We start from the raw sequence: 114839 nt of genomic DNA, 5'->3' as shown, positions 1-114839 counted from the left end.
CTGGAAGTTCTGCTTGCCGTCCGGCGCGCCCGGCAGGGTCAGCGTCGGGTTGTCCGGCGATTTCACCACCTTGCCGTCTACCTGGGTGTCGAACACTGCCAGCACCTTGCCGTTCAGGTCGGCCTTGATCAGGTAAGGCCCGAACTCTTCACCGATCCACAAGGCATCATCGGCAAACTGGAAGCTTTCCGGATCGAAATCACTGCCGGTCAGATAACGTTTCTCGGTGCTTTCGTTGATGATGTGAAACGGCACCTTTTTATCCGGATCGTGCAGGAACACCGTCTTCAGCGGCGCGACCGTGCCGTCTTTGAAATCGATCTTGTAGTGGTTGAGGTACAGCATGGCGTCCGGGGAGTTGGCCTTGCTGCCGAAGCCGTTGTCGGTTAGCACCCAGTAGGTGCCGTCGGGCATGTGTTTGATGCCGGAGTGGCCCTGCAGCGGCTGGCCGTTGATCGGCAGGCCGAGGCCGGTCAGGCGATCGGCGGATTTGCCCGCCACGCTGCCCAGCTCGGTGACGCGTTTGCCGCTGGTGTATTTGCCGCTCTGCTGCAGATCGCTCGGCGCGTCCTTCGGCGTGGAAACGGCGGACTTCACCGGCAGCAGCGCATGCCCGGCCAGCGTCGCTTGCACCGGCTGCGCGTCGGCCCACAGGTTGGCGCTCAGCGCCATGCAGCCGACCAGCAGCGCCAACCGGGTTTTGGTGTTGTGCATGTCATTGTCCCTTTTCGTTGTTATCGCCCAGAAGTAAAAGCAACGTCACTATAGGGAGCGGCAATGACAGAAATATTATTCGGCGAACGCCCGTCGGTAGCTGTGCGGGTGGAAGCGCCAGGTGATGGCGATCAGCACCACCACCAGCAGCGCGTGGATCTGCCAGTCCAGCACGAAGCCGCCGCTGTAGTCGCGCAGCAGGCCGGAAAGGTAAGGCGTGACGCCCGCCAGCAGGAAGCCGACGCCCTGCATAAAGGCCACCAGTCGCCCGGCCGCCGCCGGCTGGTGCAGGTGATCGAGCGCCAGCACCAGGCACAGCGGGAACGCGCCGCCCAGCCCCAGCCCGGAAAGCAACACCCACAGCCACGGCAGCGTCTGCGGCAGATAAATCAGGCCGATAAAGCCGATCAGCTGCATCATCAGCGCCAGCAACAGCAGCGGCCGCCGGTCATGATTGCGCGCCAGCGCCGGCAGCAGCAGCGCCCCCACCACCTGGCCAAAGGTCATCAACGCCAGCAGCGAACCGCCGGCCTGCGGCTGCCAGCCGAGCTGCATGTAATACGGCGGCAGCCAGGCGATCAGGCTGGTATAGCCGCCGTTGATCAGGCCGAAATAGGCGCCGAGCAGCCAGGCGCGCCGGTTGCGCAGCAGGCCTGGCCCGCGGTGTTCTCCCGCCGCGCCCAGGCGAGACAGCCCGCGGCTGACCGGCCACCAGGCCACTAGCGCCACCAGGGCCGGCAACGCCCACCAGGCCAGCGCGCTGTGCCAGTCGTGCCCTACGCTCATCAGCCACGGGGTGATCGCCGCCCCCAACCCGCCGCCGCCCATCAGCGCCGCCGACCACAGCCCGGCCACCAGCGCCATGCTTTTAAGGAAGTGATGCTTGATGATGCCGGGCATCACCGCCTGGATCACCCCGATACCGAGCCCGCCCAGCACCGCGCTCATCAGCAGCTGCACGCTGCCGGGAGCCAGTTCGCGCCAAAGCGCGCCCAGCCCGCTCGCCAGCAGGCTCAACGTCACGGCGCTGCGTTCGCTGAACAGCCGATTGATGGCGCCGCCCGCCAGCGCCATCAGCCCCATCATCAGCACCGGCAGCGTGGTCAACAGCGCCGCGCCGCCAAAACTCAGCCCGGTGGCCTGGCGCAGCGTCGGCAGCAACGGGCCGATCGAGGTCAACAGCGGCCGCATGTTCAGGCCGATCAACACCAGCGCCAGCAACAGAGGGTTGAGCCAGCGGCGCGGGGAAGGTGAATTAACAGAATGATTTAACACGGTATATTCCTGGTACTGCGAAATGAAGAGTGCGGCGTCACAGCGCGATCGCCGCAGCGTTGCGTTACTGTAGGCAACGCCGCTAGTATTGGGAAATTAAATAATAAAATAGCCAACAGTGGGAAAATGAATCGCTACCCGATGTTCAATCCGCAGCTGCTGCTCAGCTTCGTCGCCGTATGCGACAGCAACAGCTTCACCCGCGCCGCAGAGCGGGTGTTTTTGTCGCAGTCCACCGTTAACCAGCAGGTACGCCGGCTGGAAGAGATGCTGGGCAAGCCGCTGTTTGAGCGCTCCTCGCATCAGGTGCTGCTGACCGAAGAAGGCGTCAAGCTGTTGAGCTACGCGCGCCGCATTATCGCGCTAAATGAAGAAGCCCACGACGCGCTGACCGGCATCTGGCGCGACGGCGTGCTGCGGATCGGCATGCCGGAAGATTTCGCCGTGCCCACCACCGAGCTGCTGGCCGACTTCAGCCGTGAGCACCCGCACCTGCGGCTGGACGTCGCCAGCGGCCTGAGCGCCGATCTGCACAGCGCCTACGCGCGTGAAGAGCTGGATCTGATCCTGGTGAAACAGCGCCGCCGGCAACCGCCGCGCGCCGCGCGGCCGGAACCGCTGCTGTGGCTGGACAGCCTGGCCTTCCCGGCCATCGAGCAATCGCCGGTGCCGCTGGCGGTGTTTCCGCTCAACGGCCTATACCGCGACGAGCTGTGCCAGGCGCTCGACAACCTCGGCAAACGCTGGCGCATCGGCTACAGCAGCGCCAGCCTGGCGGCGCTGACCGCCGCTTCGGCCGCCGGGCTGGGCGTCACCCTGCTGCCGGCCGGCTGCCGTCTGCCCGCGCACCGGGTGCTGGGCGGAGCCGAAGGATTGCCGCCGATAGACAGCTTCGAACTGGCGCTCTACTACCGCGACGGCGCCCCTGCCGCCACGCTGGCGCTGGCCCAGCGGCTAACGGTGTTTTGCGGGTTGAAATGAGACCGCTTACGCCACTATCTGCGGATATTCGCGCTGCAGCCAGTCGATAATCCGTACCCACAGCGCTTCTGTCTGCTCAAGGCAAGCTTGTACCGCCGCGTCCGTCACCAAGTCGCCGGAATAATCCGCCACGTTGCGCTGTTTTCGCAATGCATCCAGGCAGATCATTGCCTCGCGCGGCAACCCTACAGTGAGCGGCAACGTTTGGATCATGGTCTGGTGATGGCCAGGCCTGCTGGTCAGCGTGCGGTATCCTTTGGCTTGCAAAGCGGCATTGGCCATTTGCATGACCGCTTTATATGCCGTGTCGAAACGGCTCTCATTGCTGAACTGAGTGATACCCGCATCGCGTCGGTTGCGAGCGGCGGCGGCCAGCAGTTTTTTAATCGCCCCCGCGTCAGGCGTTATCACCTCCAGTCCCAGCCCGACCAGATTGTCCAGCGTCATCCTTGTCTCCCGCAATCCAGAGTTGGGGTTTCTGCATAATGTCCTGAATAAACGCGGAGTTCTCGGCCAAAGCCGCTCGCCACTCTTCCGGCGAGTACAGTTTGGGGTTAATTTCCCGACCCAGCGTTGCCTGCAGCGGATAAACCGCCTGAATCACCTCCGCAAAAGACAGTTTACCGACGATCAGAACATCGATATCACTGGCCGCCGTCACTTTGCCACTGGCGACGGAACCAAAGATGAAAGCCCGTTCGATGTCCTCCCCAAATCCTGCCAGCACCTGCCGTAAGCGCGCAGCCGGGCCGCAGGTCTTGCGGAAAATCGCCGCCAGCTCGGGAAAAATCAGGCAATCGGCGTTAGCCTGATAGCAAATTTGGTTGCCCTGCCGCTGCCTGAGCAAGATGCCGCCTTCAGCCAGCCGGCTCAACTCTTTATGTAAAGTCCCGGCCTGAGTTGCGGTGCGCCGCGCAATTTCTCGCACATGAAACGCCTGCCCGGCTTCAATAAACAGCAGGCTTAGCACTTTTCTACGGTATTCGCTGAACAGTAATTCGAGCATCGGATCGTGCATCACGCTGACCTCAATGTAGCTTTAATGACTACAAATGTAGCCATTAAAGCTACGAAAGAGCAAGCCAAGAGCACCATTCCGCCGGCAGACGCCGATCATTACCAAATCGAATAGTCACCAGTGGCAAATGTCGCTGCCAACCGGTCGGTTCCTCTCCTAAATTGGGGGATATTTTCACTCCCTCACCTCTGGATTAAGGAACCGAACGTGGAAAATCCTCAGCAACCGGGCCGCAGAGCCTTCCTCAGCCAAACCGGCAAACTCACCACCGCCTGCGCGGTGATCGGCCTGACCGGCGGCATGGCGCAGGCCGCTTCGCCTGGCGGCGAGCCGTGTGCGCCAACGCCGATGACCCTGACCGATCGTCACTACTGCCTGAGCGAGGTGCGGCTGGAAGACGGCTTTGAATACGACGGCGAAACGGTGATCGGCACCCGCACCGCGCTGTACACCCTGGAGATCAAAGACGGCAAGATCGCCGCCATTCACGCCGCCAACGCCGCGTTGCCGGCCGGCGTGCCCCGCTATAAGGCGCAGGGCCGGCTGCTGCTGCCGGCATTTCGCGATATGCACATCCACCTGGACAAAACCTTCTACAGCGGCCCGTGGCAGGCGCCGCGCCCGCGCCAGGGCAAAACCATCATGGACATGATCGCGCTGGAGCAGACGCTGATCCCGACACTGCTGCCCACCTCGCAGCAACGGGCGGAAAACCTGATCGCCTTGCTGCAGTCCAAAGGCAGCACCGTGGCGCGCAGCCATTGCAATATCGATCCGGTCAGCGGCCTGAAAAGCCTGGAGCACCTGCAGCGCGCGCTGGAAAACCACCGGGCGGATTTTAGCTGTGAAATCGTCGCCTTCCCGCAGCACGGTCTGTTGCACTCCAAGGTCGATGCGCTGATGCGCGAAGCGATGCAGATGGGCGTGCAGTACGTCGGCGGTCTCGATCCGACCAACGTCGACGGCGCGATGGAGAAATCGCTCGACGCCATGTTCCAGATCGCCCTCGATACCGGCAAAGGCGTGGATATCCACCTGCATGAAACCAGCCCGGCCGGGGTCGCCGCCATCAACTACATGATCGCCACCGTGGAGAAAAACCCGGCGCTGCGCGGCAAGGTCACCATCAGCCACGCTTTCGCCCTGACCACGTTGACGCCGGGCGAACTGGCGGAAACCGCCACCCGGCTGGCGGCGCAGCAGATCACCATCGCCTCCACGGTGCCGATCGGCGGCCTGATGATGCCGCTGCCGCAGCTCAGTGAGAAAGGGGTGTTCGTGATGACCGGCACCGACAGCGTGATCGACCACTGGTCGCCGTTCGGCACCGGCGACATCCTGGAGAAGGCCAATCTGTACGCCCAGCTGTACCGCGGTTCCGACGAGTATCACCTGTCGCGCGCCATGGCCATCTCCACCGGCGGCGTGCTGCCGCTGGACGATAAGGGGCAGCGCGCCTGGCCGAAAGCCGGCGATGCCGCCGAGTTCGTGCTGGTCAACGCCAGCTGTTCCGCCGAGGCGGTCGCCCGTCTGCCGGCGCGCAGCGCCACCTTCCATCAGGGGCGCCTGGTCGCCGGCCAGGTGAGCAAAGCCTAAGGTCGGTCCGTTGTTGTCATCATGATGGCCGTTTTTGGCCTTCTGCCAGAGTAAGGCGCGGCGCAAGATGGTCGCTACACACACTGGCGGAGGGCCGAAAATGTCACAGAGCGCGTTATTGATCATCGATGTCCAGCAATCATTCCAGCACCGTCCATTCTGGCAGGAGGACGATTTGCCGGCGTTTCAACAGGCGCTGACCCGCCTGATTGCGGGCTGCCGACAGCGCGGCGCGGCCCTGGTCGACGTGCTGCACGTTTCGCCGCAAGGGCCGTTCTCACTGGCTTCAGGTCATGTGCAGCGCCTGCCGTTCCTCACCCACCAGGCGGATATCACCGTGCACAAGCATGTGCACAATGCGCTGACCGAATCCGGCCTCGACGCCTGGCTGCGCGAGCGGGACATCAACCACCTGATCGTCTCCGGCATCCGCACCGAACAATGCTGCGAAACCACCACCCGGGTGGCGTCCGATCTCGGTTATCGGGTGACTTTCGTCACCGAGGCGACGTTAACCTTCCCGATGCGCCATCCCGACGGTGAAATCTTTACCCCCGCGCAGTTGAAGCGGCATACTGAAACCGTACTGGTCGATCGTTTCGCCCGCATCGCCAGCGTGGATGAGGCGCTGGCGCAACTCGCACAGGAGTAATCATGTCGCAGGCCGTCTATTTTCTGCTGTTGCCCAACGTGCTGTCGCTGGACGTCAGCGGCCCGGCGGAAACCCTGCGCCTCGCCGGGCAGTTCAGCCTGCGTTACCTCAGCCCGGCGCCGCAGATCGTCTGCTCCATCGGCATGACGCTGAGCGGCCTGCAGCCGTTGCCCGAACGCCTGGAAGACGGCGCCATCCTGGTGCTGCCGGGCGTCGGCGATTCGCAGCGCTATTTCGCCGGAGAGGAGGCCGAGCAGGCGCGCCGCTGGCTGGCGACGCTGCGGCCCGATCTGCAACGGCAGCGCATCACCCTGGTGTGCATCTGTTCCGGCGCGCTGCTGGCGGCGCAGGCCGGGCTGCTCGACGGCTATCAGTGCACCACCCACCACGACGTCATCGAACGTATCCGTCTCCAGGCGCCGGCGGCGCAGGTGAAAGAGAACCGCATCTTCGTCGAAGACCGTGGCGTCTACACCAGCGCGGGCATCACCACCGGCATCGATTTGGCGCTGCACCTGGTCCACCGCCACTGCGGCTCCGGCCGGGCGCGCGACGTCGCACGCGACATGGTGGTTTATTTCCGCCGCGCCGGCGACGATCCGCAGCTGTCGCCCTGGCTGCGCTACCGCAACCACCTGCACCCGGCGGTGCACCGCGCGCAGGACGTGATGGCCGCCGAGCCGGAGGCCGACTGGTCAGTGCCGCAGATAGCGGAGAAAGCGCACGTCAGCAGCCGCCACCTAGCGCGGCTGTTTCGCAACCACGTTGGCATCAGCGTGCGGGAGTATCATGAGCAGCTGCGGCTGGCGGTGGCGCAACAGCGCCTGCAGCAAGGATATGGCTTGGAGAAGGCCGCGCTGGCGGCCGGTTTTTCCTCCGGGCGGCAACTGCGCCGCGCCCAGCAGCGCCAGCGCTCGCCGCTATGACACCAGCCGGCGGGTATCCAGCCGCTGCAGGCCGACAGACAGCAGCAGGCTGCCCCCCAGCGCCACGCCGAACACCCAGAAGATATCCAGCAGCGGGTGGCCGGTGAAATCCAGGTGCCGATTGCGCATCACGTTGACGATAAGGGCGTGAAAACCGTAGATCGCCAGCGAATGGCGGGAAAATACGCTCAGCCAGCCGATCGGCTGCGGCAGACAGTGTTTCACCCACACCAGCAGCGCCACCGCCGCCATAAACACCAGCGGGCCGCTGTAGATGTAGTAGGTATCGGCGAAGTTGCCGTTGATGAACAGCTGATGTTTGGTGCCGCGTGCGATCAGCGCCACGCACAGCGCAAATCCCAACGCCGCCAGCCAGCCCACGGCGCGCCCGCGCGCCTCCATCATGCCAATCGCCCGTCCGGCCAGCGCATACAGCAGGTAGTAGAAGGTATCGCCGTAGATATACAGGTTAACCGGCAGCAGGTGCGCGTTGCCGAAGGTCAGCTTGTCGGTATTCGGGTTGGCGATCGCCGCCAACACCACCAGCGCGGCGGCCAGGGCGTAGCGCGACACCGGTTTGACGCTGATCAGCGGCGACAGCAGGTAAATCACCGCGATGGCGTAGAAAAACCACAGATGATAGAACACCGGCTTTTGCAACATGCCGCGCAGCGATGGCCAGAAACCGATCTTGGTAAAGGCCGCGATGTAGATCAGCGCAATGGCGCTGTAGAACAGAATGCAGCAGACGATGCGGGTGAAATGCCGGCGGCCGGCGCTCTTTTCGCCGAAGAACAGGTAGCCGGAAATCATAAAGAACAGTGGCACCGATACGCGCGACAGCGAGTTCAGCACGTTGGCGATGTCCCAGTTGTGCAACCCTATTGCCACGCCGTTGGTGACGTAATAGGTGGTGGCGTGGATCATCACCACCATCATGCACGCCATCGCCCGCAGGTTGTCTATCCAGCCGATTTTCTCGCTCAAACGCTCGCCCGATCTTGTGTCATATTGATATGTTAAGAAGAGGTTATCGGGCACGGCGTTCGGCGACAACCCAAAAGCGAAATATCAGAATGCACTTAAACAACACCTTATGATTGCGAAGGTGAACAATTGGCGGCAAAATAGCCGCCATAACTCGCTCAGTTTGCGCTTCCCGCCCTGGCAGTTCCTTTTTCTCTTTTACTATCAGTACAATAATATGAAAACGACATTACCACCTGCGGCACGTTTGGGCCGACAGGCGCTTTTATTCCCTCTTTGTTTGGTGCTGTTCGAGTTCGCCACCTATATCGGCAACGATATGATTCAGCCGGGCATGCTGGCCGTCGTGGCGGATTTCAACGCCGGCGAAGAGTGGGTACCGACCTCGATGACCGCCTATCTGGCCGGCGGCATCTTCCTGCAGTGGCTGCTCGGGCCGCTGTCGGATCGCCGCGGCCGTCGCCCAGTGATGCTGGCCGGGGTGGCGTTCTTTATCGTCTCCTGCCTGGCGATCCTGCTGGTCACCACCATCGAGCAGTTCATCGCCATGCGTTTCCTGCAGGGCATCGGCCTGTGCTTTATCGGCGCGGTCGGCTACGCCACCATCCAGGAGTCGTTTGAAGAATCGGTGTGCATCAAAATCACCGCCCTGATGGCCAACGTGGCGCTGATCGCCCCGCTGCTCGGGCCGCTGGCCGGCGCGGCGCTGATCCACGTCGCGCCGTGGCAGAGCATGTTCGTGCTGTTTGCGGCGCTGGCGGCCATCGCCTTCTACGGCCTGTGGAAAGCCATGCCGGAAACCGCCACGCTGCAGGGCGAGGCGTTTTCCGCCGCCAATCTGTGGCGTGACTACCGCCAGGTGCTGGGCAACCGCCGCTTCCTGTGCGGCGCGCTGGCGATCGGTTTCGCCAGCCTGCCGCTGCTGGCCTGGATCGCCCAGTCACCGGTGATCCTGATCAGCGGGGAGTCGCTGTCGACCCTGGACTACGGCCTGCTGCAAATCCCGGTGTTCGGCGCGCTGATCCTCGGTAACCTGACGCTGGCGCGCCTGACCGGCAAGAACAGCGTGGAGCGCCTGATCAAGCTGGGCGCGGGCCCGATGCTGCTGGGGCTGCTGATCGCCGCGCTGGCGACCCAGTTCTCCAGCCACGCCTACCTGTGGATGACCGCCGGCCTGAGCCTGTACGCCTTCGGCATCGGCCTCGCCAACGCCGGGCTGTACCGCCTGACGCTGTTCTCCAGCAACGTCAGCAAAGGCACCGTGTCGGCCACTATGGGCATGCTGAGCATGATGGTATTCACCGTCGGCATCGAGCTGGCCAAGGTCGCCTACGTCTGGGGCGGCAGCGGGCTGTTCAACCTGTTCAACCTCATCAGCGGCCTGTGCTGGCTGACGCTGGTGGCGCTGTTCCTCGGCAAACGCCGCAACGGCGACCCCACACCGCAGCCGACCGGCGCGGTGTAAACGCGACGATAAAACGCCGGTCCGGTTTCCCGACCGGCGTTTTTTTATGCGGCCTCAGCCGAGCAGCTCCCACAGCGCATACCCCGCTCCCACTACCGCCACCCCCAACAGCAGCAACGCCGACAGGACAGAGATCGCCCGCCGCGCGCGCTGCAGCGCCGTTCCCGACAGCAGGGTGATATAGGCCAGCAAGATGGCGAAATCCGCCAGCACCCACAGCGCGGTCAGCAGCGTCAGGCTGGCGCCGACCGAAGGGGTGACGGCGATAAACAGCGGAAAAAAGGCGACGAAGAAGATGATGTCCTTGGGATTGGCGATGCCTACCAGAAAACCGTTTGCGATCGCCGAGCGTTTTTGCGACGGTGCAACGGGCTGCGCATCGGGGGTTCGTGCGGATAAATCCTCATACAGCGAGGCGATCGCCATGCGGCCGATAAACAGGCAGCCCAGCAGGCCTATCCACTGCAGCAAGCGCATATCCACCGCGAACAGCCCGGTGACAACCAGCGCGGCAATACCGATCAGCAACAAAGAGGCCCCATTGCTTCCCAGCGCGGTCAACAGCGCGCGCCGGGCGCCAAAGCGCGCCGCGGTGTTGGCGACCATCATCACCACCGGCCCTGGCGTGGCGATCAGCAAGAAAATGGCGGCGAAATACGCCGCCAGCAACGACAGGTTCATCTTTATTTCACTCACATTCAGGCGGTTGGCGTCGGATCATTATGATGCCGTAGCCCCCGCCTTGAAAAAGGAGTAATCCTGTCGTTTACTGTGAGCCAGACTCATTCTTAGAGACGCCGCGATGGCCAGTTCCCTTCCGCCGCTTTACGCTCTGCGCGCCTTCGAGAGCGCCGCCCGCACCGGCTCGTTCACGCTGGCCGCCGACGAGCTGCATCTCACCCCCAGCGCCGTCAGCAAGCACATCAAAACGCTGGAGCAGCACTTCGGCTGTCGGCTGTTCCAGCGCAACGGCCCACGCATCGAGGTCACTCCGCAGGGAAAAATCTTCGCCGCCGAGCTGCAGCAAGGGTTTGGCCGCATCGAACAAGCCTGCGAGCTGTTCAGAAGCCACCGCGATCTGCTGCGGATGAAGGCGCCCTCCACCCTGACCCTACGCTGGCTGCTGGACTGCCTGAGCCGATTCCGGCAAACGGCGCAGGCGTTCGAGGTGCAGGCAGCCAGCGTGTGGATGGACATCGACAGCGTGGATTTTTTCAGCGAACCCTACGACTGCGCCATCCTGCTCGGCAACGGCCATTTCGGCGCCAATACCGCCGCCGCCAAGCTGTTCGACGAATGGCTGATCCCAATTTGCGCCCCCGCGCTGCTCGCCGACGCGCAGCGCGATCTCGCCACCTGCCCGCTGATCCATCCTTCGCCCGATCGGCGCGACTGGCGACGCTGGCTGCAAAAAAGCGGCATCGCGGCCCCGATCGATCTCACACGCGGCCAGGTATTTGATTCACTGGAACAGGGCAACGCGGCGGCCATCGCCGGGCACGGCGTCTCGATCGGCGATCTGGCGCTGAGCCTGCGGACGATGGAGGAGGGGTTATTGGCGCTGCCTTGTGACGCCGCCGTGCGTACCGGCGACGGTTACTATCTGGTTTGGCCGGAAGAATCGGCAAAACGGCCGCTGATCGAACGTTTACAGGCGTTTCTCACCGCCCAAACGCCCGACGTCAGCCGGGCCGCCGTCAGGTTTATCGGGTAGGGGACTCGCTACCGAACAGCCCGCCGTCGCGCAGCAGATGCTCGTTGCCCTTGCGGCGGGTAAAGCCGCTGCGATCGAAGAACTCCAGCACCTGGATCGCCAGCTTGCGCCCGACGCCGAGCCGATCGCGGAAATCGGCGGCGTTGGCGCCCCCGCGCTCCGCATCCAGCTCGCGGATCAGCGCCGCGAACTGATCGATGCGCCGGCTGAGGTAGTAGCGATCCACCACCACCGCCGTCACATGGCCCAGTTGAGCCGCCTTGCGCAGCAGCGCCCGTACCCGGCTCTCTTCCTCGCCCAGTTCGCTCGCCAGATCGCGCACCCACCACGGCTCGTCGCCGAACAGCGGTTCGATGCGCGCCCACAGCGGCGCCTCGTCGGCGCTGAACGCCAGGCCGTGTTCCGGCAAGTGCAGCCAGCCGCGCGTATTGCGCAGCGCGCCGGCCTTCAGCAGCCGATCGATCATCATAAACACCAGCGCTTCCGGCTGCTGAGGCAGCGCCATGCGCCGCAGGCGGGCGCGTCCTAAGCCCAGCTGATCGGCGTGCTGTTGGTGATACTCCGCCAGCACCTGCAGCAGGCGGCTTTCCGCCTGCTGCACCTGATCCTGCGCCAGAGCCCGGTCACCGACGATCAGCAGATCGCGGTTCGCCAGCAGTGCCGCCAGGCCGTCGTCGGTCAACTGACGCGCCCAGGCGAACGCCACCAGCGACAACGCGCCGTGCGGCAGCTCAAGCGCCAGCGCCCGCGCGTCGTCCTGCGCCTGCGCCAAGGCCTGCAGCCATGCCAGATAGTCCGGCTGACGCTTGCCGCGCTTGGGCGCATTCAGCCTGAGCACCCGGGCCGCGCCCAGCGTTTGCCGCGCGCCGATATCGCGCAGCACCAGCCGATCGTTTTCCGCCAGCCACAGCGGGCGATCGAGGATCAGTTCCGCCAGTCCGTCGTTCAGCAGCGAAATGCGCCCGGTGATGTGGCTGGCGGCATGGTGCAGATGCAGCGGCTGCCAATGGCGGATCGGCCGATCCGTCTCCAGCGCCACCAGAATGCGTTCCGCCGCTTCGGGCGGACGCTGCGCCAGCAGCCAATCACCGCGCGCGATCCGCTCTTTATCGGCATCGCCGCTGATGTTAAGCGCGATGCGTTGCCCGGCCTGCGCCTGTTCCACGGTTTGATTCTGGGCATGCAGGCCGCGCACCCGCACCGGCGCGTCGGCGCCGGTCAGCCACAGCGTATCCCCCACCTTCACCCGGCCGCCGAGCGCGGTGCCGGTCACCACCAGCCCCGCCCCTTTGACGCTGAACGCACGGTCTACCGCCAGGCGAAAACGGCGCGTCAGCGCGTGCTCGCCGGGCGACAGCGCCAGCAAATGCGCGCGTAGCGCCTCGATGCCCTCTCCCGCCGCCGCCGCGGTGACAAACAGCGGCGCATCGGGCCAGCCCTGGCGCGCCAGCTCATCACGCACTTGGCGGCGTACCTCGTCAACACGCGCCGCCTCCACCCGGTCGGCCTTGGTCAGCGCCACCGTCAGCGCCGGGCGCCCGCTCAGGCGCAGGATCGCCAAATGCTCGCGGGTCTGCGCCATCACGCCATCATCGCAGGCCACCACCAGTAGCGCATGGTCAATGCCGCCGACGCCCGCCAGCATATTGGCGAGGAATTTCTCGTGGCCGGGCACGTCGATAAAGCCCAACACCCGGCCATCCGGCTGCGGCCAGTAGGCGTAGCCCAGATCGATGGTCATGCCGCGGCGCTTCTCTTCCGGCAGGCGATCCGCATTGATCCCCGAGATCGCCTGCAGCAGGGTGGTTTTGCCATGATCGACATGGCCGGCGGTGGCGATGATCATGATGCGCTCAACGCGTCGATCAGCGCCCCTTCCTGTTCCAGACAGCGCAGATCCAGCCACAGCCGGCCGTCGCCGAGGCGGCCGATCACCGGCTGCGGCAGGCGGCGCCAGCGCTCAGCCAACGCTTCCAGCGTGGCGCCGCGGCCGTCGCGCGGCGTGAAGGTCAGCGCATAGCTGGGCAGGCGATCCACCGGCAGCGAACCGCTGCCAATCTGCGACCAGCACGGTTCGGCGCGCAGGTCGAAATCGGCGGTAAACCGTGGCGTCAGCGCCGTCAGCAGCCGCTCGGCCGCCTGTTGCATCTCCTGCTGCGGGCGGGTCAGCAGCCGCAGCGTCGGCAGCTGCTCAGCCAGTTTTTCCGGCTGCAGATAGAGCCGCAGCGTGGCCTCCAGGGCCGCCAGCGTCAGCTTGCCGACGCGCAGCGCGCGCTTGAGCGGGTGCTGCTGCAGGCGCGCGATCAGCGCCTTTTTGCCGACGATGATGCCGGCCTGCGGGCCACCCAGCAGCTTATCGCCGGAGAACGTCACCAGATCGACGCCGGCGGCCAGCAGCCGCTGCGGCATCGGTTCGGCGGGCAGGCCGTACTGCGCCATATCGATCAGTGAGCCGCTGCCCAGATCGGTGGCGGTCGGCACGCCCTGTTCGGCCCCGAGCTGCGCCAGTTCAGCCTCGTCGACCGCCGCGGTAAAGCCCTGAATGCTGTAGTTGCTGGTGTGCACTTTCATCAACAGGCCAGTCTGCTCGCTGATGGCCTGGCGGTAATCTTTCAGATGGGTGCGGTTGGTGGTGCCGACTTCCACCAATTGGCAGCCGGCCTGACGCATCACGTCGGGAATGCGAAACGCGCCGCCGATTTCCACCAGCTCGCCGCGCGACACCACTACCTCTTTGCCGGGGGCGATCGCCGCCAACATCAGCAATACCGCCGCCGCGTTGTTATTGACGATGCAGGCGTCTTCCGCGCCCGTCAGCCGGCACAGCAGACTCGCCACAGCCCGATCGCGATGACCGCGCCCGGCGCCGTCCAGATCGTACTCCAGCGTCACCGCCTCTCCCATCACCGCGCTGACCGCGTCCTTCACCGGCTGCGCCAGCAGGGCGCGCCCGAGGTTGGTGTGCAGCACGGTGCCGCTGAGGTTGAACACCGGCAATAACGCCGGGCGTTGCTGCCGGGCCAGCTCCGCCCGCAGCGCCTGCGGCCAGTCGCCGCACCAGGCCGGTAAACGTTGCTGTTGCTTGATAGCGTCACGCGCCTGGGCCTGCAGCCGGCGCAACAGTTCGCCGATCAGCGTCTGGCCATGCTGAGCCACCAGCGGTTCAATCGCGGGTTCACGCAGCAGACGGTCGATGGCGGGCAGTTGACTGTAAAGAAGGTGGGATTCAGTGCTCATGGTCGCTCGGTTTTCAATTTAGACGTATCGGCATAGCAAAACCCCGCCGCGGCGGGGAGAAAAGAACGTTCAGGGCGGTGCCGTGCGGGCGAAACTTTCGCGGGCGAACAGGCGTTCGGCCAGCTTGACCAGCGCCGGACGTTGGACGCACCAGTTGGGCAGAATGTGGCGGAAATTGAGGTAGCCCAACGCGCAGCCGGTGGCGATATCCGCCAGCGTCAGCCGCTCGGCATTGAGCCACGTTTTTTCCTGCGCCAGCGCCTCCAATGCGTCCAGGCCCTGCGTCAGCTTGTCACGCTGGCGCAGCATCCAGTTTTCGTCCTGCTTTTCCGGCGCGCGCCGGCTTTCGCGGAACAGCGTCGCCGCCGCTTCAGTCACGCCGTCCGCCAGTGCCGCCACCCGGCGGACGCGCAGCGCGGTGGCGCGATCGGCCGGCAAAAACGCCGGCTCCACCGTCAGCAGTTCGAGGTATTCGGCCACGATCGGCGAGTCGTAAAACACCTCGCCATCATCAGCGATCAGCACCGGTACTTTGCCGAGCGGGTTCAGCTCCTTCACCCGGCTGCCGGGCTCATACGGCGGATCGTTGACGAATTCAAACGCGATCCCCTTCTCCAGCAGCATCACGGAAATCTTGCGCACAAAGGGGCTGGTGTAACTGCCGATAAGCTTCATCCGGTCTCCTCCGCTTCGTCCTGGCCGCGGCGCAATGCCCTTACTTCACCGCCAGAGTATCGATAATCCGCTGCACCAGCGCCTGATGCACTTCCGGCGTTTTGGCCGGCGACAGCATTTGCAGCGTCACTACTCGCTTGTTGAACACCGTCAACACCAGGGTGGAAACCACCTTTTGCCCGTTGACGGTCTGCTCGGTATCCACCCGGCGAAACTTTTGTTTGCCGACGGTGAAATTCTCTTCTTTGGTGGTCTGGATATTCTGATAGCGCTCGGCCAGCACCGTGATGGCGCTCTGCGTCAGCTCTTTCAGCATTTTGTCGCTGGTGTTGATCTTCATTCCGTCCGGCGGGATCACTTCGGACGAAACCGCGCTCTGGCGCGACTTGCCATCGAGGAAGCGCTGGATGGTGGAGGTACTGTCATTGACGATGCCGCTGTTCAGCGTTTGATCGCTAAAGCCTGGCGGCAACTCGAAGGTGATTTTGCCCTTCTGCAGCGACACGTTCAGCCCCGGCGGCGCGGGCGGGGTTTCTACCGGCGCAGGCGGCGGTGGCGCGGGCTGCGTCACGGTCGGTTTGGTATCCGGTGGCGGCACCGCCGGTTTGGTGTCGTCCTTGTTGTCGCAGGCCGCCAGTCCGATCGCCAGCACGGCGACCGCGGTCAGTTTTGCCAGGGTGTTTAACATCGTGGTTCCTTTCGCTTGGCGCGTCATGGCCTAAACGTAGCAACTCGCCCGGGCGAATGCCAGAAGCCCGTTCTTAAATTGCGGGTCCGGCCCCGCGCGAACGGGGCCGGGCGGTTACTCCGCCGGGAACAGGAACGGATTGATGCTGCTGCGGCCGAAGCCTTCCTCTTCCATGCGGGCGTCCAGCACCAGCGAAGCCAGATCGTCGGCCACCGCTTCAACCTGCGGGTCTTTTTCCTGATAGAGGATCTTCAGGTAAGTGCCGCAGTCGCCGCAGCTTTCCGCCTTCACCGCCGCCTGCTCGCTGTCCAGCGACCAGTAGTTGAGATCGCGGGTCTGCTCGCAGTTGCTGCACTTCACCCGCACCACGTGCCATTCGCTTTCGCACAGGTTGCAGTGCAGGTAGCGCAGGCCGTTAACGGTGCCGATATGCACCATGCTGGAAACCGGGATGCTGCCGCACACCGGGCAGAACTGGCGCTGCTCGCCGTATTCGGCGCGCGCCTTGCCGGGGATCAGGCTGGCCATCTGCGCCCAATAGAGCGACAGCGCGGCCCAGAGGAACGGCGCCTTCTCGCTGCCCACCTTGCCGAACTCGCGGTTGAGCAAGGCGTCGGCCATCAGCTCCAGCTCGTGCGCCGAGGCCTTCTCCAGGTTGTCCAGCACCGCCAGAATGTGCTCCGGCGCCTGCGGACGCAGCTCGGCGATCAGCGACGTCAGCAGCTTGCGCCAGTGCTCGCTGCGCGGGAACACGCTCAGATCGAGCGGCGGTTTGCCGCTGGCGGCGCCCTGCGCCAACGCTTCGCTCAGATCGAGCGCCAGCGGATTATCGTGCAGCGCATGCTGCTGCGCCTGCGCCAGTTCGGCGGCGAAGTTAAGGTAGTCGCCCAGCGGGTTGTCGACCGCCAGCTGACGCAGACGGTCAGCGCGGCGGCTGTACAGGCTTTTCAGGTTGGCGAAAAGTAACGGCGGGATGTTCTCCGCCGTTGTGGACTTCTCACGCTGTGCCCCTAACTGCTCTTTAGGAACGATGCGGATACTCATCAGGGTTTATCTTCCTGTCGTTTCTCGCGGACCTCACGGTACCAGCGCGGATGATGTTTCTTGGCCCAGGCCGCCGGCACCCAGCCTTCCACCATCGCGGTAATGGTGCCTTTTACCCACAATGCGGCGTAAATGTGCACCATAATCACGATGATAAGGCCGACCGCGGCCAGCGAATGCACCAGCAGCGCGATGCGGATCAGCGGGATGGAGAACGACGGCGCAAAATACGGCCGCCAGATCACCACGCCACTGGCCAGCAGCAGCACCAGGCTGATAATCGCCGCCCAGAACACGCACTTCTGGCCGAAATTATAGCGCCCGGTGTCACCCACTTCCTCGTTCATGGCGATTTTGTGGATGTTCTTGGCCCAGACGATATCTTCCCGGTTGATCAGGTTATGCTTCCAGTAGCGCAGGAACATCAGCAGGAACGCGGCAAACATGATCACCCCGACAAACGGGTGCAGAATGCGCGCCAGCTGCGGCGTCCCGAAGATGTTCATCAGCCAGTTGAAGGAGGGGAAGAAGAACCCCAGCCCGCTGATGGCGGCGAACACGAAGCAAAACGCCACGATCCAGTGGTTGATGCGCTCCGGTGCGCTGTAACGCTGAATGGGCTTTTCCTTTCTCATTTGCGCGTCTCCTCGTCGTGCGACTCGTCGTGCTCGTCCTCATCCTCGACGCGGTTAGGCCCGACGCCGACATAGTGGAACACGCTGGCCGCGAAGGTGGCGGCAAAACCGATGGCCGCCAGGGGTTTCCACACGCCCTTCCAGAAGGTCACCGCCGGGCTGATGCTCGGGTTGTCCGGCAAACCGTGGTACAGCTGCGGTTTGTCGGCTTGGTGCAACACGTACATCACGTGCGTGCCGCCCACCCCTGCCGGATCGTACAGACCGGCGTTCTGGTAGCCGCGGGTGTTCAGCTCGCTGACGCGATCCGCCGCCACCTGCTTCATCGCTTCCTTGGTACCGAAGTGAATGGCGCCGGTCGGGCAGGTTTTCACGCAGGCCGGTTCCTGGCCGACGTCCACGCGGTCGACGCACAGGGTGCACTTGTACACCCGGTTGTCGTCCTTGTTCATGCGCGGCACGTCGAACGGGCAGCCGGCGATGCAGTAGCCGCAGCCGATGCAGTGCTCGGATTGGAAGTCGACGATGCCGTTGGCGTACTGAATGATCGCGCCTTCCGACGGACAGGCCTTCAGGCAGCCCGGATCGGCGCAGTGCATGCAGCCATCCTTGCGGATCAGCCATTCCAGCTTGCCGTTTTCCTCCACCTCGGAGAAGCGCATCACCGTCCACGACTTGGCGGTCAGATCGGCGGGGTTATCGTACACCCCGACGTTGTGCCCCACTTCGTCGCGGATGTCGTTCCATTCGGAACAGGCCACCTGACAGGCCTTGCAGCCGATACAGGTGGTGACATCGATCAGTTTGGCCACTTCTTCCTGGTGGTCACGGGCGCGCGGCGCCGGCGTGAAACCATTGGTGGCGGATTTACGAATGATGTCTTGAGATTGCATGGCCATGATTCGTCTCCGTTACACCTTTTCCACGTTGACCAGGAACGCCTTGAACTCCGGCGTTTGCGTATTGGCGTCGCCGACGAACGGCGTCAGCGTGTTGGCGATAAAGCCTTTCTTCGCCACCCCTTCGTAACCCCAGTGGATCGGGATGCCGATGGTGTCGACTTCCTGGCCGTGCACCTGCAGCGTGCGAATACGTTTGGTCACCACCGCCTTGGCCTTGATGTAGCCGCGGTTGGAGCTGACCTTCACGGTATCGCCCTGCTTGATGCCCTTCTTCTCCGCCAGCTTTTCGCCGATCTCCACGAACTGCTCCGGCTGCGCGATGGCGTTCAGCCGCGCGTGCTTGGTCCAGTAGTGGAAGTGCTCGGTCAGACGATAGGTGGTGCCGACGTACGGGAACTTGTCGGATTTGCCCATCGCCGCCAGATCGTCCTTGAACACGCGCGCCGCCGGGTTGGACACCACATTCGGGTGCAGCGGGTTGGTGCCGAGCGGCGTTTCGAACGGCTCGTAGTGTTCAGGGAACGGCCCTTCCGCCATCTTGTCGGTGGCGAACAGGCGGCCCATGCCTTCCGGCTGCATGATGAACGGCCCGACGTCGCTGCCCGGCGCGGCGGTGCTGTAGTCCGGGATATCGGCCCCGACCCACTTGGCGCCGTCCCACTCCAGCAGTTGGCGTTTCGGATCCCACGGTTTCCCCTGCGGATCCGCCGAGGCGCGGTTGTACAGAATGCGGCGGTTGAGCGGCCATGCCCAGGCCCAGCCCAGCGTATTGCCGAGGCCGGACGGATCGGCGTTGTCGCGCCGCGCCATCTGGTTGCCGGCCGGCGTCCAGCTGCCGGCGAAGATCCAGCAACCGCTGGCGGTGGTGCCGTCGTCGCGCAGCTGCGCGAACGAGCTGAGCAGCTCGCCTTTTTTCACCAGCACTTTGCCGTCGGCATCCAGCAGATCCGCCAGCGCCTTGCCGTTGTTCTCCTGCGCCACCTCTTCCGGCGCCGGGTTGTCCGGCGTCAGGTAGTCCCAGGTCATGTTCAGCACCTGTTCAGGCACCGCACCGCCGTCGCGCGCATACATCTCGCGCAGGCGGCTGAAGATGCCCGCCAGGATCTCACCGTCGTTCAGCGCTTCGCCCGGGGCGTCTGCGCCTTTCCAGTGCCACTGCAGCCAGCGGCCGGAGTTGACGATCGAACCGTTCTCTTCGGCGAAGCAGGTGGACGGCAGGCGGAACACTTCGGTCTGGATCTGCGAAGGATCCACCTCGTTGAACTCGCCGTGGTTCTGCCAGAAGTTGGAGGTCTCGGTGTTCAACGGATCGATGGTCACCAGGAACTTCAGCTTGGACAGCGAAGCCACCACCTTGTTTTTGTTCGGGAACGACGCCACCGGGTTAAAGCCCTGGCAGAAGTAGCCGTTGACCTTGCCCTGCGCCATCATCTCGAAGTACTGCAGCACGTCGTAGCCCTTGTCCCACTTCGGCAACCAGTCAAAGCCCCAGCTGTTGTCCTTCTGCGCCTTGTCACCGTAGAAGGTCTTCATCATGCTGACGAAGAATTTCGGGTAGTTGCCCCAGTAGTTCACCTGGCCCGGCAGCAGCGCCTTCGGCGTGTTGGCCTTCAGGTAGGTGTCGAGATCGGTCTGTTTCTCCGACGGCAGCGTCATGTAGCCCGGCAGGCTCTGCGACAGCAGGCCGAGATCGGTCAGACCCTGGATGTTGGAGTGGCCGCGCAGCGCGTTGACGCCGCCGCCCGCCATGCCCATGTTGCCGAGCAGCAGCTGGATCATCGCCATGGTGCGGATGTTCTGCGCGCCGACCGAGTGCTGAGTCCAGCCCAGGGCGTACAGGAACGAAGCGGTCTTATCCGCGACGCAGGTTTCGGCGATGTATTCGCACACCTTGAGGAAATCGTCCTTCGGCGTGCCGCAGATGTTGGTCACCACGTCAGGCGTGTAGCGACTCACGTGCTGCTTCAGCAGGTTCCACACGCAGCGCGGATCCTGCAGCGTGACGTCGCGCTTGGCGAAGCCGTTCTCGTCGAACTGGTAGTTCCAGGTGGTTTTGTCGTACTTGCGGTTTTCCGCGTCGTAGCCGCTGAACAAGCCGTCTTCGAAGGCAAAGTCTTCCCGCACCAGCAGGCTGGCGTTGGTGTAGGCCTCGACGTACTCGCGATTAAACTTGTTGTTGGTCATCAGATACAGCAACACGCCCGACAGGAAAGCAATGTCGGTCCCGGAGCGGATCGGCGTGTAGAAGTCCGCCACCGATGCGGTTCGGGTAAAGCGCGGATCGATCACGATCAGCTTGGCATTGTTGTGTATTTTGGCTTCCATTGCCCAGCGGAACCCCACCGGATGCGCTTCCGCCGCATTACCGCCCATGACGATAATCAAATTCGCGTTCTTGATATCAACCCAGTGGTTGGTCATCGCACCGCGACCAAATGTTGGAGCAAGACTTGCTACCGTTGGTCCGTGTCAGACACGCGCCTGGTTGTCTACGGCAAGCATGCCGAGAGCGCGACTAAATTTTTGCGACAGAAAACCGGTTTCGTTGCTGGCGGCCGAGGCGCACAGCATGCCGGTGGTCAGCCAACGGTTGACGGTAACGCCCTGGTCGTTGGTTTTGATGAAGTTGGCATCGCGGTCTTCTTTCACCAGCTTGGCGATGCGGGTAAAGGCGTCGTCCCAGCTGATGCGTTGCCATTTGTCCGACCCCGGCGCCCGATATTCCGGGTACTTGAGGCGGCTTTCGCTGTGGATGAAGTCAACCAGGCCGGCGCCTTTCGGGCAAAGCGCGCCGCGGTTTACCGGGTGATCCGGATCCCCTTCGATATGGAAAATGCTTTCTTTGGCGTTCTTGGCGCCATCACCAAGGCTGTACATCAACAGCCCACAGCCGACGGAACAATACGTACAGGTATTACGGGTCTCACGGGCGCGCAGCAGTTTGTACTGCCGGGTTTCCGCCAACGCCACTTCGGGGGCAAAGCCCAGCGCGGCCACCGTCGTTCCTGCCATACCGCCAGCGCAGATCTTAAAGAACTGCCTTCTGCTGACCTGCATGGGGGTCTCCTTTACTCTCGATTGTCACATTGTTCAAATGCGCCTGCCCCGCTAGCGCGGCAAACGCGAATGTCACTGTTGTTATGCTTGCTACGAACGCCGGCCATATTACCACAGCGTGCTTGTGGTTGTTACACACTCGTGCTCATTCAGTGAACGCATTGGCACATTTCGATACATTTCGACCTTGGCGCTCCCTACAGTATAGAGAGTAACCCACATGCCGGGGCGATGGCTTGACGCGGCCACCCGCCGCCCTCTCCTATCAGTATGTTAGCGCATCGATTTGTACATTAACCACACACTTCACAGGGCATTGATAATCATTTTCAATATCATTTAATTAACTATAATGATCCGACTGCTTACGCGGTGCTCGCCCTTTGCGCCGCCCATACACCACTGGAGATGATGATTATGAGTTATTCACTGCCATCCCTGCCGTACGCTTACGACGCACTGGAACCGCATTTCGACAAGCAGACGATGGAAATCCATCACACCAAACACCACCAGACCTACGTCAACAACGCCAACACCGTGCTGGAAGCCTACCCTGAACTGGCCAAATACAGCGTTGAAGAGCTGATCCAGGATCTGGATAAAGTGCCTGCCGACAAACGCACCTTCATGCGCAACAACGCCGGCGGCCACGCCAACCACAGCTTCTTCTGGAAAAACCTGAAAACCGGCACCACGCTGGGCGGCGATCTGAAAGCGGCCATCGAGCGCGATTTCGGCAGCGTTGAGAAATTCCAGGAAGAGTTCGAGAAAGCCGCAGCCACCCGCTTCGGTTCCGGTTGGGCCTGGCTGGTACTGAAAGACGGCAAGCTGGCCGTGGTGTCTACCGCTAACCAGGACAGCCCGCTGATGGGCGAAGCCGTCGCCGGCGCTTCCGGTTTCCCAATCATCGGCCTGGACGTGTGGGAACACGCTTACTACCTGAAATACCAGAACAAACGCCCTGACTACATCAAGGCGTTCTGGAACGTGGTCAACTGGGATGAAGCCGCCGCACGCTTCGCCGCGAAGAAGTAATTCGCCCCCGTTGATGAAGATGCCCGCCGCCGGCGGGTATTTTTTTGCCTGAAATCCGCTAAAGTTTGACCACTTCTTGCCGATGGTTTGTTCAATTGACGTTCGCCCGGAGAAGGAAAAACGCTATGGCGGCATTGCAAGCATTAGCAGGAAAGTTCACTCATCTCACCGTAGGTAAAAAGCTCGGCCTCGGCTTCGCGCTATTGCTGCTGTTGGCGGTCGTCATCGCCGGCACCGGGGCGCAATACCTGCACATCATCGAATCCCGCGCCGATCGCATCGACTTCAGCAACCGGCTGAACGAGGAGATCAACCAGGCCAAATACAACCGCGCCATGTACGGCCAGACCTACCAGCCGGAGTATCTGCAGAACAATCGCGCCAATATCGATAACGCCGTCAAACTGATAGACCAGGGCCAGGCGTTGGACTGGGACGCCCAAAGCCGCAAGGATCTGCAGCGTCTGGTGACGCTGATTGGGGAATATCAGCAACAGCAAAAAATCTTTGAGCAGGCGGTCTCGGCGAAAGACGCGGTGCGCCAGAGCTGGAACATGTCGGAAGTGCAGGCCAGCCTGAGCCAGGTGGAGCGCCAGCTCACCAACGGCGATCTGCAGTTGGCCTTCATTCAACTGAACCAGAAGCTGACCCAGGTGCGCTACGGCGCGCGCGGTCTGCTGCTGAGCCTGAACAAGGAAACCGAAGCGCCGCTGATGGCGGCCATCGACGACGCGCGCGACGCGGCCAACGCCCTGAGCCGCCGGGTCAGCGACGCGCAGCGCCCGCAGCTGCAACCGCTGCTGGCCGCCCTGGACGATTACAAAAACCGCATCGCGGCCTACCTGCCGGCCTATGAGCACGAACAGCAGATCAGCCGGCAGCTCGGCGAACGCGCGCATGAGATCGGCACGCTGGTGAACGCCTTTATGCAGGACGAATTGGCGCAGACGCGCAGCAACATCAACCTGGCGCAGCTGCAGATGGGCATCACCACCCTGATCGCCATCATCGCCGGGATACTTATCGCCTGGCGTATCACGCTGCAGATCACCCGTCCGCTGCACAGCACGCTGGCGATGGCGGAACGCATCGCCAGCGGCGATCTGCGCCAGGCGCAGACCAGTACCCGCCGCGACGAGCTGGGACAACTGCTGAACGCGGTGGCGGCGATGAGCCAAAATCTGCGCACTATGATTGAGAAGATCCAGATGGGGGTCAGCCAGGTCTCCACCGCCTCCGCGGAAATCGCCGCCGGCAACACCGATCTCTCCTCCCGCACCGAACAGCAGGCGGCGGCGGTTGAAGAAACCGCGGCCAGCATGGAACAGCTGACCGCCACGGTGAAACAAAACGCCGACAATGCCCATCACGCCAATCAGCTGGCCACCGACGCTTCGCAGACCGCGCAACAGGGCGGCAAGCTGGTGGAGAACGTGGTCAGCACCATGCGCGATATCTCCAGCAGTTCGCAGCGTATCGCTGAAATTACCACCCTGATCAACGGTATTGCCTTCCAGACCAACATCCTGGCGCTCAACGCCGCGGTGGAAGCGGCGCGCGCCGGCGAACAGGGACGCGGCTTCTCGGTGGTCGCCAGCGAAGTGCGCAGCCTGGCGAGCCGCAGCGCCCAAGCGGCCAAGGAGATCGAAGGGCTGATCGCCGAGTCGGTCAGCCGGGTGAAAACCGGCACCGAACTGGTGGAAAGCACCGGCAACACCATGGAACAGATCGTCCGCTCGGTCACCCACGTGCGCGACATCATGGCTGAAATCGCCGCCGCCTCCGATGAGCAGACGCGCGGCATCGCCCAGATTGGCCAGGCGATCGTCGAGATGGATCACACCACCCAGCAGAACGCCGCGCTGGTGGAAGAGTCCGCCGCCGCCGCCGATTCGCTGGAAGAACAGGCCGACATGCTGCTGCAGAGCGTTTCGGTGTTCCGTTTGGCGGAGCAGACCGAACCCACCGCCGTGAAAACCGCCGCGCCGAAAGCGCCTGCCGTAAAAACCGCGGCCGCCAACGCCGCAGCGGAGGAGAACTGGACCACCTTCTGACGCCACGCCCCCGCTCGAGGATTTTCGGGCGGGTTGTTATGTCCCCCTGACACAACTCAGGCTATGCTGAGCCCTCGACGCGAGACACGGAGGCGCACATGCATCACCCAGACGTTTACATCGGCAATATTCAACCCTATGAAGGCGGGCGCCCCAGCGCCATCGCCAAACGCCAGGTGGATGGCGCCATCCGGCTCACGCCGCTCGGCCTGGAAGGCGACGAGCAAGCCGAGAAAAGCTACCACGGCGGGCCGGATCGCGCGCTGTGCCACTACCCGCGCGAGCATTATGCCCACTGGCGCGAACAGTTTCCGGCGCAGGCCGAGCAGTTTTGCGCCCCGGCCTTCGGCGAGAATATCTCCACCGAAGGACTGACCGAACACAATGTGTTTATGGGCGACATCTTCCGCTGGGGCGAAGCGCTGATCCAGGTCACCCAGCCGCGCTCGCCGTGCTTCAAGCTCAACTACCACTTCGCCATCGAGGATATTTCGGTGCTGATGCAGCAAAGCGGCCGTTGCGGCTGGCTGTATCGGGTGGTCTCGCCGGGTGCGGTCAGCGGCGATCGTCCGCTGGAGCTGGCGGCGCGCAACAGCGACGTGTCGGTGGCCGAAGCCATCGCCATCGCCTGGCACATGCCGTTCGACGCGGAACAATATCGCCGCCTGTTGGCGGTGGCCGGCCTCTCCGCCAGCTGGAGCAAGACCATGCTCACGCGGCTTGCCGAAGGGCGCCTCGAGGACTTCAACCGTCGCCTGCTCGGCCGTTGAAATCGCTGGCGGAAAAGATGAAAAACGTGCGCCGAATGCCGCGTTAACCCTCTTCTTCCGCCTATACTGTAGCCGCGTGTTTTTCAGCCAGGAGCCAGGTATATGACCACCCCGACCCATTCGATTCATCACGCCGCCGCCGAGGGCTATCAGGCCAACGCCGATCGCTATGTGAAAGGCCGGCCGGATTACCCGCCGGAAATCGCCGCCTGGCTGCGTGAGTCTATCGGCCTGCATGCCGGCATGACGGTCATCGATCTCGGCGCCGGTACCGGCAAGTTCACTCCGCGCCTGCTGGAAACCGGCGCGCAGGTGATCGCCGTCGAACCGGTGCCGCAAATGCTGGAAAAATTGTCGGCGGCGCTGCCGCAGGTGAAAACGCTGGCGGGCACCGCCGACGCGATCCCGCTACCGGACGAGTCGGTCGATGCCGTGGTGTGCGCCCAGTCCTTCCACTGGTTCGCCACGCCGCAGGCGCTGGCGGAAATCCAGCGTATTCTCAAGCCCGGCGGCAAACTCGGTCTGGTGTGGAACATGCGCGATGCGCGCGTCGGTTGGGTGCGTAAACTGAATCAGATCGTCGACAGCCACGAAGGGGATGCGCCGCGTTTCTATACCGGCGAATGGCGCAAATTCTTCCCGTTCAAAGGCTTTGAACCGCTGCAGGAGCAGGTCTTTATGCTGGGCCACCGCGGCGCGGTGGAGGACGTGATCTACAACCGGGTACGTTCAACCAGCTTTATCGCCGCACTGCCACAGGCGCAACAGGAGCAGGTTATCGATCGGTTGCGCCAGCTGGTGGCGGAAGAAGAGGAGTTGCAGGGCCAGGACACGGTCACCGTGCCCTATCAGACCAAGGCGTATTTCACCACCAAGGTCTGACGCCCGGGGGTTCAGAACGCTTTCTTGGCGTAACCGGTGACCGCTTTCAGGCCCATCTCGCGGCCCAGCGCGGTCATCGGGTGCACCACAATCAGCCCGCGCGCGCTTTTCTTCAGCGCGCCCATATCGGCCTGCTCTTTCTTGGTGATCTCGCGGCTGAACGGCAGCTTGCTCAGCTTCTGCGCTTCGGCGCTCAGCTTCTCGCCACGCACGTCTTTCAGGCGCTCGATCTCCGTCGCCAGTTTCTCTTTTTCTTTGGTGTGCTGCGCGATCAACTCAGGGTTGCCCTGTTGGATCACGGTGGCGTCTTTGTGGTTCAAGGCGTCCAGCAGGTCGCTCAGGCGCTTGATCTCTGCCTTTTCTTTCTCTTTCATGGTCTCTGGCCCGTTGTGCCCAAAATGGCACGCTAATCAATGATACCGGCATTGTAGCAAAAGGCGCGCGCCGTTACCCGTCCTGCGCAATACCGGGCGGCAGGCCGCTCATCTCGCAGGCCTTGGCGCCGAGCCGGGCCAACGCCTGGGTGTAGCGCGCGTTGAACGGGTAGCAGCAGGAGAGCCGCAGCGCATTGCGGTAGCGCCCGCTGGGGGAATACAGGGTGCCCGGCGTCAAACAGATCTGCTCCTCCAACAGCTGGTGGAACAGCGCCACGCTGTCCACGCCGGGAGGGAATTCGACCCAGAACACGAAGCCGCCCGCCGGCTGCGTGGCCAGCGTGCCGCGTGGGAAATGCCGGGCGATCAGCGCCCTCGCCTCGTCGACCTGCGCCGCATAGCGCTTGCGCAGGTTGCGCAAATGGTGATCGTAGCCTCCGCTCTCCAGGAAGGTCGCCAGCGTTTCCGACAGCAGCTGCGACTCGGACATCGACGACACCGCCTTCAGCTTGCGCAACGCCTCGTGAAAACGGCCGCCGCAGATCCAGCCGACGCGAAAATCCGGCGCCAGCGTTTTGGTGAAGCTGGAGCAAAACAGCACCCAGCCGTCGCGATCGAACGCCTTCACCGCCGGCGACAGCGCGCCGCCGAACTGGATCTCGGCATACAGCCCGTCTTCAATCAATGGCACCTGATGATCGTTCATCAGCCGCGCCAGCCGCTTTTTCGCCGCCAGCGGCATGGTGCAACCCAGCGGGTTTTGCACCGTCGGCATGGCGATCACCGCGTTCAGCCGCTTCTCGTTCAATAGCAACTCGAGCGCGTCCAGCGACAGCCCCAGCTGCGGATCGGTGGGGATTTCCAGCGCTTTCAGCCCCAGGCTGGCCAGCAGCGGCAGCAGATAGAAATAGGTTGGCGACTCCAGCCCGACGCAGTCACCCGGTTTGGTGGTGACGCGCAGCGCCAGCTGCAGCGCCTCCATGCAGCCATGGGTCAGCACTACGTCGCCCGGCTCCAGCAACATGCCCAGCGTCATCGAGCGGCGGGCGATCTGCTGGCGCAGCCGTAGGCTGCCGGGCGGCAACGGATACTGCCCGATCAGATCCGGCTGGCGGCGCAGCTGAGAAGACAACATACGCCCCAGCTTGCCGCCGGGATAGAAGTCGCTGGTCTGCGGGCAGGCCAGCGCAATGTTAGTGAAGGCCGGATTCTGCTGGGCGGCGAATACCGTATCGATCAGCGCCAGCACGTCGTCCGCCGGCGGCTCGATGCGGCCGCTGGGCGCCGAGGCCATCTTCAGTGCCGGCAGCGTGCTGCGGACATAAAACCCCGACTGCGGTCGCGCTTCGATCAGCCCGCGATCCTCCAGCGTGCGGTAAGCCGACACCACGGTATTGATGCTGACGCGGTGCGTTTGCGCACAGCGCCGCACCGAAGGCAAGCGGTCACCGGGTAGCAGCGTGCCGCGTCGAATGGCCTCGGCCAACGTATCCGCCAGCTGCAGGTAACGGGTATCCGGGGTTTCATCGAGCAAGGTCACAGTTTCTCTCCAAGTAATGGGTACAGTTTACATTTTGCACAACTGTAACCATGACAATATCCGATTTGTGGTTCTGTCACCATCCCATTGCAGCGATTATGCTGATCCTCTCGTTATCACCGTCATTTTCAAGGAACCTGCCATGCTGGACTCCGCCTTTGTCAGCTACGTCACCGTCATGTCGATCACCCCCGGCCCCAACAACCTGCTGCTGGCCTCGTCGGGCGTCAACTTCGGCCTGCGCCGCACCCTGCCGATGCTGTTTGGCATCTGTGTCGGTTGTGCGGTACAGCTGGCGATCATTATCCCGCTGCTGGCGCTGGCGCTGAGCTGGGCCGGCGTCATCCGCCTCCCGCTGGCGGTGATCGGCTGCGCCTATCTGCTGTGGCTGTCATGGAAACTGTTCCAGGCGGCCTCGCCGGACGCCAAAGAGCAGGCGCAGCCGATGAGCCTGCTCAACGGTGCACTGTTTCAGGCGGTCAACCCCAAAGCCTGGCTGATGGTGATCAACGTGGCGATCCTGTTCACCCCGCGCGAAGGCGCCACCTTCGTCCATACGCTGTCGGTCATCGCCGGTTTCGCGCTGCTGAACCTGCCGTGCGTGCTGCTGTGGGCGGTGCTGGGCGACCGGTTGCGCAACGCGCTGCGAGTGACCTGGAAACTGCGCGCCTTCAACGGCGTGATGTCCGGACTGATGGCCGCCACCGCGCTGTGGCTGTTGTTCGACGAGTGGCGCGCGGCCTTTGCTTAGCCGCGGCCGAGAGGAGAGAGTCGGGAAGGTTGTTTGGCGCCGATGCCGGCGATCAGATCGGTAATGGACAGCACCATGGTGGAGCGCACCATCTGCTGATAGCGCTGGCGCTGCATGGCGATCAGCGCTTCATCCGCCTCGCCCGGCTGCAGGAAGGTCGGCACCGGCGGCAGCGCGGCCACGCAGTGCAGCTCGCCGAACGGCCCGAGAATTTCGTCATCGACGAAGCGGTATTCCGACCCGTCGTGGTTCAGCTCTTCGCGCATCGCCATCAGCAGCTCGGCATCTTCATATTCGTGGCGGGAAATCACCCCCAGGCCGTACATCAGCTTCAGGCGCACCGACAGCTCCCCCAGCGGGCCGCTGCCGGACAATAGCGGTTCGACGGCATATTTCACCGCGTAGTCATCCTTGCGGAATACCTGCACCACCAGCACGTTGAGCGCTTCCGCCAGCAGCTCTACCGCTGCGATCAGGAAGCTGCGCACCGTTTTGCCCGCGTTCAGCTTTTCCAGAACCTGGTTTTCAAATGCCTGTGCTTCTTCCATCGTCGCTTTTCGAAAGGCGTGGGGAGGGCCGTCGATGCCGAACTCGGGTTGCAGGAGCGCAGCAAGCTGCGCTCGGGTGTTCATCATCACGATTCTACTTGTGCATGGCGTTATACACAGCAACGGCCTCTTCTACAACCTCGCTTTCCGCCGGCAGGCCGGAAATTTGCGCCAGCGCGGCTTTCGGCCCGAGCGTGTTCAGCAGTTCCGCCAACTCCAGCGCCTGCGGATCCTGTTCGCTGCGGTAGCTCATAGCGGCGGCGATGCCCTGGATCAGGTTGGCATGCGGCAGGCCGTATTCCAACGTGCCCAGCAGCGGTTTGATCAGGCGATCGCCGGCGCTCAGTTTGCGCAGCGGCTGACGCCCTACGCGCTCGACGTCGTCGTGCAGATACGGGTTTTCGAAGCGGCCGAGGATTTTGTTGATGTAGGCGGCGTGCTTGTCGGCGTCGAAGCCGTAGCGCTTGATCAGCACCGCGCCGCTCTCTTCCATCGCCCCTTTCACCACGCGGCGGATCGCCGGGTCGAGAATGGCGTCGCGAATGGTTTGCAGCCCGGCCCGTTGGCCGAGGTAGGCGGTGATGGCGTGGCCGGTGTTGAGGGTGAACAGCTTGCGCTCGACGAACGCCATCAGGTTGTCGGTCAACTCCATGCCGGCGATCGCCGGGGGCTGGCCTTTAAACTGCGTCTGATCGACGATCCATTCGCTGAAGGTTTCCACCGTCACTTCCAACGGGTCGTTGCTGTCCGCCGGCGGCACGATACGATCGACCGCCGAATCGACGAAGCCGACGTGCTGCTCAACCCATGCCTGCTCGTCCTGCGGCAGCGCGGCGAACACATGCTGTTTCAGCTGGCTGGTGCCGCGCACCATGTTCTCGCAGGCGATGATGTTCAGCGGTTGTACATTGCCCTGCTGATGACGCAGCACCAGCCCTTTGGCGATCGTGCCGGCGATTTTGGCGAGAATTTGCGGGCCAACGGCGGTGGTCACCAGATCCGCTTCGGCGATCAGCGCCACCGCCGCCTCGCTGCCGCTGTTGACGGCGCTGACGTTGTTGACGCTCTCCACGCGTTCTTGCTCGCCCACCACGTGCACCAGGTAGCTTTTACGGCTGTTCAGCAGATCCAGCACCGTTTGATTGACGTCGGCGAAGGTCAGTTCAACCCCGGCGTCCGCCAGCAGCTTGCCGATAAAACCGCGGCCGATATTCCCTGCGCCAAAATGTAATGCTTTCATAACTCTACCTTCTTAATGTCGAAGGGTGCAGCAAGCTGCACCCTTTAAAATGATTCTGTTATCCGGCTTTTTTGCCGCCGAGCAGGTCCAGCACTTCCTGGACGCTGGTGGTATTCGCCAGCCGCTCGATCACGCTCTCGTCATCCAGCGCGTTGGTCAGGCTGGTGATCACCTGAATATGCTCGTTGTTGCGCGCGGCGATGCCGATCACCAGGCGAGCCACTTCATCCTCCTCATCGCCGAAGCGCACGCCCTGCGGGTACTGGCAGAACACCACGCCGGTGCGCAGCACCCGGTCTTTGGCCTCGATGGTGCCGTGCGGCACGGCGATCGACTCGCCCAGGTAGGTGGAGGTGAGCTTTTCGCGCTCCAACATCGCCGGCACGTATTCCGCCTCGACATAGCCGCCTTTCACCAGCTGCTCGCCGGCGAAGCGGATCGCCTGCTCTTTGTCACTGGCCTGCAGGTTGAGGAACACATTGCTTTCGCTCAGCTTGAACAGGTTCGGTTCCCCGGCTTCGAAGCTGTCGTCCAGCGCGCCCAGCACCTTCTGCTGGTTGTCGGTGGTTTTGTTGACCGCTACCAAACGGTCGACCAGATCGCTGTACAGCTTGCTGTCGAGGAAGTTGGTCAGCGAGATGTGCTGGGCCTGCGGCGCGTGGCGCATCGCGCGCTCCGTCAGATCGCGGTGCGTGATGACCAGATCCACATCGTCCGGCAGGCTGTTGATGGCGCTGTTAGTCACCGAGATGTTCTTCAGCCCGGCGTCCGCCACTTTCTTGCGCAACACCCCGGCGCCCATGGCGCTGGAACCCATGCCCGCATCGCAGGCGACGATGATTTTGCGCACGGTGCTCAGATCGCCGTCGACCGACGCTGGCGCCGCTGCGCCGCCTTTGGACTGCGATTTCATCTCTTGCATGCGGCGGGTCGCGGCTTCCAGATCGTCATCCTCTTTCACTTTGGAGGTTTTCAGCAGGAAAGCGGACACCACGAAGGAGACGGCAAAGGCTGCGCACACCGCCGCAATGTTGGCGAAGTAGGCGCCTTTCGGCGTCATCGCCAGCACCGCCAGGATCGAACCCGGGGAAGCTGGAGAAACCAGGCCGCCGTTCAGCATCGTCAGGGTGAATACGCCGGTCATGCCGCCCAGGATCACCGCCAGCAGCAGACGTGGATTCATCAGCACGTAAGGGAAGTAGATTTCGTGGATGCCGCCCAGGAAGTGAATGATCGCCGCACCGCCGGCGGATTGCTTGGCGCTGCCGCGGCCGAAGAACATGTAGGCCATCAGCACGCCCATGCCCGGGCCTGGGTTGGCTTCAATCAGGAAGAACACCGACTTGCCGGCTTCCGTGGCCTGCTGGATACCCAGCGGCGAGAAGATGCCGTGGTTGATGGCGTTGTTCAGGAACAGGATTTTCGCCGGTTCAACGAAGATGGACGCCAGTGGCAGCAGGTTGTTCTTCACCATCACGTGCACGCCCGCCGCCAGCAGCTTGGAGAGCACCTCCACCAGCGGCCCGATGCCCAGGAAGGCCAGGATCGCCAGCAGCATGCCGATGATGCCGGCGGAGAAGTTGTTCACCAGCATTTCAAAGCCGCTTTTGATCTTGCCGTCCACCCAGCGGTCGAAATGCTTGATAGCCCAGCCACCCAGCGGGCCGGCGATCATCGAGCCGAGGAACATCGGCATGTCGGCACCGACGATGACGCCCATGGTGGTGATGGCACCGACCACGCCGCCGCGATCGCCGCCCACCAGCCGCCCGCCGGTATAACCGATCAGCAGCGGCAGCAGGTAGGTGATCATCGGGCCGACCAGCTTGGCTAAGGTTTCATTCGGCAGCCAGCCGGTTGGAATGAATAGCGCGGTGATAATCCCCCAGGCGATAAAGGCGCCGATGTTGGGCATCACCATGTTGCTCAGGAAGCGGCCAAAGTTTTGCACTTTAACCTTGATGTCTGGTGAAAACATAAAACACACCCCTATTGTTACGCGCTGACAATAGAGCGCGTGATTATTGTTGTGACGATCCAGCCGTGTTGCCGCTGTATGCGAAACGGACTCTATCACGCTGTTTTTGTCACGCGAACTTCACGAATTTTTTGTGATACAAGTCACACACAACACCCCAGCAAACCCTCATTTATAGTGATAAAGATCACATTTATGACGTGTAAAAAAAGCACAGTGAGAAAAAAGTCGCCACAAAACCCCAAATAAAGTGACTATGATCACATTTTTAAATTGGCGTTTTGTTTTTGAATTGTGACATTAGTCACAATTTATTTTTAGCTGCAGCGCCGATCGCAACGCTCTGTTTGATCTTCCCTGTGAGCACTCATCCCGCCGGGAACTAGCGAAGTGATGAATGAAAGAAAACTACATTGCCTAATAAATGGATTAATTGAAGTGTAGTACAGAAGCCTGCGCAATAAACCAGCAAGCTATTGGAAACGCTGAGGGGAAATAAAACAGGCCGGCAATGCCGGCCTGTTTCGCGCCTGGACGCGTTATTATTGCGTCACGCTTTGAATGGTCTTCTGCGCATTCATCAGGTTCTGCTGTTTGGCCACCAGATTCGACATCATGGTGTTGTACTGCGCCACCTGCTGCGCGGTGCGGAACTGCACGCCGTTGTTGTTGAAGCTGACCTGATTGCCCTGGCTCTGCAGGAAATCGCCGACCTGCACCAGATCCTGCACAAAGCTGGCGGTGGTCGGGATCGCCGGCATCAAGGCGTTGGCCGGTGCGGTGACGATTTTGTCATAGGCCTGGTTGTACACCGCCTTCAGATCGTCAGGCTGTTTCAGCGCCGCGTGGGCAGTATCCGCCTGCGACTTGGCGGACTGGATCTGCTGGCCCAGCAGGTTCAACGCCCCGACCGATTGCTGCAGCGCGTCGCGTTTGTTCAGGTAGTCCTGCGCGGTGCGGATCTGGTTAATCTGATCCAGCGCCGGGGTCAGGCTGGCGCCGACCGACTTGGACAACTGCTGCGAAAAGCCGACCAAAATCGCGTAATCACCGGCATAGTTGCCGAACTTCTGTTTCTGGTCTTCGCTCAGCGTGGGGATGTTCGCCCCGCTGCGCATCACGGTATTCTGTAAGTAATCGATAAATGCTTTGCGCTGTTCCGGCTCTTTATCGCCGCAGGCGGTCAATTGCATGACCACCAACAATGCCAATACCGGTGCCAACCAACGCGCGAAACCTCTGCTCTGGATCCCTACCGCCATGTGACATAACTCCTGTTATAAACCTGCTTTTTCATTGGACTCCGCCCCTTTTTGCGCACTCCGTGCGCCTATAAGAATAGATCAACTGGCGGCGTTCCGATACGCGATTCCGTTTGCGGTGAACATTGTCTCGGCCGGAGGCGGTTGAACATCGTGCGCAAAACGCACTGAGGTTCATTGCCGTCGGCGACCGGACGCTTCAATTTCCCCAAGTCGCCCCCCAAGTCGCCCCCCAAGTCGCCCCCCAAGTCGCCAGGCGACCTTGCCTTCGCACCCAGGAAACGAAAATAAAAAAGGCGCCCGCAGGCGCCTTTTCACAGCAGAGAATCGCTTACTGCAGTACGGAGATATCCGCCACCTGCAGGAACAGTTCGCGCAGCTTGCTCAGCAGCGTCAGGCGATTCACGCGCACTTCCGCATCGTCCGCCATTACCATCACGTTGTCGAAGAACGCATCCACCGGCTCACGCAGCGCGGCCAGTTCCACCAGCGCTTCCTGGTAGTTGCCCGCCGCGAAGTACGGCTGCAGCTTGTCGCGCAGCACCACCAGGTGAGTCGCCAGCTGGATCTCCGCCGCGTCCTTCAGCACCGAGGCGCGCACGCTGTCGTTCAGCGTTTCGGTAGACTTCGCCAGAATGTTGGAGACGCGTTTGTTGGCCGCAGCCAGCGCCGCCGCCTCGTCCAGCGTGCGGAAGTGGGATACCGCCTTGACGCGCGCGTCGAAGTCGGCCGGCTTGGTCGGACGGCGCGCCAACACCGCCTGAATGGTATCGACCGCGTGGCCTTCTTCCTGATACCAGGCGCGGAAGCGGCCCAGCATGAATTCCACCACCTCGTCGACTACCTTGGCATTGGTCAGCTTGCTGCCGTACAGGCGCACGGCCTCTTCGGTCAGTGTCTGCAGATCCAGCGGCAGGTTTTTCTCGACGATGATACGCAACACGCCCAGCGCGGCACGGCGCAGCGCAAACGGGTCTTTATCGCCCTTCGGATGCTGACCGATGCCGAAGATGCCGGCCAGGGTGTCCATCTTGTCGGCGATCGCCAGGGAACAGGCCACCAGCGACTGCGGCAGCGCATCGCCGGCGTAGCGCGGCTGATACTGCTCGTTCAGCGCAACGGCGACGTCTTCCGCCTCACCGTCGTGGCGCGCGTAGTGCATGCCCATCACGCCCTGGGTGTCGGTGAATTCGAACACCATGTTGGTCATCAGGTCGCACTTCGACAGCAGGCCCGCGCGGGTGGCGTGGTTGACGTCAGCGCCGATCTGGCCGGCAACCCAGCCCGCCAGCGCCTGAATGCGGTCGGTCTTGTCGCGCAGGGTGCCCAGCTGCTGTTGGAACAGCACGGTTTCCAGGCGCGGCAGGTTGTCTTCCAGACGCTTCTTGCGGTCGGTGTTGAAGAAGAACTCGGCGTCGGCCAGACGCGGACGCACCACCTTCTCGTTACCGGAGATGATCTGCTGCGGGTCTTTCGACTCGATGTTGGCTACGAAGATAAAGTTCGGCAGCAGTTTGCCCGCGGCGTCGTACACCGGGAAATACTTCTGGTCGCCCTTCATGGTGTACACCAGCGCTTCCGCCGGCACCGCCAGGAATTTCTCTTCGAATTTGGCGGTCAGCACCACCGGCCATTCCACCAGCGAAGCCACTTCTTCCAGCAGGCTTTCACTCAGATCGGCCTTGCCGCCAATCTTCTGCGCCGCCAGTTCGGCATCGCGCTTGATGAGGGCTTTACGCGCTTCGTAGTCGGCGACCACTTTGCCGCGCTCCAGCAGGATCTGCGGGTATTGGTCGGCATTGTCGAGGGTGAACTCGGCTTCGCCCATGAAGCGGTGGCCGCGCACGGTGCGCGCGGATTCGATGCCCAGCACGGTGCCTGGGATCAGATCGGCGCCCAGCAGCATCGTGACGGTATGTACCGGACGCACGAACTGCACGTCGGAGTCGCCCCAACGCATCAGTTTCGGGATCGGCAGCTTGCCGAGCGCGGTGCTGACCATGCCGGCCAGCAGTTGTTGCGCCGACTGGCCTTTAACGTGGGCGCGGTACATCAACCACTCGCCCTTGTCGGTCACCAGGCGTTCAGCCTGATCGACGGTGATGCCGCAGCCGCGCGCCCAGCCTTCGGCCGCTTTGCTCGGTTTACCTTCGGCGTCGAACGCCTGGGCGATCGCCGGGCCGCGTTTTTCAATTTCGCGATCGGCCTGTGCCGCGCTCAGGTTGGCCACTTTCAGCGCCAGGCGGCGCGGTGCGGCGAACCAGCTCACGTCACCGTGTTCCAGGCCGGCGTTGTCCAGCTCGGCGGTGAAGTTGGCGGCGAAAGATTCCGCCAGGGAACGAAGCGCCTTCGGCGGCAGCTCTTCCGTGCCGATTTCCACCAGGAAAGTCTGTTGAGTCATGGCTGCCTCTTAGTTCTCGTTCTTCTTGTTGCACATCGGGAAGCCCAGCGCTTCGCGGGAAGCGTAGTAGGCTTCGGCAACGGCTTTGGTCAGCGTGCGGATGCGCAGAATGTAGCGTTGACGCTCGGTCACCGAAATCGCCTTGCGCGCGTCCAGCAGGTTAAAGGTATGGCCCGCCTTCAGGATGCGTTCGTAGGCCGGCAGCGGCAGCGGTTTTTCCAGCGCCAGCAGCGATTGAGCTTCTTTCTCGTACTGCTCGAAGCAGGAGAACAGGAAGTCGACGTCGGCGTATTCGAAGTTGTAGGTGGATTGCTCCACTTCGTTCTGGTGGAACACGTCGCCGTAGGTGGTGACACCCAGCGGGCCGTTGCTCCACACCAGATCGTATACGCTGTCCACGCCCTGGATGTACATCGCCAGACGCTCCAGACCATAGGTGATCTCGCCGGTCACCGGCTTGCACTCCAGGCCGCCGACCTGCTGGAAGTAGGTGAACTGCGTCACTTCCATGCCGTTCAGCCACACTTCCCAACCCAGGCCCCAGGCGCCGAGCGTCGGGTTTTCCCAGTTGTCTTCCACGAAGCGAATGTCGTGGATGGTCGGATCCAGACCCAGCTCTTTCAGCGAGCCCAGGTAGAGTTCCTGAATGTTGTCCGGCGATGGCTTAATCACCACCTGGAACTGGTAGTAGTGCTGCAGACGGTTCGGGTTTTCGCCGTAGCGGCCGTCGGTCGGGCGACGGGATGGCTGCACATAGGCGGTCGCCATCGGCTCCGGCCCCAGTGCGCGCAGGCACGTCATCGGGTGTGAGGTTCCCGCGCCGACTTCCATGTCCAATGGTTGAACGATGGTGCAGCCCTGGCGCGCCCAATAATCCTGCAGTGTCAGGATCAGGCCCTGGAAGGTCTTGGTATCAAACTTTTGCATGTTGAATTCGCACGCGATACAAGTGGATTTAGATGGAATGCGCCAGTATACCCTTTGACCGTAAGATATACAGCCAGAATCCGGCAACAAGTGCGAATCGGGGTGAGAAGCGCTGGATTTTCACGCGGCGGGCACCGAGGGAAGGACAACGCGCCGGCCGGTCGCCTCGCCGTCCAGAAAGACACACCCGGCAAAAACATTAGAGTATCTAAACAAAAATATCACTCACCGCCGTTTAAATAGTCAATTAGCTGAACGCTATTTCTCCCCTCGCCGGTCAAATTCAGGCTGATTTCCGTGCGTGTATCTTTATATTTGCCACGAGATAAAGTTGCGACAATGTTATTTTTGTTAATTTTATCAACTAAAAAACTCCCCTCATCGAGAGATAATGTGATCAAGTGCCAGATTATTTCTTATTATCGTGAACAATAAGGCGATATCACGCGGCGTGCCGACGGTCGGGGCATGGGAGGAACGGCCAGGGATGAAAGACGGCGCTAACGGGCCACAGAAACAAATTGACAGTTAATCTTTGGTTATACAATAATAAATAAAATTTTCCCTGGTGTTGGCCAAGTGGCTACCTGATCCTTTCATAGGATCAGTTTTTTTTTGTATTTCCGCCAACGTCATTGCGGCCCGCATAATTCCCCCCAGGCCGCCTTCCTCATAAATCCCTTATCAGACCTTATGACTATCCTGCGCCCTTGAGCGCGCCGATGGCCAATTCAAAAACGCGCGCTGACGCCGACGTTATACATAAACTGCTCGCCGCTGCTCAGCCCGCCGGTTTGCGAAACGGTGGCGAAGGCCGATACCCTGTCCGTCAACGGCATGTTGGCCCCCAGCGTGACATCCACCCAGTTTTTGTCCTGGCCCGCACTGTCGCGGGTAAACGAGGTTTGCGTCGATTTCAGGCCGCCGCCGGCGCGGTAGACGTCATCGCCGAACTGATGCTGATAACTCACTTCCGCATAAGGGTTAAACACGCCGAATTGCGTATCCAGCCGCCAGCCCAACGCGCCGATCTGCGAGTGATAGGTTTGATCGTTGAAGCGCATGGCGGTGCTGTCATCGCCATCTTCGCTGTAGCCGGAAACGCGGCTGTAGTCCCAGGCGAACTGCGCCACCGGCCCGGTGGTCAGGTAAGAGGCGATCGGGAAGTCATAACCGGCGGTCACGCGCGCGCCCCACTGCTTGCCGGTGGTCGACCCGGTTTCGGTACGCGTCAGCGGCCCCAGCCGCATGCTGCGGCGGATGTCGTCATAGTCCATCGTCGCATAGTGCAGATCGGCGTTGACCCAGCCCTGCTCGAATAGCGCCAGCGAACTGAAGGCTGACAGCAGCAGCCCACGCGCCTTGTAATCAAAACGGCTGGAAGGATGCTGATCGTCGTTGGAACCGGCGATCAACGCACCGATCAACCAGCTGTCGGTCAGTTGATAGTCCACGCCGACGGTCAGGTTGTGGGTGGTGGCGTTGCCGTCCCCCGCCGCCCGATTATCGGCATAGTCGTAGTGCTGGCCGGCGTAGCCGCCGAACACGCCCAGCGAGCCCTGCGGGTTGTCGCCGTTGCGCAGCTGCTGGAAACGGCTGTCGAGCGTGGCGCGGCTGTCACGCGCCATCGCCGCCGTCGCCTGATTCAGCGCCACCACCTGCGCCGGGCCATCCAACACCGCCTGAATATAATCCGTAATCAGCAGGTGCGCCTGCGGGCTGGGGTGGAAATGGTCGGAGAACAGATAGGACTGGCCAGCGTCGAAGCCGGGCATGTCGGAACGGCAAACCGCCGAGGAAACGCCCGCCGGGCAAGCCATGCCGGCCGTGTTGGCGAAGCCGAACTGCGCCGGATTGGCGATCGCTTCGGCGAACAGCTTGTTGACGTCCACCCGCACGATATTGCCGCCCCCCTGCGCCAGCAGACGGTCTTCACTTTGATTATAGAAATCGGTCAGCTGAGCGGCCTGCGCGCTCAGGCTGTCATACGCCGCGATAAGCTGCGCGGCGATCGCCTGCTGCACCTGAGGAATGGCGCTGCCCTGCTTCGCCGCGGCGGCCAACGCCGCGTGGATCGCCTGCGTGCGCGAAGCGTTGTCCGGGGTAGCCACCGAATTAAGCGTGGCATAGGCCGCCTGGATCGCCGCCCCCTGTACCGGCGGCAGCGCCTGCTGAATGATCAGTTCCATCAGCTGCGGCGTGGAGCCGATGTTCGGCACCGTCGGCACGATCACCGTGCCGGCACCGGCGTTCAGCAGCGAATGCACCTGCGCGGCGGCGGCCGCGGCACTGTTATAGGCCACGCCGGGCGCGGTAGCGGCATTCAGCGCCGCCGCCGCCAAATCGTTACCGCCGATCCAGTGAATATACAAACCGTCGCCATCGGCCTGGCCGTTAACCCGATTCAGGTAGCGCTGCACCTGATCCTGGGTGTTGTCGACCGGGTTCAGGCCCGGCACCGCCACGGCGCCGCCGGCGGCGTAGTTTTCACCGCCGTTGTCCGAGGCCACCAGCGCCGCGCCGATGCGTTGCGCCAACGCTTCGTCGTACAGCAGGTGCTGACTGCCGTCATAGGTGAACCGGCCGTTGTTGCCGGTATCGCTCAGGCTATCGCCAAAGACGTACAGTTGATCGTACGCCTGAGCCGGAAGGGTCATACTGCAAAGCAACGCCACTGCAAGCGCCGCCGGGCGGGGCATGCACGTTATTTTTAGAGGCATGAATCGACTCCTGAGAGCCTGCAAATGAAGGCAATGTCGTTTTTATCGTTGGCCGGTTTTCCACCGGCCATGTAGTAACTATTGTCGGCTTTTTCACCACGTCAAGCGGGCTGATGACAAAACAATCAGAGGCTTGCCAAGTTCGGCGCTTCGAGCGATGATTACTGTTCATAAACACAGCATAAGGACAGTCAGGATGGCAGACGAACGTTGCGGTTGGGTGACGGCCGATCCGTTGTATCTCGAGTATCACGACAAGGAATGGGGCGCGCCCACCACCGACGCGCGCGAGCTGTTTGAAATGCTGTGCCTGGAGGGGCAGCAGGCCGGCCTTTCCTGGATCACCGTCCTGAAAAAGCGCGAGAATTACCGGCGTGCTTTCCATGGTTTCGATCCGCAGCGGGTCGCCGCCATGACCGAGCAGGACGTGGAAAACCTGCTGCAGGACAGCGGCATCATCCGCCACCGCGGCAAGATAGAAGCCATCATCACCAACGCCAAAGCCTATCTGGCGATGGAGGCGTCCGGCGAGAATTTCGTTACCTTCATCTGGGACTTCGTCGGCGGCCGGCCGCAGCTCAACCGCTGGCAGGCGCTGAGCCAGGTGCCGGCTAAAACCGAGCAGTCCGACGCCATGTCCAAAGCGTTGAAAAAGCGCGGCTTCAAGTTTATCGGCTCCACGATCTGTTACGCCTTCATGCAGGCCAGCGGGCTGGTGAACGATCATCTCACGGGGTGCATGTGCTACCCAAAGCCACGGTGATCCGCCCCTGTGGCCCGGAGGATATCGAACGGCTGATGGCGCTGTGGCTGCCCAGCACCATCGCCGCCCATCCGTTCGTGGCGGAAAAATACTGGCATGAGAGCGCCGCACTGGTGCGGGAAAACTACCTGCCGCGCGCGCAAAGCTGGGCCTGCTGGCATAACGACGAGATCGTCGGCTTTATCAGCGTGCTGGACGAGCAGTTCATCGGCGCGCTGTTCGTCGATCGGGCGTATCACGGCCGCGGCGTCGCCCAGGCGCTGATGACGCACGTGCAGCAGCGCTACCGCCGGCTCAGCCTGGAGGTGTATCAGCAGAACCTGCGAGCCTGCGCGTTCTACCACAAGCACGGTTTTCAGGTGACGCAACGTCTGTTTAACGACGAAACCCAAGCCTATACGCTGATCATGAACTGGCCGGCAATCGAGAATTCAACCGGTTACGGTTAAAAAAGGCGCATTCGCGCCCTGGCGGCGCGCAATTAGGAATCCGCTGCATGGCGCCGCCCGGCGTTTTATCGCATAACTCCCCCAGCACTTACCCGCGCTCATCATTTGTCACGTTTTTCTCCGGAACTGCCGGCGAGCCAACGCGTCATAGTAGCGCGGTGATGCGGGCCCCACCTGCGTCGCCTACTTTTTGCGCCCCCGTGTTGGGCCGGCGCGTACAGAATTGATGCCATTAAGGACAAGAACATGAAAAAACGCATTGCAATTATTGCCGGCGCAGTGAGCGTCGCGCTCACGCTGTCGGCCTGTACCACCAACCCTTACACCGGCGAATCCGAAGTCGGTAAATCCGGCATCGGCGCGGGCCTCGGTGCCGCACTGGGCGCCGGCGTCGGCGTGCTGTCCTCTTCCAAGAAAGATCGCGGCAAGGGCGCGCTGATCGGCGCAGCGGCCGGTGCAGCCCTCGGCGGCGGCGCAGGCTATTACATGGACGTGCAGGAAGCCAAACTGCGCGACAAGATGAAAGGTACCGGCGTCAGCGTCACCCGCCAGGGCGACAACATCGTGCTGAACATGCCGAATAATGTGACCTTCGACAGCAGCAGCGCCACGCTCAAACCGGCGGGCGCCAACACCCTGACCGGCGTCGCCATGGTACTGAAAGAGTATCCGAAAACCGCGGTCAACGTGGTCGGCTACACCGACAGCACCGGCTCCCGCTCGCTCAACATGAACCTGTCGCAGCAGCGCGCCGACGGCGTAGCCAGCGCGCTGATCACCCAGGGCGTGGCGGCGAACCGTATCCGCACCACCGGTGCCGGCCCGGACAACCCGATCGCCTCCAACAGCACCACGGAAGGCAAGGCGCAAAACCGCCGCGTCGAGATCACCCTCAGCCCGCTGCAGTAATCCCGTGCGGGGCGCCACCGGTGCCCCGCCGCTTCCTCCCGACTTTCTCCTTATCCTTCAATATTCCCGCTCGCACATCGGGTATGGTAGTCTCCTTGGCAATTAACCGCAGGAGGGATCGGCTGTGAGCACAGGCAAGGCAACGCGCACCTCAGGACGCGCTACCATCAGCGATGTGGCCAGCATCGCCAAAACCGGCAAGACCAGCGTGTCGCGCTATCTGAATGGTGAACAGCACCTGCTTTCCGACGATCTCAAACAGCGCATCGAACAGGCTATCCAGCAGCTCGACTACCGGCCAAGCCAGATGGCGCGCAGCCTGAAGGGCGGCCAGACCCGCCTGATCGGCCTGATCCTCGCCGATATCACCAACCCCTATTCGGTGGACGTGATGCGCGGCATCGAGGCCGCCTGCCGTCAACACGGTTTTACCCTGCTGGTGTGTAACACCAACAACGAAGTCAATCAGGAACAGCACTACCTGCAGCTGCTCAGCAGTTACCGGGTAGAAGGCATCGTGGTCAACGCGGTCGGCATGCGCGAGGAAGCATTATCCACGCTGCAACAGTCGATGCTGCCGATGGTGCTGATCGATCGAAAAATCCCCGACTTCGCCTGCGACGTGGTGGGCCTGAACAACCGCGAAGCCGCCACCGTCGCCACCGAACACCTGCTGCAACAAGGTTTCGAAGCGATCCTGTTCCTCAGCGAGCCGCTCGGTACGGTCAATACCCGTCTCGAACGCCTGCACGCTTTCAGACATACCATGGCGCAGCACCCCGCGCTGTTGGCGGAGCAGGCCGAAACGCCGCTCAACGATCGGCAGAAGCTGGAGCAGGTGCTGAGCGATTTCAGCGGCCGCCATCGCGGCATGCGCAAAGCGGTGATCTCCGCCAACGGCGCCCTGACGCTGCAGGTAGCGCGCGCCATGCGTCGGCTCGGCATCCAGTGGGGCAACGACATCGGCCTGCTGGGCTTTGACGAGCTGGAGTGGGCGGAGCTGGCGGGCGTCGGCATCACCACGCTGAAACAACCTACCTACCAAATGGGACACGCGGCGCTGGAGCGGCTGGTGCAGCGCATTCAGGGCCTGGCCACCCCCAGCGGCGAGCAGATGTTCTCCGGCGAGCTGATCGTCCGCGGCTCCACCACCCGCTAATCCACCTTCTCCGGGGCCGTTGACCGCCCCGCCTCTATCTGAATCGGCTGTTTTTTGCTCAGCTTCGTGATTGCGATCATATTTTTACACTCTGTCGCTTTTCGCTGGAACCGGTTCCATTTAACGTACCGGTAACAGCAGCGGCGGCGACAATGCCGCCTCAGGAGTCAAAATGAAAACAGAAATCATCGTGGTCACCGGCGCCTACGGCACCGATACCGTCAAACAACACGGCGGCCAGCGCGCGCTGTTGCCCATCATCGCCGGCGCGGGCGCCGACGGAGTGGAGATCCGCCGCGAACTGTTCACCGCCGGTGAACTGGACAGCCTGCCGGCGCTGGCGCAAGAGATCGATCGCCAGCAGCTGTTCGCCGTCTATTCCGCCCCTGAGGCGCTGTTCACACCGCAACATACGCTGAACCCCAACCTGTCGGCGCTGCTGGCGGAAGCGCAGGCGCTGAACGCGCGCCAGCTGAAGCTCTCCCTCGGCCATTTCCGCCCCGGCTTTGATTTTACCGAGTTGAAAGTGGCGCTGGAGCAACACCCGGTCAAGCTGGTGGTCGAGAACGACCAAACGCCGGACTGCGGCATTTTGTCGATGCTGAACGCCTTTTTCCACGCCGCGGAAGATAGCCACCTGCCGGTCAGCATGACCTTCGATATGGCCAACTGGCTGTGGGTGGGGCAAGACGCCTTCGCCGCCGCCGAACGCCTGGCCCGCCACGTCGGTTACGTGCACGTCAAAGCCGCCACCCAAGGCCCGCGCGGCTGGCGCGCCATCGCGCTGGACGAGACCGACGGCAGCTGGCGCGACCTGTTGGCCCGCCTGCCGCACGATGCGCCGCGCGGTATCGAATTCCCGTTGCAGGGCGATGACCTGGAAGCCGTCACCCGCCATTACGTCAATATCTTGCGTGCGGAGTAACCCCATGATGACAACGTTAACGGCAACGACGGCGCAGCAGGCGCCCCTGGATGTGGTCACGCTGGGTGAAGCCATGGCGATGTTCGTGGCGGCACAAACCGGCGATCTGGCGGAGGTGGAAACCTTCACCAAACGCATCGCCGGCGCCGAACTGAACGTGGCGATCGGCCTGGCGCGTCTGGGTATGAACGTCGGCTGGGTCAGCCGCGTCGGCAACGATTCGTTCGGGCGCTTCACCCTGCAGCAGTTGAAAAAAGAAGGCATCAATTACCGGCAGGTGACGGTCGACGGCCACTACCCCACCGGTTTTCAGGTGAAATCCAAAACCACCGATGGTACCGATCCCAGTGTGGAGTATTTCCGCAAGGGCTCGGCGGCCAGCCACCTGTCGATTGCCGATTTCAACCGCGAGTATTTCGGTTCCGCGCGCCACCTACACCTGAGCGGCGTGGCGGCGGCGCTGTCCAGCGAGTCGCTGGCGCTGTGCCACCATGCGGCGCGCGAGATGCGTGCCATGGGTAAAACCATTTCGTTCGATCCCAATCTGCGCCCGGTGCTGTGGCCCAGCCGCGAGGTGATGATCGAGCAGCTGAACCAGCTGGCGTTCGCCGCCGACTGGGTTCTGCCGGGGTTGAAAGAGGGACAGATCCTCACCGGCCAGTCGACGCCGGAAGGCATCGCCGATTTCTATCTGGAGCGCGGCGTGCAGGCGGTGATCATCAAAACCGGCCCGGACGGCGCCTGGTTTAAAACCGCCGCCGGCGATAAGGCGACAGTGGCCGCGGTCAAGGTCGACAACGTAGTGGATACCGTCGGTGCCGGGGACGGCTTTGCCGTCGGCACCCTCAGCGCCCTGCTGGAAGGCAAAACGCTAATACAGGCGGTGCAGCGCGGCAACAAAATCGGCTCGCTGGCGATCCAGGCCATCGGCGACAGCGAAGGCCTGCCGACCCGTGCGGCGCTGGCCGAATAACAATAAAAAAAACGACTTCTCCGCATGACGTCAGCCTCTGGCCCTACAACCGGGACGCGTCGGGAGAGCATCTGCCCCTTCGTCTTTCACGCCCAGCGTGCCGGGCGAAGGGGATGCAACACCACTGAAGGATACTGAACATGAACAAAGCGACTGTCGCGGCCAAACGCTGGTGGTACATCATGCCCATCGTGTTTATCACCTACAGCCTGGCCTATCTCGATCGCGCCAACTTCAGCTTCGCCTCTGCCGCCGGCATCAATGAAGATCTCGGCATCACCAAAGGCATGGCCTCGCTGCTGGGCGCGCTGTTTTTCCTCGGTTATTTCTTCTTCCAAATTCCCGGCGCCATCTACGCCGAACGTCGCAGCGTCAAAAAACTGATCTTCTGGTGCCTGATCCTGTGGGGCGGCTGCGCCTCGCTGACCGGCGTGGTCAGCAATATTCCGATGCTGGCCGCCATCCGCTTTATCCTCGGCGTGGTGGAAGCGGCGGTGATGCCGGCGATGCTGATCTACATCAGCAACTGGTTCACCAAATCGGAGCGGTCACGCGCCAATACCTTCCTGATCCTCGGCAACCCGGTGACGGTGCTGTGGATGTCGGTGGTATCCGGTTACCTGATCCACGCCTTCGGCTGGCGTGAAATGTTCATCATCGAGGGCATTCCGGCGGTTATCTGGGCGTTCTGCTGGTGGGTGCTGGCGAAAGACAAACCGGCGCAGGCCGGCTGGCTGAGCGCCGATGAGAAACAGGCGCTGCAGCAGCAGCTGGACGAAGAGCAAAAAGGCATCAAGGCCGTGCGCAACTACGGCGAAGCTTTCCGCTCACGCAACGTGATCCTGCTGTGCGTGCAGTACTTCGCCTGGAGCATCGGCGTGTACGGCTTCGTGCTGTGGCTGCCTTCCATCCTGCGCAGCGGCATGCAGATGGGCATGGTGGAAGCCGGCTGGCTGTCGGCGGTGCCTTACCTGGCGGCAACCATCGCCATGATCGTGGTCTCCTGGGCGTCGGACAAAATGCAAAACCGCAAGCTGTTCGTCTGGCCGCTGCTGCTGATCGGCGCGCTGGCGTTCTTCGGTTCTTACGCCGTCGGCGCCAACCACTTCTGGATCTCCTACGGCCTGCTGGTGGTCGCCGGCGCCGCGATGTACGCCCCCTACGGGCCGTTCTTCGCCATCATTCCGGAAATGCTGCCGAAAAACGTTGCCGGGGGCGCCATGGCGCTGATCAACAGCATGGGCGCGCTGGGTTCGTTCTTCGGTTCGTGGTTCGTCGGCTATCTGAATGGCGCCACCGGCAGCCCGGCGGCTTCCTACATGTTCATGGCCATCGCACTGGTGGTGGCGGTGGTGCTGACGCTGATCGTCAAGCCCGCCCGCAACGAGATCCAGCCGCAATTGGCTTGATCCAGTTATACTTTTTATCTGTTAACCCAACCGGGGGGGCACCATGCCCCCTTTGGCCCAGCTGGAGTTCGTGATGAAGCCTTCTATCGTATTGTACAAAAGCCTGCCCGCCGATCTGCTTGAACGTCTGGAACAGCACTTCACCGTGCACGCCTTCAACGGCCTGCAGCCGGAGAACCGCGACGAACTGCGCCAGGCGTTGCAGCAGGCCGAAGGGATCATCGGTTCCGGCGGTAAAATTGACGAAGCCTTCCTGCAGCAGGCGCCCAAACTGCGCGCGGCCTCGACCGTTTCCGTCGGCTACGACAACTTCGACGTCGAGGCGCTCAACGCCCATAACGTGCTGTTGATGCACACCCCGACGGTGTTGACCGAAACCGTCGCCGACACCATCATGAGCCTGGTGCTGGCGACCGCGCGCCGGGTGGTGGAAGTGGCGGAGCGGGTGAAGGCCGGCGAATGGCGCGGCAGCATCGGGCCGGACTGGTTCGGCGTCGACGTGCACCACAAAACCATCGGCATCCTCGGCATGGGCCGCATCGGCCTGGCGCTGGCGCAGCGCGCGCACTTCGGCTTCGGCATGCCGGTGCTCTACAACGCCCGCCGCACGCACGAAGAGGCTGAGCAACGCTTCAACGCCCGTCGCTGCGATCTGGATACCCTGCTGGCCGAGTCGGATTTCGTTTGCATCACGCTGCCGCTGACCGAACAAACCTTCCACATGATCGGCCGCGAACAGCTGGCGAAAATGAAGAAAAGCGGCATTCTGATCAACGCCGGCCGCGGGCCGGTAGTGGATGAGCAGGCGCTGATCGAAGCGCTGCAAAACGGCGTGATCCACGCCGCCGGGTTGGATGTGTTCGAGAAAGAGCCGCTGCCGGCCAACTCGCCGCTGCTCAGCATGCCGAACGTGGTGGCGTTGCCGCACATCGGCTCCGCCACCCATGAAACGCGCTACGGCATGGCCGCCTGCGCGGTGGATAATTTGATCGCCGCGTTGACCGGCACGGTGAAAGAAAACTGCGTCAACCCGCAGCTGTTGCGGAAATAACTCAGCGCGGCCGGTGGTCTGAGGATAACCGGCCGTGTTGCTCTTCCTGCTGCGGCGCGAACAGCGCCTGCAGCTGATGTTCTTCGGCGAAGTGCTGCAATTCGGCATCCTGAATTGCCTGAACGATCTCTTCTCGCCAGTTTTTGTCCGTCATCGCTAACCTCCTTTGATGTTCACCGTTTAATCTGCCGCAGCGCGCGCACAAAGCCAAGCCGAATCAATCCGAAAACGCTCCGCCCTTCCTCTCCTCCTCGAAAAACCCTCGCAGGGAGGAGGCCATTTTTCCGTCGTTTGCCACACTGGGCGCTACCCTGCTAGAAAAACGCTTCCTGCCGCGCGTAAGGAGAGCCATGAAACTATTACCCCTGCCCTTATTGATGCTGCTGTCGCCTTCGGCGCTGGCCAGCTGGACACTGCCGGGTTTCCCGGCCCTCGACGAAACGGCCGCCGGGCTGTTCACCAGCCAGGCCACGCTGCCCAAAGGCCAGCTGCCGCTGCGCCTGTATCAGGATAACCACTGCTGGCAACCGGCGGAGGCGATAAAACTTAACCAGACGCTGTCGCTGCACCCGTGCGGCGCCAACCCGCCGGTCAGCTGGCGGCAGTTCCGCGCCGGCGACTATCAGGTGCGCGTCGATACGCGCAGCGGCACGCCGACGCTGCAGCTCAGCCTAAGCAGCGTGCCGGAAAGCGCCGCCGTTGCCGTCCGCAGCTGCCCGCGCTGGGACGGTAAGCCGGTCACGGTCGACGTCACCTCCACCTTCACCGAAGGCGAAACGCTGCGCGATTTCTATTCCGGCCAAACGGCGCAGGTGAGCCAGGGAAAAATCACGCTGCAGCCCGCCCCCGCCAGCGGCGGCCTGTTGCTGCTGGAATCCGCCGCCACGGCGAAACCGGCGGCGTTCAGCTGGCATAACGCCACGGTCTACTTCGTGCTGACCGATCGCTTTGAGAACGGCAATCCGGCCAATGACCACAGCTACGGGCGCCGCAGCGACGGCCTGCAGGAAATAGGCACCTTTCACGGCGGCGATCTGGCCGGCCTGACGCAGAAGCTGGATTATCTGCAGCAGCTCGGCGTCAACACCTTGTGGATCAGCTCGCCGCTGGAGCAGATCCACGGCTGGGTCGGCGGCGGCACCCAAGGTGATTTCCCGCATTACGCCTATCACGGCTATTACGCGCTGGACTGGACTCGCCTCGACGCCAACATGGGCACCGAACAGGAGCTGCGCACGCTGGTCGAGCAGGCGCATCGCCGCGGCATTCGCATTCTGTTCGACGTGGTGGTGAACCACGTCGGCTACGCCACGCTGGCGGATATGCAGACGTTCCACTTCGGCTCGCTGTATCTGCAAGGCGCAGAGGTGGAGAAAACCCTGGGGAAAAACTGGAGCGACTGGCGCCCCGGGCCAGGGCAAAACTGGCACAGCTTCAACGACTACATCAACTTCAGCGACAAGGCGGGCTGGCGCCCATGGTGGGGGAAAAATTGGATCCGCACCGACATCGGCGACTATGACGCGCCGGGCTATGACGATCTGACGATGTCACTGGCCTTCCTGCCGGATATCAAAACCGAAGCGCCCGGCGCCAGCGGCCTGCCGCTGTTCTATCGCCACAAACCCGACACCGCCGCGCGCGACATGCCCGGCGCCACCCCCCGCGATTACCTGACCGTCTGGCTCAGCCAGTGGGTGCGCGATTACGGCATCGACGGTTTTCGCGTCGATACCGCCAAGCACGTGGAAAAACCGACGCTGGCGCTGTTGAAACAGCGCGCCACGGCGGCATTGGCGGCATGGAAAGCGGAGCATCCGCAGCAGGCGTTGGATGATGCGCCGTTTTGGATGACTGGCGAGGCCTGGGGCCACGGGGTGATGAAAAGCGACTATTACCAAAACGGCTTCGACGCGATGATCAACTTCGATTTCCAGGACCAGGCGTCGCAGGCGCTGGGCTGCTTTGCTGACATCGATGCCACCTACCGGCAGATGGCCGAGCGGCTGCAGGATTTCAACGTGCTGAGCTATCTCTCTTCACACGACACCCGGCTGTTCTTCGCCAGCGACGCCAAAGGCTCGCTGCCTCGCCAACAGCGGGCGGCGAACCTGCTGTTGCTGGCGCCGGGCGCGGTGCAGATTTACTACGGCGATGAAAGCGGCCGCCCGCTCGGCCCAACCGGTTCCGATCCGCTGCAGGGTACCCGCTCCGACATGAACTGGCGTGAGCTGCAGGGAGAAAAAGCCCCGCTGCTGGCCCACTGGCAACGGTTAGGGCAGTTCCGCGCTCGCCATCCGGCGATCGGCGGCGGCGTGCAAACCCCGCAGCCGCATGCCGCCTACTATGCCTTCAGCCGTCGGCTCGGCGACGATAAGGTGATGGTGGTATGGGCCGGCGAACGGTCACAATAATCCAGCGCAATATGCTACCAATCGGCCAATGAGCGAAGTTTTTGCCCATTGGCCGATTTGTCGGCCGCATTGCAGCGGGATTTGTCTGGCGGTATGGTGGGGGATTACCTGCTAAAAAACAGTACTACTACACCTATGACTTTCTCACTTTTCGGCGAAAAATTTACCCGTTATGCGGGCATTACCCGTTTGATGGACGACCTGAACGAAGGCCTGCGCACCCCCGGTGCCATCATGCTCGGCGGCGGCAATCCGGCGCAGATCCCAGAGATGGAAGCCTACTTCAAACAGCTGTGCCAGGAGATGCTCGACCAGGGCAAACTGACCGAGGCGCTGTGCAACTACGACGGCCCGCAAGGCAAAGACGCGCTGCTGAAAGCGCTGGCCAATCTGCTGCGCGACGAGCTCGGCTGGGAGATTTCGCCACAGAATATTGCACTGACTAACGGCAGCCAAAGCGCGTTTTTCTACTTGTTCAACCTGTTCGCCGGCCGCTACGCCGACGGTTCGCGCCGCCGCGTGCTGTTCCCATTGGCGCCGGAATATATCGGCTATGCCGACGCCGGGCTGGACGAAGGGCTGTTCGTCTCCGCCAAACCGAACATCGAGCTGCTGCCGGACGGCCAGTTCAAGTATCACGTCGATTTCGAACATCTCACCATCGGCGATGACATCGGCATGATCTGCGTTTCACGGCCGACCAACCCGACCGGCAACGTGATCACCGACGAAGAGCTGATGAAGCTCGACCTGCTGGCGCAGCAGCGTGATATTCCGCTGGTGATCGACAACGCCTACGGCGTGCCGTTCCCCGGCATCATCTTCAGCGACGCCACGCCGCTGTGGAACCCGAACACCATCCTGTGCATGAGCCTGTCCAAGCTCGGCCTGCCGGGCTCGCGCTGCGGCATCGTGATCGCCGACGAGAAGGTGATCACCGCGCTAACCAACATGAACGGCATCATCAGCCTGTCGCCAGGCAGCATGGGGCCGGCGATGGCGACGGAAATGATCGCGCGCGGCGATCTGCTGCGCCTGTCGAACGAGGTAATTCGCCCGTTCTACAAACAGCGCGTCGAGCACACCATCGAGATTATTCGCCGCTACCTGTCGCCGGAGCGCTGCCTGATCCACAAACCGGAAGGGGCTATCTTCCTCTGGCTGTGGTTCAAGGATCTGCCGATCACCACCGAAGTGCTGTATCAGCGCCTGAAAAAGCGCGGCGTGCTGATGGTGCCGGGCCACTACTTCTTCCCGGGGTTGGAGCACGACTGGCCGCATACCCACCAGTGCATGCGCATGAACTACGTGCCCGATCCGGAGAAAATCGAGCGCGGCGTGGCTATTCTGGCGGAAGAGATCGAGCGCGCACATCAGAAAGGCTAACGCCGACTGATTGAAAATTGACCGACAAAGATATACGATGCATATATCGTATATCTTTTTTTGGAGGGCCAACGATGACTCGCATCGTGATCGATTTACCTGAAGAAGACCTGCGGCAGCTCGATAATCTGAAAAATATCCGCCACGTTCCGCGGGCCGAGATCATTCGTCAAGCAGTCTCCCGCTATCTGACGGAGAACCACGTGGAAGATCCCAGCAACGCTTTCGGGCTCTGGTCCGGGGCGATGGGAGATGGCGTGGAGTACGAAAATCGTCAGCGCGAGGAGTGGGAATAATGGTGGCTCAACGGGCGTTATTCGACACCAATATCCTGATCGATTATCTCAACGGCATTCCTCAAGCCAGGGACGTTCTGGTCGAGTATCACATCAATCCGGCCATCAGCGCCATCACCTGGATGGAAGTGATGGTAGGTGCTAAAAAACAGGGTCCGGCACTGGAGCTGAAAACACGTCAGTTTTTAGGGCAATTTCTGCTGCTGCCTATTACCGATGAAGTCGCTGAACGCGCCGTAGAACTGCGCCACTCACAGCATGTGAAACTGCCAGACGCCATTATCTGGGCCACAGCGCAGGTGGGATTCCGGATGCTCATCTCCCGCAACCCCAAAGATTTCGGCACTGACAATGGCGTGTTGATGCCTTATCGGCTGTAGACGATCCGCACTACAACGTCCAGAACAGCACCGCCAGCAGCTGCGGCGACATGATGCGCAGGAACATCGCCAACGGATACACGGTGGCGTAAGACAGCGCGGCAGCGCCGCTGGTGGGATGCAGACCGTTGGCGAAGGCCAGCGCCGGCGGATCGGTCATCGATCCCGCCAGCATGCCGGACAGCGTCAGGTAGTTCATCTTGCCCACCGTGCGTGCCAGAATACCGACGCTCAGCAGCGGAATGGCGGTGATTAACGCGCCATAACCAATCCATGTCAGCCCCTCGCCGTGCAGCAACGTATCGATAAAATTGCCGCCCGATTTTAAACCGACCACCGCCAGAAACAGCACGATGCCCAGTTCGCGCAGCGCCAGGTTGGCGCTCGGCGGCATAAACCAATACAGCTTGCCGATACTGCCGATGCGCCCCAGGATCAGCGCCGCCACCAACGGCCCGCCGGCCAGCCCCAGCCGCAATGCCGCCGGGAAGCCGGGCACAAACAGCGGAATGGAGCCCAGTAGCACACCGAGGCCGATGCCGATAAAGACCGGCAGCATCTGCACCTGCTGCAGTTTTTGTTGGGCGTTGCCGACGATTGCCGTCACCGCGTCGATGGCCTCCGGCCGGCCGACCAGGTTGAGAATGTCGCCAAACTGCAGCGTCACGTTGCTGCCGGCCACCAGCTCGACGCCGGCGCGGTTGAGGCGTGAAATTACCACGTCATACTTCTGCTTCAGGTTCAGATCGCGGATTTTCTTGCCCAGCACCTGCTCGTTGGTCACCACCGCCCTCACCACCTGCAGCGCGGTGCCGCGCGTCGACAGCGAGGCGTCCACCTCTTCGCCTATCACCAGCCGGGCGTTCTCCAGATCTTCACGCTTGCCCACCAGATGCAGGTAGTCACCAAGTTCCAGCCGCTCGTGTGGCGCCGGCACCATCAGCAGCTCTCCGCGCTTGAGGCGCGAACAGACGATCGCTTCACCGTTGAGCAACGGCACCTGCTTAATCGCCATGCCCTGCAGGTTGGGATTGCGCACCGCCACGTTGATGGTGTGCAGCAGCTCACGCTGATTGCCCAGGCTGTTTTCAAACGCCTGCGCCTCGCGCTCGATGTTGATGCGGAAAACCAATCGGATCAGCCACATCACCAGCAAGATGCCGCAAATGCCGAACGGGTAGGCCATGGCGTAGCCCATCCCCATGCCGTCCACCAACGCCGGATCGGAACCGAGATCGGTCAGGATTTGTTGACCGGCGCCCAGCGCCGGGGTGTTGGTGACCGCGCCGGAGAACACGCCGAGGATGATCGGCAGCGGCACGTCGAACAGCTTGTGCACCGCCGCCGCCACGACGCCGCCGGTCAGTACCAGCAGCACCGCGAAGGCGTTGAGGCGCAGACCAGAGACGCGCAGCGAAGAGAAGAAACCGGGACCGACCTGGATGCCGATGGTGTAAACGAACAGGATCAGGCCAAACTCCTGGATAAAGTGCAGCATGTCACCATTCAGGCTGATTTGCCCGCTCTGGGCAAAGTGGCCGACCAGAATACCGCCGAACAGCACGCCGCCGATGCCCAGCCCGACGCCGTACAGCTTCCAGTTCCCCATCCACAGCCCAATGACGGCCGCCAGCGCCAACATGCTGACGGTCAGGGCGATATCGCTCATAGGTCACATCCTTGCCAAAATTGAAGAGGGAATTTGCGGCCAAAGACACACAATTAATAAGGATTATGACATCGGACTGTCGGGGGGACTGTGGCGTGCGCCACATAACGCAACGGGGGAGATCCGTCTGGATCTCCCCCGCATGATGATGACCGTTTTTCAGTCGGTTATTTGGCTTCCAGCTCCGGCGTCGCACCGATGGCGATGCGCTGCGGCTGTAAGGCTTCCGGCACCTGACGCACCAGATCGATGTGCAGCAGGCCGTTTTCAAATTTGGCCTCGGACACCTGCAGATGCTCCGCCAGGGTAAAGGTCAACTGGAACTCTTTGCACACCAGCCCCTGATGCAGGTACTCGACCTGCTTTTCCGGCGGCGTGGGTTTACCGCTGACGGTCATCCGCGGCCCTTCCACTTCGATATTCAGTTCGCTCTGCCGGAAACCGGCCAGCGCCAGAGAAATACGGTAGTGATTGTCATCGCTTTTCTCGATGTTATACGGCGGGAACCCCTGGGGTTCCTGGCCGCCCATTGAACTGGCCAATTTATCAAAACCAATCCATTGACGCAGAAGCGGGGATAGATCGTAATTACGCATAGGAACAACTCCTTTCATTAAGCGAGATGTGTTTATTCAGCCCCCTGACGGCAGGCGGATTGTTACTGCATATTTGCCGACAGCGTTCCTGCCGGCGAAAAGGGAATTATTTAATTTCGATACGGCGCGGTTTTAATGTTTCCGGCACGATGCGCTGCATATCGATATACAGCAGGCCGTTTTCCAGTTTGGCGCCTTTAATTTGAATATGTTCAGCCAGCTGGAATTTACGCTCGAAATTACGCTCAGCGATGCCCTGATATAAATAGGTTTTTTCTGCCGGTTCGTTATTGTGCGCACCGCGCACGATCAGCAGATTATCTTGCGTGGTGATCTCCAGCTCCTGCTCGGCAAACCCGGCTACCGCAATGGCGATGCGATAATGATTTTCGTCCACCAGCTCGACATTATAAGGAGGATAACCGCCGTTGCCCTGGCTCTGGCCGGCCTCCAGCGCGTTGAACAGGCGATCGAAACCAATGGCGGAACGGTATAGTGGAGAAAGATCGAAATTACGCATAAAACAGCCTCCTAAGGCACTTCAGCGAGGTTGAAATAAATACGCCTTCCATTCTGGACAGGCTAATTAAGCCAGAATTCCCTTACGGCAAATTCTCAATCCGGCTCTGATGATAAAATGGGGGTTGATTTCATCAATTCAACGGGCGAGGATCAAAAAAAGCGCTTTTCGGTTAGGTGAAAGTTTTTTTACCACTTACACTAAAGTGAGAGAGCCGCCACAGAGCGGGATTTTGCTTCTTTTAAAGCAGCAACAGGATGTTATAAATCAGCTTAATTTAGGGGCACAGCAACCCTGCAGGATGGATTAATGACGACGATGAAAGCGATAGCGACGGGCTGCATGTTGTTGGCGACCAGCGGTTGCTCCAGCGTGATGAGCCATACCGGCCCGAATCAGGGTTACTATCCCGGCACCCGCGCCAGCGTGGACATGCTGAAGGACGACAACACCAGCTGGGCGATGATGCCGCTGGTGGCGCTGGATCTCCCGTTCTCCGCAGTGATGGATACCGTGCTGCTGCCTTACGACTATCTGCGTTCAGGCAATGACGCCACCGCAGACTCGCCAAAAGCGCGCATCCTGCGCAGCGAGCAGCAGAATCTGGCGGCAACCGGCAACCCCGGCGAAGGCAACGACAGCACCGCCACACACTAATCACGCACGCAGCGGGCCATCAGGCCCGCCTTACGCCTCAACCACAAAGATCTGGTTGAATCCGGCAATCTCGCGCATAAACGCCACTTTCTTGCCATCCGGCGAAAACACCACGGCATCTCCCGACGGCGGCTGCAGGCTGCGCTGCGTTAAACGCTGCAGGCGGCCGCTGGCGACCTCACACAGCATCACGCTGTTGTCACACACCAGGGCTATCGCCCCGCCCTGCGGGTGCCAGCTGAACGCCGACTGGATGTCATGCTCGGCGCGGCTGACCTGGCGCGGCTCACCGCCGTTCGGCGACACCGTCCACAGCTGTACCACGCCGCCGTCATCCTTCATCAAAAATGCGATTTGGCTGCCGTCCGGCGAGCTGCGCAGCCAATGGCGCGGCGCACCGGCGACGCCCGGAAAACGACGCTCCCCGGTAAAGGTTACCCGCCGCTGCCTGACGCCAAGCGGCGGCGCCGGCAGCTCGCTTTCCGTCCCCTGCAGCGGCAAAGCGCCCGCCCTGGCGTAATCGGCGTCGTTCTCCGGCAGGTCGACAATAAACACCTCCGGCAGTTTCTCTCCGGCGGCGGACAACGTATCGCCAATGAACGCCAGCGCCCAGCGCTGCCGGCTGCCGTCGGCCTTACGGTAACCTTCGCGGCCAATCCAGCCCTCTTCGTAGGCGCGATTGATCTGATCGCTGCCCGGCTGCGGCTGCGGCACGGTCTCGCTGACCAGCACGCAATAGTGGCTGCCGTCATATTCACGGGGATGCTGTTTCGGCGGATTGACCCCGTGCAGCGGCACAGCCACGCCGACGTTGCGCAGATCGCGCGCCGGATCGCATTCATGCATCACGTGATCGTTGTAGGTAAAGCTGAGGCGGCTGCCGTCCGGGCTGAAAACGTGCACATGGCTGCCGCCGCGCAGCGCGCCGGGCGTGTAGGGCGCCGTGATATCCAGCGCGTCGAGGGTAATGGCCAACTCGCGATCCGGTTCGCTGACGATCACCCCGCGGCGGTGATGAAAATCATACTGCCAGGCGCTGTCCGGGTGTTCCGGGCCGTGGATGAAGACGTAACGCGCCGGCGCATCGGGGCTGACCGTGACCACGCCGACGTGTGCGCCGTGCTGGGCGCGATAAACCACTTCCACCGCGCCGCTGGCGACGTTAACCCGCTCGATGCTCAGGCCGGTGAAAGAGGCGCCGCGCGGGCGCACGTCATAAGCCAGCCATTGGCTGTCCGGCGTCCAGACGTTGATATTGGTTAACTGATGCCCGCGTGGGTCGAAAGTCAGTTGTTTTTCCCGATGGCTCATGGCGGCTCTCCTGCGCATGCTGGCACTGAAAGGCCATCTTACCGGATCGGCGGCAGCGTTTCATATGGCCAGCGAGAGGCGCTCGGGGGCATTTTGGCGCAATTATTTTTCAGCGTCTTATCATTTAAGCCGCTCGGCGGCGCCGGCAGGAAATAAACGCCCGGGTAGGCGGCCGTATTCCAGGCAGTGAAACTCAGCGGTGCCCATGCCGTATAGGCAGATGCCGCGAGCGCTATTTTTTCATTCTCATTTACTTGATCAAAATAATTCAGCGGCAGCGCCTTTCTTAACGCAAATAAATAAAAAATCGTGTCGCTAAACGACAGGTTAATGATTACTTTCACCGCCAACCCGATGCTCTTCTCCGGCCATTGCCGTTTGCTGGCCGGCTTACCTGCCGGTCGGATGGCAGGGTTTACAATCAATACAAAAAAGTACAAACTGGATTTTTAAGTCCAATAAATTCTGGAGCCGGTATGAATCCCCTCTTCGATGCCATTGTTTCTGCCCATCAGCAACTGCGCCCTCAGGTGCGGGTCACGCCATTGGAGCGCAGCGTACTGCTTTCTCAGCAATTGGGCTGCGAGCTGTATTTGAAATGCGATCACCTGCAGCACACCGGTTCCTTTAAATTTCGCGGCGCCAGCAACAAGCTGCGGCTGCTGGATAACGAGCAACGCCGGCGCGGCGTGATCGCCGCCTCAACCGGCAACCACGGCCAAGCGGTCGCCCTGGCGGGGTACCTGATGGGGGTTGGCGTCACGGTTTATGCGCCAGAGACGGCCGCGAGCATCAAGCTCGACACCATTCGTGCACTGGGCGGCACCGTGGAATTGGTGCCGGGCGATGCGCTGAACGCCGAACTGGCGGGGGAACAGGCCGCACGCGAACAGGGAAAAACCTATATCTCGCCGTATAACGACGAGCAGGTGATCGCCGGCCAGGGCACCTGCGGCATGGAGCTGGTTGAACAACTCACCGATCTGGACGCGGTGTTCGTGGCGGTGGGCGGCGGTGGCTATATCGCCGGCATCGGCACCGTTCTGCGGCAACTGTCGCCGAACACGCAGCTTATCGCCTGCTGGCCGGAAAACGCCACCAGCCTGTACAGCGCGTTGGAAGCGGGCCATATCTTCCCGGTGGAAGAGCAAGAAACCCTGTCCGACGGCACCGCCGGCGGCGTCGAGCCGGGCGCCGTGACCTTTCCGCTGTGCCAACAGCTGATCGACCGCAAAGTGCTGGTTAGCGAAGCAGAGATCAAACACGCGATGCGCCGGATCGCCGCCAGCGATCGCTGGATTATCGAAGGCGCGGCCGGCGTGGCGCTGGCGGCGGCGATCAAACTGGCGCCGGAATACCAGGGTAAAAAGGTAGCGGTGGTACTGTGCGGCAAGAACATCGTGCTGGAGAAATACCTCAAGGCCATCGCCGATGCACATCCTTAATCGGCAGCAAATCCTCGCCGCGTTCGACGCCGAGACCATAACGCCGCTGCTGAAGCAGGGTTTTATCGCCTACTCGCAACAGCGAGTGCAACAACCGCCGGTGCAGCATTTCCTGTTCGAGCGTGCCGCCGGCGACTGCTGCATCAAGTCCGCCTGGCTGGAAGGTGACGAACTGTTCGTGGTCAAGATCTCCGCCGGTTTCTATCGCAACGCCGAACACGGCCTGCCGAGCAATCAGGGGCTGGTGATGGCGTTCTCCGCCCAGACCGGCGAACCGCAGGCGCTGCTGCAGGATGAAGGTTGGCTGACCGCGTTGCGCACCGCCCTGGCCGGCCGCATCGCCGCCGAGCTGTGCGCAACGCCGCATATTCAGGCGATCGGCATGGTCGGCACGGGTCTGCAGGCGCGGCTGCAGCTGCAATGCCTGAAACCGGTGACCGATTGCCGAGACGTATGGGTGTGGGGACGAGACGAACAGGCGCTGGCGGCGTATCGGCGCGATGCCGAAGCCGAGGGTTTTCGGGTGCGGGTTACGCAGAATGCGGCGGAACTGGCAGCGCACTGTCGGCTGATCGTGACCACCACGCCCAGCCGCGAACCGATATTGCAGGCGGCGGATATTCGGCCCGGCACGCACATCACCGCCGTGGGCGCCGACGCGCCCGGCAAACAGGAACTGGCGACCGATTTGGTGGCCAACGCAGACGCGCTGCTGGTCGATGCCCTGACGCAGTGCGCGGACTATGGTGAGATCGCGACGGCTTATCGGCAAAACAGGCTGATTTCAACGCCAATCGTCGAAATGGGCGCCGTCTTGGCGCAGGGAGGGCGGGTACGACGCGAGCCGCAGCACATCACCATCGCCGATCTCACCGGCTTGGCGATTCAGGATCTGCAGATCGCCAAAGGGGTGTTGGCGAAAGTATAAAGGGGCGCCGCAGCGCCCACGCGTTATCAGGCGTTGAGCACGAACTTCTCGATAGCGCGCGCCACGCCGTCCTCTGTATTGGCGCTGGTGACAAACTGCGCCACCGCTTTCAGTTCGGGAATGGCGTTGCCCATCGCTACGCCGACGCCGGCATATTCGATCATCGCCGTATCGTTGGCCTGATCCCCCAGCGTCATGATGTTTTCCCGCGCCACGCCCAAATGCTCGGCCAGCATTCTCACCCCGGCGCCCTTATCGACGTTCTTGTGCAGGATCTCGAGGAAATAAGGCGCGCTTTTCAGGATGGTATAACGCTCGCGCGTTTCCGCCGGGATGCGCGCGATAGCGCGGTCCAACAGCTCCGGCTCGTCGATCATCATCACTTTAGGGAAACGCATCTGGCGATCCATCTCTTCCACGCTGCGGTATTTCAGCGGAATACCGGTCATTTCCGCCTCGTGTATGGTGTACTTGCCGATATCCTTGTTCGGGGTATACAGGGTATCGAAATCAAACGCCTGGTAGTGAACGCCGAACTCGCGCGCCATCTGCTCAAAGTGCAGATAATCCTCAAAGCCCAGCGTTTCTTGCAGAATGCAGGCGCCGTCAACCGCACGCAGCACCAGCGCGCCGTTATAGGTGATACAGAAATCGCCGGGGCCCTGAATGTCCAACTGGCGCAGATAATCCTGCACGCCGACATAAGGCCGCCCGGTGGCCAACACCACGTGCACCCCTTTGCGCCGCGCCGCCGCGATAGCCTGCTTTACCGCCGGCGTGATTTGGTGCTGCGGATCCAGCAACGTGCCGTCCATGTCGATCGCAATCAGTTCAATAGCCATTCAACGCTTCTCCCAGTGGTTTTTTCCCATGCTAACGCGTTTCAGCCTCGGCTGTCAGCGCCAAAAAAGGCGCAAAAAAAAATCCGCGCGGGTCGCCCGGCGCGGATTTTCACAGCCATTAACGCATCAGATATCGATGTTCGCCGCTTTCAGGGCGTTTTCTTCGATAAAGGCGCGGCGCGGTTCAACCGCATCGCCCATCAGCGTGGTGAACAGCTGATCGGCAGCGATGGCATCCTTGACGGTCACGCGCAGCATACGGCGGCTTTCAGGATCCATGGTGGTTTCCCACAGCTGCTCCGGGTTCATCTCGCCCAGACCTTTATAACGCTGCACCGACAGGCCGCGGCGCGACTCTTTCACCAGCCACTCCAACGCCTGCTCGAAGCTGTCTACCGGCTGACGGCGTTCGCCGCGCTCGATGAACGCGCCCTCTTCGACCAGCCCGCGCAGCTTCTCGCCCAGCTGACAGATCTTGCGGTATTCGCCGCCGTGGATGAAGTCGAAGTCCAGCTTATAGTCGGTATCCACGCCGTGGGTGCGGATGCGCAGCGCCGGCTCGAACATCTGGCGCTCGCGGTTCTCGAAGATAACGAAGTCATAGCTGCTGCCGTGCTGCTCTTTGTCGTTCAGCGCCTGCACCAGCGAAGCAATCCAGGTTTTCACCTTGGCTTCATCGCTGAGATCGCCTTCGTTCAGCGTCGGCTGATAGATCAGGCTGTTCAGCAGCGCGCGCGGGTAGCGGCGCTCCATGCGGCCGATCAGCTTCTGCACGCCATAGTGCTCAGCCACCAGTTTTTCCAGCTGTTCGCCACCCAGCGCCGGTGCGCTGGCATTGGTGTGCAGCGTAGCGCCGTCCATCGCAATAGCGATCTGGTACTGATCCATCGCCTCGTCATCTTTGATGTACTGCTCTTGCTTACCTTTCTTCACCTTGTACAGCGGCGGCTGTGCGATGAACACGTGGCCACGCTCGATGATTTCCGGCATCTGGCGATAGAAGAAGGTCAACAGCAGCGTACGGATGTGCGAACCGTCGACGTCGGCATCGGTCATGATAATGATGCTGTGATAACGCAGCTTGTCCGGGCTGTACTCGTCGCGGCCGATGCCGCAACCCAGCGCGGTGATCAGCGTCGCCACTTCCTGCGAGGAGAGCATTTTGTCGAAACGCGCTTTCTCGACGTTGAGGATTTTCCCCTTCAGCGGCAAGATAGCCTGGTTCTTGCGGTTGCGCCCCTGCTTGGCAGAGCCGCCCGCGGAGTCCCCTTCCACCAGGTACAGTTCGGACAACGCCGGGTCGCGTTCCTGGCAGTCCGCCAGCTTGCCCGGCAGGCCGGCCAGATCCAGTGCGCCTTTGCGGCGGGTCATCTCACGCGCTTTACGCGCCGCTTCGCGCGCGCGCGCCGCGTCGATGATTTTGCCGACCACGATTTTCGCGTCGCCTGGATTCTCCATCAGGTAATCCACCAGCTTCTCGTTCATCAGCGTTTCAACCGCGGTTTTCACCTCGGAAGAGACCAGCTTGTCCTTGGTCTGAGAAGAGAACTTCGGATCCGGCACCTTCACCGAGACCACGGCGATCAGGCCTTCACGTGCGTCATCGCCGGTGGCGCTGACCTTGGCCTTCTTGCTGTAGCCTTCCTTCTCCATGTAGCTGTTCAGCGTACGGGTCATCGCGGTACGGAAACCGACCAGGTGCGTGCCGCCGTCGCGCTGCGGGATGTTGTTGGTGAAGCAGTAGATGTTTTCCTGGAAACCGTCGTTCCACTGCAGCGCCACTTCCACGCCGATATCGTCTTTCACGGTCGAGAAGTAGAACACGTTCGGGTGGATCGGGGTTTTGTTCTTGTTCAGGTACTCGACAAACGCCTTGATGCCGCCTTCGTAATGGAAGTGGTCTTCACGGTCGGTACGCTTGTCCTTCAGGCGGATAGACACGCCGGAGTTGAGGAAGGACAGCTCGCGCAGACGCTTGGCCAGAATGTCATACTCGAATTCGGTCACATTGGTGAAGGTCTGGTGGCTCGGCCAGAAGCGCACCATGGTGCCGGTCTGCTCGGTTTCGCCCACCACGTTCAGCGGCGCCTGCGGCTCGCCGTGGCTGTAAGTTTGTTCGTGCACTTTGCCTTCGCGGCGGATCACCAGCTCCAGTTTCTCCGACAGGGCGTTAACCACCGAGACGCCCACGCCGTGCAGGCCGCCGGAAACTTTATAGGAGTTGTCGTCGAATTTACCGCCGGCGTGCAGCACGGTCATGATGACCTCTGCGGCTGAAACCCCTTCTTCAGGGTGAATGCCGGTCGGAATGCCGCGGCCGTCATCCTGCACCGATACCGAGTTGTCAGCATGGATGGTGACCTGAATGTCACTACAGTGGCCCGCGAGCGCTTCGTCGATAGCGTTGTCCACAACCTCGAATACCATGTGGTGCAGACCGGTGCCGTCATCGGTATCGCCGATATACATGCCCGGGCGCTTGCGCACCGCATCCAGCCCTTTTAATACCTTGATACTTGAGGAGTCATAAGAATTCGACATCAACGTTTCTCGCTCATTTTAGTCCTGTGGTTGAACCTCTATTTTACCCTGTTCCACGCGGAACATCTTGCCCTTTTCACCGGCCATGTCGGTCACTTGTTCAGCGCTGACTGCGCTGACAAAAACCTGGGCCTGGGTGGCTTTCAGGCGATCGGCCAGCAACCGGCGACGGCCGGTGTCCAGCTCAGAGGCAAAATCATCAATCAGATACAGGCAACGCCGCCCGCTCTGCCGGGTGAGAAACTCACCCTGCGCCAAGCGCAACGCGCACATCAGCAGCTTAAGCTGACCGCGCGATAACAAATCCTCTACCGGCGTGCCGTCGGCACGAATGCGAAAGTCCGCTTTATGCGGCCCCACCGCGGTATAGGTCAACGCCCTGTCGCGCTCAAACTGGCGCTCCAGCAGCTCGCCGTAGTCGCTCTCTTTGTCCCAGCCGCGTTGGAAGGAGAAGCTCAGGCCGAATTCAGGCAGAAACTGCGCACAGGTCGCGGTGATATCCGCGGCGATCGCGTCGCTGTATTCCGCCCGCCATTCGCTGATGCGCTCCGCGAGCGGGATCAGTTCCTGATCCCAAGCGCGGATCTGCGCATAGCGACTCACCTGGCGCAGCGCGGCATTGCGCTGCTTCAGTAACCGTTTCAGGTTGCTCCAGGCGGTGAAAAAACCGGGTTCGTTATGAAAACAGCCCCAGTCCAGGAAGGCGCGCCGGAATTTCGGCCCGCCGTTCAGCAGGGTAAAACCTTCGGGGGTGATCAGCTGCATGGGCAGCAGCTGCGCCAGCTCGGCCACCTTGTGGCCGTCGCTGCCATCGATGCGTACTTTGCTGTCACCCTGACGGCTCTTACTCAATCCTACCGACAGCTCGCGCTCCGCACCTTCGATGCGGCCATGCAACACGAACTCCGGTTGGTCGTGGCGAATCACCCGACCAGCCTGCAGGCTGCGAAAGGCACGGCCGTGGCCGAGCGTATACACCGCTTCCAGCACGCTGGTCTTGCCGCTGCCGTTGGCGCCAACCAGGAAGTTGAATCCCGGCGCTAGCGCCAAATCCGCCGCCTCGATATTGCGGAAATCTTTAATCAATAAACGCGTCAGAGCCATGCAATCTCTTTACCGATGACGGTGCTGTAATTCAAGGTAACGAGACTACAACCGCATTGGCATGACAACGTAGGCCGCCGCCTGGCTGGCGCCGTCTTCGATCTGCACGCTGGAGACCGAGTCGGTCAACAGCAGGCGCACGTCTTCACACTTGAGCGCGTTCAACACGTCCAGCACGTAGCTGACGTTGAAACCGATCTCCATCTCCGCGCCGTCGTAGCTGACGTCGAGGATCTCTTCCGCCTCTTCCTGCTCCGGGTTGTTGGCGGTGATCTTCAGCTGGTTCTGGCTGACGTACAGCCGCACGCCGCGGAATTTCTCGTTCGAGAGAATAGCCGCGCGGGCAAACGCCTGCTTGAGCAGATCGCAGCCGGCTTCCAGCGTTTTATCCGGGTTCTTCGGCAAGACGCGACGATAGTCCGGGAAACGGCCGTCAACCAGCTTCGACGTGAAGATGAAATCGCCGACGTGGGCGCGGATGTTGTTGCTGCCGATCTGCAACTGCAGCAGCGAATCGCCGCCGTCCAGCAGGCGCACCAGCTCCATCACCCCTTTACGCGGCACGATCACCGAATGCGACGGCAGCTGCTGGCCGATCGGCATCGAGCACACCGCCAGGCGGTGGCCGTCGGTCGCGACGGTGCGCAGCTCTTCGCCTTCGGTTTCAAACAGCATGCCGTTCAGGTAGTAACGCACGTCCTGATGGGCCATCGAGAACTGGGTAGCTTCAATCAGGCGCTTCAGCGTCGCCTGCGGCAAGGTAAATTCCACCTCGCTCTGCCAGTCATCCAGGTTCGGGAAATCCGCCGCGGGCAGCGTAGACAGTGAGAAACGGCTGCGGCCGGACCGCACCAGCATGCGCTCGCTCTCCAGCGTGACGGCGATCTCCGCCCCTTCCGGCAGGCCACGGCAGATATCAAAGAATTTGCGCGCAGGCACGGTGGTCGCGCCCGGCTCATGCGGTTGGGACAGGGCGACGCGCGCCACCATCTCCATCTCCAGATCGGTGCCAGTCAGCAGCAGGGAGCCTTCCGTCACCTGCAACAGCAGGTTGCCCAGGATCGGCAAGGTCGGGCGGCCGCCCAGCGGGCTGCTCACCTGTTGCAGCGGTTTTAGCAGATGCTCACGTTCAACGATAAATTTCATAGCGCTATGAAGATAATGTTCTGATTAAATTGGAGAAATCTTCTTTGATGTCGTGACTTTCCTCACGCAGCTGCTCGATCTTCCGGCAGGCGTGCAACACCGTGGTATGGTCGCGGCCACCAAACGCATCGCCGATTTCCGGCAGACTGTGGTTGGTGAGTTCCTTCGCCAGCGCCATCGCCATCTGGCGCGGGCGGGCAACGGATCGCGAACGCCGCTTGGACAGCAAATCCGCGACTTTAATCTTGTAATACTCCGCCACCGTCTTTTGGATATTGTCGATGGTGACCAGCTTTTCCTGCAGCGCCAGCAGATCGCGCAGCGCTTCGCGCACGAAATCAATGGTGATAGCCCGGCCGGTAAAGTTGGCGTTGGCGATCACGCGGTTCAATGCCCCTTCGAGCTCACGCACGTTGGAACGCAGGCGCTTGGCGATGAAGAACGCCACTTCGCCCGGCAGGCGAATGTCGTTTTCGTCGGCCTTTTTCATCAGGATCGCCACGCGGGTTTCCAGCTCCGGCGGCTCGATCGCCACCGTCAGCCCCCAACCGAAGCGGGACTTCAAGCGATCTTCCACCCCGTTGATCTCTTTAGGGTAGCGATCCGAGGTCAGGATGATCTGCTGATTGCCTTCCAACAGGGCGTTAAAGGTATGGAAGAACTCTTCCTGCGAACGCTCCTTGTTGGCGAAAAATTGGATGTCATCGATAAGTAAGGCGTCGACCGAACGGTAGTAGCGCTTAAACTCTTCGATAGCATTATTTTGCAACGCTTTGACCATGTCCTGCACGAAGCGTTCCGAGTGCATGTAGACCACTTTGGCGTTGGCCTTGCGCGCCATGATGCCGTTGCCGACCGCGTGCAGCAGGTGAGTTTTACCCAGGCCGGTACCGCCATACAGGAACAAAGGGTTGTAGGCGCCGCCCGGATTGTCCGCCACCTGGCGAGCCGCCGCGCGCGCCAGCTGGTTGGACTTACCCTCGACGAAGTTGTCGAAGGTGTGTTTAGGATTGACGTTGGAGCGGTAAGAGAGCTCGGGCTGCGCCGCCGCGTTGTCCCAGCTCGGGCGCAAAGGTGCAGCCGTACGCGCCGCCGGGGCCGCAGGGGCGCTGCTGACGCTGGCGGTCACGGTCTGGCTGATCACCTGCGTGATCGGCTTGCTGCCGACTTCAAAACGCAGCAAAGGCGCATCCGTGCCGCAGAAATCATTCAGCAGACCATTGATGTTGTTTAAGTACTTATCGCGAACCCAATCCAGCACAAAACGGTTAGGCGCGTACAGCGCCAGGGTGTTGTCACTCAGTTCCGCCTGCAATGGGCGAATCCACATACTAAATTCTGTGGCAGGTAACTCATCCTGCAATCGGGCAAGACACTGCTGCCAAAGCGAAAGTGACACGGCGGACTCCACTCGAACAAGATCAATAAAGAAAAGAAACGGGCAACTTTTTTATAACTCATGATTTTTGACACATACCCGGCATCGGCTGTTTGCCTGTGGGGGATGCGAACCGCCTTTCACGGTTTGTGTCCCTCACGATCCCGGCATGAGGGATCGCGATCGGAATGACGGATCATAGCGCAATCCGAGCAAGAGATCCTCCCCTTCCTCACAGATTAGATCCATTTTATCCACAGGCCGCGGCCGGCGGCGATCTTTTCACCGCCAACGCCGAATGACCGCGCAGATCCCGGCCGCTGCGCCGCGTTTTTTACATTGTCAACCGGTTATACCCTGTTATCCACGTCGGATCCTGGGATCGCGCGCAAAGGATCTCACGGGGATCCTTGCGATTTCACCCCGAGTCCGTATAATCTTCGCCCTACGTGTGATACCTGGTTCCTTATGGTGCGTCATTAGCCAGACAGGATTCTGCGGTGACCACGGGCCAAGACCGGATTTTGTTCCGTTATTGGCAGACAACCAGGTAGGCTGGCGCGATGCGAATTGACTCAGGACTGTACAATTATTACAATCCCGCTTCTTTATGTATTGCGATTGAGGCGTCGGTCATCTTCACGCCGAGTAGCCAAACGCGTTTACTGATCAGTAATTATTTTAAGTTTAGGTAGAAATCGCTATGAAACGCACTTTCCAACCGTCCGTATTGAAGCGCAACCGTAGCCACGGTTTCCGTGCTCGTATGGCCACCAAAAATGGTCGTCAAGTTCTGGCCCGCCGTCGTGCGAAAGGCCGTGCTCGTCTGACTGTTTCTAAGTAATAAAGCTAACCCGCTGAGTGGTTAAGCTCGCTTTTCCCAGGGAGTTACGTTTGTTAACTCCCACTCATTTCACTTTCGTCTTCCAGCAGCCACAACGGGCTGGCACGCCGCAAATCACCATCCTCGGCCGCCTGAACCAGCTGGGGCATCCCCGCATCGGTCTTACCGTCGCCAAAAAACACGTCAAACGCGCGCACGAGCGTAATCGGATCAAACGCCTAACCCGCGAAAGCTTCCGCTTGCGTCAGCACGAATTACCGGCGATGGATTTTGTCGTGGTGGCCAAAAAGGGGATAGCGGATTTGGATAACCGCGCGCTGACGGAAGCTTTGGATAAATTATGGCGTCGCCACTGTCGCCAGGCTCCCGCATCCTGATCGGGCTGGTGCGGGCCTATCAGCTCGTCATCAGTCCGCTGCTAGGGCCTCGTTGTCGCTTCCAGCCGACATGCTCTCATTACGCAATTGAGGCATTAAGCAGGTTTGGCATGATAAAAGGCAGTTGGTTAGCATTGAAACGCGTATTAAAATGCCACCCTTTGAACCCAGGTGGCGATGATCCGGTGCCGCCAAAAACCGACGATAACAGAGAACACTAACGATGGATTCGCAACGCAATCTTCTCCTCATCGCTCTGCTGTTCGTGTCTTTCATGATCTGGCAGGCATGGCAAACGGACAACGCTCCGCAGCCGGCCGCACAGACCACGCAACAGACTTCGAACGCAGTAGCCGGTGATGCCGCCAGCCAGGCCGTGCCAGCCAGTGGTCAGGGTAAGCTGATTACCGTGAACACCGACGTGCTGTCACTGACCATCAACACCCGTGGTGGCGATATCGAGCAGGCTAAACTGTTGGCCTACCCGGATACCCTGGGTTCATCGACTCCGTTCCAACTGCTGGAAACCACTCCGTCGTTCGTCTATCAGGCACAAAGCGGCCTGACCGGTAAAAACGGCCCGGACAACCCGGCCAACGGCGAGCGCCCGCTGTATCAGGCGGCGCAGGACAGCTACACCCTGCCGGAAGGCCAGGACGAGCTGCGCATCCCGCTGACCTACAGCGATAAAGACGGCGCGATCTACACCAAGACCTTCGTGCTCAAACGCAATCACTATGCGGTCGGCGTGGATTACAGCATCGACAACAAAGGCGCGACGCCGCTGGAGCTGACCCTGTTCGGCCAGCTGAAGCAGACCACCGAATTGCCTAAGCACCGCGACACCGGCAGCAGCAACTTCGCGCTGCACACCTTCCGCGGCGCGGCGTACTCGTCCAGCGAGGACAAGTACCAGAAATACGCGTTCGACAAAGACGAAAACCTGAGCGTCACCACCAAAGACGGTTGGGTCGCCATGCTGCAGCAGTACTTCGCCACCGCGTGGGTACCGGCGACCAAGGGTGACAACACCTTCTACACCGCCAAACCGGGTGACAACCTGTCCACCATCGGCTTCAAATCTACCCCGGTCGTGGTGCAGCCGGGCGCTCAGCAGCAGCTGAACGCGACCCTGTGGGTCGGCCCGGAGCTGCAGGATCAGATGGCCCAGTTGGCGCCGCACCTGGACCTGACCGTGGATTACGGCTGGCTGTGGTTCATCTCCCAGCCGCTGTTCAAACTGCTGAAGTTCATCCACGGCTTTATCGGTAACTGGGGCTTCTCCATCATCATCATCACCTTCATCGTGCGCGGCATCATGTACCCGCTGACCAAGGCGCAGTACACCTCGATGGCGAAAATGCGCATGCTGCAGCCGAAGCTGCAGGCGATGCGCGAGCGCATCGGCGATGACAAACAGCGCATGAGCCAAGAGATGATGGCGCTGTACAAGTCGGAGAAAGTGAACCCGCTCGGCGGCTGCCTGCCGCTGATCATTCAGATGCCGATCTTCCTGGCGCTGTACTACATGCTGATGGGCTCGGTCGAGCTGCGCCACGCGCCGTTCGCCCTGTGGATCCATGACCTGTCGGCGCAAGACCCGTACTACATCCTGCCAATCCTGATGGGCGTGACGATGTTCTTCATTCAGAAGATGTCGCCAACCACCGTGACTGACCCGATGCAGCAGAAAATCATGACCTTCATGCCGGTGATCTTCACAGTGTTCTTCCTGTGGTTCCCGTCCGGTCTGGTGCTGTATTACATCGTCAGTAACCTGGTGACCATCCTGCAGCAGCAGCTGATTTACCGTGGTCTGGAAAAACGCGGTCTGCACAGCCGCGACAAGAAAAAAAGCTAAGCGTATTGTAGGGGTTCGGCGCGCCGACCCTTGCAGTCACCCCAAAGGCGGTCATTAGACCGCCTTTTTGCATCTTAATCGTCAGAGAGAACCGTTATGAGCACCACCGATACCATCGTTGCCCAAGCCACCCCGCCGGGACGCGGCGGCGTCGGCATTCTGCGCATTTCCGGAAGCAAGGCCAAAGACGTCGCCCAGGCGTTGCTCGGCAAGCTGCCGAAGCCGCGCTACGCTGACTATCTGCCGTTCCGCGACGCCACGGGCGCCACCCTCGATCAGGGCATCGCGCTGTGGTTCCCGGGGCCGAACTCCTTTACCGGCGAAGACGTGCTGGAACTGCAGGGCCACGGCGGGCCGGTGATCCTCGATCTGTTGCTCAAGCGCGTGCTGGCGCTCCCTGACGTGCGCATCGCACGGCCCGGCGAGTTCTCCGAGCGCGCATTTCTCAACGACAAACTCGATTTGGCGCAGGCCGAAGCGATTGCCGATTTGATCGACGCCAGCTCCGAGCAGGCGGCACGTTCGGCGATGAACTCGCTGCAGGGCGCGTTTTCCACCCGCATCCACCAGCTCGTGGAAGCGCTCACTCACCTGCGAATCTACGTGGAAGCGGCAATCGACTTCCCGGACGAAGAAATCGACTTCCTGTCCGACGGTAAAATCGAGGCGCAGCTCAACGACGTAATGGCGGATCTGGACAACGTGCGCGGCGAAGCGCGCCAGGGCAGCCTGCTGCGCGAAGGGATGAAGGTGGTGATCGCCGGGCGCCCCAACGCAGGTAAATCGAGCCTGCTCAATGCGTTGGCCGGGCGCGAGGCGGCGATCGTGACCGATATCGCCGGCACCACTCGCGACGTCTTGCGCGAACATATCCATATCGACGGCATGCCGCTGCACATCATCGACACCGCCGGCCTGCGCGACGCCAGCGACGAAGTGGAACGCATCGGCATCGAACGTGCGTGGAACGAGATTGAACAGGCCGACAGAGTGCTGTTTATGGTTGACGGCACCACCACCGCCGCCACCGAGCCGGCGGCGATCTGGCCGGAGTTTATGGCGCGCCTGCCAGGCACGCTGCCGATTACCGTGGTACGCAACAAGGCCGACATCACCGGTGAAACGCTGGGTCTGACGGAAGTGAATAACCACTCACTTATTCGCCTGTCGGCCCGCACCGGCGAAGGCGTCGATGTGCTGCGCGATCATCTTAAACAGAGCATGGGCTTCACCAGCAATATGGAAGGCGGCTTCCTGGCGCGCCGTCGCCACCTGCAGGCGCTGGAACTGGCGGCACAGCACCTGGTGCAGGGTAAAGAACAGTTAGTGAGCGCTTACGCGGGGGAGCTGCTGGCCGAGGAACTGCGCCAGGCGCAGCTGGCCCTGAGTGAAATCACCGGCGAATTCACCTCCGACGATCTGCTGGGCCGTATCTTCTCAAGCTTCTGTATCGGGAAATAATCGACTGCGAGCGCCGTATCCTACTCGGCGCCCGCATGTTACTTCTCCCGGCGGCATCAAAACTCACCTAAGCTTATCTCATCAATTTTGCTGCGTGAGAGATAAGCTTACATGAACGAACCTTTAGACTTGATCGGCGTGGGATTGGGGCCTTTCAATCTCAGTCTGGCCGCTCTGGCCGCCGAAAGCGGCGACGTCAATTATACCTTTCTCGATCGTAACGCCAGCTTCCGTTGGCATCCCGGTATGCTGCTACCCTCAGCTTATATGCAAACCTATGTACTTCAGGATCTGGTTACCGCCGTCAGCCCACGCAGCCAATTTTCATTTATTAATTACTTGGTCGAACAGAAAAAAATTTATCGTTTTTTAATCACCGAGCAGCAAATTATCAGCCGGGAAGAATTTTCCGACTACCTGAGTTGGGCCTGCGAAAGGTTAGACGGGCTACAGTTTTCACAGTCCGTAGAGCGTATTGATTTCGACGATGAAAAAGGTTTGTTCAAGGTATGTACCCACAACCAGACCCTGTGGGCGAAAAATATCTGTCTGGGTACCGGACATGACCCTTGGTTGCCGGAAGCATTTTACCCGGCGCTGGGTGAAAACTGCATGCATGCCGCCGAAATAGCCCTGCGCAATCCAGACTTCAGCGGCAAGCGGGTTATGGTGGTGGGCGGCGGCCAAAGCGGCGCCGATGTTTTTTTGAACGCGTTGCAGGGACACTGGGGCGAGCCGGCACAGCTGGATTGGCTCTCGCGTCGTCCCAATTTTCAGCCGCTGGACGAGTCCCCCTTCACCAACGAATATTTCACTCCTGAATACGTCGACTATTTCTATACGCTGCCGGCCGAGATCCGCGCACGTGAAATCAAAACACAGAAATTGCCGGCAGACGGCATCAGCAATCATACGCTGCGAACCTTGTACCGTGAGCTTTATATGCGTTTTGACGTGATGCGCCAGGCACGCAATGTGCGTTTACTGCCCCATCGAACTCTACTGACCGTCGAATCAATGGATGAGGCTTTTCACCTGCGCACGCTTCACGGTCTGGAAAATCGCCGGGAAAGTTTCAGGGCTGATATCGTCATTCTCGCCACCGGTTATCGCGCCTCTCTGCCCGCGTACCTGAAACCCTTGGTGCCGCGCATCCCGCTCGATTCGAAGCAGCATCTACCGCTGCTGCCGAATTTTAATCTTGAATGGCTCGGGCCGGAGCAAAATCGAATTTATGCGGTAAATGCCGGGATACACAGCCACGGCAGCGCAGAAGGCGGACTGAGCCTGATGGCCTGGCGTTCAGCGCGCATCCTCAATCACTTGCTGGGCAAGCCATACTTTGATTTGGCACCGAACGCATCAATGATCCAATGGTGGAGCGATGCCGCGTCGGACGATACCTCTTCCATCGTTAATAAATAGGATAATCCGCATAGTGTTTTTTGATGATAAATCCTCAACTTAGTCTTAATCTAACACCCCTGCGTTCTTAGCGACCCTCTGTCATGGAGTGAACAATGGCGTGTCATTTTGCCCGATGGACCCCGGCCTCCGCTGTCCTGGATACCCAGAGACTCTCCGACGAAGTGATAGCCGCCACCCGCACCTTTTCCGTTAAGCGCCGCACGCGCTACCTGCAAGGGCGCATTCTGCTCGCCGAAATGATGTTCTACCTATACGGCTTGCCGACGCTCCCCCCTATAGCCACCACGCCGACCGGCCGCCCCTGTTTCGCCGATCATCAGCTGCCCGATTTTAGCCTCGCCTACGCCAGCAACACCGTGGGCGTACTGCTTAGCGACGAGGGCAAGGTCGGACTGGATATCGAAGTGATGCGGGCGCGCGGCACCCGGCAAAGCGCGCTGCAACACGCGCATCAGACACCGGCGGAAAGTGCCTGGATCGGTGCGCAGGACGATCGGCTGGAGGCAGAAACTCAGCTGTGGAGCATCCGGCAAAGCGTGCTGAAAATTTCCGGCCTCGGTAACAGCGGCCAGTCTACGCTGCGTCTGCATCCCTTCTCCGGCCACCTGCGCTCCAGTGCCACGCCGGACGTTCAGGTGATGAGCGACGCCGACGAATACCTGAGCTGGGCCTGCGCCGGCAGCCCTGGGCTGGATCGCCTGCTGTGCTGGCGCTACGAAGAGCGCGGTGGACTGCACAAAGACGGGGAAATCTCACCGCGCAGCCCGGCGGCGTCCTCGCGCTTCGTTAAACTGACGGGCCTGAAGACGCCCGGTTAACGCGGCGCAAAGCGGATAACGCTGTCTTTACCGCTCGAGTCGCTGGATTAAATTGTAAAGACAGCTAAATGTTGAGCAATCGCCTATTCTCGACCCGCGCTTTAGCCTACTATTCGCCCATGTTGTACGCTGAATCTGCTCATTCGAAAGGGAGAATCATCATGTCAGACCAAGCCTTAAAAATCGTCACTCTGCTCGGCAGCCTGCGTAAAGGCTCTTACAACGCCATGGTGGCCCGCGCCCTGCCAGGGCTGGCTCCGCAGGGCGTCACCATTGAAGCGCTACCTTCCATCCGCGATATCCCACTGTACGACGCCGACATGCAACAGGGTGAAGGCTTCCCTGCCGCTGTCGAGGCGATCGCCGAACAGATCCGCCAGGCCGACGGCGTGATCATCGTCACCCCTGAATATAACTATTCCGTGCCCGGCGGGTTGAAGAACGCCATCGACTGGCTGTCTCGCTTGCCGAATCAGCCGCTGGCCGGCAAGCCGGTCGCCATTCAAACCAGCTCGATGGGGCCGATCGGCGGCGCGCGCTGCCAATACCATCTGCGCCAGATCCTGGTATTCCTCGATGCGATGGTAATGAACAAGCCTGAGTTTATGGGCGGCGTGATCCAGAGCAAGGTCGATGAACAGGCCGGTGAACTGAGCGATCAGGGAACGCTGGACTTCCTGACCGGCCAGCTGTCCGCGTTCAGCGATTTTATTCGCCGCGTGGAGTGACCGTCTCGCGGCGCCCACCGGGCGCCGCAACAGGACATGAAGTCCGTCAATTCATTGAAAATTAAAGCCATAGCATCATGTATTTTTTCATTTTAGCGTTATTTTTTGTTTCCATCACCAGTCCCGCTTTCGCCGCAGACATGCGTTATCCCGCCGGTGAAGAACCGCTGGAGCTGCCGGCACACAGTGCGCTCAACGCCCAGCTGTCGCGATCCGCGCAAAACCAGGAAGACAAAAAGCTGGGCGCCATGTCGCTGTACCTGACGCTGATGCGCGAAGACGGCCGCAATGTCTGGGCGCCCTACCAGTTGGCGGTGTCGTCGGCAGAGAAAGGGCAAACCGAGCTGGCGGAACGCTACCTGCAGCTGAGCGCCGACCGCGGCCTGTGGTACTACTACAACCTGCTGGAGGACGACGCCTTCAACAGCATTCAACATTCCGCCACCTACCAATCCATTTTGGCCGCCACCAAAGCGCGCTATCTGCAGCACGCTCGCCGCTATGAAGGCAAAGCCAGCTACGCGATGCCGGACGGCGAAGCACCGCCCGAAGGCTGGCCAACGGTGATCTTCCTGCATACCTACGGCAAAGCCGCCGCTATCAGCCCCGAAGAACGGCTGCTGTTCGGCGAAATGGGCGTAGCCTACATCGAGATCAACGGCACGCAGATGCTGTCGGAAAACAGCTTCCGCTGGTCGAATTACAGCGATGAGAGCACCCAAACCGCCATTCAGCGTACGCTGCAACAGCTGGCTCCGCAGCTAAAGCTGAATACCCAACGGATTTACCTCAGCGCCCGCGGCCAGGGTGCACTGCACGCCGCCAACCTGATCGCGAAGTACCCGCAGTTTTACGCCGGCGCGCTCCTGATCGCCCCCAACGGGGAGATCAAGCCGGCCCAGCAGTCGCTGGCGGCGCAAAAGAAAATCGTGATGGCGTATTACGATCGGCAGAACTTCAGCGAGCAGGCGCTGGCGTTGCACTTCGCCAATCTGTTTGGAGAGGATAATCAGGTGCAAACGCTGCACTTCGCCCAGGGGGAGGATGCCGCCGGCAGTTGGCAGGCGCGCTTCAGGCGGCCATTGCAATGGGTGCTGGATCGGGCGCCGGATGCGACGCCGGGAGTCTAGGGTTTCAGGGCCGACGGACGTCGGCCCTTTGGCTGTCAATGGCCGTCGACGAAGACGATCTTCAGCACGAACAGCAGCGCCACGACCACCACGCACGGGCTGATTTCACGCCAGCGGCCGGTGCCGAGCTTCATCACGCAGTAGGAGATAAAGCCGAGCGCAATGCCTTCGGTGATCGAGAAGCTGAACGGCATCATCACCGCGGTGACAAACGCCGGTACCGCTTCGGTCAGATCGTCCCATTTCACCCGCGCCAGGCTGGAGGTCATCAGCACGCCGACGTAGATCAGCGCGCCAGCGGCGGCATACGCCGGCACCATACCCGCCAGCGGCGACAGGAAGATCACCAGCAGGAACAGCAGGCCGGTGACCACTGCCGTCAAACCGGTGCGGCCGCCCACGGCGACGCCGGATGAGCTTTCGATGTAAGCGGTCACGGAAGAAGTGCCCGCCAGCGAACCGGCCACCGAGCTGATGCTGTCAACGTACAGCGCCTGCTTCATGCGCGGGAACTTGCCCTGATTGTCGGTCAAACCGGCTTTATCGGTGACGCCGATCAGGGTGCCGGAGGAGTCGAACAGGTTCACCAGCATAAACGAGAAGATGACCCCGGCCAGCCCGATGTTCAGCGCGCCGGCCACGTCGACCTGGCCCACTACCGAGGTGATGCTCGGCGGCAAGGAGAACAGGCCGCCGTATTTCACGTCGCCCAGCATCCAGCCGATCAGGGTAGTGACCACGATCGATACCAGCACCGCCGCGTGGAAGTTACGCGAAGAGAGCACGGCGATGATGAAGAAGCCGAGCGCCCCCAGCAGCACGTTGTGCGAGGTCAGGCTGCCGATGGTCACCAGCGTGTCCGGGTTAGCCACTACGATGCCGGCGTTTTTCAGCCCCATCATGCCGATGAACAGACCGATGCCGCTGGTAATGCCGACCCGCAGGCTGACCGGAATGTTAGCGATCATCCAATAGCGAATGCGGAAAATGGTCAGCAACAGCAGGCCGACCGCCCCCCAGAAGATGGCGCCCATGCCCACCTGCCAGGAGATGCCCATCGCGCCAACCACCACGAAGGCGAAGAAGGCGTTCAGGCCCATCGCCGGCGCCAGCGCCACCGGCAGGTTCGCCAGCAGGCCCATAAAGATGCTGCCGAAGGCGGCGATCAAACAGGTGGTGACAAATACCGCCTGGGTATCCATGCCCGCCGCGCCCAAAATTTGCGGGTTAACGAACACGATATACACCATGGTGAGAAAGGTGGTGATACCGGCAATCGTTTCCGTACGCGCCGTCGTGCCATGTTGCTTGAGTTTAAACACGCGCCCAAGCAAGCCTTGCTCAGCGTCAAGGCCAGATACTGGTTTGGTCATTATCAGAATTCCGAAAATGGGAATGGACAGTCGCCGGCTATCCTATAACAAAAAGTGGGGCTTTTGATGTCGGTCACAGGTTTTTTTCGCCGTCTTTACGGCTAAACGCATCAACGGCTTGTATTTACAGGCATTCATCCCCCTTGCCGCCCGCTGCGTTGCCGTTTGCCGGCACGGCCGATAAAATGGCCTATCGCCCCTCTATCCCTATCCGTTAAAAACAGGAGCCCGCATGTCTTCGACCTTTATCGATAAGCTGGCGTTGATCGCGCTGAAAGATGACAAAGTGGCGCTGGTGCGCTCACACAATAAGACGCTGTTTTATATGCCGGGCGGAAAGCGCGAAGCGGGCGAAACCGACGAACAGGCGCTGTGCCGCGAAATCGACGAAGAGCTGACCGTTGCGCTGCTGTCGCAATCCATCGCGTTTTACGGCGAATTCACCGGCCCGGCGGACGGCAAGCAGGACGGCACCCAGGTGCGCATTCGCTGCTACCAGGCCGACTTTACCGGGCAGCTGCAGCCGGCCGCCGAAATCGCCGAGCTGAAGTGGTGCGACAGTCGCGATCTGCCGCAGTGCTCACACGTCGCCGCGCTGATTTTGCACGATCTCAAGGCGCGTAACCTGATCAAGTGATCGCTGAGCGGCCTCAGCGGCGTTAACCCGAAGGAACCTGTCCCGCATGAATCAGATTGACTGCATTTTGTTCGACTGCGATGGCACGCTGGTAGACAGCGAAGTGCTGTGCAGCAAAGCCTATGTGCACATGTTCGCCCACTACGGCATTCATCTGTCGCTGGAAGAGGTATTCAAGAAATACAAAGGGGTGAAGCTGTACGAGATCATCGATCGGGTCAACGCCGAGCAGGGCACTGACCTGGCCAAAGAGACACTGGAGCCGCTGTATCGGCAGGAAGTGGCGCGGTTGTTCGACAGCGAACTGCAACAGATTGCCGGCGCCCGTGAGCTGCTGGCGCAGATAACGGTGCCTGTCTGCACCGTCTCCAACGGGCCGGTCAGCAAGATGCAGCATTCGCTCGGCCTGACCGGCATGCTGCCTTATTTTGATGACCGGTTATTCAGCGGCTATGACATTCAGCGCTGGAAGCCGGATCCGGCGATCGTGTTTCACGCCGCCGAACAGATGCAGGTGCCGGTGACGCGCTGCATCCTGGTGGACGATTCGCCCGCCGGCGCGCAGGCCGGCATCCATGCCGGCATCCCGGTCTTTTACTTCTGCGCCGATCCGCATAACCCGCCGATTGACCACCCGCTGGTGACCACGTTTGACGACCTGGCCCAACTGCCCGCGCTGTGGCGCGAACGAGGCTGGCGGCTCACGGCCGATTAACTGGCCGGCAACGGCGGCTTGTTGCGCCACCAGCGCCAGGACCGTTTCAGCGCGCGGGTTTGCGCGCCGAAGCGGCGGTTGACCGCGTTGGCCAACAGATCGAGCGCCAGGCAGAACACGAAATAAACCAGCGCCACAAACAGGAACACTTCCATCGGATAGACCATGCTGCGGTTGTTGACCTGGGTCGCCAGGAAGGTCAATTCGCCAACGCCGACGATATAAGCCAACGAGGTGTCTTTGATCAGAGAAATCCACTGGTTGATGAACGACGGCACCATCATGCGCAGCGCCTGCGGCAGCACGATCATGCGCAGCGTCTGCCAGCGCGTCAGCCCCAGAGAAAGCCCAGCCTGCCACTGGCCGGGGCCGATCGCGGCAATGCCGGCCTTCACTGCATGGGCCAAATAGGCCGAGGCGATCAGCGCCAGCGCGCACACCACGGTAGTGATTTCCGGGATCTCGACGCCAAACACCATCGGCAGAAGGAAATAGGTCCAGAAGATCAGCATGATGACCGGAATGGCGCGGAAAAAGCCCAGCACCGCCGCCAGCAATCCGGCGGCGACGCCGCGCGACATCGCCAGCGCCACGCCGAGTAAGGTGCCGAGCACCGCCGAGGCCACGCCGGCCATCAGGCTGATCGCCAACGTCAGCGCCGCGCCACCCAGCGGCCCGTCCGGCCAGGTGCCCCACAGCAGGTAACCCAGGTTGTCGTGAATCACGCTGAAATCCATCTCAATGTCCTCCCAGCGGTTTACGCTGTTGTCGCCACATGCCCCAACCTTCCAGCAGCGCGATGATGGCGATATACAGCACCGTCGCCACGCCGAACGCCTGGAAGGTGCGCAGGGTTTCGGTTTCGACCTGACGCGAGGCGTAAGAGAGTTCGGCAACGCCGATCGCCATGGTCAGCGACGAGTTCTTGATCACGTTCATGTATTGCCCCAGCAGCGGCGGCAGCGCGATTTTCAGCGCCTGCGGCAACACCACGTAGCGCATCGCCTGCCAGCCGGTCAGTCCCAGCGCCTGAGCGGCATATTTCTGCCCGCCGGCGACGCCGCGAATGCCGGAGCGGATCTCTTCGGCGATAAAGGCGGTGGAGTAGAGCGTCAGGCCAAAGAAACCGGCGAGAAACTCGAACGACGGCCACTCAAGCGGGCCGACCTGATGTGAGCTGTTCAGCCACTGCATGGCGGCGGACGGCAGGATCTGCCCGGCGGCGAAGTACCAGAAGAACAGCTGCACCAGCAGCGGCGTATTGCGAAACAGCGAGCTGTACCCCATCGCCAGCCAACGCAACGGCCGCAGGCTGCTGTCGCGCATCGCCGCCAGCACAAGGCCCAGCAACGTGGCCGCCAGGCCCGCGCAGGCGGAAAGCCACAGCGTCAGCAGAAAGCCATGCCACAGCCAGCTCAGGTATTGCGGCGCCAGCAGCCAGTCCAGGTTCATGTTCAATCCTTGTCTTGCAGAATGCATCAGGGGCGCAGCAAGCTGCGCCCCTCCGTGCCTATCTCACCGCAAGCGGTTAAGTCAGGCTTTTGGTTGCTGATCCAAAGGCGCGATTTTGAAATCGCCGCGCGGTTGAGCGGATTGGGTTTCCGGCCCGAACCAGCGATCGTAAATCTTAACCGCTTCGCCGTCTTTTTCCAGCTTGATCAGCGTCTCGTTCACCGCGGCGGTCAGGCGATCTTCACCCTTGGGAATGCCGACGCCCTGATACTCTTTGGTCAGGCTGAACGGCGAAATTTCAAACTCCGCCTTTTGCGCCGCCGGCAGGTTGCCGAGCAGGCCGACCAGCTTGGCGTCGTCCTGAGTGATCGCCTGCACGTTGCCGTTACGCAGCGCCACGAACGCCAGCGGGGTATCATCGTAGGAGATCACTTTCGCCGTCGGGAAACGCTCGCGCAGGGTGATTTCCTGCACCGTGCCCTTATCCGCGCCGATGCGCAGCTTCTTGATGTCTTCCGGCGTTTTCAACACGCCTTTGCGGGCGATGAATTTCTGGCCAGTAGCGAAGTACGGCACGCTGAAGTTCACTTCCTTGGCGCGCTCGTCGGTAATGGTGAAGTTGGCGGCAATCAGGTCAACCTTCTTCGACACCAGCAGCGGAATGCGGTTGGCCGGGTTGGTGGCGCGCAGCTCCACTTTCACCCCCAGCGCTTTGCCGATCGCGTCGGCGACATCCACATCGTAGCCCACCAGCTTCTTGCTCTGCGGATCGATGTAGCCGAACGGCGGGTTGCTGTCGAACACCGCGATGCGCACCACGCCGGCTTGCTTGATATCGTCAAGTTTGTCCGCGTGCGCGGCACCGGCGGCGAGGCCGGTCAGACTGGCTAACAACGTTAAGGCCAAAGCGCGATGTTTCATAGAAAGCTCCTAAGTGGTTGATGTCCTGCTGGCGGATAAGCTAGCAAGCGCCACATAGGTCAGGAAATAATATAAAAAGCTATATTTATAACCTTTTTATCTTTACGCGCTTAAGATGGAATAAAGGCGCGGGAAACCGCGCCTTTGAAGGATATTACCCGGAAAGGGTTAGTCGGCTTTGTCGTCTTTACCGCCCGGGGAGAGCAGCTTTTCCAGGGCATCGCCACCCAAATGACGGAAATCCTGCCCTTTGACGAAATAGAAGATAAATTCGCAGATGTTCTGGCAGCGGTCGCCGATACGCTCGATAGAACGGGCGCAGAACAGCGCGGTCAGCACGCTCGGAATGGTGCGCGAATCTTCCATCATGTAGGTCATCAGCTGACGCACGATGCCTTCGTATTCCTGGTCGACCTTTTTATCTTCCCGGTAAATACGGATCGCCTCGTCCAGATCCATGCGCGCGAACGCGTCCAGCACGTCGTGCAGCATCTGCACGGTGTGGCGCCCCAGCGACTCCAGGCTGACCAGCAGCGGCTGGTGCTGGTGCGAGAACTTCTCCAGCGCGGTGCGGCAGATCTTGTCCGCCACGTCGCCGATGCGCTCCAGCTCGGAAATGGTTTTGATGATCGCCATCACCAGACGCAGATCGCTGGCGGTCGGCTGGCGCTTGGCGATAATGCGCACGCAGGCTTCGTCGATCGCCACTTCCATCATGTTGACCTTGGCGTCGCCTTCGATCACGCGCTTGGCCAGCTCGCCATCCTGATTGTGCATCGCGGTGATGGCGTCGGTCAGCTGCTGCTCCACCAGCCCGCCCATGGTCAGCACCTGAGTGCGGATATGCTCGAGCTCTGCGTTGAACTGGCCGGAAATGTGTTTGTTTAAATTCAGGTTATCCATGATGCTTCCTATCAACCATAACGGCCAGTGATGTAGTCTTCAGTCTGCTTTTTCTGCGGCGCAGTGAACAGGTTATCAGTATCACTGAACTCGATCAGCTCGCCCAGATACATAAATGCGGTAGAGTCGGAGCAGCGCGCCGCCTGCTGCATGTTGTGCGTCACGATCACCACGGTGTAATCAGCCTTCAGCTCGCTGATCAGCTCTTCAATCTTGCCGGTGGAGATCGGATCCAGTGCCGAGCAAGGCTCATCCAGCAACAGCACTTCCGGACGAATGGCGATGCCGCGGGCGATGCACAGACGCTGCTGCTGGCCGCCGGAGAGGCTGTAGCCGCTCTGGTGCAGCTTGTCCTTGGTTTCATTCCACAGCGCCGCTTTGGTCAGCGCCCACTGTACGCGCTCGTCCATATCGGCACGCGACAGCTTTTCAAACAGGCGAACGCCGAAGGCGATGTTGTCATAAATCGACATCGGGAACGGCGTCGGCTTCTGGAACACCATGCCGACCTTGGCGCGCAGCAGTGCGATATCCGAGTTGTCGGTCAGGATGTTCTGGCCGTCCAGCAGGATGCCGCCTTCCGCACGCTGTTCCGGGTACAGCTGGTACATCTTGTTGAAGGTGCGCAGCAGGGTAGATTTGCCGCAGCCGGACGGGCCGATAAACGCGGTGACCTTGTTCTTGGCGATATCCAGCGTGATGTTCTTCAGCGCATGGAATTTGCCATAGTAAAAGTTCAGATCGCGTACCTGAATTTTGCTGCTGGAAGCGTCAGTAACCATACTCATCAAGACTTCTCTCTTTTCATCAGCGCCGCCAAAGCGGCGCTCAAAATTTTATGAATGCTTTTTCTTGGCGAAAACCACGCGCGCCAGGATATTCAGTAACAGTACGCACAGGGTGATCAACAGCACCCCGGCCCAGGCCAGCTGTTGCCATTCGGCGAACGGGCTCATGGCGAATTTGAAGATGGTCACCGGCAGGTTGGCGATCGGCTGCATCAGGTCGGTGCTCCAGAACTGGTTCGACAGCGAAGTGAACAGCAGCGGTGCGGTTTCCCCCGCGATGCGCGCAATCGCCAGCAGCACGCCGGTGATGATGCCGGACACCGACGCCTTCAGCGTGATGGCGGAAATCATGCGCCATTTCGGCGTGCCCAGGGCATAAGCGGCCTCGCGCAGCGTATCCGGCACCAGTTTCAGCATGTTCTCGGTGGTGCGAATGACGATCGGCACCTGCAGCAGCGCCAGCGCCACGATGCCGGCCCAGCCGGAGAAGTGTTCCATCTTCGCCACCACGATGGTGTAAACGAACAGGCCCACCACGATCGACGGTGCGGACAGCAGAATGTCGTTGATAAAGCGGATCACTTCCGCCAGCCAGGATTTACGGCCGTATTCCGCCAGGTAGATGCCGGCCATGATGCCCAGCGGCGTACCGAAGAGGGTCGCCCACAGGATCAACAGGCCGCTGCCGGCGATGGCGTTGGCCAGGCCGCCGCCCGCGGTGTTCGGCGGCGGGGTCATCTCGGTGAACAGCGCCAGCGACATGCCGTCGAAGCCTTTGGTCACGGTGGCGATCAGGATCCAGATCAGCCAGAACAGCCCGAACGCCATGGTCGCCATCGACAGGAACAGCGCGAGGCGGTTTTTCTGCCGGCGCCAGGCCTGCATTTTGCGGCGGCTTTCCGCCAGAACGACTGCGTTTTGCATATCCATCGTCGCCATGTTAACGCCCCTCATTCTTGGCCAGACGCATGATCATCAGTTTCGACAGCGCCAGCACGATAAAGGTGATAACAAACAGAATCAGGCCCAGCTCCATCAACGCGGCGGTGTGCACGCCGGACTCAGCTTCGGCGAATTCGTTGGCCAGCGCCGAGGTGATGCTGTTGCCCGGCATGTACAGCGAAGCGCTGTCGAGCTGGTAGGTGTTGCCGATGATAAAGGTCACCGCCATGGTTTCCCCCAGCGCACGGCCCAGGCCCAGCATCACGCCGCCGATGACGCCGTTTTTGGTGAACGGCAACACGATGCGCCAGATGACTTCCCAAGTGGTGCAGCCGATGCCGTAGGCCGACTCTTTCATCATTACCGGCGTCTGTTCGAACACGTCGCGCATCACCGCAGCGATGTAAGGAATGATCATGATCGCCAGGATCACCCCGGCAGCCAGGATACCGATGCCGAAGGCCGGGCCGGAGAACAGCTCGCCGACGATAGGAATGCCCGACAGCACGTCGCCCACCGGCGTCTGGAAGTATTCGGCGAACAGCGGGGCGAACACAAACAGGCCCCACATGCCGTAGACGATGCTTGGGATGGCCGCCAGCAGCTCAATGGCGATGCCCAGCGGCCGCTTCAACCAGTTCGGCGCCAGTTCGGTCAGGAACAGCGCGATGCCGAAACTCACCGGCACGGCGATGATCAGCGCGATGAGCGAGGTGACCACGGTACCGTAGATCGGCACCAGCGCGCCGAACTGCTCCGCCGGCGCATCCCACTCTTTGGTCCACAGGAAGGCGAAGCCGAATTTCTGCATGCTTGGCCAGGAGGCGAAGATCAGCGAAACGATGATGCCGCCCAGCAACAATAGGGTAATCAGCGCAGCCAGTCTCACCAGCGCGCTGAAAATGATGTCACCGTTTTTGCCCGGTGCTTTGATGGTCGGCTTGTACTCAGCCATAGATTACTCTCTGTTTGAACCCTGGCAGCCCCAACCGGGATCGGAGCCTGAAGAACTGTGTGGGGCGCGGCGAACCCGCGCCCCTGCGTTGTTAGTACAGCGCTTTACCTGAACTGTCTTTTACGTTGGTTTTCCAGGCCGCGCGCACCTGCTCAACCACTTCTGTCGGCAGGGTGGCGTAATCCAGCTCGTTCGCCTGCTTGGCGCCGGTTTTATAAGCCCAGTCGAAGAACTTCAGCACTTCGGCACCCTGAGCAGGGTTTTTCTGCTCTTTGTGCACCAAAATGAAGGTGGTGGAGGTGATTGGCCACACGTTGTCGCCTTTCTGGTCAGTCAGATCCTGAGCGAAGGTCTTGCTCCAATCCACGCCTTTGGCGGCGTTGCTGAAGCTCTCTTCGGTCGGGCTAACCGGTTTGCCGTCGGCGGATACCAGCTTGGTGTAAGCCAGGTTGTTCTGTTTGGCGTAAGCGTATTCTACGTAGCCGATAGAGCCAGGCAGACGCTGAACGAAGGCGGCGATGCCGTCGTTGCCTTTGCCGCCCAGACCGGTCGGCCAGTTAACGGTAGAACCGGCGCCAATCTTCTCTTTCCACTGCGCGTTGGCCTTGGACAGGTAGCTGGTAAACACGAACGAGGTGCCGGAACCGTCGGCGCGGCGCACTACGGCGATGTTCTGGTCAGGCAGTTTCACGCCAGGGTTCAGCTTGGTGATAGCCGGATCGTTCCACTTTTTGACGTTGCCCAGGTAGATATCGCCCAGGGTTTTACCGTCCAGCGTCAGTTCGCCGGATTTGATGCCCGGGATATTCACCGCCAGTACCACGCCGCCGATCACGGTCGGGAACTGGAACAGGCCATCGGCCGCCAGTTTGTCGTCAGACAGCGGAGCATCGGAAGCGCCAAAGTCAACGGTGTTGGCCACGATTTGCTTCACGCCGCCAGAGGAGCCGATGCCCTGATAGTTAACTTTGTTGCCGGTTTCTTTCTGATAAGAATCTGCCCACTTGGCGTAAACCGGAGCGGGGAATGTCGCACCTGCACCGGTCAGGCTGGCAGCAGCGAACGCGGACACGGCGGTCAGGGAGAAGGTCGCTGCCACAATACTGGCGACGGTGGTACGCATCAGTTTCATAATCCCTCCTAATGGGATACTTAAAATCGACTTCGAGTCGTTTTAATCAGAGTAAGTATTGCTGCAGGAGGGAAAATAGGACAGTTTGGTGACAGAAAAATGTACGCAATATGACAGTTATATTACAGTGCGTTTGATGGGTATTGTTTTATCTATAAATCAAAAAGTTAGTTGTGAAACAGCACATTTGCCAAGCAATAAAAAAACCGTTTTGGCGCGGCCTATCCGCTTGAATATGACAACGTTTATCGCCGAATCGGTCGCGCTGTCATCTTTAAGGCCGCTCATGAAAAAAGCCGGCGCGAAGGCCGGCTTTTGCAGTTTACCTGCGGCAAATTACTCTACGGTGACAGACTTCGCCAGGTTGCGTGGCTGGTCAACGTCGGTGCCTTTGATCAGCGCCACGTGGTAAGACAGCAGCTGCAACGGCACGGTGTAGAAGATCGGCGCGACGATTTCCTCGACGTGCGGCAGAGGAATGATGGTCATACCTTCGCTGCTGACAAAGCCGGCGTCCTGATCGGCGAACACGTACAGCTGGCCGCCGCGCGCGCGCACTTCTTCAATGTTGGACTTCAGCTTTTCCAGCAGTTCGTTGTTTGGCGCCACCACGATCACCGGCATATCGGCGTCGATCAGCGCCAGCGGGCCGTGTTTCAACTCACCCGCCGCATAGGCTTCGGCGTGAATATAGGAGATCTCTTTCAGCTTCAGCGCCCCTTCCATGGCGATCGGATACTGATCGCCGCGGCCGAGGAACAGCGCATGGTGCTTGTCGGAGAAGCCTTCCGCCAGCGCTTCGATCTCTTTATCCATCGACAGCATCTGCTCGATACGCGCCGGCAGCGCCTGCAGGCCGTGCACGATCTCCTGCTCCACGCTTTCCGCCATGCCTTTCAGGCGGCCCAGGCGCGCCACCAGCATCAACAGCACGGTAAGCTGGGTGGTGAAGGCTTTGGTCGAGGCTACGCCGATTTCCGTGCCCGCTTTGGTCATCAACGCCAGATCGGATTCACGCACCAGCGAAGAGCCCGCAACGTTACAAACGGCCAGCGAACCAAGATAACCCAGCTCTTTGGACAGGCGCAGCGCCGCTAACGTGTCGGCGGTTTCGCCGGACTGCGACAGGGTGATGATCAGGCTACCCGGACGCACCGCCGATTTGCGGTAACGGAATTCGGACGCGATCTCGACGTCGCACGGCACGCCGGCCAACGCTTCAAACCAGTAGCGCGCCACCATCCCGGAGTGGTAAGAAGTCCCACAGGCGATGATCTGCACGTGTTGCACCTTGGCCAGCAGCTCGTCGGCGTGCGGGCCCAGCTCGCTCAGGTTGATTTGGCCATGGCTGAAACGCCCTTCCAGGGTGTTTTTCAGCGCCAGCGGCTGTTCGTAGATCTCTTTTTGCATGTAGTGACGGTAAGCGCCCTTGTCGCCGGCGTCATACTGCACCTGGGATTCGATCTCAGGACGCTCGATGGCGTTGCCCTGCTTGTCGAAGATGTTGACGGTGCGGCGAGTCACTTCCACCACGTCGCCTTCTTCCAGGAAGATGAAGCGGCGGGTGACCGGCAGCAGCGCCAGCTGATCGGAGGCGATGAAGTTTTCCCCAACGCCGCGGCCGATAACCAGCGGGCTGCCGGAGCGCGCCGCGACCAATACGCTCGGATCGCGGCTGTCCATCACCACGGTGCCGTAAGCGCCGCGCAGCTGTGGGATCACGCGCTGAACCACTTCCAGCAGCGTACCGCCCTGCAACTGTTCCCAGTGCACCAGGTGCGCGATCACTTCGGTGTCGGTTTCGGAGCTGAAACGGTAACCACGTTCGATCAGCAGCTCGCGCAGCGGTTCGTGGTTTTCGATGATGCCGTTATGCACCACGGTAATGTAGTCGGAAACATGCGGGTGCGCGTTCGCTTCGGTCGGTTCACCGTGCGTTGCCCAGCGGGTGTGAGCGATGCCGGTACCGCCGTGCAGATCGGTTTGCTCCGCCGCTTCGGCCAGTTTTTGTACCTTGCCTACGCGACGCAGGCGACTGACGTTGCCTTTTTCATCGACCACCGCCAGACCGGCGGAGTCATAACCGCGGTACTCAAGACGACGTAAACCTTCCAACAGGATTTCTGCGATATCACGTTGCGCTACTGCGCCTACAATTCCACACATCAGTTATATTCCTAATGAACGCCCTTCATGGGCGCTTTCGATGCCTTGACCTGATTTTTGCCGGTTTTTACCGTGCATCCCCCGAGCCTGTAGATGGTGGGGGTTATTATGTTTTGTATTGGGCTCGTGAATAGAGCCCAACGCAAAACACACTATGACTTCTTCTTCACCGGACGTTGCCAGCCCTGAATGTGCACCTGCTTGACGCGGCTCAGCACCAATTCGTTCTCGGCAATATCGCGCGTCACCGTGGTGCCTGCGGCGATGGTGGAGCCTTTGCCGACCGATACCGGCGCCACCAGCTGAGTATCGGAACCGACGAACACCCCATCGCCGATCAGCGTCTTGTGCTTGTTGGCGCCATCGTAGTTACAGGTGATGGTGCCGGCGCCGATATTCACGTCATCGCCGATTTCGGCATCGCCCAGGTAGCTGAGGTGACCGGCCTTGGAGCCTTTGCCCAGACGCGCCTTTTTCATTTCCACGAAGTTGCCGACGTGGGCCCCTGCCGCCAGCTCCGCGCCTGGGCGCAGGCGGGCAAATGGCCCCACGGTGCAGCCGACTTCCAGCACGCTGTCTTCCAGCACGCTGTAAGGACTGATCTCGCAATCATCACCGATTACGCAGTTTTTCAGCACGCAGCCGGCGCCGATTTTCACCCGATCGCCCAACTTGACGTGACCTTCGATAATCACATTCGCATCAATAGTGATGTCGCGGCCGTGAACAAGTTCCCCGCGCAAATCGAAACGCGCCGGATCCAGCAGCATCACGCCGGCCAACAGCAGCTTTTCAGACTGTTCCGACTGGAATACGCGTTCCAGGGTCGCCAGTTGCAGGCGGTTGTTCACACCTTCCACTTCACTCAGGCGCGACGGGTGTACAGCCTCGATTTTCTTGCCGTCGGCATGGGCCAACGCAATGATATCGGTGATGTAAAACTCGCCCTGTGCGTTGTCGTTGTTCAGCATCCCCAGCCAGCGCTTCAGATCGCGCCCGTTCGCCACCAGGATGCCGGTATTGATCTCATTAATCTGACGCTGTGCCTCGCTGGCGTCCTTGTGTTCAACGATGCCCACCACGTTGCCCTGCTCGCGCACGATGCGGCCGTAACCGCTCGGATCGTCCAGTTTCACCGTCAGCAGACCGATGCCGCCCTGCGGCTTGGCCGCAATCAGACGTTGCAGCGTATCCACGGAAATCAAAGGCACGTCACCGTACAGCATCAGCACGTCTTCATCGTCGGCAAAATGCGGCGCCGCCTGCTGCATTGCATGACCGGTGCCCAATTGCTCCGCCTGCAGCACCCAGTTCAGCGCGCCGTCCGTCAGCGTGCTTTTCAATAAATCGCCGCCGTGGCCGTATACCAGGTGAACATGTTGCGCGCCCAGTTTCATCGCGGCATCAATGACGTGCTGCACCATCGGCTTACCGGCCAACGGATGCAACACTTTGGGAAGATCGGAATACATGCGCGTACCCTTGCCCGCGGCGAGGATGACCACGCTCATTGCGCTGTTCGACATAAGCAACCTGATAACTCCATTTTGATAGACGAAAGTAAAACCGTTTAGCGACGATATTACTACATATTTCTCATCACGAACCCGGCGCAGGCCGCGCGCCTCTTGGCCTGCCGCCATCATGGCTGATTCGGCTTCAGGACGAAAAAACTGTCGGCGTTCGGCGACGTTTCTTTCCCGATATCAGGGGTTATACACCACACCGCCCGCCGGGCTGAAATGCTTATTTTAAAGTAAAAAAAAAGCGACCCTATAGGCCGCTTTCTTAAAGTTGGGTGCAGAGCACCCAAACATTACATCGCTTTTCTGGTGAGCTCGATAACGCGCAGTTTTGCGATCGCTTTCGCCAGTTCAGCGGATGCCTGAGCATAGTCGACATCGCCATGAGAGCTGCGAATGTGTTCTTCAGCTTTACGCTTAGCTTCCAACGCTCTCGCTTCGTCGAGGTCAGTACCACGGATAGCAGTGTCCGCCAGCACGGTAACCACGCTCGGCTGCACCTCGAGGATGCCGCCGGACAGGTAGATGAACTCTTCTTCACCGTGCTGCTTAACAATACGCACCATGCCAGGCTTGATGGCAGTCAGCAGCGGCGCATGGCCAGGGAAGATCCCCAGTTCACCTTCGCTGCCTGTCACCTGGATCTTCTGCACCAGGCCGGAAAACATCTGTTTTTCCGCGCTGACTACATCCAGATGGTAAGTCATAGCCATATCACCCTCCTCTCAAGGCGTTACAGTTTCTTGGCTTTTTCCACTGCTTCTTCAATGGTGCCAACCATGTAGAACGCCTGCTCCGGCAGGTGGTCATAGTCGCCGTCCATAATGCCTTTGAAACCACGGATGGTGTCTTTCAGCGATACGAACTTGCCCGGAGAACCGGTGAAGACTTCTGCCACGAAGAACGGCTGAGACAGGAAGCGTTGGATCTTACGCGCACGGGATACGACCAGTTTGTCTTCTTCAGACAGCTCGTCCATACCCAGGATCGCGATGATATCTTTCAGTTCCTGGTAGCGTTGCAGAATGGACTGCACGCCACGCGCTACGTCGTAGTGCTCCTGGCCAACAACCAGCGGATCCAGCTGACGGCTGGTAGAATCCAGCGGGTCAACGGCCGGGTAGATACCCAGAGAAGCGATGTTACGGCTCAGTACCACGGTTGCGTCCAAGTGCGCAAAGGTGGTGGCTGGTGACGGGTCAGTCAAGTCATCCGCAGGAACGTAAACGGCCTGTACGGAAGTGATGGAACCGGTCTTGGTCGAGGTGATACGTTCTTGCAGAACGCCCATCTCTTCCGCCAGCGTTGGCTGATAACCTACCGCGGATGGCATACGGCCCAGAAGTGCGGACACTTCGGTACCGGCCAGGGTGTAACGGTAGATGTTGTCAACGAACAGCAGAACGTCACGGCCTTCGTCACGGAATTTCTCCGCCATGGTCAGACCGGTCAGCGCAACGCGCAGACGGTTACCTGGTGGCTCGTTCATCTGGCCGTAAACCAGGGATACTTTGTCCAGAACGTTGGAGTCGGTCATTTCGTGGTAGAAGTCGTTACCCTCACGAGTACGCTCGCCCACGCCCGCAAACACGGAATAACCGGAGTGCTCGATCGCGATGTTACGGATCAGCTCCATCATGTTTACGGTTTTACCTACGCCCGCACCGCCGAACAGACCAACTTTACCGCCCTTGGCGAACGGACAAATCAGGTCCATTACCTTGATACCGGTTTCCAGCAGTTCCTGGGAGCTGGACAGCTCTTCGTAGCTTGGCGCCGCACGGTGAATAGCCCAACGCTCTTCTTCGCCGATGTCGCCTTTCATGTCGATCGGTTGGCCCAATACGTTCATGATACGGCCCAGGGTAGCTTTACCCACCGGCACTTCAATCGGGTGGTCCAGGTTGTTCACTTTCAGACCGCGACGCAGACCGTCGGAGGTCCCCATTGCGATACAGCGAACCACGCCACCGCCCAGCTGTTGCTGAACTTCCAACACCAGTTTTTCGGTGCCGTTTTCTACCTCAAGGGCATCGTACACTTTTGGTACGGCATCCTGAGGGAACTCGACGTCCACCACGGCGCCGATTACCTGGATAATCTTTCCAGTAGCCATCTTGAATCCTCTACGTAATTCGTAAACCTAGCTTAAACCGCGGAGGCTCCCGAAACGATCTCGGTGAGTTCCTGAGTGATGCTGGCCTGACGCGCCTTGTTGTATACCAACTGCAGCTCTTTGATCAGGCTACCGCCGTTATCGGTTGCGGCTTTCATCGCGACCATTCGTGCGGCCTGCTCGCTGGCCAGGTTTTCCACGACGCCCTGATAAACCTGCGACTCCACATAGCGGCGCAGCAAGGTATCAAGCAGCACTTTTGGATCGGGTTCATACAGGTAATCCCAAGGCGTTTTCTTCAGCTCTTCGTCATCGGCTGGCGGTAACGGCAGCAGCTGAAGCACCTGTGGCTCTTGGGACATCGTATTAACAAATTTGTTGCTGACAATGTACAGCTTGTCCAAACGACCTTCGTCGTAGGCCTGCAGCATCACTTTCACCGGCCCGATCAGATCCGACAGGGAAGGTTTGTCCCCCATGCCGGTCACCTGGGCAACCACGTTGCCGCCCACGGAACCAAAGAAAGAGGCCGCTTTAGAGCCAATCAGCGCCAAATCGGTTTCGACGCCTTTTTCGGACCAGGCTTTCATCTCCGCCAGCAGCTTTTTGAACAGGTTGATGTTCAAGCCGCCGCAGAGACCACGGTCAGTAGACACCACCAGATACCCGACGCGCTTAACGTCACGCTCATCCAGGTACGGGTGCTTGTACTCCAGATTCCCTAACGCAAGGTGACCAATCACTTTGCGCATGGTCTCTGCATAAGGACGGCTGGCCGCCATGCGATCCTGCGATTTACGCATTTTGGAGGCGGCGACCATTTCCATCGCTTTAGTGATCTTTTGCGTGTTTTGCACGCTAGCGATCTTACTACGTATCTCTTTTGCGCCGGCCATCTCTGCTTCTCCTCAGTGCCAGACGGCCTGCTGTCTTTCAACAGCAGGACCGTTCGGCGTTACCAGGACTGGGTTTTCTTGAAGGTCTCGAGGACGTCTTTCAACTTGCCCTCGATTTCATCGTTGAAGTTGCCAGTTTGGTTGATGTGGTTCAGCAGTTCGGCGTGCTCGCGGTCCGCATAGGCGACCAGCGCGGCTTCGAAGCTCACCACTTTGGCGACTTCGACGTCGTTCAGGTAACCGCGTTCTGCGGCAAACAGCACCAGAGACTGTTGTGCAACCGACATCGGCGCATACTGTTTCTGTTTCAGCAGCTCGGTCACTTTCTGACCGTGGCTCAGCTGTTTGCGGGTCGCGTCGTCCAGATCGGAGGCGAACTGGGAGAACGCAGCCAGCTCACGATACTGTGCCAGCGCGGTACGGATACCACCGGACAGTTTCTTCATGATCTTGGTCTGCGCGGCGCCACCAACACGGGATACGGAGATACCCGGGTTAACTGCCGGACGAATACCGGAGTTGAACAGGTTGGATTCCAGGAAGATCTGACCATCGGTAATCGAGATTACGTTGGTCGGAACGAACGCGGAAACGTCACCCGCCTGGGTTTCAATGATCGGCAGAGCGGTCAGTGAACCGGTTTGGCCTTTAACTTCACCTTTGGTGAAGGCTTCAACGTATTCGGCGTTAACGCGCGCTGCACGCTCCAGCAAGCGGGAGTGCAGGTAGAATACGTCGCCTGGGTAAGCTTCACGACCTGGCGGACGACGAAGCAGCAGGGAAATCTGGCGGTAAGCAACGGCCTGTTTGGACAGGTCATCGTACACGATCAGCGCATCTTCACCGCGGTCACGGAAGTATTCGCCCATTGCGCAACCGGCGTATGGCGCCAGGTATTGCAGTGCAGCGGATTCGGAAGCGGTCGCCACCACCACGATGGTGTTGGCCAGTGCGCCGTGCTCTTCCAGTTTGCGCACCACGTTAGCGATGGTGGACGCTTTCTGGCCGATAGCCACGTAAACGCATTTGATGCCGGAGTCGCGTTGGTTGATGATCGCATCGATCGCCAGCGCGGTTTTACCGGTCTGACGGTCACCGATCACCAGCTCACGCTGGCCACGGCCGATTGGAATCATGGCGTCAACGGATTTGTAGCCAGTTTGAACCGGCTGATCAACGGACTGACGCTCGATAACGCCTGGCGCGATAGCTTCTACCGGAGAGAAGCCGTCGTTTTCAATCGGGCCTTTGCCGTCGATAGGTGCGCCCAGGGTGTTAACTACGCGGCCCAGCAGACCACGACCGACTGGAACTTCCAGGATACGGCCAGTACATTTAACCTTCATGCCTTCGGCCAGATCCGAGTACGGACCCATGACCACGGCACCGACAGAGTCGCGCTCCAGGTTCAATGCGATTGCGTAACGGTTGCCAGGCAGCGCGATCATTTCGCCCTGCATAACTTCGGCCAGGCCGTGTACGCGGATGATCCCGTCGCTGACGGAAACGATAGTACCTTCATTGTGAGCTTCGCTCACTACATTGAACTGAGCAATGCGCTGCTTGATCAGTTCGCTGATTTCGGTGGAATTCAGTTGCATGCTCCAGTCCCCTTAAGACTGCAAGACGTCTGTCAGGCGTTCAAGACGACCGCGAACGCTGCCATCAATCACCATATCGCCGGCGCGAACAACGATGCCGGCCAGTACAGACTTGTCAATTTTGCAATTCAGCTTAACTTTGCGTGACAGACGTTTTTCCATCGCAGCGGCGATTTTCGCCTGCTGTTCGTCGCTCAGCGCGCTCGCAGAGAGCACTTCGACTTCGACGGTGGATTCCAGCGAGGCGCGCAGTTCGATGAACTGCTGCAGCACGGCAGGAAGAACCAGTAAACGTCCATTTTCGGCCATTACACGGATAAAGTTCTGGCCATGTTCGTCGAGCCGATCGCCACAAACCGCGATGAACGTCTTGGACAGCGTTTCTGGCGCAACCGCGCCAGACAGCAGTTCAGAAATCTGTTCATTGCGAGTGACTTCAGCCGTAAACGCCAGCATCTCCTGCCAGCGCTCTACGCTTTGGTGCTCAACGGCAAAGTCAAAAGCTGCTTTGGCGTAGGGGCGAGCTACAGTTACAAATTCAGACATCAGCCCCTCCCTCCTTACAGTTCAGCGACCAGTTTATCAACGATGTCGCTGTTAGCAGCTTCATCCACGGAACGTTCGATGATCTTCTCGGCGCCGGCAATTGCCAGCATCGCGACTTGCTTACGCAACTCTTCACGAGCGCGCTTACGTTCGGCTTCGATCTCAGCCTGAGCCTGCGCCACGATTTTGTTACGTTCCTGCTCGGCTTCGGCTTTCGCTTCATCCATGATCTGAGCTTTGCGTTTGTTCGCTTGCTCGATGATCACCTGAGCTTCTGCTTTAGCAGTTTTCAGCTGGTCGGTCGCATTGGCTTGCGCTAAGTCCAGATCTTTTTTGGCACGCTCTGCAGAAGCGAGGCCGTCAGCGATTTCTTTCTGACGTTTCTCGATGGCAGCCATGATCGGCGGCCATACGTACTTCATGCAGAACCAGACAAACAGAACGAACGCGATGGCCTGGCCGAGGATTGTTGCGTTAAGATTCACAGCACAATGCCTCTTTAAAAGTTAATAGTTTGGTTACGTCGTAGAGGGTTACTCTACTTACGCGACGGCGAACATCACGTACAGACCCAGACCTACAGCGATCATCGGGATGGCGTCGACCAGACCCATAACGATAAAGAACTGTGTACGCAGCAGAGGAATCAGGTCAGGCTGACGAGCAGCGCCTTCCAAGAATTTACCACCCAGGATGCCGATACCGATCGCAGCACCGATTGCCGCTAAACCCATCATCACAGCGGCAGCCATGTACAGCAGATCCATACTCAGGTTTTCCATGACAGTCTCCAGTTTGTTTCAGTTTAAAAGTGCAAGTGTTTTAAGAAAATCAGTGCTCTTCAGACGCCATCGACAGATAGACGATCGTCAGAACCATGAAAATAAAGGCTTGAAGCGTAATGATCAGGATGTGGAAGATAGCCCAAGGCAAGCTCAGGACCCACTGTGACCACCACGGCAACAGGCCGGCAATCAGGATGAAGATCAACTCACCCGCATACATGTTGCCGAACAGTCGCAGACCCAGTGAAACAGGTTTGGACAGCAGGCTGACACCTTCAAGAATCAGGTTGATAGGAATGAATACAGGGTGGTTGAACGGCTGCATGGTCAACTCTTTAACGAACCCGCCAACGCCTTTCATTTTGATGCTATAGAACAGAATCAGGATAAACACGCCCAGCGCCATAGACAGCGTGACGTTCACGTCAGCGGTAGGCACCACGCGCAGCGCAGGCAGACCGAGATGCGCCCCGATAAACGGCAGGAAGTCTACCGGAATCAGGTCCATCAGGTTCATCAGGAACACCCAGACGAACACGGTCAGCGCCAACGGCGCAATCACCTTGCTCTTGCCGTGGTACATGTCGCGCACGCTGCTGTCGACGAAACCAACCACCAGCTCCACGGCGGTTTGCAGTTTACCCGGCACGCCGCTGGTGGCGTTTTTAGCCACTTTGCGGAAAATCACCAGGAACAAAACCCCGAGGACGACGGAGAAAAACATCGAGTCGAGGTTAATCGACCAAAACCCAGTCCCGACCTGAAGCTGCGTCAGGTGGTGACCGATATACTCCTGTGGACTGTTGTATCCCTCTGCAGACATGATGCCTCTACCCTTTATTTAGTTAATTTCGGTAACTGTTAATCACGGCCGGTGCCACTATCTGCACCACTAACACCGCTAAATAGGTCAGGCCAAGCGGTATAAACTCCGCCTTGAACACCCCCAGCGCCACGATCAGCAAAACGATGGTGATCACGACCTTTAGCCCCTCGCCGATGGCGAACGACCAGGCAACCCTACCGGGCGCCGGCGTTTGCGCCTGATGGCGCAAGGCAAACAGCATAAACATTGCACTCGGCAACCAGGCGGCGAGACCGCCTGCCAGCGCCGAAGCGCTCCATTCCGGGCTTTTCAGCCAGAAAGCAACGCTGATCAGAACAAAAGTCATTAACTGCAAAAACAGCAGTTTGCGTGCGACTTTCCCGCTGTAAAGGGACACAGACATGACGTTTGTTCTCTCCGTACCCCTGAGGGGGTATGCTGAGTGACGTATACAACTGTTTTTGCTGTCCTGAGTCAAGCAGCAAAAAACGAGCAAATTATACGGGGCATACCAACGAATTCAATCGATAAGTAGCGAAAAGGTGAACAATTATTTAAATTTCCCTATTCCAGCCTATTTTCACAAGAAAACGGTCGGAATAATAGGACGCATTTAATTGTCTGATTATTCCAGCGTTGCGTTTAGAAACGCGAAGCCGATCACAGTAATACCCCTTCCTGATTTATAGCCGATGGTCAACCAAACCGTCTTTAGCAATTTGGGCGATCAAAAGATTATATAAATCAAAACATTATCAGTTAACTGTTCAAAAACAATCCGTATACCCGACGAAAACCTTTTATTGACAAGCAGCGAGGCAATATTCCAACAGCCAATTAACATTAGCAGCAAAGGCCAATCTTTCGCACATGATTGCTAACGTGACTATTTCCAAATGCAATTACTCTATTGTCGCTAATTAGCCGCGTTTTTTGTGTTAATAGAAAGTAAATTAACTAAAAAAAGCGACCAATTAATTAGCCTGCTTATCTTTACGCTTAGTACTACCTTTAATTCACGCTTGTTTGATCAAAAACAAACTCAGTTTGCCTTAAGCACCACCAGATGGCGTTCACCTTCCAATTCAGGCACCTGAAGCCGCACGATGGATTCCAGGCTGACGCCTTCCGGCAAGTGCGCCAATTCTTCATCCGGGCGCACGCCTTTCAACGCGTAAAAACGCCCCTGCCCTTTCGCCGGCAGATGATGACACCAGGACAGCATATCCTGCAGCGAAGCGAACGCGCGGCTGATCACGCCATCAAACGGTGGCTCGGCCGGAAACGCTTCGACGCGGCTCTGCACCGGCTCGATATTGTTCAGGCCCAGCTCATGCTGCACCTGGCGCAGGAAGCGCACGCGCTTGCCCAGGCTGTCGAGCAGCGTGAAATGCGCGTCTGGGCGCACGATCGCCAGCGGAATGCCCGGCAAGCCGGGGCCGGTGCCGACATCGATGAAACGTGAGCCCTGCAAATGCGGGTTGACCACGATGCTGTCGAGGATGTGGCGCACCAGCATTTGCTGCGGATCGCGCACCGACGTGAGGTTATAAGCCTTGTTCCACTTATCCAGCATGCCGACATAACCCAGCAGCTGCTGTTTTTGCTGATCGGGCAGCTCAATGCCTGCCGCCGCAAGCAGCGAGTCTAATTTTTTTTGCACAACGGATCCTCTGGCAGGCGCTGAACGACCAGCGGATGGTTAGCTGGCGCAATGAGGCGACTATGATAATTCAGGGCGCAAGTGATGTCAGCGGCCGTTTGGCTACGGGATGAACAAACGGCCGCCTGGATGCAAGATTTATGCGCTGCGGCGCAGCAGTCCCTGCTTTTTCAGCCAGATCAGCAAAATCGAGATCGCCGCCGGCGTAATGCCGGAGATGCGCGAAGCCTGGCCGATGGAGTTCGGTTTGTGATCGTTCAACTTGGCGATCACCTCGTTCGACAGTCCCGAAACCTGACGGTAGTCGAGATCCAACGGCAGCAAGGTATTCTCGTTGCGCTGCTGTTTTTCGATCTCTTCCTGCTGACGAGCGATGTAGCCCTCGTATTTGACCTGGATCTCAACCTGCTCGGCCGCTTGTACGTCGCCTAGCGGCGGCGCGAAGGCGTCGGTGCCGGTCAACTGCGCGTAATCCATCTCCGGACGGCGCAGCAGCTCTTCGCCGTTCGCTTCACGCGACAGCGGCGCTTTCAGCAGCGCATTGACCTGTTCGACGTTCTCGGCGTGCGGGTGCATCCAGATGTCGCGCAGGCGCTGGCGTTCGCGTTCGATTCGCTCCAACTTCTCGCTGTAACGTGCCCAACGCACGTCGTCCACCAGGCCCAGTTCACGGCCTTTTTCCGTCAGGCGGAGATCGGCGTTGTCTTCGCGCAGCATCAGACGATACTCGGCGCGTGAGGTAAACATGCGGTACGGCTCTTTGGTGCCGAGGGTGCTGAGATCGTCCACCAGCACGCCCAGGTAGGCCTGATCGCGGCGTGGCGCCCAGCCTTCTTGTTCGTCGGCGAAACGCCCGGCGTTCAGACCGGCCAGCAGGCCCTGCGCAGCGGCTTCTTCATACCCGGTGGTGCCGTTGATCTGACCGGCGAAGAACAGCCCCTGAATGAATTTGCTTTCCAGCGTCGGCTTCAGATCGCGTGGATCGAAGAAATCGTACTCGATAGCATAACCAGGGCGAATAATACGCGCGTTTTGCATTCCTTCCATCGAACGGACGATCTGCATCTGCACGTCGAACGGCAGGCTGGTGGAAATCCCGTTAGGGTAAATCTCGTTGCTGGTCAGGCCTTCCGGCTCGAGGAAGATCTGGTGCGCATTGCGATCGGCAAAGCGCATGACCTTGTCTTCGATCGAAGGGCAGTAACGTGGGCCGATCCCTTCGATGATCCCGGCATACATCGGGCTGCGATCGAGGTTATTGCGGATCACGTCATGGGTTTTTTCATTGGTGTGGGTGATGTAGCACGCCATTTGTTCCGGGTGTTGGCTGGCATCGCCCAGGAACGAGAATACCGGCACCGGCGTATCGCCGTGTTGTGGCGCCAGTACGCTGAAATCGATAGTGCGGGCGTCGATGCGCGGTGGCGTACCGGTTTTCAAGCGGTTAACGCGCAGCGGCAGTTCTCGCAAACGTTGCGACAGCGAGATCGAAGGTGGATCCCCGGCGCGACCACCGCTGTAGTTTTCCAGACCGATATGGATCTTGCCGTCCAGGAAGGTGCCTACGGTCAATACCACCGCCTTGGCGCGGAATTTCAGGCCCATTTGGGTGACGGCGCCGACTACGCGATCGTTTTCGACGATCAGATCCTCAACAGGTTGTTGGAAGATCATCAGGTTGGGCTGGTTCTCCAACGCGGTACGGATCGCCTGGCGATACAGTACGCGATCCGCCTGAGCGCGTGTGGCACGAACGGCTGGGCCTTTGCTGGCGTTTAGTATCCTAAACTGGATGCCGGCGTGGTCGATCGCCGTTGCCATCAGGCCACCGAGTGCATCAATTTCCTTAACCAGATGCCCTTTACCAATACCGCCAATCGCCGGGTTACAGGACATCTGTCCCAGCGTATCGATATTGTGTGTCAATAATAAAGTCTGACGTCCCATGCGTGCCGCGGCCATGGCGGCCTCGGTACCTGCATGGCCACCACCGATGATGATGACGTCAAATTGATCTGGATAAAACATGGAACTGCACCTCGCCGTATTGCGAACGATCGTATTTGCCCTGGGGTCGGGGATTCTACTCAAGTTTAGACGATCGACCAAGTGGTCAGGATCGTCGGTAATTAAAAGAAGATCTTTTTTATTTAAAGATCTCTTTATTAGATCTCTTATTAGGATCGCGATCCTCTGTGGATAAGTGACTATTCACGATGAAGATCAGCGGATTAAGGAGGATCGTTTGCTGTGAATGATCGGTGATCCCGACGCAGATAAGCTGGGATCTAAAAGGCTTGTTATACACAGGACAAAAAGCGCACTACGGTTGTTATTGGGATAACTACGGCTTTTACCCTGCTTTTAAGCTTAGTTATCCACAATCGTTCGCGCGATCTTTAGACGAATTAGAGTAAATTAATCCAGGTTTTTACCCATTCCTCGGCCGGATCCTCGGGAATTTCATGCTCGGTCACGTCGATCTCGAGACGATCGCCGATCCTTTTAGCGCCTCTGGCGATCAACAGATCGTCGATCTGTTTGATCGCGCCGCAGAAGGTGTCGTATTCCGAACTGCCCAAACCGACGGCGCCGAACTGCACCTCGGAAAGATCCGGCTGCTGCTCAGCGATCTGTTCCAACAGCGGCTGAAGGTTATCCGGCAGCTCGCCGGCGCCGTGCGTGGAAGAGACCACCAGCCAGCGGCCATTCAACGACAGTTCATCCAGTTCAGGGCCGTGCAGCATCTCGGTAGAGAAACCCGCGTCTTCCAGCTTTTCAGCCAAATGTTCAGCCACGTATTCGGCGCTGCCAAGCGTACTGCCACTGATCAGAGTAATGTCTGCCATGAACCAACGATCCCAACCTTCTCACTCAAAGTGGCTGCATTGTACGCTGTGAATCGGCTGGGATCTACCTGTGGATAATGTGGGTATGCAATTTGGCGGGTTACGGCACGATGGTGCGCATAATGGGGTTCTGCAGCGAGATCAGCGTTTCGGTAGACTGGATCTCGTCGATGGTCTGGATCTTGTTGATAAGTACCTGTTGCAACGCGTCGATCGATCGGCACATTACCTTAATAAAGACGCTGTAGTGGCCGGTGGTGTAATAGGCTTCTACCACTTCTTCCAGGCTTTCCAGCTTCTTCAGGGCCGAAGGGTAGTCCTTGGCGCTCTTTAATATGATGCCGATAAAGCAGCACACGTCGTAGCCCAGTTGTTTGGGGCTGACGTCGATGCGCGCGCCGGTGATGATCCCGGCCTGTTTCATCTTCTCCACCCGCACATGAATGGTGCCGGGGCTGACGGCGAAGTTTTTCGCCAGTTCGGCGTACGGTGTGCGCGCATTGTCCATCAGGGCGTTGAGGATGCCGCGATCGAGATTATCGATCTGATAAATTTCCGCCATTTAATCCCCCATTAATTAACGATTGTTGAATTCTGTCCGGGTAAAAATGAACGATTAAAAGTGAAAAGGCAATATTGATTAATGGATATTGAATTGACGTGTCATTTTGTTGCTTAATCGATGTCAACAGAGACAGGTTTACAAGAGATACGGCAATGAAAAAACAGTTCATCCAAAAACAACAACAAATCAGCCAGGTCAAATCCTTCTTCTCCCGCCAGCTGGAGCAACAGCTCGGCCTGATCGAAGTGCAAGCGCCGATCCTCAGCCGTTTGGGCGACGGCACGCAGGATAACCTCTCCGGCAGCGAGAAAGCGGTGCAGGTTAAGGTCAAAACTCTGCCTGACGCCACCTTCGAAGTGGTGCATTCGCTGGCGAAATGGAAACGCAAAACCCTGGGCAGCTACGATTTCGGCGCCGGTGAAGGCCTGTACACCCATATGAAGGCGCTGCGCCCGGATGAAGATCGCCTGACGCCTATCCACTCGGTGTACGTCGATCAGTGGGACTGGGAGCGGGTGATGGGCGACGGTGAGCGCAGCCTGGACTACCTGAAAAGCACCGTGCGCAGCATTTACGCCGCCATCAAGGCGACGGAGGCGGAAGTCAGCCGCGAGCATGGCCTGACTCCGTTCCTGCCGGAACAGATTCACTTTGTGCACAGCGAAACCCTGCTGCAGCGCTACCCGGATCTGGATGCCAAAGGGCGCGAGCGGGCGATTGCCAAAGAGCTGGGCGCGGTATTCTTGATCGGCATCGGCGGCAAGCTGTCGCACGGCAAATCGCACGATGTGCGGGCGCCGGATTATGATGACTGGACCACCCCGGCGACGGATGGCCTGGCGGGCCTGAACGGCGATATCGTGGTGTGGAACCCGGTGCTGCAGGACGCTTTCGAGCTGTCTTCCATGGGCATCCGCGTCGACGCCGCCGCGCTGAAACATCAGCTGGCGCTGACCGGCGATGAAGAACGCATGAAGCTGGAATGGCACCAGTCGCTGTTGCGCGGTGATATGCCGCAGACCATCGGCGGCGGCATCGGCCAGTCGCGTTTGGTGATGCTGCTGTTGCAGCTGTCGCATATCGGCCAGGTGCAGTGCGGCGTGTGGTCGCCGGAAGTGCGTGGGGCGGTCGAAGGCCTGCTCTAACCGCCTAGCGCCGCCAGCGGCGCATTAAACGGCTTTTCAGCCCGGTATCAAAGCGCCAGATATGATCGAAGATGCGCATGATGCCGGGTTTGCCGTAGGCGGACATCGCCACCGCATGGAAACGCTGCTGGTGGCTTTGCTGCTGTTGTTTCACCTTCTTTATTACCTCCTCCGGCAACCGCTGGGCGATAAAATCGGAAATGATCACCGCATCGGCGTCGAACCAGCCACTCTCCGCCATTTTGGTGACGGTGGCGTTCAGGCAGGCCGCCAGATCGGTGCCGCCGCGAAATTGCTGGCCGAGAAAGCGCACCGCCTGCTCGATGCCGCTGGCGGCGGTGAGCTCGTAATGCACGATCTGGTTGGCGAACAGCATGATGTAGCAGCGGCGGTTGTCCGCCAGCGCAATGCGCAGCAGCGCCAGGCAGAACGCCTTGGCGCACTGTTCGTTGAAGCCGCCCATCGATCCTGAGGTGTCCACGCAGACGATAAACGGCCCGCGTGGTTGCTGATCCTGCTGCTGGTGGGTGACCTGACGGATCAGAACCTGTTCCTGCCAGACGTCGCCCTGCAGGCGGTAGCTCAGCAGTCGCTTTTCCAGCAGGCGGCGATAAAACTCGAACTCCAGCTCTTCAATCCCCAGCGTCGCCAGCTCCGGCGGCAGCAGGCGCAGGATGTCGTCGCTCTGATGAATGCCATTTACTTCTTCCGGCAGCGTGGCCGGCACCTGCACCATGACCCTGAACGGTTCCGGCTGCGCGTCTTGTTGCTGCACCGCCTTGGCCTGGTAGCTGCGGCCCAGCTGCTGTGCCAGCTTTTTCAGCTCCGGCTGCTGCTGCAAAAAGTTGCCGTACTCCACCAGCCGTTGGTAATCGCCGCGCTGCAGCTGGCCTTTGCTCATATCCCACAGCCTGCCGGCGGCGGTGTCGTTTTCCGACAGCAGCGGCTCCAGCGCGCCGCTCAGCGCCAGACGCTCCTGCAGTTCCGCCATCAGCTGCTCGCGCTCTTGTTCCAGCAACTGGTGGTGCAGCATAGTGGCCTGCAGCGTCAGGCTGATGCGCCAGCGCTGCAAGAACAGGGTTTGGAAGCTGTCGTCCAGCGGGTGATTGGGCAGATCGGCGGCGTCCACCAGCGCGCGCGCCTGTTCATAAAACGGCGAGACCAGCTGACGCAGAAGCTCCATCGTGTCATTGAGGTTGTGATAGAACTGGGTGTTGTTCTCCAGCTGGCACTGCTGGTAGCGGTAAAACTCCTGCGCCAGCGCCGGCGGCACCATAGCCTCCTGCAGACGCTCCTTGAGCTGCAGTTTCCAGCGTGGCAGATCGCGATCCAGCGCCCGGCGAAGGGCCGGAAACTTTTTAAAGAACACCGACAGCTGCGGCGCCGCCAGCATGCCGACGATCATCTCCTCGATCATCTCGCCTTCGGTGATCGCCAGAAGCAGATCGAGCGTCTCCAGACTGAGCATGGTTACTGGCCGCGCATTTGCTGCTGTTGCTGTTTAACCTGTTCCGCCACTTGCAGCAGACTGGCTTCGATCTTGGCCAGGCCAGCGGCAGGCGTGAACAGACAGGGCTGATGTTGGCTGAAGGCGCGGCGCTGCTCCGCCAGGCGCTGGGCCAACGCGTCCATTTCATCCAGCAGCGCCTGCGGCGTGGCGGTGGCCTGTTTGCCCGGCAGCGCCAGCAGCGAAGGCTGGCGGCTGACGTCCAGCACCGTCAGGTGCAGTTGGTCATCGACGTCCAAATCGATCGGCTGCGCGAAGCCAATGCCGTTCAGCTTGGCGCGCACGTCGCCGCCTTTTTGCAGCCAGTTATCCAGCACGCTGCTCTCAATGCTCAGATGGTTGACCTGAATGTCATGCAGCTGCAGCGGTTTTTGCAGCAGCAGGGTGAGGGTGCCGCCGGCGAACGGCGTGGCCGGCGCATATTGCGGTTTGCGGCTGAACATGCCGCCCTTTTTCACCAGGCTGATGGCCTGCCGATCGCTTTGCTGCTGCTGGTCCTGCAGCCAGCGGGTATGGATCTGTTGCAACTGGATCAGCATCGACTGCTGCTGATAGGCCGACTCGGTCAGCAGCTGATCGATCTGCTGTTGCAGCAGCTTCAGCGAGGTGAGATCGTGCCACAGGCAGTCTTTCAATAGCATCAGGTCGAGCGGGGCGATGGCATCGCGCCCGCTGAAGAAGGCGCAGGCCTGCAGCAGACGCAGGGCTTTTTTCCAGCGCCGATCGGAGACGTATGGCGCCTGCTCCAGCGCGTCCAGCCGCTGACGCAGCTGGAAAATCAGCTCAAAGCAGGCTTCCGGCAGCGCCACCTTGTCGATCTGCGGCTGCCACTGCAGAAACTCTTCGTCGCTGATGCTCAGCGCCGCCGGCACCGGGTTTTGGCTTTCGCTCTGGCGGTTGACCAGCAGCGAGCGGAAATTCTGTTTATCCTGCACCTTGTCCAGCCACAGGCGGATAAGCATGCGGTCATATAAGGCTTCGAGGCTGTTGTCCGCTTCGGGCAGTTCGTTGGAGGCGGTGACCAGCAGGCGCAGCGGGATCGGTTCTTCGCTGTTGCCGTTGCGAAAGCGCCGTTCGTTGATCGCCGTCAGCAGGGTGTTGAGGATCGCCGGGCCGGCCTTCCAGATCTCGTCCAGAAACACGATCTCCGCTTCCGGCAGATAGCCGGCGGTCAGGCGCTGATAGCGCCCTTCGTCTTTCAGCGCCTGAATCGAGAGCGGGCCGAAGACCTCTTCCGGCGTGGAAAAGCGCGTCATCAGGTATTCAAAGGAGCGGGCGTTGCGGAAGGCAAACTTCAGCCGGCGCGCGATCAGGCTCTTGGCGATGCCGGGCGGGCCGAGCAAGAATACGCTTTCGCCGCTCAGCGCCGCCAGCAGGCACAGGCGGATTGCCTCTTGCCGCTCATAGAGGCCGCTCTCCAGCGCGCTGCTGAGGCGGGAAATTCGTTCTGCCAGAAGGGATGATGGCGTCATATAATCGTCGTATTGTCCGAGAGTTAGCCAATCTTGGTCGATAATTCGATGATAAACCACCATTATTTTTAATGGTATAGCTTATTGATTAGTAAAATTTTTCTCAGTTGAGTCGGATATCCGGTTCACATTTTGTTTATTTTTCGGCTCTGATATAAGGGTAGGCAAGCCGTATAAATGGTGCATACTGTGCGGCTTTCTGGTGGGCGTGACGGATCTTTGAGCCCGTATTTTGCCTGATGCGGATGCATCGCTAACGGATGTTCTGATAAAGAAACGAATTATGAGCGCAGAGCATAAGCAGTCCTTATCGGCGGTAACCCTGGCGGCCATCGGCGTGGTCTACGGTGATATCGGCACCAGTCCTCTCTATACGTTGAGAGAGTGTTTCTCCGGCCATTACGGCTTCGATGTTCGTCCAGACGTGGTTTTCGGCTTCCTGTCGCTGATTTTCTGGATGCTGATCGTGATCGTTTCCCTCAAATATCTTACCTACGTGATGCGGGCGGACAACGCCGGCGAAGGCGGCATTTTGACGCTGATGTCGCTGGCCGGGCGAAATACCTCGGCGCGCACCACCGCAGTGCTGGTGATACTGGGCCTGATCGGCGGCAGCTTCTTCTATGGCGAGGTGGTGATCACCCCGGCGATCTCGGTGATGTCGGCGATAGAGGGGTTGGAAATCGCCGCGCCTGCGCTCGACGCCTATATCGTCCCGCTCTCGATTCTGGTGCTGACCCTGCTGTTCGTTATCCAAAAACACGGCACCGGCAGCGTCGGCAAGCTGTTCGCCCCGGTAATGCTGCTGTGGTTCATCGTGTTGGCGGTGCTGGGCGCGCGCAGCATCATTTCGAACCCGGAAGTGCTGCAGGCGCTGAATCCCAAATGGGCGCTCAACTTCTTTATGGAATATAAGAAGGTGTCGTTCTTCGCGCTGGGGGCGGTGGTGCTGTCTATCACCGGCGTTGAGGCGCTGTATGCCGACATGGGGCACTTCGGCAAGTTCCCGATCCGCCTGGCCTGGTTCACCGTGGTGCTGCCTTCGCTGGTGCTCAATTACTTCGGGCAGGGGGCGCTGCTGCTGAAAAACCCTGAGGCGATCAAAAACCCGTTCTTCCTGCTGGCGCCCGACTGGGCGCTGATCCCGCTGCTGATTTTGGCGACTCTGGCGACGGTTATCGCTTCGCAGGCGGTGATTTCCGGCGTCTTCTCGCTGACCCGCCAGGCGGTGCGCCTGGGCTATCTTTCGCCGATGCGCATCATTCACACCTCGGAAATGGAATCTGGCCAGATCTACATTCCGGTGATCAACTGGACGCTGTACATCTCGGTGGTGCTGGTGATCATCGGGTTCGAGCACTCCAGCAACCTGGCGGCGGCGTACGGCATCGCCGTCACCGGCACCATGGTGCTGACCAGCATTCTGGTCACCTCGGTGGCGATCAACAACTGGCACTGGAACCGCTTCCTGGCGATCGGCATCGTGACCATATTGCTGATCATCGACGTGCCGATGTTCTCCGCCAACGCCCTGAAGCTGTTCTCTGGCGGTTGGTTGCCGCTGACCTTGGCGCTGGTGATGTTCATCATTATGACTACCTGGAAGAGCGAGCGCTTCCGCCTGTTGCGCCGTCTGCATGAGCACGGCAACTCGCTGGAGGCGATGATCGCCTCGCTGGAGAAATCGCCGCCGGTACGGGTGCCGGGCACCGCGGTCTTCTTGTCGCGCGCCACCAATGTCATTCCTTTTGCGCTGTTGCATAACCTGAAACACAATAAGGTGCTGCATGAGCGCGTGGTGCTGCTGACGCTGCGCACCGAGGATGCGCCTTACGTGCACAACGTGCGCCGGGTGACCATCGAGCAGCTGTCGCCGACCTTCTGGCGGGTGGTGGCCAGCTACGGCTGGCGCGAAACGCCGAACGTGGAGGAAGTGTTCCACCGCTGCGGGCTGGAAGGGTTGCCGTGCCGCATGTCGGAGACGTCGTTCTTCATGTCCCATGAATCGCTGATCCTCACCAAGCGGCCATGGTACCTCTACCTGCGCGGCAAGCTGTTCGTCGCTCTGAGCCGCAACGCGCTGCGCGCGCCGGATCAGTTTGAGATCCCGCCGAACCGGGTCATCGAGCTCGGCACGCAGGTCGAGATCTAACCCGCCTGACAGGGGCTCAGCATGGCTGAGCCCCTTTTGTTTGCGCTTTTTCCACGCGCGAACGAAACGTTTCGATAGCGATCACACTTCTGCATTGTCCCGGTTGCCTTCCCCTGCCGTTTTTTTAAACTCCTCCAGAGAGCGAAACGTTTCGCTAGCGGAGTGAGAAGATGAAAAAAGGCGTATTACTGAATTCCGACGTGTCTGCCGTGATTGCCCGGCTGGGGCACACCGATCAGCTCACCTTGTGCGATGCGGGCCTGCCGATACCGGCGGCGACGCAGCGCATCGATCTGGCGCTGACGCAGGGCGTGCCGACCTTCATGCAGGTGTTCGCGGCGGTCACGCAAGAGATGCAGGTAGAAAGCGCCATCCTGGCGGAAGAAATCGTGAAACAAAATCCGTCGCTCCACGAGGTTCTGTTGGCGGAACTGACCGCATTGGGCCAACGCCAGGGTAATACCATCAGCGTGCGCTATATCAGCCATCAGGCGTTTAAAGCGCAAACCGAACACAGCCGGGCGGTGATCCGCAGCGGGGAGTGTTCGCCTTACGCGAACGTGATCCTGTGCGCCGGCGTAACTTTCTGAGGCGCGTATGCAACCTTTACTGCAACTGAAAGGGATTGATAAAGCCTTTCCCGGCGTGAAGGCGCTTTCCGGCGCCGCCCTCAGTGTTTATCCCGGCAAGGTGATGGCGCTGGTGGGGGAAAACGGCGCCGGGAAGTCCACCATGATGAAAGTGCTGACCGGCATCTACCAGAAAGACGCCGGCAGTCAGTATTTTCTCGGTAAAGAGGTGGTATTCAACGGGCCTAAGGATTCGCAGGAAGCGGGCATCGGCATTATCCATCAGGAGCTGAACCTGATCCCGCAGCTGACGATTGCGGAAAACATCTTCCTCGGCCGCGAGTTCGTCAACCGTTTCGGCCGCATTGACTGGAAGCGCATGTACGCCGAGGCCGATCGCTTGTTGGCGCGCCTCAACCTGCGCTACAGCAGCCACCGGCTGGTGGGGGAGCTGTCGATCGGCGATCAGCAGATGGTGGAGATCGCCAAGGTACTGAGCTTCGAATCGAAAGTGATCATCATGGACGAACCGACCGATGCGCTGACCGACACCGAAACCGCCTCGCTGTTCAAGGTGATCAACGAGCTGAAGGCCGAAGGGCGCGGCATCGTTTATATCTCGCACCGCCTGAAAGAGATTTTTGAAATCTGCGACGACGTGACCGTGTTCCGCGACGGGCAGTTCATCGCTGAGCGGCCGGTGAGCGAGCTGCAGGAAGATTCGCTGATAGAGATGATGGTCGGCCGCAAGCTGGAAGAACAATACCCGCGCCTTGATTTGCCGCGCGGGGAAAAGCGGCTGGACGTCAGCCACCTTTCCGGACCCGGCGTTGAAGACGTCAGCTTTACGCTGTACCGCGGCGAGATCCTCGGCGTGGCCGGGCTGATGGGTGCCGGGCGCACTGAATTGATGAAGATCCTGTACGGCGCCGCGCCGCGTAAGGCCGGCACCGTCAGCCTGGACGGCCGCGACGTGGTCACCCACTCGCCGCAGGACGGGTTGGCGAACGGCATCGTCTATATCTCGGAAGACCGCAAGCGCGACGGCCTGGTGCTGGGCATGTCGGTGAAGGAAAACATGTCGCTGACCGCGCTGCGCTACTTCAGCCGCGCCGACGGCAGCCTGAAACAGGCCGACGAGCGGCTGGCGGTGGGGGATTTCATCCGCCTGTTCAATATCAAAACGCCGTCGATGGAGCAGCCGATCGGCCTGCTTTCCGGCGGCAACCAGCAAAAAGTGGCGATCGCCCGTGGTTTGATGACCCGGCCGAAAGTGCTGATCCTCGATGAGCCGACGCGCGGTGTCGACGTCGGCGCCAAAAAAGAGATCTATCAGTTAATCAACCAGTTCAAGCAGGAAGGGCTGAGCATCATTCTGGTGTCTTCGGAAATGCCGGAGGTGATGGGCATGAGCGATCGCATTCTGGTGATGCACGAAGGGCATCTCAGCGGCGAGTTCCCGATTGAACAGGCCACCCAGGAAGCGTTGATGGCGGCAGCCGTCGGCAAGCAATACGGCGTAAAGCAGGAGTAATCAGATATGAGTTCCCAGACTATCGCAGCCAAGCGCTGGTTCAGTAAAGAGTGGCTGTTAGAGCAGAAGTCGTTGATTGCGCTGCTGGTGCTGATCGCCGTGGTCTCTTCCATGAGCCCGAACTTCTTCACCCTGAACAACCTGTTCAATATTCTGCAGCAGACTTCGGTGAACGCCATCATGGCGGTGGGGATGACGCTGGTGATCCTCACGTCCGGCATCGATCTGTCGGTAGGATCGCTGTTGGCCCTGACCGGCGCGGTGGCGGCGTCGATCGTCGGCTTTGAGGTCAACGCGCTGGTGGCGGTGGCGGCGGCATTGGCGCTGGGCGCCGCGATTGGCGCCTGCACCGGGGTGATCGTCGCCAAAGGCAAAGTGCAGGCCTTTATCGCCACGCTGGTGATGATGCTGCTGCTGCGCGGCGTCACCATGGTGTACACCAACGGTAGCCCGGTCAATACCGGTTTCACCGACGTGGCCGACACCTTCGGCTGGTTCGGTATCGGCCGCCCGCTGGGCGTGCCTACACCGATCTGGATCATGGCGATCGTGTTCATCGCCGCCTGGTATATGCTGCACCATACGCGCCTGGGCCGCTATATTTATGCCCTGGGCGGCAACGAAGCGGCGACCCGCCTGTCCGGCATCAGCGTCGATAAAGTGAAGATTATCGTCTACTCGCTGTGCGGCCTGCTGGCGGCGCTGGCCGGGGTGATCGAAGTGGCGCGCCTGTCGTCGGCGCAGCCGACCGCCGGCACCGGCTATGAGCTGGACGCTATCGCCGCCGTGGTGCTGGGCGGCACCAGCCTGGCCGGCGGCAAGGGGCGTATCGTCGGCACGCTGATCGGGGCGCTGATCCTCGGCTTCCTGAACAACGGCCTGAATTTATTGGGTGTTTCTTCCTACTACCAAATGATCGTGAAGGCAGTGGTGATACTGCTGGCGGTTCTGGTAGATAACAAAAGCAACAAGTAACCTCCCCCTACAGGAATCACGATGATGAAAATGAAAAAACTGGCAACCTTAGCTTCCGCCATCGCGCTGAGCGCCACCCTGAGCGCCAATGCCATGGCCAAAGACACCATCGCGCTGGTGGTGTCCACCCTCAACAACCCGTTCTTCGTCTCGATGAAGGATGGGGCGCAGCAAGAGGCCAACAAGCTGGGCTACAACCTGGTGGTGCTGGATTCCCAGAACAACCCGGCGAAAGAGCTGGCCAACGTGCAGGATCTGATGGTGCGGGCGCCCAAGCTGCTGTTGATCAACCCGACCGACTCCGATGCGGTGGGTAACGCCATCAAGATGGCCAACCAGGCTAAGATCCCGGTCATCACGCTGGACCGCGTGGCGAGCAAGGGTGACGTGGTGAGCCACATCGCTTCGGATAACCGCGTGGGCGGCAAAATGGCCGGTGATTTCATCGCCAAGAAAGCGGGCGCCGATGCCAAGGTGATTCAGCTGGAAGGCATCGCTGGCACCTCTGCCGCGCGTGAACGCGGTGAAGGCTTCAAGCAGTCGCTGGATCAGAATAAATTCAAACTGTTGGCCAGTCAGCCGGCCGATTTCGATCGCACCAAGGGCCTGAACGTGATGCAGAACCTGCTGACCGCGCACCCGGATGTGCAGGCGGTGTTCGCCCAGAACGATGAAATGGCGCTGGGTGCGCTGCGCGCGCTGCAAACCGCCGGTAAAACCGACGTGATCGTGGTAGGCTTCGACGGCACCGCTGACGGCGTGAAAGCGGTCGAAGGCGGCAAGCTGGCGGCGACGGTGGCGCAGCGTCCCGATCAGATCGGCGTGATCGGCGTGGAAACCGCCGATAAAGTGCTGAAAGGCGAAAAAGTGCCGGCGACCATCCCGGTCGATTTGAAACTGGTCACTCAGTAAGTCATACCAGCGCCATCGGAACGGGGCGTTTACGATGGCGCGCAATTCAGGAATCAATGCGATGGAAACAGGTAAGCTGGTGGTTCTTGGCAGCATCAATGCCGACCATATCCTCAATATTGAACAGTTCCCCCACCCGGGCGAGACGGTGATCGGGAAACAGTATAAGGTGGCGTTTGGCGGCAAGGGTGCGAATCAGGCGGTGGCGGCCGGGCGCAGCGGGGCGGAGATCGCCTTTATCGCCTGCGTAGGCGCCGATGATATCGGCGAGCGTATCCGCCGGCAGCTGGCGAGCGATCGCATTGATACCCAACCGATTGAAGCCATCGCCGACAGCACCACCGGCGTGGCGCTGATCTTCGTCAACGCCGAAGGCGAGAACGTGATCGGCATCGATGCCGGCGCCAACGCCGCGGTGACGCCGGATTATCTGGCGCGCTACCAACAAAAAGTGATCGACGCCGATGCCCTGCTGATGCAGCTCGAGTCGCCGCTGGAGACGGTGATCGCCGCCGCCCGCCTGGCGAAACAACATCAAACGCAGGTGATCCTCAACCCGGCCCCGGCGCGTGAGCTGCCGGACGAGCTGCTGGGCATGATCGATATGATCACCCCGAATGAAACCGAAGCCCAGCGCCTGACCGGCATCGCCGTGGACAACGAAGCGGATGCGGCGCGTGCGGCGCAGGCGCTGCACGACAAGGGCATCGCGACGGTGATCATCACCCTCGGTAGCCGCGGCGTGTGGCTGAGCGAAAACGGCAACGGCAAACGGGTGCCCGGTTTTAAGGTGCAAGCGGTGGATACCATCGCCGCCGGCGATACCTTTAACGGTGCGCTGGTGACCGCCCTGTTGGAAGGCAAGATCATGGCCGATGCGGTGCGTTTCGCCCATGCGGCGGCGGCGATCGCCGTGACCCGCCCCGGCGCGCAACCTTCGGTGCCCTGGCGTGAAGAGATCGACGCCTTCTTGCAGCAGCAGGGGTGATCCTTTGGCCACCATGAAAGATGTCGCCCGCCTGGCGGGCGTTTCAACCTCTACCGTGTCGCATGTGGTCAACAATAATCGTTTTGTCAGCGACAGCGTGCGCGACAAGGTCATGGCGGCCGTGGAACAGCTGAACTATGCGCCTTCTGCGCTGGCGCGCAGCCTGAAGCTCAATCAGACGCGCACCATCGGCATGCTGGTGACCGCCAGCAACAACCCGTTTTATGCCGAAGTGGTGCGCGGCGTGGAGCGCAGCTGCTATGAACGTGGCTACAGTTTAATCCTGTGCAATACCGAAGAAGACGCCGCGCGCATGAACCGCAGCATGGAGACGCTGCTGCAAAAGCGCGTCGACGGTTTGTTGTTGATGTGCACCGAAAACCACCGGCCATCGCAAGATGCCCTGAGCCGCTACCCGTCATTGCCGATCGTGATGATGGACTGGGCGCCGTTCGAGGGCGCCAACGACATTATTCAGGATAACTCGCTGCTGGGCGGCGAGATGGCGACCGATCATCTGATCGCCCGCGGCTACCGCAAGATTGCCTGCATTGCTGGCCCGGAGGATAAAACCACCGCTCGTCACCGACTGGAAGGCTATCGCAACGCAATGCGTCGCGCCGGATTGCCGGTTTCGCCAGGGTATGAAGTGCATTGCGATTTTGAGTTTGAGGGCGGGGTGAACGCCATGCGCCAACTGCTGGCGCTGAACGAGCCGCCGCATGCGGTATTTGCCGGCAACGACGCGGTGGCGGTAGGCGTTTATCAGGCGCTGTATCAGGCCGGGCTTTCCGTGCCGCAGGATATGGCGGTGATGGGCTACGATGACATTGAGTTGGCGCGTTATCTGGCGCCGCCGCTGAGCACCATTCATCAGCCGAAGGATTCGCTGGGCGAACTGGCGATCGATGCGCTGATCAACCGCCTGCAGAACCCGGAGCGCGCGCCCCAGGTGCTGGTGCTGACGCCCGAGCTGGTGGAACGCGCCTCGGTGGGCCGCCGTTAACTCGCCGCCTTGGCTTCTTTCTTGCTTTCCTGGCCGCTGATCAAATTGCGGCCATCTTTCCTTCTCAGCAACATAAACACCAGCGCCGACGCCACGGTGACGATCCCCATGGTGATAAAGGTGTAATGGAAGTGGTCGATCATGGTGCCTAACGACAGGGATTCGTAAAAACGCAGCACCGCCGCGCTGATCGCCACGCCGAAGCTGATGGACAGCTGCTGGGTGACCGCCAGGACGCTGTTGCCGGCGCTGGCGTTGGCGTCGTTCAAATCCGCCAGGCTGATGGTGTTCATGGCGGTAAACTGGGTGGACATCGCCATGCCCAGCACGAACAGCGGCAGGATCATTAGCCACAGCGGCATGCCCGGGCTTTGCAGGGCGAACTGGGCGATCAGCACTCCGATGATAACGGTAATGCCGACCAGCGTTTTACGGTAGCCGAACCAGCGCAGCACCTGAGTGACGGTGGATTTCGCCATCAGCGAGCCGATGGCGGTTGGCGCCATCATGCAACCGGCGACGATCGCCGTATAGCCGAATCCCACCTGCAGCATGAGCGGCATTAAAAATGGCACGCAGCCGGTGCCCAGCCTGGAGGCGACGTTGCCAGCGATACCGACCGAGAAGGTACGGGTTTTGAACAGGTCGAGACCGATCAGCGGCTGAGGGTGACGGCGGGCGTGCGCGATGTAGCCGAACAGCATCACAAAGCCGCTGAGCAGAATACCCAGCGAAACGTAGCTTGCCAGTACCCGCTCGCCAAACAGCTCCAGCCCGGTGGAGATCAGCACCAGGCTCAGGCCGAACAGCATGAAGCCAAGAAAATCGAAGCGGCGTTTGGGCGTAGTGAAGTCCGGCATGTATTTGCGCGCATAGAAGATGCCGAGCAGGCCGATAGGGATATTGATCAGGAAAATCCAGTGCCAGGTGGCGTAGGTGACCAGCCACCCGCCCAGCAGCGGCCCCAGAATCGGCCCGACCAGACCGGGCATGGTGACGAAGTTCAGCACCGGCAGCAGTTCGCTGCGCGGGTAGGCGCGCAGTAGCGCCAACCGCGCGACCGGCATCATCATCGCGCCGCCGATGCCCTGCAGCACGCGAAAGGCGACCAGCGCGCTCAACGTGGGGGAGAGGGCGCACAGCAGCGAGCCGAGGGTGAATAGCGTGACGGCGAAGATGAACACGCGCCGGGTGCCGAAGCGGTCCGCCAGCCAGCCGCTGACCGGGATCAGCATTGCCACCGTCAGCGTGTAGCTGATGACGGCCGATTGCATCGCCAGCGGCGATCGCCCCAGGCTTTGGGCGATCGCCGGTAGCGCCGTGTTGAGGATGGTGGCGTCCAGCGCCTGCATAAAGAACGCCATTGCGGCGATCCACGGTAGCCCTGCCATACTGCGCGCGGATTGGGTCATGGTCGGTCCTGGTTAAATGGTCGTCTGTCCCTCGTCTCTTTCTTCTATATATAAGCGGGGAGTGTGTCTAGTCTTTCTCTTTCAACAGCACCTGGCAGGCGACGAGGGCACCGGCGCTGTCTCCGGCGAGTATCGCATCGACGATAGCCTGATGATGGCGCAGCTTAATGACTTCATTGCCGGTGATGGCACGGAAGTAGCTTTGGTACACCGAGCTGAACAGGTTGGCGAACGAGGTCAGGAACGGGTTGCCGCTGGCCTCATAGATAAGCTGGTGGAATTGGGTATCGACCTGGATCCAACGCTCGCGATCAAACTGGGTATGCAGCGCGCGCATTTCCGCCATCAGTTCCGCCAGCAGCTTGGTTTGCTGCGGGCTGGCGTGGTTTGCCGCCAACGCGCAGGCCTGTGGCTCCAGCGAGGTGCGCAAGATAAGGAAGTGTTGCATCACCTGATCGAAGTTTTCCCGCGTCATCCACCAGGTCAGTAAATCCTGATCGAGGAAATTCCATTGGCTCTGCGGCATCACGCGGGTGCCGATGCGCGGGCGCGGTAGCAACATGCCTTTGGCGGCTAACATCTTTACCGCTTCGCGTACTGCGGTGCGGCTGACGCCGAATTGCTCGCCCAGTTCCATTTCACCGGGCAGGATGCTGCCGGCCTGATAATCGCCCGCCAGAATTTGTTGGCCGAGTTTCTCTGCAAGCAGATAAGAAAGATTGCGTTGGGCGGCCTGTTGTTGTGCATTTAACGGCATGGCTGCGGGTCCTTACTGACATCGTTATTTCTATTTTACTCCAGCGATCGCCAGCTTTTATGGCTGTTTGCCTGAAAAAGTGACATAAATTCGTCGCTTTTTCGCCC

The 114839-nt window shown here is 60.2% G+C and carries 107 protein-coding genes (1 of these 107 running past the window's edge); 45 read left to right on the top strand and 62 right to left on the bottom strand.

Going from position 1 to position 114839, the window contains the following annotated elements; translation table 11 throughout:
* Positions 1-714, bottom strand: the 5' portion of a protein-coding gene (locus tag ACJ8J4_RS17495) for an esterase-like activity of phytase family protein (protein WP_148123025.1). Its footprint begins 630 nt before the window's first position; the window shows 714 of its 1344 coding nt (coding positions 1-714); its start codon is at positions 712-714; its stop codon lies off the left edge, out of view.
* Between the two features lie 75 nt (positions 715-789).
* Positions 790-1989, bottom strand: coding sequence for a cyanate transporter (locus ACJ8J4_RS17490; RefSeq protein ID WP_442516091.1), 1200 nt, complete (start codon positions 1987-1989; stop codon positions 790-792).
* Between the two features lie 126 nt (positions 1990-2115).
* On the opposite strand from ACJ8J4_RS17490, the gene ACJ8J4_RS17485 reads away from it, so the two are divergent.
* On the top strand, positions 2116-2970 hold the full coding sequence (locus ACJ8J4_RS17485; RefSeq protein WP_442516090.1) for a LysR family transcriptional regulator: 855 nt from the start codon (positions 2116-2118) through the stop codon (positions 2968-2970).
* A gap of 6 nt (positions 2971-2976) precedes the next feature.
* Here ACJ8J4_RS17485 and ACJ8J4_RS17480 read toward each other — a convergent pair whose 3' ends face one another.
* Together ACJ8J4_RS17480 and ACJ8J4_RS17475 are read right to left on the bottom strand one after the other, a co-directional pair.
* Positions 2977-3417 carry a DNA-binding protein gene (locus tag ACJ8J4_RS17480; protein ID WP_164068291.1) on the bottom strand — a complete coding sequence of 147 codons (441 nt, stop codon included), beginning with the start codon at positions 3415-3417 and terminating at the stop codon, positions 2977-2979.
* Complete coding sequence (locus ACJ8J4_RS17475; RefSeq protein ID WP_164068293.1) at positions 3368-3988, bottom strand: nucleotidyltransferase domain-containing protein; 621 nt, start codon at positions 3986-3988, stop codon at positions 3368-3370. The genes ACJ8J4_RS17480 and ACJ8J4_RS17475 overlap by 50 nt, the downstream gene beginning before the upstream one ends.
* 207 nt (positions 3989-4195) lie before the next feature.
* Here ACJ8J4_RS17475 and ACJ8J4_RS17470 point away from each other — a divergent pair, with 207 nt between their 5' ends.
* The 3 genes from ACJ8J4_RS17470 to ACJ8J4_RS17460 all read left to right on the top strand — a co-directional run bounded on the left by ACJ8J4_RS17470 (position 4196) and on the right by ACJ8J4_RS17460 (position 7162).
* Positions 4196-5584: an amidohydrolase family protein gene (locus ACJ8J4_RS17470; protein WP_164068295.1), complete on the top strand. Its 1389-nt coding sequence runs from the start codon at positions 4196-4198 to the stop codon at positions 5582-5584.
* A 100-nt stretch (positions 5585-5684) separates the two neighbouring features.
* Positions 5685-6236, top strand: a complete 552-nt coding sequence (locus ACJ8J4_RS17465) for a cysteine hydrolase family protein (RefSeq protein ID WP_060448350.1) — start codon at positions 5685-5687, stop codon at positions 6234-6236.
* Between the two features lie 2 nt (positions 6237-6238).
* Positions 6239-7162, top strand: coding sequence for a GlxA family transcriptional regulator (locus ACJ8J4_RS17460; protein ID WP_101452792.1), 924 nt, complete (start codon positions 6239-6241; stop codon positions 7160-7162).
* On the opposite strand, the gene ACJ8J4_RS17455 is transcribed toward ACJ8J4_RS17460, so the two are convergent.
* Positions 7157-8149 carry an acyltransferase gene (locus ACJ8J4_RS17455; protein ID WP_049209017.1) on the bottom strand — a complete coding sequence of 331 codons (993 nt, stop codon included), beginning with the start codon at positions 8147-8149 and terminating at the stop codon, positions 7157-7159. The two genes, ACJ8J4_RS17460 and ACJ8J4_RS17455, sit on opposite strands and share 6 nt — an antisense overlap.
* A gap of 217 nt (positions 8150-8366) precedes the next feature.
* On the opposite strand from ACJ8J4_RS17455, the gene ACJ8J4_RS17450 reads away from it, so the two are divergent.
* Positions 8367-9614, top strand: a complete 1248-nt coding sequence (locus ACJ8J4_RS17450) for an MFS transporter (RefSeq protein WP_049204735.1) — start codon at positions 8367-8369, stop codon at positions 9612-9614.
* A 54-nt stretch (positions 9615-9668) separates the two neighbouring features.
* Here ACJ8J4_RS17450 and ACJ8J4_RS17445 read toward each other — a convergent pair whose 3' ends face one another.
* The gene (locus ACJ8J4_RS17445; protein WP_049209018.1) at positions 9669-10295 is read right to left on the bottom strand and encodes a LysE family translocator; all 627 of its coding nucleotides are present in this window, start codon (positions 10293-10295) and stop codon (positions 9669-9671) included.
* A 121-nt stretch (positions 10296-10416) separates the two neighbouring features.
* On the opposite strand from ACJ8J4_RS17445, the gene ACJ8J4_RS17440 reads away from it, so the two are divergent.
* Complete coding sequence (locus tag ACJ8J4_RS17440; protein WP_049209019.1) at positions 10417-11328, top strand: LysR family transcriptional regulator; 912 nt, start codon at positions 10417-10419, stop codon at positions 11326-11328.
* Here ACJ8J4_RS17440 and selB read toward each other — a convergent pair.
* The 8 genes from selB to fdnG form a co-directional block, all read right to left on the bottom strand.
* Complete coding sequence (gene selB, locus ACJ8J4_RS17435; RefSeq protein WP_197765115.1) at positions 11318-13174, bottom strand: selenocysteine-specific translation elongation factor; 1857 nt, start codon at positions 13172-13174, stop codon at positions 11318-11320. The genes ACJ8J4_RS17440 and selB overlap by 11 nt on opposite strands.
* Entirely contained in the window at positions 13171-14565 is a 1395-nt protein-coding gene (gene selA / locus ACJ8J4_RS17430) for an L-seryl-tRNA(Sec) selenium transferase (protein ID WP_043140778.1), read from the bottom strand. Before selA ends, selB begins: the two co-directional genes overlap by 4 nt.
* Before the next feature lie 69 nt (positions 14566-14634).
* Positions 14635-15240, bottom strand: coding sequence for a glutathione S-transferase (locus ACJ8J4_RS17425; protein ID WP_025304792.1), 606 nt, complete (start codon positions 15238-15240; stop codon positions 14635-14637).
* A 40-nt stretch (positions 15241-15280) separates the two neighbouring features.
* Positions 15281-15928: a DcrB-related protein gene (locus ACJ8J4_RS17420; protein WP_025304791.1), complete on the bottom strand. Its 648-nt coding sequence runs from the start codon at positions 15926-15928 to the stop codon at positions 15281-15283.
* A 114-nt stretch (positions 15929-16042) separates the two neighbouring features.
* A complete protein-coding gene (gene fdhE, locus ACJ8J4_RS17415) occupies positions 16043-16972 on the bottom strand; it encodes a formate dehydrogenase accessory protein FdhE (RefSeq protein WP_025304790.1) in 930 nt (309 codons plus the stop codon).
* Positions 16972-17607 carry a formate dehydrogenase cytochrome b556 subunit gene (gene fdoI / locus ACJ8J4_RS17410; RefSeq protein ID WP_004934017.1) on the bottom strand — a complete coding sequence of 212 codons (636 nt, stop codon included), beginning with the start codon at positions 17605-17607 and terminating at the stop codon, positions 16972-16974. The genes fdhE and fdoI overlap by 1 nt, the downstream gene beginning before the upstream one ends.
* Complete coding sequence (fdxH, locus tag ACJ8J4_RS17405) at positions 17604-18506, bottom strand: formate dehydrogenase subunit beta (RefSeq protein WP_442516089.1); 903 nt, start codon at positions 18504-18506, stop codon at positions 17604-17606. Before fdxH ends, fdoI begins: the two co-directional genes overlap by 4 nt.
* 12 nt (positions 18507-18518) lie before the next feature.
* A complete protein-coding gene (fdnG, locus tag ACJ8J4_RS17400; protein WP_144334737.1) occupies positions 18519-21566 on the bottom strand; it encodes a formate dehydrogenase-N subunit alpha in 3048 nt (1015 codons plus the stop codon).
* 417 nt (positions 21567-21983) lie between these two features.
* Between fdnG and sodA the strand changes: the two genes are divergently transcribed.
* The 4 genes from sodA to ACJ8J4_RS17380 all read left to right on the top strand — a co-directional run bounded on the left by sodA (position 21984) and on the right by ACJ8J4_RS17380 (position 26310).
* Complete coding sequence (gene sodA / locus ACJ8J4_RS17395) at positions 21984-22604, top strand: superoxide dismutase [Mn] (RefSeq protein ID WP_004934003.1); 621 nt, start codon at positions 21984-21986, stop codon at positions 22602-22604.
* A 125-nt stretch (positions 22605-22729) separates the two neighbouring features.
* On the top strand, positions 22730-24658 hold the full coding sequence (locus ACJ8J4_RS17390) for a methyl-accepting chemotaxis protein (RefSeq protein WP_025304788.1): 1929 nt from the start codon (positions 22730-22732) through the stop codon (positions 24656-24658).
* 98 nt (positions 24659-24756) lie between these two features.
* Positions 24757-25428, top strand: a complete 672-nt coding sequence (gene yiiM, locus ACJ8J4_RS17385; protein ID WP_025304787.1) for a 6-hydroxyaminopurine reductase — start codon at positions 24757-24759, stop codon at positions 25426-25428.
* A 102-nt stretch (positions 25429-25530) separates the two neighbouring features.
* Entirely contained in the window at positions 25531-26310 is a 780-nt protein-coding gene (locus ACJ8J4_RS17380; protein WP_043140768.1) for a class I SAM-dependent methyltransferase, read from the top strand.
* 11 nt (positions 26311-26321) lie between these two features.
* Here ACJ8J4_RS17380 and ACJ8J4_RS17375 read toward each other — a convergent pair whose 3' ends face one another.
* Positions 26322-26684, bottom strand: a complete 363-nt coding sequence (locus ACJ8J4_RS17375) for a YibL family ribosome-associated protein (RefSeq protein WP_025304785.1) — start codon at positions 26682-26684, stop codon at positions 26322-26324.
* Positions 26685-26757: 73 nt separating this feature from the next.
* The gene (locus ACJ8J4_RS17370; RefSeq protein ID WP_025304784.1) at positions 26758-28224 is read right to left on the bottom strand and encodes an aminotransferase-like domain-containing protein; all 1467 of its coding nucleotides are present in this window, start codon (positions 28222-28224) and stop codon (positions 26758-26760) included.
* Positions 28225-28366: 142 nt separating this feature from the next.
* Here ACJ8J4_RS17370 and ACJ8J4_RS17365 point away from each other — a divergent pair, with 142 nt between their 5' ends.
* Complete coding sequence (locus ACJ8J4_RS17365; RefSeq protein ID WP_025304783.1) at positions 28367-28975, top strand: LysE family translocator; 609 nt, start codon at positions 28367-28369, stop codon at positions 28973-28975.
* Here the strand turns inward: ACJ8J4_RS17365 and ACJ8J4_RS17360 are convergent.
* The 7 genes from ACJ8J4_RS17360 to ACJ8J4_RS17330 all read right to left on the bottom strand — a co-directional run bounded on the left by ACJ8J4_RS17360 (position 28972) and on the right by ACJ8J4_RS17330 (position 40051).
* A complete protein-coding gene (locus ACJ8J4_RS17360; RefSeq protein ID WP_016929575.1) occupies positions 28972-29523 on the bottom strand; it encodes an MltR family transcriptional regulator in 552 nt (183 codons plus the stop codon). The two genes, ACJ8J4_RS17365 and ACJ8J4_RS17360, sit on opposite strands and share 4 nt — an antisense overlap.
* 94 nt (positions 29524-29617) lie before the next feature.
* Positions 29618-30763, bottom strand: coding sequence for a mannitol-1-phosphate 5-dehydrogenase (locus ACJ8J4_RS17355; RefSeq protein ID WP_089196383.1), 1146 nt, complete (start codon positions 30761-30763; stop codon positions 29618-29620).
* 58 nt (positions 30764-30821) lie between these two features.
* On the bottom strand, positions 30822-32741 hold the full coding sequence (locus ACJ8J4_RS17350; RefSeq protein ID WP_025304781.1) for a PTS mannitol transporter subunit IICBA: 1920 nt from the start codon (positions 32739-32741) through the stop codon (positions 30822-30824).
* Positions 32742-33283: 542 nt separating this feature from the next.
* Positions 33284-34003 (bottom strand): DUF3053 domain-containing protein, encoded by a 720-nt coding sequence (locus ACJ8J4_RS17345; protein WP_025304780.1) that lies wholly within the window; start codon positions 34001-34003, stop codon positions 33284-33286.
* A gap of 331 nt (positions 34004-34334) precedes the next feature.
* Positions 34335-36404: a glycine--tRNA ligase subunit beta gene (gene glyS / locus ACJ8J4_RS17340; protein ID WP_049207117.1), complete on the bottom strand. Its 2070-nt coding sequence runs from the start codon at positions 36402-36404 to the stop codon at positions 34335-34337.
* A 9-nt stretch (positions 36405-36413) separates the two neighbouring features.
* A complete protein-coding gene (glyQ, locus tag ACJ8J4_RS17335) occupies positions 36414-37331 on the bottom strand; it encodes a glycine--tRNA ligase subunit alpha (protein ID WP_043140757.1) in 918 nt (305 codons plus the stop codon).
* A gap of 731 nt (positions 37332-38062) precedes the next feature.
* Positions 38063-40051, bottom strand: a complete 1989-nt coding sequence (locus ACJ8J4_RS17330) for an autotransporter domain-containing esterase (protein ID WP_043140750.1) — start codon at positions 40049-40051, stop codon at positions 38063-38065.
* A gap of 196 nt (positions 40052-40247) precedes the next feature.
* Here ACJ8J4_RS17330 and ACJ8J4_RS17325 point away from each other — a divergent pair, with 196 nt between their 5' ends.
* The 8 genes from ACJ8J4_RS17325 (at position 40248) to ghrB (ending at position 47689) form a co-directional block, all read left to right on the top strand.
* Positions 40248-40814 carry a DNA-3-methyladenine glycosylase I gene (locus tag ACJ8J4_RS17325; protein WP_025304776.1) on the top strand — a complete coding sequence of 189 codons (567 nt, stop codon included), beginning with the start codon at positions 40248-40250 and terminating at the stop codon, positions 40812-40814.
* A complete protein-coding gene (locus ACJ8J4_RS17320) occupies positions 40811-41263 on the top strand; it encodes an N-acetyltransferase (protein WP_043140746.1) in 453 nt (150 codons plus the stop codon). Before ACJ8J4_RS17325 ends, ACJ8J4_RS17320 begins: the two co-directional genes overlap by 4 nt.
* A 246-nt stretch (positions 41264-41509) precedes the next feature.
* Entirely contained in the window at positions 41510-42172 is a 663-nt protein-coding gene (locus tag ACJ8J4_RS17315) for an OmpA family lipoprotein (RefSeq protein ID WP_043140741.1), read from the top strand.
* A gap of 124 nt (positions 42173-42296) precedes the next feature.
* Positions 42297-43331 (top strand): LacI family DNA-binding transcriptional regulator, encoded by a 1035-nt coding sequence (locus ACJ8J4_RS17310; protein WP_025304774.1) that lies wholly within the window; start codon positions 42297-42299, stop codon positions 43329-43331.
* A 172-nt stretch (positions 43332-43503) separates the two neighbouring features.
* Positions 43504-44256, top strand: a complete 753-nt coding sequence (locus ACJ8J4_RS17305) for a sugar phosphate isomerase/epimerase family protein (protein WP_025304773.1) — start codon at positions 43504-43506, stop codon at positions 44254-44256.
* Positions 44257-44263: 7 nt separating this feature from the next.
* On the top strand, positions 44264-45229 hold the full coding sequence (locus ACJ8J4_RS17300; protein WP_049207119.1) for a sugar kinase: 966 nt from the start codon (positions 44264-44266) through the stop codon (positions 45227-45229).
* Between the two features lie 140 nt (positions 45230-45369).
* Positions 45370-46638, top strand: coding sequence for an MFS transporter (locus ACJ8J4_RS17295; RefSeq protein ID WP_033639091.1), 1269 nt, complete (start codon positions 45370-45372; stop codon positions 46636-46638).
* 73 nt (positions 46639-46711) lie between these two features.
* Complete coding sequence (gene ghrB, locus ACJ8J4_RS17290; RefSeq protein WP_049204664.1) at positions 46712-47689, top strand: glyoxylate/hydroxypyruvate reductase GhrB; 978 nt, start codon at positions 46712-46714, stop codon at positions 47687-47689.
* Position 47690: 1 nt separating this feature from the next.
* Here ghrB and ACJ8J4_RS17285 read toward each other — a convergent pair whose 3' ends face one another.
* A complete protein-coding gene (locus tag ACJ8J4_RS17285; protein ID WP_162837931.1) occupies positions 47691-47843 on the bottom strand; it encodes a hypothetical protein in 153 nt (50 codons plus the stop codon).
* A 196-nt stretch (positions 47844-48039) separates the two neighbouring features.
* Here ACJ8J4_RS17285 and ACJ8J4_RS17280 point away from each other — a divergent pair, with 196 nt between their 5' ends.
* The 4 genes from ACJ8J4_RS17280 (at position 48040) to ACJ8J4_RS17265 (ending at position 52165) form a co-directional block, all read left to right on the top strand.
* Positions 48040-50103, top strand: coding sequence for an alpha-amylase (locus ACJ8J4_RS17280; protein ID WP_264383769.1), 2064 nt, complete (start codon positions 48040-48042; stop codon positions 50101-50103).
* A 135-nt stretch (positions 50104-50238) separates the two neighbouring features.
* Complete coding sequence (locus ACJ8J4_RS17275) at positions 50239-51489, top strand: valine--pyruvate transaminase (protein WP_049207110.1); 1251 nt, start codon at positions 50239-50241, stop codon at positions 51487-51489.
* A 74-nt stretch (positions 51490-51563) separates the two neighbouring features.
* Positions 51564-51785, top strand: a complete 222-nt coding sequence (locus tag ACJ8J4_RS17270; RefSeq protein WP_025304767.1) for a ribbon-helix-helix domain-containing protein — start codon at positions 51564-51566, stop codon at positions 51783-51785.
* On the top strand, positions 51785-52165 hold the full coding sequence (locus tag ACJ8J4_RS17265; protein ID WP_025304766.1) for a type II toxin-antitoxin system VapC family toxin: 381 nt from the start codon (positions 51785-51787) through the stop codon (positions 52163-52165). Before ACJ8J4_RS17270 ends, ACJ8J4_RS17265 begins: the two co-directional genes overlap by 1 nt.
* Before the next feature lie 10 nt (positions 52166-52175).
* On the opposite strand, the gene ACJ8J4_RS17260 is transcribed toward ACJ8J4_RS17265, so the two are convergent.
* The 3 genes from ACJ8J4_RS17260 to ibpA form a co-directional block, all read right to left on the bottom strand.
* Positions 52176-53834 (bottom strand): putative transporter, encoded by a 1659-nt coding sequence (locus ACJ8J4_RS17260; RefSeq protein ID WP_025304765.1) that lies wholly within the window; start codon positions 53832-53834, stop codon positions 52176-52178.
* Positions 53835-54001: 167 nt separating this feature from the next.
* Entirely contained in the window at positions 54002-54430 is a 429-nt protein-coding gene (ibpB, locus tag ACJ8J4_RS17255) for a small heat shock chaperone IbpB (RefSeq protein ID WP_264383768.1), read from the bottom strand.
* A gap of 106 nt (positions 54431-54536) precedes the next feature.
* The gene (gene ibpA / locus ACJ8J4_RS17250) at positions 54537-54950 is read right to left on the bottom strand and encodes a small heat shock chaperone IbpA (protein WP_004933919.1); all 414 of its coding nucleotides are present in this window, start codon (positions 54948-54950) and stop codon (positions 54537-54539) included.
* A gap of 309 nt (positions 54951-55259) precedes the next feature.
* Here ibpA and ACJ8J4_RS17245 point away from each other — a divergent pair, with 309 nt between their 5' ends.
* Positions 55260-55607: a YceK/YidQ family lipoprotein gene (locus ACJ8J4_RS17245; RefSeq protein ID WP_016929593.1), complete on the top strand. Its 348-nt coding sequence runs from the start codon at positions 55260-55262 to the stop codon at positions 55605-55607.
* A gap of 30 nt (positions 55608-55637) precedes the next feature.
* Here ACJ8J4_RS17245 and ACJ8J4_RS17240 read toward each other — a convergent pair whose 3' ends face one another.
* Both ACJ8J4_RS17240 and ACJ8J4_RS17235 read right to left on the bottom strand, forming a co-directional pair.
* Positions 55638-56918 (bottom strand): DUF3748 domain-containing protein, encoded by a 1281-nt coding sequence (locus tag ACJ8J4_RS17240; RefSeq protein ID WP_261456740.1) that lies wholly within the window; start codon positions 56916-56918, stop codon positions 55638-55640.
* Positions 56919-56956: 38 nt separating this feature from the next.
* Complete coding sequence (locus ACJ8J4_RS17235; protein ID WP_197828570.1) at positions 56957-57358, bottom strand: hypothetical protein; 402 nt, start codon at positions 57356-57358, stop codon at positions 56957-56959.
* Between the two features lie 36 nt (positions 57359-57394).
* Here ACJ8J4_RS17235 and ACJ8J4_RS17230 point away from each other — a divergent pair, with 36 nt between their 5' ends.
* Positions 57395-58363, top strand: coding sequence for a threonine/serine dehydratase (locus tag ACJ8J4_RS17230; RefSeq protein ID WP_089181466.1), 969 nt, complete (start codon positions 57395-57397; stop codon positions 58361-58363).
* Positions 58350-59291 (top strand): ornithine cyclodeaminase family protein, encoded by a 942-nt coding sequence (locus ACJ8J4_RS17225; protein ID WP_264383767.1) that lies wholly within the window; start codon positions 58350-58352, stop codon positions 59289-59291. Before ACJ8J4_RS17230 ends, ACJ8J4_RS17225 begins: the two co-directional genes overlap by 14 nt.
* A gap of 26 nt (positions 59292-59317) precedes the next feature.
* Here ACJ8J4_RS17225 and yidA read toward each other — a convergent pair whose 3' ends face one another.
* The 5 genes from yidA to dnaA form a co-directional block, all read right to left on the bottom strand.
* Positions 59318-60133 carry a sugar-phosphatase gene (gene yidA / locus ACJ8J4_RS17220; RefSeq protein WP_025304760.1) on the bottom strand — a complete coding sequence of 272 codons (816 nt, stop codon included), beginning with the start codon at positions 60131-60133 and terminating at the stop codon, positions 59318-59320.
* 126 nt (positions 60134-60259) lie between these two features.
* Complete coding sequence (gyrB, locus tag ACJ8J4_RS17215) at positions 60260-62674, bottom strand: DNA topoisomerase (ATP-hydrolyzing) subunit B (protein WP_025304759.1); 2415 nt, start codon at positions 62672-62674, stop codon at positions 60260-60262.
* 18 nt (positions 62675-62692) lie between these two features.
* Positions 62693-63778: a DNA replication/repair protein RecF gene (gene recF, locus ACJ8J4_RS17210; protein WP_025304758.1), complete on the bottom strand. Its 1086-nt coding sequence runs from the start codon at positions 63776-63778 to the stop codon at positions 62693-62695.
* 45 nt (positions 63779-63823) lie between these two features.
* Positions 63824-64924 carry a DNA polymerase III subunit beta gene (gene dnaN, locus ACJ8J4_RS17205; RefSeq protein ID WP_004933892.1) on the bottom strand — a complete coding sequence of 367 codons (1101 nt, stop codon included), beginning with the start codon at positions 64922-64924 and terminating at the stop codon, positions 63824-63826.
* A 4-nt stretch (positions 64925-64928) separates the two neighbouring features.
* On the bottom strand, positions 64929-66323 hold the full coding sequence (dnaA, locus tag ACJ8J4_RS17200) for a chromosomal replication initiator protein DnaA (RefSeq protein ID WP_071826153.1): 1395 nt from the start codon (positions 66321-66323) through the stop codon (positions 64929-64931).
* A 682-nt stretch (positions 66324-67005) separates the two neighbouring features.
* Between dnaA and rpmH the strand changes: the two genes are divergently transcribed.
* The 9 genes from rpmH to ACJ8J4_RS17155 all read left to right on the top strand — a co-directional run bounded on the left by rpmH (position 67006) and on the right by ACJ8J4_RS17155 (position 74949).
* Positions 67006-67146, top strand: a complete 141-nt coding sequence (gene rpmH / locus ACJ8J4_RS17195) for a 50S ribosomal protein L34 (protein ID WP_000831330.1) — start codon at positions 67006-67008, stop codon at positions 67144-67146.
* 17 nt (positions 67147-67163) lie between these two features.
* Positions 67164-67523: a ribonuclease P protein component gene (rnpA, locus tag ACJ8J4_RS17190; protein WP_004933883.1), complete on the top strand. Its 360-nt coding sequence runs from the start codon at positions 67164-67166 to the stop codon at positions 67521-67523.
* Positions 67487-67744: a membrane protein insertion efficiency factor YidD gene (yidD, locus tag ACJ8J4_RS17185; RefSeq protein ID WP_004933881.1), complete on the top strand. Its 258-nt coding sequence runs from the start codon at positions 67487-67489 to the stop codon at positions 67742-67744. Before rnpA ends, yidD begins: the two co-directional genes overlap by 37 nt.
* A 2-nt stretch (positions 67745-67746) precedes the next feature.
* Positions 67747-69384 carry a membrane protein insertase YidC gene (yidC, locus tag ACJ8J4_RS17180; RefSeq protein WP_197836302.1) on the top strand — a complete coding sequence of 546 codons (1638 nt, stop codon included), beginning with the start codon at positions 67747-67749 and terminating at the stop codon, positions 69382-69384.
* Positions 69385-69480: 96 nt separating this feature from the next.
* Positions 69481-70845 carry a tRNA uridine-5-carboxymethylaminomethyl(34) synthesis GTPase MnmE gene (gene mnmE, locus ACJ8J4_RS17175; protein WP_025304755.1) on the top strand — a complete coding sequence of 455 codons (1365 nt, stop codon included), beginning with the start codon at positions 69481-69483 and terminating at the stop codon, positions 70843-70845.
* 111 nt (positions 70846-70956) lie between these two features.
* Entirely contained in the window at positions 70957-72270 is a 1314-nt protein-coding gene (locus ACJ8J4_RS17170) for a lysine N(6)-hydroxylase/L-ornithine N(5)-oxygenase family protein (RefSeq protein WP_197836304.1), read from the top strand.
* 95 nt (positions 72271-72365) lie between these two features.
* Complete coding sequence (locus ACJ8J4_RS17165; RefSeq protein ID WP_025304753.1) at positions 72366-73091, top strand: 4'-phosphopantetheinyl transferase family protein; 726 nt, start codon at positions 72366-72368, stop codon at positions 73089-73091.
* A gap of 161 nt (positions 73092-73252) precedes the next feature.
* On the top strand, positions 73253-73819 hold the full coding sequence (locus tag ACJ8J4_RS17160; RefSeq protein ID WP_025304752.1) for an NADPH-dependent FMN reductase: 567 nt from the start codon (positions 73253-73255) through the stop codon (positions 73817-73819).
* Positions 73820-73896: 77 nt separating this feature from the next.
* Positions 73897-74949, top strand: a complete 1053-nt coding sequence (locus tag ACJ8J4_RS17155; RefSeq protein WP_197759604.1) for a hypothetical protein — start codon at positions 73897-73899, stop codon at positions 74947-74949.
* Positions 74950-74984: 35 nt separating this feature from the next.
* Here the strand turns inward: ACJ8J4_RS17155 and ACJ8J4_RS17150 are convergent, their stop codons facing one another.
* Positions 74985-76322 (bottom strand): NCS2 family permease, encoded by a 1338-nt coding sequence (locus ACJ8J4_RS17150; RefSeq protein WP_004933851.1) that lies wholly within the window; start codon positions 76320-76322, stop codon positions 74985-74987.
* A 232-nt stretch (positions 76323-76554) separates the two neighbouring features.
* On the opposite strand from ACJ8J4_RS17150, the gene ACJ8J4_RS17145 reads away from it, so the two are divergent.
* A complete protein-coding gene (locus ACJ8J4_RS17145) occupies positions 76555-76959 on the top strand; it encodes an NUDIX hydrolase (RefSeq protein ID WP_016929609.1) in 405 nt (134 codons plus the stop codon).
* A gap of 46 nt (positions 76960-77005) precedes the next feature.
* Positions 77006-77674, top strand: a complete 669-nt coding sequence (gene yieH, locus ACJ8J4_RS17140) for a 6-phosphogluconate phosphatase (protein WP_025304749.1) — start codon at positions 77006-77008, stop codon at positions 77672-77674.
* Here the strand turns inward: yieH and ACJ8J4_RS17135 are convergent.
* The 23 genes from ACJ8J4_RS17135 to asnC form a co-directional block, all read right to left on the bottom strand.
* On the bottom strand, positions 77671-78411 hold the full coding sequence (locus tag ACJ8J4_RS17135) for an amino acid ABC transporter permease (RefSeq protein WP_004933841.1): 741 nt from the start codon (positions 78409-78411) through the stop codon (positions 77671-77673). The two genes, yieH and ACJ8J4_RS17135, sit on opposite strands and share 4 nt — an antisense overlap.
* A 1-nt stretch (position 78412) precedes the next feature.
* Entirely contained in the window at positions 78413-79126 is a 714-nt protein-coding gene (locus tag ACJ8J4_RS17130; protein WP_089196372.1) for an amino acid ABC transporter permease, read from the bottom strand.
* A gap of 81 nt (positions 79127-79207) precedes the next feature.
* On the bottom strand, positions 79208-80047 hold the full coding sequence (locus tag ACJ8J4_RS17125) for an ABC transporter substrate-binding protein (RefSeq protein ID WP_019455482.1): 840 nt from the start codon (positions 80045-80047) through the stop codon (positions 79208-79210).
* A gap of 168 nt (positions 80048-80215) precedes the next feature.
* The gene (gene phoU / locus ACJ8J4_RS17120; protein ID WP_033636521.1) at positions 80216-80950 is read right to left on the bottom strand and encodes a phosphate signaling complex protein PhoU; all 735 of its coding nucleotides are present in this window, start codon (positions 80948-80950) and stop codon (positions 80216-80218) included.
* Between the two features lie 11 nt (positions 80951-80961).
* Positions 80962-81732, bottom strand: a complete 771-nt coding sequence (pstB, locus tag ACJ8J4_RS17115; RefSeq protein ID WP_016929614.1) for a phosphate ABC transporter ATP-binding protein PstB — start codon at positions 81730-81732, stop codon at positions 80962-80964.
* A 54-nt stretch (positions 81733-81786) separates the two neighbouring features.
* Positions 81787-82677, bottom strand: a complete 891-nt coding sequence (gene pstA, locus ACJ8J4_RS17110) for a phosphate ABC transporter permease PstA (RefSeq protein ID WP_025304746.1) — start codon at positions 82675-82677, stop codon at positions 81787-81789.
* 1 nt (position 82678) lies between these two features.
* Entirely contained in the window at positions 82679-83635 is a 957-nt protein-coding gene (gene pstC, locus ACJ8J4_RS17105; protein WP_016929615.1) for a phosphate ABC transporter permease PstC, read from the bottom strand.
* Between the two features lie 91 nt (positions 83636-83726).
* Positions 83727-84767 (bottom strand): phosphate ABC transporter substrate-binding protein PstS, encoded by a 1041-nt coding sequence (pstS, locus tag ACJ8J4_RS17100; protein WP_043140725.1) that lies wholly within the window; start codon positions 84765-84767, stop codon positions 83727-83729.
* 336 nt (positions 84768-85103) lie between these two features.
* Positions 85104-86933, bottom strand: coding sequence for a glutamine--fructose-6-phosphate transaminase (isomerizing) (gene glmS / locus ACJ8J4_RS17095; protein WP_043140722.1), 1830 nt, complete (start codon positions 86931-86933; stop codon positions 85104-85106).
* Positions 86934-87085: 152 nt separating this feature from the next.
* Positions 87086-88459: a bifunctional UDP-N-acetylglucosamine diphosphorylase/glucosamine-1-phosphate N-acetyltransferase GlmU gene (gene glmU, locus ACJ8J4_RS17090; protein ID WP_043140716.1), complete on the bottom strand. Its 1374-nt coding sequence runs from the start codon at positions 88457-88459 to the stop codon at positions 87086-87088.
* 290 nt (positions 88460-88749) lie between these two features.
* Positions 88750-89169 (bottom strand): F0F1 ATP synthase subunit epsilon, encoded by a 420-nt coding sequence (locus ACJ8J4_RS17085; RefSeq protein WP_004933814.1) that lies wholly within the window; start codon positions 89167-89169, stop codon positions 88750-88752.
* A 20-nt stretch (positions 89170-89189) separates the two neighbouring features.
* Positions 89190-90572 (bottom strand): F0F1 ATP synthase subunit beta, encoded by a 1383-nt coding sequence (gene atpD, locus ACJ8J4_RS17080; RefSeq protein WP_004933813.1) that lies wholly within the window; start codon positions 90570-90572, stop codon positions 89190-89192.
* Between the two features lie 32 nt (positions 90573-90604).
* Positions 90605-91468, bottom strand: coding sequence for a F0F1 ATP synthase subunit gamma (gene atpG, locus ACJ8J4_RS17075; protein ID WP_004933811.1), 864 nt, complete (start codon positions 91466-91468; stop codon positions 90605-90607).
* Between the two features lie 59 nt (positions 91469-91527).
* Entirely contained in the window at positions 91528-93069 is a 1542-nt protein-coding gene (atpA, locus tag ACJ8J4_RS17070; protein ID WP_025304742.1) for a F0F1 ATP synthase subunit alpha, read from the bottom strand.
* A gap of 12 nt (positions 93070-93081) precedes the next feature.
* A complete protein-coding gene (atpH, locus tag ACJ8J4_RS17065; protein WP_025304741.1) occupies positions 93082-93615 on the bottom strand; it encodes a F0F1 ATP synthase subunit delta in 534 nt (177 codons plus the stop codon).
* Between the two features lie 14 nt (positions 93616-93629).
* Positions 93630-94100: a F0F1 ATP synthase subunit B gene (atpF, locus tag ACJ8J4_RS17060; protein ID WP_004933804.1), complete on the bottom strand. Its 471-nt coding sequence runs from the start codon at positions 94098-94100 to the stop codon at positions 93630-93632.
* 57 nt (positions 94101-94157) lie between these two features.
* The gene (gene atpE / locus ACJ8J4_RS17055; RefSeq protein WP_004093904.1) at positions 94158-94397 is read right to left on the bottom strand and encodes a F0F1 ATP synthase subunit C; all 240 of its coding nucleotides are present in this window, start codon (positions 94395-94397) and stop codon (positions 94158-94160) included.
* A gap of 49 nt (positions 94398-94446) precedes the next feature.
* Positions 94447-95223 carry a F0F1 ATP synthase subunit A gene (gene atpB / locus ACJ8J4_RS17050; protein WP_025304740.1) on the bottom strand — a complete coding sequence of 259 codons (777 nt, stop codon included), beginning with the start codon at positions 95221-95223 and terminating at the stop codon, positions 94447-94449.
* A 22-nt stretch (positions 95224-95245) separates the two neighbouring features.
* Complete coding sequence (gene atpI, locus ACJ8J4_RS17045) at positions 95246-95629, bottom strand: F0F1 ATP synthase subunit I (RefSeq protein WP_025304739.1); 384 nt, start codon at positions 95627-95629, stop codon at positions 95246-95248.
* A 639-nt stretch (positions 95630-96268) separates the two neighbouring features.
* A complete protein-coding gene (gene rsmG, locus ACJ8J4_RS17040) occupies positions 96269-96889 on the bottom strand; it encodes a 16S rRNA (guanine(527)-N(7))-methyltransferase RsmG (protein ID WP_025304738.1) in 621 nt (206 codons plus the stop codon).
* Between the two features lie 138 nt (positions 96890-97027).
* Complete coding sequence (gene mnmG, locus ACJ8J4_RS17035) at positions 97028-98917, bottom strand: tRNA uridine-5-carboxymethylaminomethyl(34) synthesis enzyme MnmG (RefSeq protein ID WP_089181460.1); 1890 nt, start codon at positions 98915-98917, stop codon at positions 97028-97030.
* A gap of 380 nt (positions 98918-99297) precedes the next feature.
* Positions 99298-99738, bottom strand: a complete 441-nt coding sequence (gene mioC, locus ACJ8J4_RS17030) for an FMN-binding protein MioC (RefSeq protein WP_197825233.1) — start codon at positions 99736-99738, stop codon at positions 99298-99300.
* A gap of 100 nt (positions 99739-99838) precedes the next feature.
* On the bottom strand, positions 99839-100300 hold the full coding sequence (asnC, locus tag ACJ8J4_RS17025; RefSeq protein ID WP_004933786.1) for a transcriptional regulator AsnC: 462 nt from the start codon (positions 100298-100300) through the stop codon (positions 99839-99841).
* Between the two features lie 155 nt (positions 100301-100455).
* On the opposite strand from asnC, the gene asnA reads away from it, so the two are divergent.
* Positions 100456-101448, top strand: a complete 993-nt coding sequence (gene asnA / locus ACJ8J4_RS17020) for an aspartate--ammonia ligase (protein WP_025304735.1) — start codon at positions 100456-100458, stop codon at positions 101446-101448.
* A gap of 4 nt (positions 101449-101452) precedes the next feature.
* Here asnA and viaA read toward each other — a convergent pair whose 3' ends face one another.
* Together viaA and ravA are read right to left on the bottom strand one after the other, a co-directional pair.
* A complete protein-coding gene (viaA, locus tag ACJ8J4_RS17015) occupies positions 101453-102916 on the bottom strand; it encodes an ATPase RavA stimulator ViaA (protein WP_025304734.1) in 1464 nt (487 codons plus the stop codon).
* Between the two features lie 2 nt (positions 102917-102918).
* Positions 102919-104427: an ATPase RavA gene (ravA, locus tag ACJ8J4_RS17010; protein ID WP_025304733.1), complete on the bottom strand. Its 1509-nt coding sequence runs from the start codon at positions 104425-104427 to the stop codon at positions 102919-102921.
* Positions 104428-104710: 283 nt separating this feature from the next.
* Here ravA and kup point away from each other — a divergent pair, with 283 nt between their 5' ends.
* The 7 genes from kup to rbsR all read left to right on the top strand — a co-directional run bounded on the left by kup (position 104711) and on the right by rbsR (position 112563).
* Positions 104711-106579: a low affinity potassium transporter Kup gene (gene kup / locus ACJ8J4_RS17005; RefSeq protein ID WP_015379467.1), complete on the top strand. Its 1869-nt coding sequence runs from the start codon at positions 104711-104713 to the stop codon at positions 106577-106579.
* A gap of 170 nt (positions 106580-106749) precedes the next feature.
* Positions 106750-107169, top strand: a complete 420-nt coding sequence (gene rbsD, locus ACJ8J4_RS17000) for a D-ribose pyranase (RefSeq protein WP_025304732.1) — start codon at positions 106750-106752, stop codon at positions 107167-107169.
* 7 nt (positions 107170-107176) lie between these two features.
* Positions 107177-108682 (top strand): ribose ABC transporter ATP-binding protein RbsA, encoded by a 1506-nt coding sequence (gene rbsA, locus ACJ8J4_RS16995; RefSeq protein ID WP_197819551.1) that lies wholly within the window; start codon positions 107177-107179, stop codon positions 108680-108682.
* A gap of 6 nt (positions 108683-108688) precedes the next feature.
* Positions 108689-109657, top strand: coding sequence for a ribose ABC transporter permease (gene rbsC, locus ACJ8J4_RS16990; protein ID WP_025304730.1), 969 nt, complete (start codon positions 108689-108691; stop codon positions 109655-109657).
* A 24-nt stretch (positions 109658-109681) separates the two neighbouring features.
* Positions 109682-110569: a ribose ABC transporter substrate-binding protein RbsB gene (gene rbsB / locus ACJ8J4_RS16985; protein WP_025304729.1), complete on the top strand. Its 888-nt coding sequence runs from the start codon at positions 109682-109684 to the stop codon at positions 110567-110569.
* Between the two features lie 61 nt (positions 110570-110630).
* Positions 110631-111557: a ribokinase gene (gene rbsK, locus ACJ8J4_RS16980; protein WP_089181458.1), complete on the top strand. Its 927-nt coding sequence runs from the start codon at positions 110631-110633 to the stop codon at positions 111555-111557.
* Between the two features lie 4 nt (positions 111558-111561).
* Positions 111562-112563, top strand: coding sequence for a ribose operon transcriptional repressor RbsR (gene rbsR, locus ACJ8J4_RS16975; protein WP_043140692.1), 1002 nt, complete (start codon positions 111562-111564; stop codon positions 112561-112563).
* On the opposite strand, the gene mdtD is transcribed toward rbsR, so the two are convergent.
* Entirely contained in the window at positions 112560-113975 is a 1416-nt protein-coding gene (gene mdtD, locus ACJ8J4_RS16970; RefSeq protein WP_197836308.1) for a multidrug transporter subunit MdtD, read from the bottom strand. The two genes, rbsR and mdtD, sit on opposite strands and share 4 nt — an antisense overlap.
* Before the next feature lie 67 nt (positions 113976-114042).
* A complete protein-coding gene (locus ACJ8J4_RS16965) occupies positions 114043-114732 on the bottom strand; it encodes a FadR/GntR family transcriptional regulator (protein WP_033636503.1) in 690 nt (229 codons plus the stop codon).
* Between the last annotated feature and the right edge of the window lie 107 nt (positions 114733-114839).

It is taken from the genome of Serratia sp. CY47280 (assembly GCF_052168655.1).
GTDB classification, from domain to species: Bacteria; Pseudomonadota; Gammaproteobacteria; order Enterobacterales; family Enterobacteriaceae; genus Serratia; species Serratia bockelmannii.
The sequence above is the reverse complement of the archived record's forward strand: the minus strand, read 5'-3'. Positions and strand labels throughout refer to the sequence as shown.

Coding starts and splice junctions, on each gene's coding strand:
- atpB (WP_025304740.1), bottom strand. CDS start 95,223: ATGTCTGCAGAGGGATACAACAGTCCACAGGAGTATATCGGTCACCAC.
- sodA (WP_004934003.1), top strand. CDS start 21,984: ATGAGTTATTCACTGCCATCCCTGCCGTACGCTTACGACGCACTGGAA.
- ibpA (WP_004933919.1), bottom strand. CDS start 54,950: ATGCGTAATTTCGATCTTTCTCCACTATACCGTTCCGCCATTGGTTTC.
- yiiM (WP_025304787.1), top strand. CDS start 24,757: ATGCATCACCCAGACGTTTACATCGGCAATATTCAACCCTATGAAGGC.
- ACJ8J4_RS17445 (WP_049209018.1), bottom strand. CDS start 10,295: ATGAACCTGTCGTTGCTGGCGGCGTATTTCGCCGCCATTTTCTTGCTG.
- rbsD (WP_025304732.1), top strand. CDS start 106,750: ATGAAAAAAGGCGTATTACTGAATTCCGACGTGTCTGCCGTGATTGCC.
- ACJ8J4_RS17160 (WP_025304752.1), top strand. CDS start 73,253: ATGTCAGACCAAGCCTTAAAAATCGTCACTCTGCTCGGCAGCCTGCGT.
- ravA (WP_025304733.1), bottom strand. CDS start 104,427: ATGACGCCATCATCCCTTCTGGCAGAACGAATTTCCCGCCTCAGCAGC.
- ACJ8J4_RS17485 (WP_442516090.1), top strand. CDS start 2,116: ATGAATCGCTACCCGATGTTCAATCCGCAGCTGCTGCTCAGCTTCGTC.
- pstA (WP_025304746.1), bottom strand. CDS start 82,677: ATGGCGACGATGGATATGCAAAACGCAGTCGTTCTGGCGGAAAGCCGC.
- ACJ8J4_RS17285 (WP_162837931.1), bottom strand. CDS start 47,843: ATGACGGACAAAAACTGGCGAGAAGAGATCGTTCAGGCAATTCAGGAT.
- ACJ8J4_RS17480 (WP_164068291.1), bottom strand. CDS start 3,417: ATGACGCTGGACAATCTGGTCGGGCTGGGACTGGAGGTGATAACGCCT.
- ACJ8J4_RS17315 (WP_043140741.1), top strand. CDS start 41,510: ATGAAAAAACGCATTGCAATTATTGCCGGCGCAGTGAGCGTCGCGCTC.
- ACJ8J4_RS17280 (WP_264383769.1), top strand. CDS start 48,040: ATGAAACTATTACCCCTGCCCTTATTGATGCTGCTGTCGCCTTCGGCG.
- ACJ8J4_RS17135 (WP_004933841.1), bottom strand. CDS start 78,411: ATGGATTTCAGCGTGATTCACGACAACCTGGGTTACCTGCTGTGGGGC.
- fdxH (WP_442516089.1), bottom strand. CDS start 18,506: ATGGCCATGCAATCTCAAGACATCATTCGTAAATCCGCCACCAATGGT.
- fdoI (WP_004934017.1), bottom strand. CDS start 17,607: ATGAGAAAGGAAAAGCCCATTCAGCGTTACAGCGCACCGGAGCGCATC.
- rbsK (WP_089181458.1), top strand. CDS start 110,631: ATGGAAACAGGTAAGCTGGTGGTTCTTGGCAGCATCAATGCCGACCAT.
- fdhE (WP_025304790.1), bottom strand. CDS start 16,972: ATGAGTATCCGCATCGTTCCTAAAGAGCAGTTAGGGGCACAGCGTGAG.
- ACJ8J4_RS17440 (WP_049209019.1), top strand. CDS start 10,417: ATGGCCAGTTCCCTTCCGCCGCTTTACGCTCTGCGCGCCTTCGAGAGC.
- phoU (WP_033636521.1), bottom strand. CDS start 80,950: ATGGATAACCTGAATTTAAACAAACACATTTCCGGCCAGTTCAACGCA.
- ACJ8J4_RS17230 (WP_089181466.1), top strand. CDS start 57,395: ATGAATCCCCTCTTCGATGCCATTGTTTCTGCCCATCAGCAACTGCGC.
- ACJ8J4_RS17150 (WP_004933851.1), bottom strand. CDS start 76,322: ATGACCAAACCAGTATCTGGCCTTGACGCTGAGCAAGGCTTGCTTGGG.
- glmS (WP_043140722.1), bottom strand. CDS start 86,933: ATGTGTGGAATTGTAGGCGCAGTAGCGCAACGTGATATCGCAGAAATC.
- ACJ8J4_RS17425 (WP_025304792.1), bottom strand. CDS start 15,240: ATGAAGCTTATCGGCAGTTACACCAGCCCCTTTGTGCGCAAGATTTCC.
- mnmG (WP_089181460.1), bottom strand. CDS start 98,917: ATGTTTTATCCAGATCAATTTGACGTCATCATCATCGGTGGTGGCCAT.
- ACJ8J4_RS17360 (WP_016929575.1), bottom strand. CDS start 29,523: ATGGAAGAAGCACAGGCATTTGAAAACCAGGTTCTGGAAAAGCTGAAC.
- ACJ8J4_RS17130 (WP_089196372.1), bottom strand. CDS start 79,126: ATGAACCTGGACTGGCTGCTGGCGCCGCAATACCTGAGCTGGCTGTGG.
- ACJ8J4_RS17225 (WP_264383767.1), top strand. CDS start 58,350: ATGCACATCCTTAATCGGCAGCAAATCCTCGCCGCGTTCGACGCCGAG.
- selB (WP_197765115.1), bottom strand. CDS start 13,174: ATGATCATCGCCACCGCCGGCCATGTCGATCATGGCAAAACCACCCTG.
- ibpB (WP_264383768.1), bottom strand. CDS start 54,430: ATGCGTAATTACGATCTATCCCCGCTTCTGCGTCAATGGATTGGTTTT.
- pstS (WP_043140725.1), bottom strand. CDS start 84,767: ATGAAACTGATGCGTACCACCGTCGCCAGTATTGTGGCAGCGACCTTC.
- ACJ8J4_RS17270 (WP_025304767.1), top strand. CDS start 51,564: ATGACTCGCATCGTGATCGATTTACCTGAAGAAGACCTGCGGCAGCTC.
- ACJ8J4_RS17145 (WP_016929609.1), top strand. CDS start 76,555: ATGTCTTCGACCTTTATCGATAAGCTGGCGTTGATCGCGCTGAAAGAT.
- yidD (WP_004933881.1), top strand. CDS start 67,487: ATGGCGTCGCCACTGTCGCCAGGCTCCCGCATCCTGATCGGGCTGGTG.
- atpE (WP_004093904.1), bottom strand. CDS start 94,397: ATGGAAAACCTGAGTATGGATCTGCTGTACATGGCTGCCGCTGTGATG.
- ACJ8J4_RS17345 (WP_025304780.1), bottom strand. CDS start 34,003: ATGGCGGTAGGGATCCAGAGCAGAGGTTTCGCGCGTTGGTTGGCACCG.
- ACJ8J4_RS17295 (WP_033639091.1), top strand. CDS start 45,370: ATGAACAAAGCGACTGTCGCGGCCAAACGCTGGTGGTACATCATGCCC.
- yieH (WP_025304749.1), top strand. CDS start 77,006: ATGAATCAGATTGACTGCATTTTGTTCGACTGCGATGGCACGCTGGTA.
- ACJ8J4_RS17475 (WP_164068293.1), bottom strand. CDS start 3,988: ATGCACGATCCGATGCTCGAATTACTGTTCAGCGAATACCGTAGAAAA.
- pstB (WP_016929614.1), bottom strand. CDS start 81,732: ATGGTTACTGACGCTTCCAGCAGCAAAATTCAGGTACGCGATCTGAAC.
- mioC (WP_197825233.1), bottom strand. CDS start 99,738: ATGGCAGACATTACTCTGATCAGTGGCAGTACGCTTGGCAGCGCCGAA.
- mnmE (WP_025304755.1), top strand. CDS start 69,481: ATGAGCACCACCGATACCATCGTTGCCCAAGCCACCCCGCCGGGACGC.
- ACJ8J4_RS17245 (WP_016929593.1), top strand. CDS start 55,260: ATGACGACGATGAAAGCGATAGCGACGGGCTGCATGTTGTTGGCGACC.
- atpD (WP_004933813.1), bottom strand. CDS start 90,572: ATGGCTACTGGAAAGATTATCCAGGTAATCGGCGCCGTGGTGGACGTC.
- glyQ (WP_043140757.1), bottom strand. CDS start 37,331: ATGCAAAAGTTTGATACCAAGACCTTCCAGGGCCTGATCCTGACACTG.
- ACJ8J4_RS17450 (WP_049204735.1), top strand. CDS start 8,367: ATGAAAACGACATTACCACCTGCGGCACGTTTGGGCCGACAGGCGCTT.
- dnaN (WP_004933892.1), bottom strand. CDS start 64,924: ATGAAATTTATCGTTGAACGTGAGCATCTGCTAAAACCGCTGCAACAG.
- ACJ8J4_RS17125 (WP_019455482.1), bottom strand. CDS start 80,047: ATGAAACATCGCGCTTTGGCCTTAACGTTGTTAGCCAGTCTGACCGGC.
- rbsC (WP_025304730.1), top strand. CDS start 108,689: ATGAGTTCCCAGACTATCGCAGCCAAGCGCTGGTTCAGTAAAGAGTGG.
- ACJ8J4_RS17465 (WP_060448350.1), top strand. CDS start 5,685: ATGTCACAGAGCGCGTTATTGATCATCGATGTCCAGCAATCATTCCAG.
- mdtD (WP_197836308.1), bottom strand. CDS start 113,975: ATGACCCAATCCGCGCGCAGTATGGCAGGGCTACCGTGGATCGCCGCA.
- rpmH (WP_000831330.1), top strand. CDS start 67,006: ATGAAACGCACTTTCCAACCGTCCGTATTGAAGCGCAACCGTAGCCAC.
- ACJ8J4_RS17355 (WP_089196383.1), bottom strand. CDS start 30,763: ATGAAAGCATTACATTTTGGCGCAGGGAATATCGGCCGCGGTTTTATC.
- rbsA (WP_197819551.1), top strand. CDS start 107,177: ATGCAACCTTTACTGCAACTGAAAGGGATTGATAAAGCCTTTCCCGGC.
- recF (WP_025304758.1), bottom strand. CDS start 63,778: ATGGCTCTGACGCGTTTATTGATTAAAGATTTCCGCAATATCGAGGCG.
- ACJ8J4_RS17380 (WP_043140768.1), top strand. CDS start 25,531: ATGACCACCCCGACCCATTCGATTCATCACGCCGCCGCCGAGGGCTAT.
- ACJ8J4_RS17155 (WP_197759604.1), top strand. CDS start 73,897: ATGTATTTTTTCATTTTAGCGTTATTTTTTGTTTCCATCACCAGTCCC.
- ACJ8J4_RS17170 (WP_197836304.1), top strand. CDS start 70,957: ATGAACGAACCTTTAGACTTGATCGGCGTGGGATTGGGGCCTTTCAAT.
- glmU (WP_043140716.1), bottom strand. CDS start 88,459: ATGTCGAACAGCGCAATGAGCGTGGTCATCCTCGCCGCGGGCAAGGGT.
- yidA (WP_025304760.1), bottom strand. CDS start 60,133: ATGGCTATTGAACTGATTGCGATCGACATGGACGGCACGTTGCTGGAT.
- ACJ8J4_RS17265 (WP_025304766.1), top strand. CDS start 51,785: ATGGTGGCTCAACGGGCGTTATTCGACACCAATATCCTGATCGATTAT.
- atpA (WP_025304742.1), bottom strand. CDS start 93,069: ATGCAACTGAATTCCACCGAAATCAGCGAACTGATCAAGCAGCGCATT.
- atpG (WP_004933811.1), bottom strand. CDS start 91,468: ATGGCCGGCGCAAAAGAGATACGTAGTAAGATCGCTAGCGTGCAAAAC.
- ACJ8J4_RS17085 (WP_004933814.1), bottom strand. CDS start 89,169: ATGGCTATGACTTACCATCTGGATGTAGTCAGCGCGGAAAAACAGATG.
- pstC (WP_016929615.1), bottom strand. CDS start 83,635: ATGGCTGAGTACAAGCCGACCATCAAAGCACCGGGCAAAAACGGTGAC.
- glyS (WP_049207117.1), bottom strand. CDS start 36,404: ATGACTCAACAGACTTTCCTGGTGGAAATCGGCACGGAAGAGCTGCCG.
- ghrB (WP_049204664.1), top strand. CDS start 46,712: ATGAAGCCTTCTATCGTATTGTACAAAAGCCTGCCCGCCGATCTGCTT.
- ACJ8J4_RS17420 (WP_025304791.1), bottom strand. CDS start 15,928: ATGTTAAACACCCTGGCAAAACTGACCGCGGTCGCCGTGCTGGCGATC.
- ACJ8J4_RS17325 (WP_025304776.1), top strand. CDS start 40,248: ATGGCAGACGAACGTTGCGGTTGGGTGACGGCCGATCCGTTGTATCTC.
- ACJ8J4_RS16965 (WP_033636503.1), bottom strand. CDS start 114,732: ATGCCGTTAAATGCACAACAACAGGCCGCCCAACGCAATCTTTCTTAT.
- gyrB (WP_025304759.1), bottom strand. CDS start 62,674: ATGTCGAATTCTTATGACTCCTCAAGTATCAAGGTATTAAAAGGGCTG.
- atpI (WP_025304739.1), bottom strand. CDS start 95,629: ATGTCTGTGTCCCTTTACAGCGGGAAAGTCGCACGCAAACTGCTGTTT.
- ACJ8J4_RS17390 (WP_025304788.1), top strand. CDS start 22,730: ATGGCGGCATTGCAAGCATTAGCAGGAAAGTTCACTCATCTCACCGTA.
- asnA (WP_025304735.1), top strand. CDS start 100,456: ATGAAAAAACAGTTCATCCAAAAACAACAACAAATCAGCCAGGTCAAA.
- selA (WP_043140778.1), bottom strand. CDS start 14,565: ATGAGCACTGAATCCCACCTTCTTTACAGTCAACTGCCCGCCATCGAC.
- ACJ8J4_RS17275 (WP_049207110.1), top strand. CDS start 50,239: ATGACTTTCTCACTTTTCGGCGAAAAATTTACCCGTTATGCGGGCATT.
- ACJ8J4_RS17165 (WP_025304753.1), top strand. CDS start 72,366: ATGGCGTGTCATTTTGCCCGATGGACCCCGGCCTCCGCTGTCCTGGAT.
- atpH (WP_025304741.1), bottom strand. CDS start 93,615: ATGTCTGAATTTGTAACTGTAGCTCGCCCCTACGCCAAAGCAGCTTTT.
- ACJ8J4_RS17300 (WP_049207119.1), top strand. CDS start 44,264: ATGACAACGTTAACGGCAACGACGGCGCAGCAGGCGCCCCTGGATGTG.
- ACJ8J4_RS17305 (WP_025304773.1), top strand. CDS start 43,504: ATGAAAACAGAAATCATCGTGGTCACCGGCGCCTACGGCACCGATACC.
- asnC (WP_004933786.1), bottom strand. CDS start 100,300: ATGGCGGAAATTTATCAGATCGATAATCTCGATCGCGGCATCCTCAAC.
- kup (WP_015379467.1), top strand. CDS start 104,711: ATGAGCGCAGAGCATAAGCAGTCCTTATCGGCGGTAACCCTGGCGGCC.
- rbsB (WP_025304729.1), top strand. CDS start 109,682: ATGAAAATGAAAAAACTGGCAACCTTAGCTTCCGCCATCGCGCTGAGC.
- ACJ8J4_RS17330 (WP_043140750.1), bottom strand. CDS start 40,051: ATGCCTCTAAAAATAACGTGCATGCCCCGCCCGGCGGCGCTTGCAGTG.
- ACJ8J4_RS17350 (WP_025304781.1), bottom strand. CDS start 32,741: ATGTTTTCACCAGACATCAAGGTTAAAGTGCAAAACTTTGGCCGCTTC.
- ACJ8J4_RS17365 (WP_025304783.1), top strand. CDS start 28,367: ATGCTGGACTCCGCCTTTGTCAGCTACGTCACCGTCATGTCGATCACC.
- ACJ8J4_RS17240 (WP_261456740.1), bottom strand. CDS start 56,918: ATGAGCCATCGGGAAAAACAACTGACTTTCGACCCACGCGGGCATCAG.
- ACJ8J4_RS17460 (WP_101452792.1), top strand. CDS start 6,239: ATGTCGCAGGCCGTCTATTTTCTGCTGTTGCCCAACGTGCTGTCGCTG.
- yidC (WP_197836302.1), top strand. CDS start 67,747: ATGGATTCGCAACGCAATCTTCTCCTCATCGCTCTGCTGTTCGTGTCT.
- ACJ8J4_RS17375 (WP_025304785.1), bottom strand. CDS start 26,684: ATGAAAGAGAAAGAAAAGGCAGAGATCAAGCGCCTGAGCGACCTGCTG.
- viaA (WP_025304734.1), bottom strand. CDS start 102,916: ATGCTCAGTCTGGAGACGCTCGATCTGCTTCTGGCGATCACCGAAGGC.
- ACJ8J4_RS17260 (WP_025304765.1), bottom strand. CDS start 53,834: ATGAGCGATATCGCCCTGACCGTCAGCATGTTGGCGCTGGCGGCCGTC.